The 93,339-nt window shown below is 68.7% G+C and carries 96 protein-coding genes; 36 read left to right on the top strand and 60 right to left on the bottom strand.

Going from position 1 to position 93,339, the window contains the following annotated elements:
* Positions 1–302: 302 nt before the first annotated feature.
* On the top strand, positions 303–983 hold the full coding sequence (locus ACZ6YV_RS27505; RefSeq protein ID WP_465512353.1) for a peptidylprolyl isomerase: 681 nt from the start codon (positions 303–305) through the stop codon (positions 981–983).
* Between the two features lie 12 nt (positions 984–995).
* Here the strand turns inward: ACZ6YV_RS27505 and ACZ6YV_RS27500 are convergent, their stop codons facing one another.
* Together ACZ6YV_RS27500 and ACZ6YV_RS27495 are read right to left on the bottom strand one after the other, a co-directional pair.
* Complete coding sequence (locus ACZ6YV_RS27500) at positions 996–1,280, bottom strand: hypothetical protein (RefSeq protein WP_465512352.1); 285 nt, start codon at positions 1,278–1,280, stop codon at positions 996–998.
* A complete protein-coding gene (locus tag ACZ6YV_RS27495; RefSeq protein ID WP_465512351.1) occupies positions 1,277–1,576 on the bottom strand; it encodes a hypothetical protein in 300 nt (99 codons plus the stop codon). Before ACZ6YV_RS27495 ends, ACZ6YV_RS27500 begins: the two co-directional genes overlap by 4 nt.
* A 560-nt stretch (positions 1,577–2,136) precedes the next feature.
* Here ACZ6YV_RS27495 and ACZ6YV_RS27490 point away from each other — a divergent pair.
* From ACZ6YV_RS27490 to pdxR, 3 genes are all read left to right on the top strand, one after another.
* On the top strand, positions 2,137–3,249 hold the full coding sequence (locus ACZ6YV_RS27490) for an acyltransferase family protein (RefSeq protein WP_465512350.1): 1,113 nt from the start codon (positions 2,137–2,139) through the stop codon (positions 3,247–3,249).
* 143 nt (positions 3,250–3,392) lie between these two features.
* Positions 3,393–7,001, top strand: a complete 3,609-nt coding sequence (metH, locus tag ACZ6YV_RS27485) for a methionine synthase (RefSeq protein WP_465512349.1) — start codon at positions 3,393–3,395, stop codon at positions 6,999–7,001.
* Positions 7,002–7,013: 12 nt separating this feature from the next.
* A complete protein-coding gene (gene pdxR / locus ACZ6YV_RS27480) occupies positions 7,014–8,450 on the top strand; it encodes a MocR-like pyridoxine biosynthesis transcription factor PdxR (RefSeq protein ID WP_465512348.1) in 1,437 nt (478 codons plus the stop codon).
* Here pdxR and ACZ6YV_RS27475 read toward each other — a convergent pair.
* Positions 8,447–9,175, bottom strand: coding sequence for an alpha/beta fold hydrolase (locus tag ACZ6YV_RS27475; protein WP_465512347.1), 729 nt, complete (start codon positions 9,173–9,175; stop codon positions 8,447–8,449). The two genes, pdxR and ACZ6YV_RS27475, sit on opposite strands and share 4 nt — an antisense overlap.
* Positions 9,176–9,224: 49 nt before the next feature.
* On the opposite strand from ACZ6YV_RS27475, the gene ACZ6YV_RS27470 reads away from it, so the two are divergent.
* Complete coding sequence (locus tag ACZ6YV_RS27470; RefSeq protein ID WP_465512346.1) at positions 9,225–10,475, top strand: cytochrome P450; 1,251 nt, start codon at positions 9,225–9,227, stop codon at positions 10,473–10,475.
* Positions 10,476–10,539: 64 nt separating this feature from the next.
* Here ACZ6YV_RS27470 and ACZ6YV_RS27465 read toward each other — a convergent pair whose 3' ends face one another.
* Positions 10,540–11,997, bottom strand: coding sequence for an MFS transporter (locus ACZ6YV_RS27465; protein WP_465512345.1), 1,458 nt, complete (start codon positions 11,995–11,997; stop codon positions 10,540–10,542).
* An 86-nt stretch (positions 11,998–12,083) separates the two neighbouring features.
* Between ACZ6YV_RS27465 and ACZ6YV_RS27460 the strand changes: the two genes are divergently transcribed.
* The gene (locus ACZ6YV_RS27460) at positions 12,084–12,467 is read left to right on the top strand and encodes a MarR family winged helix-turn-helix transcriptional regulator (RefSeq protein ID WP_465512344.1); all 384 of its coding nucleotides are present in this window, start codon (positions 12,084–12,086) and stop codon (positions 12,465–12,467) included.
* Between the two features lie 12 nt (positions 12,468–12,479).
* Here the strand turns inward: ACZ6YV_RS27460 and ACZ6YV_RS27455 are convergent, their stop codons facing one another.
* A complete protein-coding gene (locus ACZ6YV_RS27455; protein WP_465512343.1) occupies positions 12,480–12,875 on the bottom strand; it encodes a PASTA domain-containing protein in 396 nt (131 codons plus the stop codon).
* A gap of 142 nt (positions 12,876–13,017) precedes the next feature.
* On the opposite strand from ACZ6YV_RS27455, the gene ACZ6YV_RS27450 reads away from it, so the two are divergent.
* The 5 genes from ACZ6YV_RS27450 (at position 13,018) to ACZ6YV_RS27430 (ending at position 16,755) form a co-directional block, all read left to right on the top strand.
* On the top strand, positions 13,018–13,446 hold the full coding sequence (locus tag ACZ6YV_RS27450; RefSeq protein ID WP_465512342.1) for a hypothetical protein: 429 nt from the start codon (positions 13,018–13,020) through the stop codon (positions 13,444–13,446).
* Positions 13,440–13,673: a helix-turn-helix transcriptional regulator gene (locus ACZ6YV_RS27445; RefSeq protein WP_465512341.1), complete on the top strand. Its 234-nt coding sequence runs from the start codon at positions 13,440–13,442 to the stop codon at positions 13,671–13,673. The genes ACZ6YV_RS27450 and ACZ6YV_RS27445 overlap by 7 nt, the downstream gene beginning before the upstream one ends.
* Positions 13,670–14,632 (top strand): NAD(P)-dependent alcohol dehydrogenase, encoded by a 963-nt coding sequence (locus ACZ6YV_RS27440; RefSeq protein ID WP_465512340.1) that lies wholly within the window; start codon positions 13,670–13,672, stop codon positions 14,630–14,632. The genes ACZ6YV_RS27445 and ACZ6YV_RS27440 overlap by 4 nt, the downstream gene beginning before the upstream one ends.
* 81 nt (positions 14,633–14,713) lie before the next feature.
* The gene (locus tag ACZ6YV_RS27435; RefSeq protein ID WP_465512339.1) at positions 14,714–16,249 is read left to right on the top strand and encodes an alkaline phosphatase D family protein; all 1,536 of its coding nucleotides are present in this window, start codon (positions 14,714–14,716) and stop codon (positions 16,247–16,249) included.
* Positions 16,250–16,413: 164 nt separating this feature from the next.
* Positions 16,414–16,755 (top strand): hypothetical protein, encoded by a 342-nt coding sequence (locus tag ACZ6YV_RS27430; RefSeq protein WP_465512338.1) that lies wholly within the window; start codon positions 16,414–16,416, stop codon positions 16,753–16,755.
* Between the two features lie 38 nt (positions 16,756–16,793).
* On the opposite strand, the gene ACZ6YV_RS27425 is transcribed toward ACZ6YV_RS27430, so the two are convergent.
* The 3 genes from ACZ6YV_RS27425 to ACZ6YV_RS27415 form a co-directional block, all read right to left on the bottom strand.
* A complete protein-coding gene (locus ACZ6YV_RS27425; protein ID WP_465512337.1) occupies positions 16,794–17,657 on the bottom strand; it encodes an alpha/beta fold hydrolase in 864 nt (287 codons plus the stop codon).
* 28 nt (positions 17,658–17,685) lie between these two features.
* Entirely contained in the window at positions 17,686–18,510 is an 825-nt protein-coding gene (locus ACZ6YV_RS27420) for a GAF and ANTAR domain-containing protein (RefSeq protein WP_465512336.1), read from the bottom strand.
* Between the two features lie 503 nt (positions 18,511–19,013).
* Positions 19,014–19,235 (bottom strand): hypothetical protein, encoded by a 222-nt coding sequence (locus ACZ6YV_RS27415; protein ID WP_465512335.1) that lies wholly within the window; start codon positions 19,233–19,235, stop codon positions 19,014–19,016.
* A 156-nt stretch (positions 19,236–19,391) separates the two neighbouring features.
* On the opposite strand from ACZ6YV_RS27415, the gene ACZ6YV_RS27410 reads away from it, so the two are divergent.
* Positions 19,392–20,828 carry a PP2C family protein-serine/threonine phosphatase gene (locus tag ACZ6YV_RS27410; RefSeq protein ID WP_465512334.1) on the top strand — a complete coding sequence of 479 codons (1,437 nt, stop codon included), beginning with the start codon at positions 19,392–19,394 and terminating at the stop codon, positions 20,826–20,828.
* Positions 20,829–20,834: 6 nt separating this feature from the next.
* Here the strand turns inward: ACZ6YV_RS27410 and ACZ6YV_RS27405 are convergent, their stop codons facing one another.
* From ACZ6YV_RS27405 to ACZ6YV_RS27380, 6 genes are all read right to left on the bottom strand, one after another.
* Positions 20,835–21,389, bottom strand: coding sequence for a cysteine hydrolase family protein (locus ACZ6YV_RS27405; RefSeq protein WP_465512333.1), 555 nt, complete (start codon positions 21,387–21,389; stop codon positions 20,835–20,837).
* Between the two features lie 69 nt (positions 21,390–21,458).
* Positions 21,459–22,286 carry a poly(ethylene terephthalate) hydrolase family protein gene (locus tag ACZ6YV_RS27400; protein ID WP_465512473.1) on the bottom strand — a complete coding sequence of 276 codons (828 nt, stop codon included), beginning with the start codon at positions 22,284–22,286 and terminating at the stop codon, positions 21,459–21,461.
* 137 nt (positions 22,287–22,423) lie between these two features.
* Entirely contained in the window at positions 22,424–22,975 is a 552-nt protein-coding gene (locus ACZ6YV_RS27395; RefSeq protein WP_465512332.1) for a hypothetical protein, read from the bottom strand.
* 77 nt (positions 22,976–23,052) lie between these two features.
* On the bottom strand, positions 23,053–24,234 hold the full coding sequence (locus ACZ6YV_RS27390) for a cysteine desulfurase-like protein (protein ID WP_465512331.1): 1,182 nt from the start codon (positions 24,232–24,234) through the stop codon (positions 23,053–23,055).
* Between the two features lie 80 nt (positions 24,235–24,314).
* Positions 24,315–26,300 carry a WD40/YVTN/BNR-like repeat-containing protein gene (locus tag ACZ6YV_RS27385; protein ID WP_465512330.1) on the bottom strand — a complete coding sequence of 662 codons (1,986 nt, stop codon included), beginning with the start codon at positions 26,298–26,300 and terminating at the stop codon, positions 24,315–24,317.
* Positions 26,301–26,427: 127 nt separating this feature from the next.
* A complete protein-coding gene (locus tag ACZ6YV_RS27380; RefSeq protein ID WP_465512329.1) occupies positions 26,428–27,231 on the bottom strand; it encodes a sulfite exporter TauE/SafE family protein in 804 nt (267 codons plus the stop codon).
* A gap of 91 nt (positions 27,232–27,322) precedes the next feature.
* Here ACZ6YV_RS27380 and ACZ6YV_RS27375 point away from each other — a divergent pair, with 91 nt between their 5' ends.
* The 3 genes from ACZ6YV_RS27375 to ACZ6YV_RS27365 all read left to right on the top strand — a co-directional run bounded on the left by ACZ6YV_RS27375 (position 27,323) and on the right by ACZ6YV_RS27365 (position 28,820).
* Positions 27,323–28,096, top strand: a complete 774-nt coding sequence (locus tag ACZ6YV_RS27375) for an AraC family transcriptional regulator (protein ID WP_465512328.1) — start codon at positions 27,323–27,325, stop codon at positions 28,094–28,096.
* 225 nt (positions 28,097–28,321) lie between these two features.
* Complete coding sequence (locus ACZ6YV_RS27370) at positions 28,322–28,477, top strand: SDR family oxidoreductase (protein ID WP_465512327.1); 156 nt, start codon at positions 28,322–28,324, stop codon at positions 28,475–28,477.
* A gap of 19 nt (positions 28,478–28,496) precedes the next feature.
* Positions 28,497–28,820 carry a putative quinol monooxygenase gene (locus tag ACZ6YV_RS27365; RefSeq protein WP_465512326.1) on the top strand — a complete coding sequence of 108 codons (324 nt, stop codon included), beginning with the start codon at positions 28,497–28,499 and terminating at the stop codon, positions 28,818–28,820.
* A 44-nt stretch (positions 28,821–28,864) separates the two neighbouring features.
* Here ACZ6YV_RS27365 and ACZ6YV_RS27360 read toward each other — a convergent pair whose 3' ends face one another.
* Positions 28,865–29,680, bottom strand: coding sequence for a DUF1206 domain-containing protein (locus ACZ6YV_RS27360; RefSeq protein ID WP_465512325.1), 816 nt, complete (start codon positions 29,678–29,680; stop codon positions 28,865–28,867).
* Between the two features lie 465 nt (positions 29,681–30,145).
* Between ACZ6YV_RS27360 and ACZ6YV_RS27355 the strand changes: the two genes are divergently transcribed.
* Positions 30,146–30,730 (top strand): dihydrofolate reductase family protein, encoded by a 585-nt coding sequence (locus tag ACZ6YV_RS27355; RefSeq protein ID WP_465512324.1) that lies wholly within the window; start codon positions 30,146–30,148, stop codon positions 30,728–30,730.
* Here ACZ6YV_RS27355 and ACZ6YV_RS27350 read toward each other — a convergent pair.
* Positions 30,718–31,632, bottom strand: a complete 915-nt coding sequence (locus ACZ6YV_RS27350) for a LysR family transcriptional regulator (protein WP_465512323.1) — start codon at positions 31,630–31,632, stop codon at positions 30,718–30,720. The genes ACZ6YV_RS27355 and ACZ6YV_RS27350 overlap by 13 nt on opposite strands.
* Before the next feature lie 67 nt (positions 31,633–31,699).
* Here ACZ6YV_RS27350 and ACZ6YV_RS27345 point away from each other — a divergent pair, with 67 nt between their 5' ends.
* A complete protein-coding gene (locus tag ACZ6YV_RS27345; protein WP_465512322.1) occupies positions 31,700–32,797 on the top strand; it encodes an FAD-dependent monooxygenase in 1,098 nt (365 codons plus the stop codon).
* 1 nt (position 32,798) lies between these two features.
* Here ACZ6YV_RS27345 and ACZ6YV_RS27340 read toward each other — a convergent pair whose 3' ends face one another.
* Positions 32,799–33,071: a hypothetical protein gene (locus tag ACZ6YV_RS27340; RefSeq protein WP_378241178.1), complete on the bottom strand. Its 273-nt coding sequence runs from the start codon at positions 33,069–33,071 to the stop codon at positions 32,799–32,801.
* Between the two features lie 32 nt (positions 33,072–33,103).
* On the bottom strand, positions 33,104–34,210 hold the full coding sequence (gene rlmN / locus ACZ6YV_RS27335; protein ID WP_465512321.1) for a dual-specificity RNA methyltransferase RlmN: 1,107 nt from the start codon (positions 34,208–34,210) through the stop codon (positions 33,104–33,106).
* A 213-nt stretch (positions 34,211–34,423) separates the two neighbouring features.
* Between rlmN and ACZ6YV_RS27330 the strand changes: the two genes are divergently transcribed.
* Both ACZ6YV_RS27330 and ACZ6YV_RS27325 read left to right on the top strand, forming a co-directional pair.
* On the top strand, positions 34,424–36,127 hold the full coding sequence (locus ACZ6YV_RS27330; protein WP_465512320.1) for a YcaO-like family protein: 1,704 nt from the start codon (positions 34,424–34,426) through the stop codon (positions 36,125–36,127).
* 105 nt (positions 36,128–36,232) lie between these two features.
* The gene (locus ACZ6YV_RS27325; protein WP_465512319.1) at positions 36,233–36,847 is read left to right on the top strand and encodes a PadR family transcriptional regulator; all 615 of its coding nucleotides are present in this window, start codon (positions 36,233–36,235) and stop codon (positions 36,845–36,847) included.
* Here ACZ6YV_RS27325 and ACZ6YV_RS27320 read toward each other — a convergent pair.
* On the bottom strand, positions 36,781–37,629 hold the full coding sequence (locus ACZ6YV_RS27320; protein WP_465512318.1) for a class I SAM-dependent methyltransferase: 849 nt from the start codon (positions 37,627–37,629) through the stop codon (positions 36,781–36,783). The genes ACZ6YV_RS27325 and ACZ6YV_RS27320 overlap by 67 nt on opposite strands.
* A 116-nt stretch (positions 37,630–37,745) precedes the next feature.
* Here ACZ6YV_RS27320 and ACZ6YV_RS27315 point away from each other — a divergent pair, with 116 nt between their 5' ends.
* Positions 37,746–38,591, top strand: a complete 846-nt coding sequence (locus tag ACZ6YV_RS27315) for a VOC family protein (protein WP_465512317.1) — start codon at positions 37,746–37,748, stop codon at positions 38,589–38,591.
* A gap of 42 nt (positions 38,592–38,633) precedes the next feature.
* Here ACZ6YV_RS27315 and ACZ6YV_RS27310 read toward each other — a convergent pair whose 3' ends face one another.
* From ACZ6YV_RS27310 to rpsB, 6 genes are all read right to left on the bottom strand, one after another.
* Positions 38,634–40,130, bottom strand: coding sequence for a carboxylesterase/lipase family protein (locus tag ACZ6YV_RS27310; protein ID WP_465512316.1), 1,497 nt, complete (start codon positions 40,128–40,130; stop codon positions 38,634–38,636).
* Positions 40,131–40,228: 98 nt separating this feature from the next.
* Positions 40,229–41,143, bottom strand: coding sequence for a phosphatidate cytidylyltransferase (locus tag ACZ6YV_RS27305; protein WP_465512315.1), 915 nt, complete (start codon positions 41,141–41,143; stop codon positions 40,229–40,231).
* A complete protein-coding gene (frr, locus tag ACZ6YV_RS27300) occupies positions 41,143–41,700 on the bottom strand; it encodes a ribosome recycling factor (protein ID WP_101609641.1) in 558 nt (185 codons plus the stop codon). The genes ACZ6YV_RS27305 and frr overlap by 1 nt, the downstream gene beginning before the upstream one ends.
* Before the next feature lie 51 nt (positions 41,701–41,751).
* Positions 41,752–42,495: a UMP kinase gene (gene pyrH / locus ACZ6YV_RS27295; RefSeq protein WP_016336220.1), complete on the bottom strand. Its 744-nt coding sequence runs from the start codon at positions 42,493–42,495 to the stop codon at positions 41,752–41,754.
* 93 nt (positions 42,496–42,588) lie between these two features.
* The gene (tsf, locus tag ACZ6YV_RS27290) at positions 42,589–43,413 is read right to left on the bottom strand and encodes a translation elongation factor Ts (RefSeq protein ID WP_378241170.1); all 825 of its coding nucleotides are present in this window, start codon (positions 43,411–43,413) and stop codon (positions 42,589–42,591) included.
* 90 nt (positions 43,414–43,503) lie between these two features.
* Complete coding sequence (rpsB, locus tag ACZ6YV_RS27285) at positions 43,504–44,409, bottom strand: 30S ribosomal protein S2 (RefSeq protein WP_465512314.1); 906 nt, start codon at positions 44,407–44,409, stop codon at positions 43,504–43,506.
* 382 nt (positions 44,410–44,791) lie between these two features.
* Between rpsB and ACZ6YV_RS27280 the strand changes: the two genes are divergently transcribed.
* Positions 44,792–45,397 carry a murein hydrolase activator EnvC family protein gene (locus ACZ6YV_RS27280; RefSeq protein ID WP_465512313.1) on the top strand — a complete coding sequence of 202 codons (606 nt, stop codon included), beginning with the start codon at positions 44,792–44,794 and terminating at the stop codon, positions 45,395–45,397.
* A gap of 519 nt (positions 45,398–45,916) precedes the next feature.
* Here the strand turns inward: ACZ6YV_RS27280 and ACZ6YV_RS27275 are convergent.
* From ACZ6YV_RS27275 to ACZ6YV_RS27190, 18 genes are all read right to left on the bottom strand, one after another.
* Complete coding sequence (locus ACZ6YV_RS27275; RefSeq protein WP_465512312.1) at positions 45,917–46,852, bottom strand: FliA/WhiG family RNA polymerase sigma factor; 936 nt, start codon at positions 46,850–46,852, stop codon at positions 45,917–45,919.
* Between the two features lie 20 nt (positions 46,853–46,872).
* Entirely contained in the window at positions 46,873–47,868 is a 996-nt protein-coding gene (locus tag ACZ6YV_RS27270; protein WP_465512311.1) for a tyrosine recombinase XerC, read from the bottom strand.
* 104 nt (positions 47,869–47,972) lie between these two features.
* Positions 47,973–49,112 (bottom strand): DNA-processing protein DprA, encoded by a 1,140-nt coding sequence (gene dprA, locus ACZ6YV_RS27265; protein ID WP_465512310.1) that lies wholly within the window; start codon positions 49,110–49,112, stop codon positions 47,973–47,975.
* Positions 49,109–50,620, bottom strand: a complete 1,512-nt coding sequence (locus ACZ6YV_RS27260; RefSeq protein ID WP_465512309.1) for a YifB family Mg chelatase-like AAA ATPase — start codon at positions 50,618–50,620, stop codon at positions 49,109–49,111. Before ACZ6YV_RS27260 ends, dprA begins: the two co-directional genes overlap by 4 nt.
* Complete coding sequence (locus ACZ6YV_RS27255) at positions 50,621–51,007, bottom strand: YraN family protein (RefSeq protein WP_465512308.1); 387 nt, start codon at positions 51,005–51,007, stop codon at positions 50,621–50,623. It abuts the gene before it with no gap.
* Positions 51,008–51,238: 231 nt separating this feature from the next.
* Positions 51,239–51,562, bottom strand: a complete 324-nt coding sequence (locus ACZ6YV_RS27250; RefSeq protein WP_003096226.1) for a DUF2469 domain-containing protein — start codon at positions 51,560–51,562, stop codon at positions 51,239–51,241.
* A complete protein-coding gene (locus ACZ6YV_RS27245; RefSeq protein WP_465512472.1) occupies positions 51,559–52,338 on the bottom strand; it encodes a ribonuclease HII in 780 nt (259 codons plus the stop codon). Before ACZ6YV_RS27245 ends, ACZ6YV_RS27250 begins: the two co-directional genes overlap by 4 nt.
* Before the next feature lie 58 nt (positions 52,339–52,396).
* Complete coding sequence (gene lepB, locus ACZ6YV_RS27240; protein WP_465512307.1) at positions 52,397–53,329, bottom strand: signal peptidase I; 933 nt, start codon at positions 53,327–53,329, stop codon at positions 52,397–52,399.
* A gap of 31 nt (positions 53,330–53,360) precedes the next feature.
* On the bottom strand, positions 53,361–53,729 hold the full coding sequence (gene rplS, locus ACZ6YV_RS27235) for a 50S ribosomal protein L19 (RefSeq protein ID WP_465512306.1): 369 nt from the start codon (positions 53,727–53,729) through the stop codon (positions 53,361–53,363).
* A gap of 183 nt (positions 53,730–53,912) precedes the next feature.
* The gene (trmD, locus tag ACZ6YV_RS27230; protein WP_465512305.1) at positions 53,913–54,677 is read right to left on the bottom strand and encodes a tRNA (guanosine(37)-N1)-methyltransferase TrmD; all 765 of its coding nucleotides are present in this window, start codon (positions 54,675–54,677) and stop codon (positions 53,913–53,915) included.
* A complete protein-coding gene (rimM, locus tag ACZ6YV_RS27225) occupies positions 54,677–55,189 on the bottom strand; it encodes a ribosome maturation factor RimM (protein ID WP_364033747.1) in 513 nt (170 codons plus the stop codon). The genes trmD and rimM overlap by 1 nt, the downstream gene beginning before the upstream one ends.
* A gap of 15 nt (positions 55,190–55,204) precedes the next feature.
* Positions 55,205–55,444, bottom strand: a complete 240-nt coding sequence (locus ACZ6YV_RS27220) for an RNA-binding protein (protein WP_003103110.1) — start codon at positions 55,442–55,444, stop codon at positions 55,205–55,207.
* Entirely contained in the window at positions 55,441–55,887 is a 447-nt protein-coding gene (gene rpsP, locus ACZ6YV_RS27215; RefSeq protein WP_005154724.1) for a 30S ribosomal protein S16, read from the bottom strand. Before rpsP ends, ACZ6YV_RS27220 begins: the two co-directional genes overlap by 4 nt.
* A 173-nt stretch (positions 55,888–56,060) precedes the next feature.
* A complete protein-coding gene (locus ACZ6YV_RS27210; RefSeq protein WP_378241157.1) occupies positions 56,061–56,867 on the bottom strand; it encodes a CPBP family intramembrane glutamic endopeptidase in 807 nt (268 codons plus the stop codon).
* A gap of 57 nt (positions 56,868–56,924) precedes the next feature.
* Positions 56,925–57,674 carry a lysostaphin resistance A-like protein gene (locus ACZ6YV_RS27205; protein WP_465512471.1) on the bottom strand — a complete coding sequence of 250 codons (750 nt, stop codon included), beginning with the start codon at positions 57,672–57,674 and terminating at the stop codon, positions 56,925–56,927.
* A gap of 45 nt (positions 57,675–57,719) precedes the next feature.
* A complete protein-coding gene (locus ACZ6YV_RS27200) occupies positions 57,720–58,793 on the bottom strand; it encodes an amidohydrolase family protein (RefSeq protein ID WP_465512304.1) in 1,074 nt (357 codons plus the stop codon).
* 3 nt (positions 58,794–58,796) lie between these two features.
* Positions 58,797–60,344 (bottom strand): signal recognition particle protein, encoded by a 1,548-nt coding sequence (gene ffh / locus ACZ6YV_RS27195; protein ID WP_465512303.1) that lies wholly within the window; start codon positions 60,342–60,344, stop codon positions 58,797–58,799.
* Between the two features lie 106 nt (positions 60,345–60,450).
* A complete protein-coding gene (locus tag ACZ6YV_RS27190; RefSeq protein ID WP_378241154.1) occupies positions 60,451–60,942 on the bottom strand; it encodes a MarR family transcriptional regulator in 492 nt (163 codons plus the stop codon).
* Positions 60,943–61,012: 70 nt separating this feature from the next.
* Between ACZ6YV_RS27190 and ACZ6YV_RS27185 the strand changes: the two genes are divergently transcribed.
* On the top strand, positions 61,013–61,870 hold the full coding sequence (locus ACZ6YV_RS27185) for an NAD(P)H-binding protein (RefSeq protein WP_465512302.1): 858 nt from the start codon (positions 61,013–61,015) through the stop codon (positions 61,868–61,870).
* Positions 61,871–62,118: 248 nt separating this feature from the next.
* Here the strand turns inward: ACZ6YV_RS27185 and ku are convergent, their stop codons facing one another.
* From ku to ACZ6YV_RS27160, 5 genes are all read right to left on the bottom strand, one after another.
* Positions 62,119–62,979 carry a non-homologous end joining protein Ku gene (gene ku / locus ACZ6YV_RS27180; RefSeq protein WP_465512301.1) on the bottom strand — a complete coding sequence of 287 codons (861 nt, stop codon included), beginning with the start codon at positions 62,977–62,979 and terminating at the stop codon, positions 62,119–62,121.
* A gap of 50 nt (positions 62,980–63,029) precedes the next feature.
* Positions 63,030–63,422: a hypothetical protein gene (locus ACZ6YV_RS27175; protein ID WP_378241151.1), complete on the bottom strand. Its 393-nt coding sequence runs from the start codon at positions 63,420–63,422 to the stop codon at positions 63,030–63,032.
* Positions 63,423–63,546: 124 nt separating this feature from the next.
* The gene (locus ACZ6YV_RS27170; protein WP_465512300.1) at positions 63,547–65,862 is read right to left on the bottom strand and encodes a [protein-PII] uridylyltransferase; all 2,316 of its coding nucleotides are present in this window, start codon (positions 65,860–65,862) and stop codon (positions 63,547–63,549) included.
* A gap of 9 nt (positions 65,863–65,871) precedes the next feature.
* On the bottom strand, positions 65,872–66,210 hold the full coding sequence (locus ACZ6YV_RS27165) for a P-II family nitrogen regulator (protein WP_410605650.1): 339 nt from the start codon (positions 66,208–66,210) through the stop codon (positions 65,872–65,874).
* A complete protein-coding gene (locus ACZ6YV_RS27160; protein WP_465512299.1) occupies positions 66,207–67,601 on the bottom strand; it encodes an ammonium transporter in 1,395 nt (464 codons plus the stop codon). The genes ACZ6YV_RS27165 and ACZ6YV_RS27160 overlap by 4 nt, the downstream gene beginning before the upstream one ends.
* Positions 67,602–67,776: 175 nt before the next feature.
* Between ACZ6YV_RS27160 and ACZ6YV_RS27155 the strand changes: the two genes are divergently transcribed.
* A complete protein-coding gene (locus tag ACZ6YV_RS27155; protein WP_465512298.1) occupies positions 67,777–68,637 on the top strand; it encodes a putative RNA methyltransferase in 861 nt (286 codons plus the stop codon).
* Complete coding sequence (locus tag ACZ6YV_RS27150; protein ID WP_465512297.1) at positions 68,637–69,257, top strand: (2Fe-2S)-binding protein; 621 nt, start codon at positions 68,637–68,639, stop codon at positions 69,255–69,257. The genes ACZ6YV_RS27155 and ACZ6YV_RS27150 overlap by 1 nt, the downstream gene beginning before the upstream one ends.
* An 86-nt stretch (positions 69,258–69,343) precedes the next feature.
* Here the strand turns inward: ACZ6YV_RS27150 and ACZ6YV_RS27145 are convergent, their stop codons facing one another.
* Complete coding sequence (locus ACZ6YV_RS27145) at positions 69,344–71,452, bottom strand: DNRLRE domain-containing protein (RefSeq protein WP_465512296.1); 2,109 nt, start codon at positions 71,450–71,452, stop codon at positions 69,344–69,346.
* A gap of 108 nt (positions 71,453–71,560) precedes the next feature.
* On the opposite strand from ACZ6YV_RS27145, the gene ACZ6YV_RS27140 reads away from it, so the two are divergent.
* Positions 71,561–71,737 (top strand): hypothetical protein, encoded by a 177-nt coding sequence (locus ACZ6YV_RS27140; RefSeq protein ID WP_465512295.1) that lies wholly within the window; start codon positions 71,561–71,563, stop codon positions 71,735–71,737.
* Here the strand turns inward: ACZ6YV_RS27140 and alc are convergent.
* Both alc and allB read right to left on the bottom strand, forming a co-directional pair.
* Complete coding sequence (gene alc / locus ACZ6YV_RS27135) at positions 71,728–72,744, bottom strand: allantoicase (protein ID WP_465512294.1); 1,017 nt, start codon at positions 72,742–72,744, stop codon at positions 71,728–71,730. The genes ACZ6YV_RS27140 and alc overlap by 10 nt on opposite strands.
* Position 72,745: 1 nt before the next feature.
* Positions 72,746–74,074 carry an allantoinase AllB gene (gene allB, locus ACZ6YV_RS27130; protein WP_465512293.1) on the bottom strand — a complete coding sequence of 443 codons (1,329 nt, stop codon included), beginning with the start codon at positions 74,072–74,074 and terminating at the stop codon, positions 72,746–72,748.
* Positions 74,075–74,177: 103 nt separating this feature from the next.
* Between allB and ACZ6YV_RS27125 the strand changes: the two genes are divergently transcribed.
* The 4 genes from ACZ6YV_RS27125 to pucL are packed head-to-tail and all read left to right on the top strand — an operon-like array spanning position 74,178 to position 76,412.
* Positions 74,178–74,654 (top strand): helix-turn-helix domain-containing protein, encoded by a 477-nt coding sequence (locus ACZ6YV_RS27125; protein ID WP_465512292.1) that lies wholly within the window; start codon positions 74,178–74,180, stop codon positions 74,652–74,654.
* A gap of 58 nt (positions 74,655–74,712) precedes the next feature.
* Positions 74,713–75,204 (top strand): 2-oxo-4-hydroxy-4-carboxy-5-ureidoimidazoline decarboxylase, encoded by a 492-nt coding sequence (gene uraD / locus ACZ6YV_RS27120; RefSeq protein ID WP_465512291.1) that lies wholly within the window; start codon positions 74,713–74,715, stop codon positions 75,202–75,204.
* Positions 75,201–75,518 carry a hydroxyisourate hydrolase gene (uraH, locus tag ACZ6YV_RS27115; protein WP_465512290.1) on the top strand — a complete coding sequence of 106 codons (318 nt, stop codon included), beginning with the start codon at positions 75,201–75,203 and terminating at the stop codon, positions 75,516–75,518. Before uraD ends, uraH begins: the two co-directional genes overlap by 4 nt.
* A 6-nt stretch (positions 75,519–75,524) precedes the next feature.
* Entirely contained in the window at positions 75,525–76,412 is an 888-nt protein-coding gene (gene pucL / locus ACZ6YV_RS27110) for a factor-independent urate hydroxylase (protein WP_465512289.1), read from the top strand.
* Positions 76,413–76,543: 131 nt separating this feature from the next.
* Here pucL and ACZ6YV_RS27105 read toward each other — a convergent pair whose 3' ends face one another.
* Both ACZ6YV_RS27105 and ACZ6YV_RS27100 read right to left on the bottom strand, forming a co-directional pair.
* On the bottom strand, positions 76,544–78,064 hold the full coding sequence (locus ACZ6YV_RS27105; RefSeq protein ID WP_465512288.1) for an alpha/beta hydrolase: 1,521 nt from the start codon (positions 78,062–78,064) through the stop codon (positions 76,544–76,546).
* A gap of 114 nt (positions 78,065–78,178) precedes the next feature.
* Positions 78,179–79,177, bottom strand: coding sequence for an SGNH/GDSL hydrolase family protein (locus tag ACZ6YV_RS27100; protein ID WP_465512287.1), 999 nt, complete (start codon positions 79,175–79,177; stop codon positions 78,179–78,181).
* Positions 79,178–79,299: 122 nt separating this feature from the next.
* Here ACZ6YV_RS27100 and ACZ6YV_RS27095 point away from each other — a divergent pair, with 122 nt between their 5' ends.
* On the top strand, positions 79,300–79,875 hold the full coding sequence (locus tag ACZ6YV_RS27095) for a TetR/AcrR family transcriptional regulator (RefSeq protein WP_465512286.1): 576 nt from the start codon (positions 79,300–79,302) through the stop codon (positions 79,873–79,875).
* Positions 79,876–79,977: 102 nt separating this feature from the next.
* Entirely contained in the window at positions 79,978–80,667 is a 690-nt protein-coding gene (locus ACZ6YV_RS27090; RefSeq protein ID WP_465512285.1) for a hypothetical protein, read from the top strand.
* Between the two features lie 60 nt (positions 80,668–80,727).
* On the opposite strand, the gene ACZ6YV_RS27085 is transcribed toward ACZ6YV_RS27090, so the two are convergent.
* From ACZ6YV_RS27085 to ACZ6YV_RS27055, 7 genes are read right to left on the bottom strand one after another with little or no spacing between them, the layout of a single operon-like run.
* On the bottom strand, positions 80,728–81,099 hold the full coding sequence (locus tag ACZ6YV_RS27085; protein WP_465512284.1) for an allophanate hydrolase-related protein: 372 nt from the start codon (positions 81,097–81,099) through the stop codon (positions 80,728–80,730).
* Complete coding sequence (locus tag ACZ6YV_RS27080) at positions 81,090–82,532, bottom strand: NCS2 family permease (RefSeq protein WP_465512283.1); 1,443 nt, start codon at positions 82,530–82,532, stop codon at positions 81,090–81,092. Before ACZ6YV_RS27080 ends, ACZ6YV_RS27085 begins: the two co-directional genes overlap by 10 nt.
* Positions 82,533–82,568: 36 nt before the next feature.
* A complete protein-coding gene (locus ACZ6YV_RS27075; RefSeq protein ID WP_020630619.1) occupies positions 82,569–83,063 on the bottom strand; it encodes a nucleoside deaminase in 495 nt (164 codons plus the stop codon).
* Between the two features lie 32 nt (positions 83,064–83,095).
* Positions 83,096–85,378 carry a xanthine dehydrogenase subunit D gene (gene pucD, locus ACZ6YV_RS27070; RefSeq protein WP_465512282.1) on the bottom strand — a complete coding sequence of 761 codons (2,283 nt, stop codon included), beginning with the start codon at positions 85,376–85,378 and terminating at the stop codon, positions 83,096–83,098.
* A complete protein-coding gene (locus tag ACZ6YV_RS27065) occupies positions 85,375–86,724 on the bottom strand; it encodes an 8-oxoguanine deaminase (RefSeq protein WP_465512281.1) in 1,350 nt (449 codons plus the stop codon). Before ACZ6YV_RS27065 ends, pucD begins: the two co-directional genes overlap by 4 nt.
* A complete protein-coding gene (locus ACZ6YV_RS27060; RefSeq protein ID WP_093938252.1) occupies positions 86,721–87,191 on the bottom strand; it encodes a (2Fe-2S)-binding protein in 471 nt (156 codons plus the stop codon). Before ACZ6YV_RS27060 ends, ACZ6YV_RS27065 begins: the two co-directional genes overlap by 4 nt.
* The gene (locus tag ACZ6YV_RS27055) at positions 87,182–88,051 is read right to left on the bottom strand and encodes an FAD binding domain-containing protein (RefSeq protein WP_465512280.1); all 870 of its coding nucleotides are present in this window, start codon (positions 88,049–88,051) and stop codon (positions 87,182–87,184) included. The genes ACZ6YV_RS27060 and ACZ6YV_RS27055 overlap by 10 nt, the downstream gene beginning before the upstream one ends.
* A 136-nt stretch (positions 88,052–88,187) precedes the next feature.
* Between ACZ6YV_RS27055 and ACZ6YV_RS27050 the strand changes: the two genes are divergently transcribed.
* The 5 genes from ACZ6YV_RS27050 (at position 88,188) to ACZ6YV_RS27030 (ending at position 92,751) form a co-directional block, all read left to right on the top strand.
* Complete coding sequence (locus tag ACZ6YV_RS27050) at positions 88,188–89,609, top strand: PucR family transcriptional regulator (RefSeq protein WP_465512279.1); 1,422 nt, start codon at positions 88,188–88,190, stop codon at positions 89,607–89,609.
* 1 nt (position 89,610) lies between these two features.
* Positions 89,611–90,093: a MarR family winged helix-turn-helix transcriptional regulator gene (locus ACZ6YV_RS27045; protein ID WP_465512278.1), complete on the top strand. Its 483-nt coding sequence runs from the start codon at positions 89,611–89,613 to the stop codon at positions 90,091–90,093.
* Positions 90,094–90,129: 36 nt separating this feature from the next.
* Entirely contained in the window at positions 90,130–90,732 is a 603-nt protein-coding gene (locus tag ACZ6YV_RS27040) for a DsbA family protein (protein WP_465512277.1), read from the top strand.
* Between the two features lie 10 nt (positions 90,733–90,742).
* Positions 90,743–91,225 carry a GNAT family N-acetyltransferase gene (locus tag ACZ6YV_RS27035; RefSeq protein ID WP_465512276.1) on the top strand — a complete coding sequence of 161 codons (483 nt, stop codon included), beginning with the start codon at positions 90,743–90,745 and terminating at the stop codon, positions 91,223–91,225.
* A gap of 278 nt (positions 91,226–91,503) precedes the next feature.
* Entirely contained in the window at positions 91,504–92,751 is a 1,248-nt protein-coding gene (locus tag ACZ6YV_RS27030) for an HNH endonuclease signature motif containing protein (protein ID WP_465512275.1), read from the top strand.
* The last annotated feature ends 588 nt before the right edge of the window (positions 92,752–93,339 follow it).

Here is a 93,339-nt window from a genome sequence, read left to right as displayed (position 1 = left end):
TTGGTGGCGCTCTTCCGGGGGGTCTTGTGTGGGTGTTGTTGTGTTTTTTGATTCACCCCCCAACCCCCCCCCCCCCACCACCTGGACCGACGGCTCGCCGCCGCCGTCACCCGGCCGAAGTACATGAAGGGGGCCTTCACTGCGCTAGGCGCAAGGAAGGGGGCCTTCATGTACTTGCGAGGAGCGCCACCTCTACCTTCAGGGTAGGCAAGGAGGCCTTCACGGACCGAACCCGCGGCAAGTGCGGTGCGCACACGTGAAGCGCTACCCGGCGACCACCCTTTTGGGTTAGGTTCCCCCTCATGAAGCTGCGCTGGGGTGTAACCGCCGTCGTCTCCGCTCTCGCCGCCGTCCTGCTGCCCGGGGTGGCCACGGCCGCGCCCGCCGCCTCCGCGGGTTCGCTGCCGATCGTGCGCTGCGAGTTCACACCGACGCCCGAGAACCCCGCGGCCCGTCCGGTCTTCCGGCCGATTCCCTTCGCGCTGACCCGCGGCACCATCGACGTCACGTTCCGCTTCAACTACGGCCCCGTCACCGTGCGCCTGAACCGCGCGGGCGCCGCTCCGTGCGCCGCGCACAACCTGGCGAGCCTGGCCCTGCAGCGCTTCTACGACCACAGCCAGTGCTGGCGCCTGACGAACTCCGCACGCCTCGGCGTCCTTCAGTGCGGCGACATCTACGAAGCCGAGAAGGGCGGGCCGGGCTACAAGTTCCCGGACGAGGTCGATGGCACCGAGACCTACGAACGCGGCACCATCGCCATGGGCAACCAGGGTGCGGGGACCAACGGCAGCGAATTCTTCATCGTGCACTCGTTCGCGAACATCCCGAAGAACTACTCGGTGATGGGCAAGGTCGTGCGGGGCATGGACGTCCTGGACCGGATCGTGGCCGCCGGGATCATCCCGACGGACCCGAACGGCCCGCAGGACGGGCTGCCCGCGAAGCCGGTGAAGATCCAGAAGGCGACCGTCGGCTTCTGATCCCGTCGTGAATCACGGTTCACATCGGACGAAGTCAGGAACCTCTTCCGCATCCTGGAAGGAATGAATCGGCGCTCCTTCCGGGGCCCGCGTGCGCGATATCTGAAGGCCGTGCAGACACGCGTTGCACCACAGATAAATCGTCGCGAGGCGGGTCTCGGAAGAACCGATGTAGCGAATTTCCAGCCGTTGCTCGGCACAATGCGGGCACGAATGGTCGCCGATCCTGTCCAGCCCGTCGTCCATGATCGAAATCAGCGCCCGCATCCAGCTGTCCCACCGCGATTTCCTCTTCACGACGCGACTCCCCGTAGTTCCCGGACCCCGATGAGCCTGCCCGCGCCGGAACCCGCCAGTTCGAGCTTCGCGCTATGAGGAGAGTCCAGCAGGTCGACCGATCGTTCGTAGCGCCGGATCGTCACGAGTCTCAGTTCGACCGGCAGCCGCGAACCGTCTCCGAAAACCGCCGTGTCGAAGGCGTCGCCGACGGACACCGGATCGCCGAGACACCGGACGACGCAGATGGCCGTCTCCCCGGACACCTGCTCGACACTCTCGACACTCTCGACACCGACCCGGAGCATCGTCGTCACGACCCTTCTTCAACCTCAGGCCGAGCGCCGAAGTCCTCTCCCCCGGCGTAGTTCACCACGCCAGCGTTCGAACGCTTCAGCCCGATCAGCCGCTCGCTTGCTTCGACACTGTCCGCCGACCGTGCTCAAAGCGAACAACTAACCCCCTCTGTCCGATCCGAAAACAGTGCTCTTCCCCTCGGCTGCCCGGTCAGGCGGGTGGGCATGGCACCGAGCAGTCCGGTGATCACATGCCTCGCGGAATGCAGGAAAACGCCGTTGCCGATATCCGGCAACGACACCGAGGCTCGCGAGTTCTTCGAGAACATCCGCACCGTCACGATCGTCCACGAACACCCGGTTCTCACCGCACCGCGACCGTTCGCTCACAGCTTTCGACTCCGCATGAAATCTGCTCACCACGAATGACGATCGGCCGTTGACAAGTGACAGCACGCGTCGTAGCCATCGTTGCTACACACAGAAATCACACAGCCCCCTCACAGGAACCAGTCTTTCACCCTTTAGAGTGACGCATCCTCGTCGGTGTGACTCCGGGGGCGTTCCTGGGGGTTCAAAGCATGATGACGCACGAGCAGTACCTGTCCACGAAGAGATTCCCTGCCCTCGATGGGCTGCGCGCGATCGCCGCGCTCCTCGTGGTGGTGTTCCACTACGGAGGACCGTCGTGGACGATGGCCAACGGGTGGATCGGTGTTCATCTGTTCTTCGTCCTATCCGGTTTCCTGATCACCACGCTGGCACTGCGTGAAGAGGACCGAAACGGCAGGATCTCGCTCGCCGACTTCTACCTCCGTCGCGTGTTCCGCATTCTTCCAGTGTATTTCGCGGTTTTGGGCATCGTCGTGGCGTTCACATACCTGCGCGGCGAGCACACCTCCAGCGGACTCTCCGGGGCGATGCCGTACTTCCTGACCTTCACGAACGAGTTCGCCCCCACCGCTCCCTTCGGTCAGTCGTGGACGCTGGGTGTCGAGCAGAAGTTCTACCTCGTCTGGCCGTTCCTGGCCTTCGGTATCGCGGCGCTGAGTTTCCCGAAGCGGCTGGGCCTGGCGATCGGCCTGATCGCGCTCATGATCGCGCTGATCCCGGTGATGCCGTACGCCGGCGCTTACTCACCCATCATCATCGGTTGCGCGCTCGCCATCGGCCTCCACTACCGCAAGGGCTTCGCGTTCCTCCGGGTCTTCACTCACCCGCTGGCCAGCTTCGTCCTGCTCGCGGCTCTCGTGGTCCTTCAGATCCACATGGCCGACATCGAAGCCTTCTTCCAGGACGGCGGAACGGTCGGCGGCACCACGTACGCGGTGCTGGTCGCGCTGTTGATCACTTCGCTGATCCCACGTGGCCCGATCGCCTGGCTCTTCTCCACCCCGCCGATGCGGTTCATCGGCGAGCGGTCGTACTCGGTGTACCTCTTGCAAGGGGTGGCGGCGACGGTGGTCGCCTTGTCGATTCCCCAGCTGGGCGCGCACCGGACGCTGACCGCGATCGCCGTGACCGTCGTAGCCCTCGTCATTTCCGACGTCCTCTACCGCTGGGTCGAGATGCCGATGATCGACGTCGGCCGCAAGGTGGTCGCCTGGCGCGGGACACGATCCGACGCCCGGCGCAGGCCCTCGCCGCCGGATCCCACAGTGCGGGATGCCGAACCCGCCCTGGCCAGCGGCTGAGCAATTCAAGCGAAGCGCGCTTGAATTGATCCGGTACTCTGGTCGCCAAGGTCGAGAGGCGCTGCAACGGACCGCTGAGTCCGCCACGCTCGGCCCCGGACTTCATCGCAAGGGCGCCTCCCACGACATGGGAGGAGCGCTGGATGGAAACGACCGCCCTGAGAAAGCTGCTGAAAGAGCGCATCGTCGTGCTCGACGGCGCGTGGGGGTCGATGCTCCAGAACGCCGGCCTCAAGCCAGAGGACTACCGCACCGAGCGGTTCCAGGATCACCCTCGTGACATCACCGGCGACCCCGACCTGCTGAACATCACCAGGCCCGACGTCGTCCTCGACATCCACCGCCAGTATCTCGACGCCGGCGCGGACATCACGACGACGAACACGTTCACCGCCACCACCATCGGCCAGGCGGACTACGGACTCGAAAACCTCGCGTACGAGATGAACCTCCGCGGCGCCCAGATCGCGCGCGAGGCGGCGGACGCGGCCGGAGGGAAGTTCGTCGCCGGGTCGGTCGGGCCGCTGAACGTCACGTTGTCGCTGTCGCCCAAGGTCGAGGACCCGTCGTTCCGCGCGGTGACCTTCGACGAGGTGTACGCCTCTTACGCCGATCAGATCAAGGCACTCGCCGAGGGCGGCGTAGACCTGCTGCTCATCGAGACGATCTTCGACACCCTCAACTGCAAGGCCGCGATCTCCGCGGCCCGTGACGTCGCGCCGCATCTGCCGCTGTGGATCTCGGTGACGATCGTCGACCTGAGCGGCCGGACGCTGTCCGGGCAGACGGTCGAGGCGTTCTGGAGTTCCATCGAGCACGCGGACCCGCTGCTGGTCGGCGTCAACTGCTCGCTGGGCGCCGAGGAGATGCGCCCGCACATCGCCGAACTGTCCCACCTCGCGGGCACGTACACGGCCTGTCACCCCAACGCCGGCCTGCCGAACGCGTTCGGCGGGTACGACCAGACGCCCGACGAGACCGGCGCGCTGCTCGGCGACTTCGCCACGGCCGGGATGGTCAACGTCGTCGGCGGCTGTTGCGGCACGACCCCCGCGCACATCAAGGGTATCGCCGACGCCGTCCGCGGGATGGCGCCACGGCACGTCCCGGATCCGCAGCCGCACACCCGGTTCAGCGGGCTCGAGCCGTTCGAGATCGGCAAGGACACCGGGTTCGTCATGATCGGCGAGCGGACCAACGTCACCGGGTCCGCCAAGTTCCGCAAGCTGATCGAGGCCGACGACCACCAGGCCGCCGTCGACGTCGCACTGGAGCAGGTCCGCGGCGGGGCGAACCTGCTGGACGTCAACATGGACGCCGACCTGCTCGACAGCGAAAAAGCGATGACCACGTTCCTCAACCTCATCGCCACCGAACCCGAGGTCGCCCGGCTGCCGATCATGATCGACAGCTCACGCTGGACGGTCCTCGAAGCCGGGCTGAAGTGCGTGCAGGGCAAGGGTGTCGTCAACTCCATCAGCCTCAAGGAGGGCGAGGAGCAGTTCCTCCAGCAGGCCCGGCGCATCCGTGACTACGGCGCGGGCGTGGTCGTCATGGCCTTCGACGAGACGGGCCAGGCCGACACCGCCGACCGCAAGGTCTCGATCTGCGGCCGTGCCTACGATCTGCTGACGCAGAAGGCCGGTTTCGTCGCCGAGGACATCATCTTCGACCCGAACGTGCTCGCGGTCGCGACCGGTATCTCCGAGCACAACGGGTACGCCAAGGCGTTCATCGACGCGCTGCCGCGGATCAAGGAACGCTGTCCCGGCGTGCGGATCAGCGGCGGTATCTCGAACCTCTCGTTCTCCTTCCGCGGCAACAACGTGGTGCGCGAGGCGATGCACTCGGCCTTCCTGCTGTACGCGGTGCGCGCCGGGCTGGACATGGGCATCGTCAACGCCGGGCAGCTCGCGGTCTACGAGGACATCCCCAAGGATCTGCTGGAACTGGTCGAGGACGTGCTCTTCGACCGCCGCGAGGACGCCACCGACAGGCTGGTCACGTTCGCGGAAACGGTCAGTGGCAAGGGAACCCAGCGTGTCGTCGACCTCTCCTGGCGGGAGAACACGGTCGAGGCACGCCTGAGCCACGCGCTGGTGCACGGAATCGTCGACTACATCGAAGAGGACACCGAGGAAGCGCGCCAGAAGCTGCCGAGGCCGCTCGAGGTCATCGAGGGCCCGCTGATGGACGGCATGAAGATCGTCGGCGATCTGTTCGGGTCCGGCAAGATGTTCCTGCCGCAGGTGGTCAAGAGCGCGCGCGTGATGAAGCGGTCAGTGGCCTATCTCGAGCCGTACATGGAGGCCGAGAAGGAGAAGGCGCGCCTCGAAGGCCGGGTCGAAACCCGCCAGGGCAACGGAAAGGTCGTCCTGGCGACGGTCAAGGGCGACGTGCACGACATCGGCAAGAACATCGTCGGCGTCGTCCTCGGCTGCAACAACTACGAGGTGATCGACCTCGGCGTGATGGTCCAGGCCTCGGTCATCCTGGACACCGCCGTCTCCGAGGGCGCGGACGCCATCGGGCTTTCCGGCCTGATCACGCCGTCGCTGGACGAAATGGTCAACGTCGCCACCGAAATGGAGCGGCGCGGGCTGAAACTCCCGCTGCTGATCGGCGGCGCGACCACGTCACGCCAGCACACCGCGGTCCGTATCGCGCCGGCGTACGAGAACACGACCGTGCACGTCCTCGACGCCTCCCGTGTCGTCGGCGTCGTCGGTGACCTGCTCGACGCGGACCGCGCCGAAATCCTCGACAAGAAGAACCGCGAGGATCAGGAACAGCTGCGTATCCAGCACGCGAACAAGCAGCGGACCCCGTTGCTGACGGTCGAGCAGGCCAGGGCCAACCCCGAGAAGGTCTCCTTCGACGAGGTCCCGACGCCCGCGTTCACCGGCGTCCGGTACGTCTCGCCGTCGCTCACCGAACTGCGCGAGATGATCGACTGGACCTTCCTGTTCCTGGCCTGGGAACTGAAGGGCAAGTACCCGGCGATCCTGAACAACCCGGTGGCACAGGAGCTGTTCGACGACGCGAACACCCTGATGGACCAGATCATCGCCGAGGAGCGGTTCCAGGCCAAGGGCGCGTACGCGTTCTGGCCGGCGCATTCCGAGGGTGACGACATCATCCTGGAGTCGGGGATCAAGTTCCCGATGCTGCGCCAGCAGACCAAGAAGCCGCTGGAGCGGCCGAACCGCTGCCTGTCCGACTACATCGCGCCCGCGGGCGCGGGCGACCACCTCGGCGGGTTCGCGGTCACCATCCTCGGTGCCGAGGACTTCGCCGCCGAGTTCGAGGCGCAGCAGGACGACTACCGCGCCATCATGGTCAAGGCGCTCGCGGACCGGCTCGCCGAGGCGTTCGCGGAGTACATCCACCTCAAGGCGCGGCGGGAGTGGTTCGAACCGGACGCCGAGCCGAAGCTGGAGGACCTGCACGCCGAGCGGTTCCGCGGCATCCGCCCCGCGCTCGGGTACCCGGCGAGCCCGGACCACAGCGAGAAGCAGGAGCTGTTCGACCTGCTCGACTCCGACAAGCTCGGGATGGCGCTGACGGAGTCCTTCGCGATGACGCCGGCGGCGAGCGTCAGCGGGCTGATCTTCGCCCACCCCGATTCGCGGTACTTCACCGTCGGACGGCTGGGCAAGGACCAGGTCGAGGACTACGCCGCCCGTCGCGGCCTCGAACTGTCCACTATGGAGCAGTGGCTGCGGCCGAACCTCGCCTACGAACCCGAATGACACAATGATCGGGTGACTGCCGAGGGCTCGGACTTCCTGCAGCTGGACATCGGGGACGCACCACCGGGGCGCCGGTCGGACTGGCTGGCGTCGCGGTTGCGGCACGCCATCTCCGACGGGCGCCTGCCGGTCGGCAGCAGGCTGCCCGCGACCAGGGCGCTGGCCGCGGACCTGCGGGTTTCCCGCGGTGTGGTCACCGAGGCCTACCAGCGGCTGGTCGAGGACGGCCACGTCGCCGGACGCGGCCGCGCGGGCACGGTGGTCGTCGCGGCGCCCGCGAGGACGAAGGAACAGACGGCGTCCGGTCCCCCGGCGGCGGGCACGATCTTCCGGCCCGCCCCGGGGATCGGCGTCTTCGACTCACTGCGGTCGACACCGGCGAGGATCGACCTGTCCCCCGGCGTGCCGGATCTGACGGCCTTCCCCAGGACGGCCTGGCTCCGCGCCGAACGCACCGTGCTCAACGACCTCTCGGCGGCGGCCTTCGGCTACGGCGATCCACGGGGCGCGCCCGCGTTGCGGCTGGCCATCGCGCACTGGATCGCCCGCACCCGCGGCATCACCGCCGACGCCGACGACGTCCTGATCGTCGCCGGGGTCGCGCAGGGCCTCGGGTTGCTGGCCCAGGTGCTGTGCGACAACGGGATCTCCGAGATCGCCGTCGAGGACCCCAGTTCGCTCGGCGCTCGGCAGCATCTGCACGACCGACGGCTGGCGACTCCGCCGATCCGGGTCGACGAAGACGGGATCGACGTCGGCGAGCTCGTCCGCAGCGGCGCGCCCGCCGTGCTGCTCACGCCCGCGCACCAGTTCCCGACGGGTGTCGTGCTCGGCGGGGAACGCCGTCGCGAGCTCATGCGCTGGGCCGCGGACGGCGGGCTGATCATCGAGGACGACTACGACGCCGAGCACCGTTACGACCGTCCTCCGGTCCCCGCGCTGCGCTCGATGCTCGCCGAGCAGGTCTGTTACGCGGGCAGTGTGTCGAAGTGGCTCGCACCCGCGCTCCGGGTGGGCTGGATGCTGGTGCCGCCGCGATACCGGGACGAGGTGGTCGCGGCCAAACGGTTCGCCGACCTGGGCAACGCCGTCCTCCCTCAGCTGGTGCTCGCGCATCTCATGGAATCCGGCGAGATGGAGCAGCAGCTGCGGTTCGTGCGCAAACGGCATCGCCGTCGGCGAGACGCGATGATCGACGCGCTCCGGGCGCATCTCCCGGACGCCGTGGTGCACGGCGCGGCCGCCGGGCTGCATCTGACGATCACCTTCGACGCCGAGTTCTCCGATCTCGACTTCGCCGCCGCCGCGCTCGAACAGGGTGTGAAGGTGCAGCCGCTGTCGTGGCACTGTCAGCGGCCGATGAATCCGGGACTCGTCCTCGGTTACGGCGCCAGCCCGGCTTCGGACATCACCGAAGGCATCGCCGTCCTCGGCAAGATCAGGCGCTAGCCATCGAACTGAGCGAGGAAAGCCAGCAGCACGGCCGGGTCTTCGACGTGGGCGTTGTGGCCCAGTCCGGGGAGTCCGGCGGACGCCGGGCTGAGTGCGCGAAGCTGGTCGAGACGGCTCATCGGATCGTGTTCCCCGGCGGCGAGGGCGACCGGGCAGCCCGCCGCGCCGAGCAGGCCGGGCATGTCGGGCGCGCCGACGGCGAACGCGTGGGGGTCCAAGGCCAGGCGCCAGCCGCCTTCGGTTTCGACGACGCCGTCGGGGTCCGCTTCGGCCAGCCCGGTGAGACCGGCGATCTTGAGGAACGCTCGTTCGGCGTCCTCACGCTCCAGGAACACCCTGGGCGGTTTCGCCGCCATGTCCGCGGCCTTGGCCAGCTCGGTCTCGCTCCATTCGACCTTGACGCCGACCGCGAGCAGCCCGTCGATCCGGAGCCCGAACCATCCGCTGGCCAGGGCGAGCCCGACCACTCCGCCCAGCGAATGGCCGATCACCAGCAGCGGGCCGCGTTCCGGGAGCGCGTCGGCGACCGCCCCGGCGAGGCTGCCGAAGGAGTAATGCGCCAAGCGTGGTGACGCCCCGTGCCCTGGCAGGTCGGGTGCCAGCCAGCGGTAGCCGGGCTGCAACATCAGGCCGTCCCACACCGCGCCCGTCGCGCCGAGGCCGTGCAGCAGGAGCACGGCAGGGCCGTCGGTTCCGGCGGTGCGCATCTTCAGCGTTTCCACCGGACGGATCTTTCCGCAGTCACCGGTCCGCGGGCTAGTGTGCGAAGTCGTGATCACCGATCCGGATACCTACACCCGGGGCGTGCCGTACGGGCATCTCGCGGCGCTGCGCCGGGACTCGCCGGTCGTGCGGGTGGACGATTTCTGGGCCGTGCTGCGGCATTCGGACGTCAAGCACGTGCTGAAGAACCCGAAGCTGTTCTCGTCGCGCCTCGGCGGGACGCAGATCCGGGACCCGGCGACGGAGCAAGATCTCGGCTACGTCCGGCGGATGATGCTGAACATGGATCCGCCCGAGCACGCCCGGCTGCGGGGCCTGCTCACCAAGGCGTTCACGCCGCGCGCGGTCGGCAGGCTGACCGAGCGGATCCATGGCTGGGCCAGGTCGTTGATCGCCGGCGTCCAGGCGGACGGCCGATGCGACTTCGCGGCCGTCGCCGCCGATCTCCCGCTGCTGACGCTGGCCGAGGTCTTCGGGATCCCCGAACAGGACCGGCGGCTGATGTACGACTGGAGCAATCGCGTGATCGGCTACCAGGACGCCGACTACGCGGTGAGCGCGACAGTCGAGGCAGGCGAGGTCACCGATCTCGCGCGGGCGGCGCTGGCCGTGCGGCCGGTCCCGGGGCCGGACGGCGCGATGCCCGATCCGCGCACCCGCGCCGGGATGCCGGATCTCTACGCGTACGCCACCGCGCTCGGCGAGTACAAACGCCGGAGCCCCGGCGACGACGTGATGAGCAACCTGATGGGGCACGTGGAAGACGGCGGACGGGTTTCGATCGCGGAGTTCGAGAACCTGTTCTGGCTGTTTTCCGTGGCGGGCAACGAAACGCTGCGCAACGGCATCCCCGGCGGGATGCTGGCGCTGCTGTCGCATCCGGATCAGTACCGGCGGCTGCTGGCCGACCGTTCGCTGCTTCCCGGCGCGGTGGAAGAGATGCTGCGCTGGTGGTGCCCGGTCATGCACTTCCGCCGCACCGCGACCGAAGACGTCGTCCTGTCCGATGTGGACATCCGGGCGGGCGACAAGGTCGTCGTCTGGTTCTCCGCCGCGAATCGCGACGAGTCCGTTTTCGAGGACCCGGACCGCTTCGACATCGGCCGTACGCCCAACGATCACCTGACCTTCGGGCACGGCCCGCATTTCTGCCTCGGCGCCCAGCTGGCGAGGATGCAGCTGCGCGCGATGTTCGAAGCTGTCCTGGACCTGCTCGGCGAGGTCGAACTCGCCGGTGAGCCGGTGCGGCTGCGGTCGAACTTCCAGAACGGGCTGAAGTCCCTGCCGATCCGCTGGTGACCGAAAGGCCCCTTCCCGCCCCCCGAGCGCGGGAAGGGGCCTTTCACCCCCTGTTCGGTCGCCGTTATTCAGCCGCGGCGAACTCCCGTTCGGCGACGGCGGTGCGGGCTTCGGCCTTGCGCAGGCCGACGACTCCGGACAGCGCCACCAGGACACTGATCACGGCGATGCCGGTGACGACGGTCAGCGCGGGCGTCAGTCCGTTCAGCAGCGCGGCCGGACCGGTGGCACCACCCGCGTTGCCGGTCAGGACCGCGGTCACCACGGCGAGGCCGATCGCGCCGCCGACCTGGATCGACGTGTTCAGCAGACCGCCGGCGAGACCCTGCTCGTCGTCGGAGATCCCGTTGGTCGCCTGGATGTTCAACGAAGAGAACGCCAGCATGAAGCCGATGCCCAGCAGGATCATGCTCGGCAGCACCGAACCGGCGTAGCTGGAACTTTCGTCGATCCGCAGGAACAGCGCGTACCCGATGACGTGGGCGACGACACCGGCGAGGATCGTGCGCGGGGTGCCGAGCCGGTCGATCAGCGGCTCGATCCTGGGCGAACCGAAGGCCACGATCAGCGCGGCGGGCAGGAACCCGAGCGCGGTCTGCAGTGCGGACCAGCCCAGCACGTTCTGCAGGTACAGCATCACGACGAACTGGAAACCGATGTAGGCGCCGAAGAACGTCGCGCCACCGAGGTTGGCACGGGCCAGCGGACCGGAACGCAGGATGCCGAGGCGGAGCAGCGGGTGCTTGCTGCGCTTCTCGATGAACACGAAGGTGACGAGCAGCGCGAGCGCGAGGACGAACGTGATCAGTGTCCGCGGGGCGGCCCAGCCGATCTCCGGTGCTTCGACCACGCCGAAGACCAGCAGGAGCGAACCGGCGGCACCGGTGATGGCGCCCGGGAAGTCATAGCCGCCACCCGCCTGCGGCAGGTAGGACGGGATCAGCTTGACAGCGGCGACCAGCGCGGCGAGCGCGATCGGCACCGGCAGCAGGAACGTCCAGCGCCAGCCCACCTCGGTGAGCAGGCCGGAGAAGACGAGGCCCGCGGAGTAGCCGCTGGCGCCGAAGACGGCGAAGATGCTGATCGCCCGGTTGCGGGCGGGGCCTTCGTGGAAGGTCGTGGTGATGATGGACAGGGCGGCGGGTGCGGTGAACGCGGCCGCGAGCCCCTTGATGAAGCGGGTGGCGATCAGCAGCGCGCCGTCGTCGACGAGGCCGCCGAGCAGCGAAGCGAGCGCGAAGACCGCGACGGCGACGAGGAAGACCCGGCGCCTGCCGAGCAGGTCGGCGGTGCGCCCGCCGAGGAGCAACAGGCCACCGTAGCCGAGCACATAGGCGCTGATGATCCATTGCAGGGCGCCGGTGGAGAGGCCGAGTTCGGCCTGGATGGACGGGAGGGCGACGGCGACCATCGACACGTCGAGCGCGTCGAGGCCCACGACGACGGACACAGTGAGCAGGACACCCCAGAGGCGCGCGTCCCACCTTGTCGAGCTGGTGGACAGCTGCACGGAAGAACTCATGATCGGTACATTACATGCATGTGCATCTAATGCAAGTGCATTAGATGTCTTTGCATAAAATTCACGTGCATGCTATCTTGGGCCGCGTGAGCGATGTCGCCGAACAAGACCTGCTGCAGGAGTGGCGTGCCCTGTCCGCCCGGCACGCGGCGGTCTTCGGCCGACTCGAGTGCCGCCTTCAGGAGCGCCACGGGCTCGGTGTCACCGAGTTCGAAGCCCTCGAAAGACTGGTCAACTGCGTCGTCGGCAAGTGCCGCGCGGCCGACCTGACCGACGTCGTCCACCTCAGCCAGAGTGCCACCTCACGGCTGGTAGCCCGCCTCGAGCGCGAGGGGCTCGTCCAGCGTGCGCTCTGCGAGTCGGATCGGCGCGGGATCTTCGTCGTCGTGACCGACGAGGGTCGCCGTCGCTACGAAGAGGCGAAGCCGACGCACCGGTCGACCCTCGAAGAAACCCTCACCGAGGCCTGACCAGGGCCGTCGTCACTTCTCGCCGATCTTCACGGCGGTCAGAGTGATCACCGCGTCCGCGGCCACCCGCGTGCCCGGCGCCGGATCCTGCTTGGTCTGGACCCAGTTCCGGTCCATCACGAGCATCCGCCCCTTACCGGTCCCGTCGACCTCGCGCAGGTTGTACAGACCCGCCGCCTGCATCGCGTCCTGCGCGTCCTGATGGTTCATCCCGGAGACATCCGGGACGGTGACGAGCCGGGCGGCCGCCGACGTGGGAGCGCTCGCCTTGGCGGAGGGCTGCGCGCTCGCGGCCGTCTCCGTGACGGTCGTCGGCGCCCCCGGACGCGTGTTCGGAGCACCGCACCCGGCGAGACCGAGGGCGCCGACGGCGAGAAGCAGGACGATCCGGCCGGCGGTCTTCGTCATCTCGGAACTCCAGTCTGTGGCGGTGAGACCGAGGAGAGTCGCGCCAGGACCACTGATCGTTAACACCCGACCGGGCGGAACCCGTTGCGGATCAAGTAAAGAATCTTTGACATCGTGTCCGGAATTCTTTACCTTGGACGTCGTGGCACTGGAAGAGAAACGCGCGTGGATCATGGTCGTGGTCACGCTCTGCGCCTACGCGGCGTACCTGATCGCCGTCCTCGGCCGGGCAGGTTCCGGCCCGCTCGCCGACGTCCCGTACGTGGCGACATTGCTATGGACGGTCGGCGCGGCCATCGTGGCCTCGATCGTGCTGCACATCGCCGCGTCGATCGCTTCACCGCGCGACGCGGGCCGGAAAGACCAGCGAGACCGCGAGATCGGCCGGTTCGGCGAGCACATCGGACAGTCGTTCGTCGTGCTCGGCGGCGTCGCGGCGCTCGGCATGGCGATGGCGGAGCTGGACCATTTCTGGATCGCCAACACCGTGTACCTCGCCTTCGTCCTGTCCTCCCTGCTCGGCTCGATCGCGAAGATCGCCGCGTACCGCGGGGGATTCCAGACATGGTGAAACCGACCAAGGTCACGAACTCCATCCGCACCCTTCGGTTCGCCAAGGGCGAGATGACCCAGGCGGAACTCGCGGACCGGGTCGGCGTCACGCGCCAGACGGTCATCGCGATCGAGCAGGGCCGCTACTCACCGTCCCTGGAGATGGCCTTTCAGATCGCCAGGGTGTTCGGCGTCGGGCTCGACGACGTCTTCCAGTATCCCGGCCAGGAAACGAGGCCGCCGTGAAGGCGATCGTCCAGAACGAGTACGGCACCACCGACGTCCTGAAGCTGACCGATCTGCCCGAACCCGAAGCGGGATCGGTCGCCGTGGTGGTGCGGATCCGGGCGGCGGCCGTCGACCCCGGCGTGTGGCACCTCATGGAGGGCACGCCGTACCTGGTGCGCCTGATGGGCTTCGGCGTCCGGAGACCGAAGGCCCGCGTCCGCGGCCTGGACTTCGCCGGTGTCGTACACACGGTCGGCGACGACGTCACCCGGTTCCAGCCGGGCGACGAGGTTTTCGGTACCTGTCAAGGTTCCTTCGCCGAGTACGCGCTGACCACAGTGGACAAAATCGCGAGGAAACCCGAAACGCTCGGCTTCGAAGAAGCGGCGGCGGTCCCGATCTCCGCGTTCACCGCACTCCAGGCGCTTCGGGACCGGGGACGGGTCGCGCCCCGGCAAAAGGTCCTGATCATCGGCGCGGGCGGTGGCGTCGGCACGTTCGCCGTGCAGATCGCCAAGGCGTTCGGCGCAAACGTCGACGGCGTCTGCGGGCCGGGCAAGGTGGACCTCGTCCGGTCGCTCGGCGCGGACACGGTGTTCGACTACACGCGCGAAGAGTTCGGCGGCGGGTACGACCTCATCCTCGACACCGCGGGCAACCGGTCGCTGACGTCACTGCGGAAATCCCTTGCCCCGCAAGGCACTCTCGTGATCGTCGGCGGCGAAGGCACGGGGAAGTGGATCGGCCCGGTCGCCCGCAACCTGCGGGCACTGCTCCTCGGGCCGTTCGTGAAGCAGAAGCTCCGCGGCCTGTTCTCCACGGAGAACCACGACGATCTCCAGACGCTGCGCGCGCTCATCGAGGCAGGAAAACTGACGCCGGTCATCGACCGCGCGTACCCGCTGGCCGAGGTTCCCGAAGCCATCCGATACGCGAGCGAGGGGCACGCGCGCGGCAAGGTCGTCATCACCGTCTGATGTTCGTCCTCGCGTTCACCTCCGGCCATCTCGGCGGTGTTCGGTGTCGGAGAGCGATCCGCCGAGCCGAGGAGACCACCGATGTCCGTCAACCGCCGGGACCTGTTGCGAGGCGCCGCCACGGCCGGTGCGCTGGGGCTGGCGTGGCCGTTGAGCTCGCGGATGACGGTCGCGCAGGCGGAGGAGGCCGCGGCGGCGCTGGGCGCGACCTGGGACGAGGCGCCGTTCACGCTCGGCGTCGCGTCCGGCGATCCGGTCCCGTACGGCGTCGCGCTCTGGACCAGGCTCGCGCCGAAGCCGATGGAGTTCGAGCAGCCGCTGGACGACACCGTCGAGGTCGGCTGGGAGGTCGCCACCGACCGCGGGTTCCGCCGCCGCGTGGCCCGCGGGACCGCGGCGGCCACCGCCGGGGGCGGGCACAGCGTGCACGTCCCGGTGTCCGGGCTGGAGCCGGGCTCGCAGTACTACTACCGCTTCCACGCGCTCGGCAAGGTCAGCCGGGTCGGCCGCACCCGCACCGCGCCCGTGGGGCCGGTCCGGCGGGTGCGGTTCGCCTCGGCGAACTGCCAGGCGTTCCACGACGGGTTCTACGCCGCCCACGCCGGGATCGCCCGGGAAGATCTCGATTTCGTCGTCCACCTCGGTGACTACGTCTACGAGCACGGTCAGGTCGGCGGGAACCCGCTGCGCGACCACGAGGGCCCCGAGGTCCTGACGCTGCCGGCGTACCGGCGGCGGCACGCGCTCTACAAGTCCGACCCCTCGCTGCGGGACGCCCACGCGGCCCACCCCTGGTTCATCACCTGGGATGACCACGAGGTCGTCAACGACTACAGCGGGACCACTCCTTCGCTGCAGGCTCGGCGGTCGGCGGCGTATCAGGCCTGGTACGAGCACATGCCGGTCCGACCCGACCACCCCTCGACGCCGAGGATCCACCGGCAGCGCCGGTGGGGCGACCTGCTCGATCTGTCCATTTTGGACCTCAGGCAGTACCGCTCCGCGCAGAACCTGCCCGACGGCACGATCCTCGGCGCGGATCAGAAGGGCTGGCTCAAGGATCAGGTGACCGGCGCGGGCGAGGCGTGGCACTGCTGGGTGAACTCGATCATGCTGAGCCAGCTGACGAAGCCGGGCGGCGGCTACATGTTCACGGACCAGTGGGACGGCTTCATCGCCGAACGCGAGGAGGTGCTGACCCACGTGGCCCAGAGCGGGCTCGAAGACCTCGTGGTGATCACCGGCGACTGGCATTCCGCGTTCGTCGACGACATCCGCCCGGACTTCGCGGATCCGTCCTCCCCGGTGATCGGCACGGAGTTCACCGCCCATTCGGTCACCTCGGGGGCCTACTCACCCGAATGGAACGCCACGAACGGACCGAAGATGGGCGCGGCGAACCCACACCTCAAGTACTTCGAAGGCGACAGGTACGGCTACGACGTCTACGAAGTCACTCCGCGCCGCTGGAGCACGCACATGCGGGTGGTCGGCGACCGGCGCGACCCGCGTTCGCCGGTGAGCACCCTGACGACGTTCCACGTCGACCGCGGCAGGCCGGGATCCTATGAGGACCGGGCCACGATCTCGTCTCCGGCGCAGTACCGACGACGCTAGGCCAAAAGGGGAGCCGGGGACTCAGAAGAGGGGCGGGGGACGCTCTTTCGGAGCAGCGCGGTTCACCGCACGCGTTCTCGTTTCACCTGCCCGATGAATTCACGACAATTCTTCCGTGCGGCTAATCTGAGCTTTCCACTGGGAACGATCCGCGGGAGAAAGCAATGAAGAAGAAAATCGCCGCTTTAGTCATGGCCGCCTTTTCGGCGGCCGGATTCCTGGCCGCGTCACCGGCCTCCGCGGCGACCGAAAGCCCGTTCCCACCCTATGGTTGCGACAGCAACCGCTACGGAGTCCTCTTCGGCGAGGCGATTTCCATGACCTGCTTCTCCCTGCCGAGACACTCGGAAACCTATCGGGTGGTCGCCCACTGCGCGTCGGGATCGGCCCTTTGGTTCACCGTCGGGCATTGGGTTCCGATCGGCTTCGGACCGTCGACCGCGGAATGCCGCGGCGGGCTGCTCGCGAACGCCTACGTCGCCGGATATCACGTAGACGATTTCTAATATTTCGATGAAACGATGTTGATCTCTGCCTGGGCGTTTCAGCGTCCGCTCCCGGCGGGTCCCCACCGGTCCACTTCCGCGGTGAGCCAGCGATGCAGGGAAAAGGCCAGTTCGACCGGCGCGTCGTACTGGATCAGATGCCCGGCGTCCGGAATGACGTCGAGGAGGGCGCCGGGAATCGCGTTCGCGAGCTGTTCCGCCCTGTCCACCGGGATCCACGTGTCGTCCGCGCCCCAGATCACCTTCACCGGCAGGGCGAGTTCCGGATAGCGGTCCTGGATCTCGTCGGTGTAGCGGACATCCGCCTCGGCGATCTGCCGGTAGAAGGCGCGTTGTCCCTCCGCGTCCAGCCAGGGCCCGGTCAGCGTGGCCAGTTGCGCGCCGGTGAGACCACGATGGGAGGCCGTCCCGATGTAGGACTCCAGTGCGCCCCGGTGCACCGTCGGGGGCTGGGCTTGGAAGACCTCGGCGTTCTCCGCGACGAGCCGGAAGAATTCCGAGCCCCACGGCCGCAGCGCGACGACGTCCACCAGGGCGAGCGAGGCGTATTCGGCGCCGTGCAGCAGCTTCGCGCGCAGCGAAACGGCACCGCCGTAGTCGTGGGCGATCACGTGCGGGGCCGTCAGCCCCCAGTGCCCGAGCAGGTCGGCGAAGAGTTCGCCCTGCGTCCCGAGATCGACGGCGTGCCCCGGTTCCTTCGACGAACGGCCGTAGCCCGGCATGTCCCAGACGTGGACGGCGAACTCCTCGCTGAGCGCTCGCGCGAAAGGCGCCCACAGCTGCGCCGACCACGGTGTCCCGTGGCACAGCACCACCGGGGCGCCTTCACCGAGGCGTTCCCACGCCACCGAACGACCACGCCACTCGTACGTCCGCGACAACTCCAGCCCACCGAAACCCATGATCGCGATCGTAGCGGCGCCCGTCCGCTCAGTCGGGCAACTCCAGTTCCGTATGCCGTTTGGACAGCATCTCCGCCAGTTCCCGGAGTTTGATGTTCATGTTCTGCGACGTGTCCCGCAGAACCTCGAACGCCTCCGCCGCGTCGATCCCGCGCCGTGCCATCAGGATGCCCTTGGCCTGCCCGATCGCGTCCCGGCTGTCCAGCGCCTGCTGGAGCTGCTCCTCCTGGAGCTGACCGCGCGTGACAGCGTGCGTGGTCGCCAACGCCAGCGAAGCGTGCGTCGCCAGCAGTAGCAGCACGTCGCGGTCGGCCCTGGCGATGCCGTGCGGACGTCGCGAATAGACGTTCAGCGCACCGGAAGGCTGCGAGGTCGACACTTCCGGCAGCAGGGCCGTCGAGATCAGCGAGTGGAATCCGAGCGCCGCGGCGGCCGGGCCGAAGCGCGGCCAACGAGGGTCTTCGGCGAGGTTGTCACTGAAGGCCGCCGCCGGTCCCGAGGCCCGCGCGGCTTCGACGCAGGCGCCCTCGCCGTACTGGTACTGCAACTGGTCCAGGTCACCGGCGATCTCGTCGGTCCGCACCGGCGTGTGGAACCCGCCGTCGGGATCGAGGAGGGTGACGCTCACCAGATCCGCGCCCGGAACCAGGTCCCGCGTCGCGAAGACCACCCGTTCGAGAACCGCCGCGACCGAGCCGGAATCCAGCAACGCCCTGGTGAGGGAGACGAACTGAGTGACCAGTGGCCCGGCGATGAGCCGGGCGCCGTTCTCGGAGATCACCGGCAGGTCGCCGTCGCCGGCATCCTCGACGAATCGGTTCTTGTCCTGCTGCCAGTCGACTTCATCGGCCAAAGCCCGCCTCTCCCACTTCTGTACATCGGCGTGATGCACCACGGGAGTCACCGGCGGGGAACCGGCGCCGAGCGCGCACCATCAACCGCCGCAACCAACCCGGTTACCGGCGGATCGGCGCTAACTTCTCAACGCTCAGAACCGCTTTCGAGAGGCGACTTTAGCCGAATGCGATCACCCCGCCTACCGCGACCCACGTTCGGCCCGTCCCGCACCGTCCCTGCCGGTCACGCCGTCGATGAACCGCTCGGCCACCTGGCGTAATTTGACGTTCTCCCGCTGGGACTGGACCACCAGCGACGAGAACGCCTCGTCCTCGTCGGCACGGGAGGTCAGCGTGTTCGCAGTTGCCCGATCGTCGTCCTGGGGTCGAGGTAGCGCGCGTAGATCCGCAGGACCGCCTCGACAGCGGTCGTGTAGAGCTCCAGCAACCGCGCGTCGAGTTCGGCGTGGCCGTCGTCCTGGGGTCCCGTAGCAGTTCACCGCGCCCGCCAGGTGCTCACTCACCGAAAGCGGCGCGGCCGGGAAGCTGGCGAAACCGGGCCGTCTGGCGCCGAGAGCGAACTCCGGCCGGCGTTCGGGTGGCCGTCGCGAAGCAGGGTGATGGACACCTCGTCGACGTCAGGAACCGTACTGGCCACCTGATGACAGATCTGCCGCAGCAGCGGCTCGAGGTCTTCCTCGCCCTCGAAGATGTCCCTCAGCGCGTGGAGGGCGCTGGTCACCTCCGTCCAGTGGCAGTGCCGTGCCCACCGGCTCTTGTCGGTTCATGGCGCGTCTCCTGTCCTCATTCTGGACGAGGTACCCGTTCGAGTGCCGCCTCGATGTTTCGTTCCGGGTCCCGGTTGGTACCCGAATTCCATGACGCCGAGAACCCGGGAGTGATCACCTTGTCCTCGCTCCAGGCGGAGCAGCAACGACGGATCGTCGCGGCGTGCTTCGCCAGAACCGGACTCACCCTGGAACAGCTGTGGCTCAGGTATTTCGCGCTGGGCGGTGACGTCAGCGAACTCGAGCTGGAGGCGTTCATGCAGGGGCTTATCCCCCTGCCCAGGATCCAGCGGGACATGGTGGCGCACGCGATCAACGAGCGCCTCGAAGAGTTCTCCGGGGCACGCCGGGCGCCGTACAGCCTCGAAACGGCCGAGAACACCCGCCCTCGCGGCCCCTTGGCCGCGCTGGTGGGACTCCTCGCCGGCGCCCACCGGGCCACCCCGGAGCGGCTGCCCGAGGTCATCGCCGCGGCGGGCCGCGCGCTGGACCTGGAGGTCATCGTCTACCTCGCCGACCACGACCAGCGCAGGCTCCTCCCGGTCCCCGGCGGGGCGGCCCGCGACCGGGTACCGCTGCCCATCGAAGCCAGTACCGCCGGCCGGGTGTACCGGCAGGCCGGCACCATTCTGGCCGAGGGGCCGGGAATCCCGCGGTTGTGGACCGTGCTGCTGGACGGTGACGAGCGCATGGGCGTGCTCGAGGTCGAAGCCGGCCCGGACGCCGATCTCCACGATCCCGCCCTGCGCACCCAGTGCCAATGGCTCGCGTCGCTGTCCGGCCACCTCATCGCCGCCGCGATGCGGTACGGGGACGGTCTCGACAAGACACGGCGCCAACCACGGCGCGGCCCCATCGCGGAGCTGGTCTCGCAGAGCCTGCCTCCCTTGACCGCGGCGACGCGCGACATCGAGGTGGCGGGCGGCATCGAGCCCGCCCACGACGTCCGCGGGGCCACCTTCGACTACGCGCTATCCGAAACGACAGCCTGGCTGGCGGTCTTCGACGCCGACCGGGACGTCACCTCCGCGGGCCTGGCTGTCTCGACGGCGCTAGCGGCCTACCGCTCCGCCCGCCGCGAGGGCCACGGTCTGCGTGAGCAGGAGACCGCTGTCGACAAAGCGCTGGCGACACAGTTCGGCAACGGCACCAAGGTCCGCGGCACGCTGGCCGAAGTGAACCTGGCCGACGGCGGTCTGCGCTATCTCGAAGCGGGCGGGAAGCCGCCGCTCCTACTCGGCTCCGAGCACGGACAGTCCACCTTGGATGGCGCGGGGCGCCCGTCGTTCGGCGGCGGACCGCCCGGCCGGATAGCCACCACCGGGCTGCGCCCCGGAGATCTCCTGGTCCTGCACACCGAAGGCCTCTCGAACGCACGCGTCGCCGACGGCGACCGGTTCGCGTTCGCCGGATGCCTCGACGCCAACATCGGGCACATCCCGTCCGAAACCGTCCGGCAGGTGCTTCAGGCGGCGAAATCCCACTGTCGCAACACTTTCACCGGCGACGCCTGCCTACTGATCGCTCGCTGGCAGGGCAAGCACTGAGGCGGTTCAGGCGCTGAACTCGACGTCCTCGGTCTTGACCGTCCCTCCCTTCCGGCCCGGCGCGGCCTGATACCGCCAGTACATGTTCGTATGCGCGATGACCTGCTCCGGCGTCGGAGCTCCCCGTTCCGTCTTGTCCACCGTCGTATGCGCGTCGCCGACCAACGTCGCGTCATACCCGCGGACCAGGGCGCCGTGCAGTGTCGAGCGGATGCAGGCGTCGGTCTCCGCCCCGACGACCACGAGCCGCCCGACGCCGCGTCCGGCCAGCACCTTCTCCAGATCGGTATCCTCGAAGGAGTCCCCATAGGACTTGTCGACGCGTGGCTCGGCGTCCTCGGGAGTCAGCTCGCCGACGATGCGCCATTCCTCGCTCCCGCGCACGAGCTCCTCATCGAAATGCTGAACCCAGACGACCGGGACGTCTTCCTTCCTCGCCTTGCCGACGAGAGCGCCGATGTTCGCGACCACGGAGTCGCGCTCGTGGCCCTCGTCGACGACACCGTTCTGGACGTCGACGACCAGGAGCGCGGTATTCGGCCGGTTGTCGAGAGTGGTCATGACAGGTTGTCCCTCCAGTTCAGGCTGCTGTGGCAAACCCTAACCCGGAGCACCGACAAGAACCGGCGATCAAGCCCCTGGAACCGCCAGAGCCTTCGCGTTGCGCTGGACGCCGGACCACGCCCCGTCACCGCACAACCCGCAGGAAGGACCGAAGAACTCCGCGCGGGCCCGCTCGTCGCCGGAAAGCCAGAACCGGAACCACGCCGTGATCGCGCCGCGGAATCCGCCACCGTCGCCGACCGGCGTGAAGTGGGTCGCCTTGCCGAGTTCGCCGTAGATCGCGGGCACCTGGTTCGCGAGCCGGAACCGCGGGATGACCAGCAGCCCGGGAACGACGATGACGTCGAACTGGCCACCGAGGAAGAACGAAGGTCCTTTCAGGGCGGTGGCGGAGCCCTGTGGCCCCGGCTCGATCGGGATCGTGGCGGTGACGCGGGGATCCGCGCCGGCGGCGATCGCCCCGCCGCCACCCTGGGAGTGGCCGGTGGCGCCGATGTGCGCGGTGTCGATCTTTCCCTGGTAGACGCTGCCCGGACGGGAGTTTTCGGCGATCAAGGTGGTGGCTCCGGCCAGCATCTCCGCACCGGAGCCCGCGTTCGGGGTGTCGGCCGCCGCGACCACGAAACCGTGGGAGGCCAGATGGCGCAGCAGGCCGTCGTAGATCTTCGGGTTCGCGCCGGTTCCGTTGCCCCACAGGATCACCGGGTGTTTCTCCAGCCGCGAGGGCCGGTACACGGTGTGCGTGCTGTCGAGGGCTTCGACTGTCACCGCGAAGGGACCGGGTGCGCTCCACCGGTCCGTGATCCCGGTCGTGGCCGTCGCGGTGGGCGTGATGCCCACGGTCGCGAGCGCGACCATCCCGGCGATCAGTGTCCGTGAGCGAAGTCCCACCATGGTGGTCACCGTCCCGTTCCGTCCGGGCCCCGTTGCCCGCGACGTTCCCTTCCCAGGGTGTCGGTCCGGTCACCGCGGGTCCATGGGACCGATCACAAGATCCGGCGGAGGAGTCTTGTCACCGGTCCCAAACCGGGTCAGCTGACGAGCTGCCACAGGTAGCTCGGGCTCTTCACCGGCGCGACGGCCTTCTTCTTCCAGAGGTACTTCACCTTGCAGGGCGGGACGATCCGGTACTTCTGCACGGTGAACGAGCGGCCTTCCTTGTACTGCTGCAGCCGCAGGGTCTTCCCTGCGGGCACTGTCGCGGCGTAGGACCAGGAATCCGACTTCGAATAGCTCGCGCCGACGGTCACCGCCAGCGAGACACTGGCCTTGGCGAAGATGACGCCCGCCTCGGCGCTGGTCGTACCGGTGATGGAGGCGTTGACCGAGGAGGTCGTGGTCTTGTTGTAGGTGATCGTGCCCGGCCCGCGCAGGTAGTCGCTGCGCAGGTTCGTCTTCATCCAGGCCTTGGCGCCATTGGAGATCGTGTAGTTCGGCGGATCGTTGACCTCGGGGCAGGGCTGGATCGCGAGCGACTGGGCGCCGGCGCCGAGTGCCGCCGGCGCCACGCACAGCGCGCAGCCGAGAAGGGCAGAAGCCGCCATCGACCGGAAACGCATCCCGAACCTCCCGTTGTCGATCATGAACGCACGGTAGTACGGCCCTCGTCGACGACGCGGAAATCCAACCTGTTCGAGTTACGCCCGACTGTCCACTGTGGTCACCCGAACGTCGACAACCCGTCCAGCAACCTGTCGACGTCCTCCGCGCTGGTGTACGGTGCGAGCCCGACCCGGAGCGCCGGGTCCTCCAGTTTCAGGGCCGCGAAGACTTCGTAGGCGTAGAAAGACCCGGCGGGCGCGACGATATTCCGTTCGGCGAGATGCCGTTGCGCCTCCCGCTCACGACCGCCGAGGCTCATCAGGAGGGTCGGCGTCCGTTCGGCCGCCTTGCAGTGGACGGTGACAGCGTCTCCCAGACCCTTTTCCAGCCGGGCGCGCAGCGCGATTTCGTGTTCGTGCAAGGATTCCAGCGAATTCGTCAGCCGCTCCCGCCGTGCACCGCCCGATCCGGGGTCGATGGCGGCGAGGAAGTCCACCGCCGCCGCCGCGCCCGCGAGGATTTCGTACGGCAGGGTACCGAATTCGAAGCGTTCGGGCACGGTGTCCGGCGACGGCATGAGTTTGTCCGGCTCGACGGTTTCGAGCAGGGCGGGCGACGCGCCGAGCACCCCGCAGTGCGGGCCGAGGAACTTGTACGGCGAGCAGACGAAGAAGTCCGCCCCCAGCGCGGGAACGTCCACCGGATCGTGGGCGGCGTAGTGCACTCCGTCCACGAACACCAGCGCTCCGGCGTCGTGGGCGAGCTCGGCGATCCGGCGGATCGGCGGCTTGGTGCCGAGGACGTTCGAAGCCGCCGTGACCGCGACCAGCTTCGTCCTCTCGGTGAGGACAAGGGATTCGAGGCCGAGTTCGGTGGTTTCGGGGTCGATGTCGAGCCAGCGGACGGTCATCCCCGCCCGCTCCGCGGCCTGGACCCAGGGCCGGACGTTGGCGTCGTGGTCGAGGCGGCTGACGACGATCTCGTCGCCCTCACGCCAGTTTTTGGCCAGGTGCCGCGAAAAGTCGTACGTCAGCTGAGTGGCGCTGCGGCCGTGGACGACGCCTTCGGCAGGCACGTTGAGGAAGTCGGCGTACGCGGCACGGAAAGCCGAGACGGTGTTCTCGGCGTTGAGTTCGGACGGGCTGACCTTGCCCCGGTTCGACAGTGGAGCGGTCAGCGTCCCGGCGATGGCTTCGGCGACGGGCCGGGGTGTCTGGGTACCCGCGGGTCCGTCGAAGAAGGCGGTTCCGTCGGCGAGGGAAGGGAAGTGGAGCCGGAGGGCGGCGACGTCGATGGCCATGACCTTGACTCTGACATCCGGCAAGGGACCGAGTAAACGCTTCGTGGCCGGAACTTTCTCCGGCCACGAAGCGCTCCGACTCAGTACAGCGTCAGCCGGTACGCCCCGGACTGCGCGGTACCCGCGAGCAGGTACCGGCCGTCGGCGCTGATCGCCATCGAGAGCACCCTGGCGTCAGGGAGCGCTCCGGGCACCGGCGACCAGGTGCGGCCGAAGTCCTTGCTGCGCAGCACGCCTCCCCCTGTCGAACTGCTCGCGAACCACACCCTGAAGTCGAACGGATGCGGCAGGATCCGGCTGATCTCACGGGAGTCCCCGCCGTCGAGGACCCGCCGGAACGTCCGGCCGTTGTCCTCGCTGAGCAGGATGCCCGCGCCACCGGCGAGGACGCGCCCGCCACCCCATCGGCTGACCGAGATCGAACTGACCGGTTCGCCGGAGACGTGGGTCCAGGTCTTGCCGCCGTCGTCCGACCGGGAAAGGCCGCCGGAGTCCCCGCCCCAGACCCGGTTCGCGTTCCACGGGTCGCCGGCGAACGCGATGAACCCGATGTCGGTGGTGAGCTTTTCCCAGGTCTTGCCCGCGTTGTCACTGCGGTAGAGCACATAGCCGCTGGGCGCGAACGCTGAAACGAGCAGCCTGTCCGGGTCGGCCGGATGCGCGAAGATCGCCCTGGGGAGACCTTCCTTCGCCTTCGCCGCGAACTGCCAGGTGCGGCCGCCGTCACCGCTGCGGAGCACGTCGAGCGCGAACCCGTTCCGGGTGACCTGCCAGACGACGTCCGGGCGGCTCGGCGAGACGGACAGGCGCGCGTCCTCGTGCAGCCTGTCGGTGGGGTGCGACTGCCAGGCCCGGTCCGTCGCGGAGACCTTGCCGCGCGGGAGCGGGGTGTTGTAGATCTCCTGCACACCGGCCGCGACCACGTTCTCCCGCAGCAGGTTCCCGCTGGTCACGAGGTCGCGAATGGATTCGCCGGGTACGCCGACCTGCTGGTAGCCGCTCTTGCCGCCGTCCGCGTACACCCCTCGGTACAGCGCGGAGATCAGCGTGGTGGCGGGTTTGCCCGCGGCGGCGGGGAGCTCGATCATGTCGCTGACGCCTTCACCCGCGGCGGGCACCGGTTTGCGGGTCCAGGTACGGCCGAAATCCGCGCTGACGTCTATGTCGTTATACGTCGAAACGTACAGACGGCCGCCGACGAAGCGCGGCTCGCGCAGGGGTTGCCCGCCCGGTTCGCGTCGCAGCACCGTCCAGGTCTTGCCGCCGTCGGTGGAACCGTGCAGTTCGGAGCCGACCGTGACCACGAACCGCTTGCCGTCCGAAGCGACCTGGTTGACCTCGCCGTTGGTGCGGTAGACGAGTTCGGCCCGCGGCTCCTTGGTGCTGACCCCGCGGACCACCCACAGCGAGTACTCCGGGTAGACGGTCGTGAAGTAGGCGTCGTCGCCGACCATGGTGAGCTTGAGCGCGCCGACCGGCGCGGCGATCCCCTCACGCGGCCAGGTCCTCGGCACGTCGTTCCAGTTCTCGCCGCCGTCGGTGCTGACACTCAGCGTGTCGAGGTTCTGCACCACGACGACCCGGCCGGTCGGGTCCGTGGCCATGCCGAACGCGCCGTCGGGGTACCACTCGCGCAGGGTCTCCCAGGTCTGGCCGCGGTCGGTGGTGCGCAGCAGCATCCCGTGCCACTCGCCGACCTGGTTCCCTGGCTTGTTGCCCACCGCGAGCATGCGGTCCGGGTTCACCTGATCGGCGAAGAATCCCTGGATGGAGGTGTCCGCCGGCAGACCCCGGCGCGCACTCCAGGAGGCGCCGCGATCGCTGGAGAGCCACAACGCGGGCGGGCCGGGCTGCATCATCACGAGTCCGGCGGGCGACACGGCCAGCAACCCGCCGACGCTGTTCGGGCCGATCGGTTCCCAGCCGCCGCGCGGCAGCCCGGTCGCGTTGACGTCCGAGGGCGCGGGCAAGGGGTCGGCGCCGGCCACTGACGTCGCCCCGGTGGTCCCGAGAACCGTCAGCAGCCCGAGAACGAACATGCGTTTGGTGATCGATCTCAGTTTCATGCGGAAGATCTTGGCGCAAGATCCGACAAAGGTATAGAGGATTCGTCGGATCTTTAATGGACAACTTGCCTTGTCATCCCGCTCGCTCGCTTGTCAAGACTTGACTTCGGTCGAACTCATCCGATCACTAGCGCACGACGATCGCGATCAGCGCGGCGGCGAGCAGGGCGAGATACGCGATCGCGTGGGCACGGTCCGGGATCCGGCCGACCATCCGGCGGGTCAGGGCGATGGTCGGCAGCGACCCGCACAGCAGCGCACCCGCGGCCACCAGATCGATGTAACCGAGATGAGCGCCGCCCGAAGACCTTCCCGTCGCCGCGAAGGCGTAGACGGCGGTGCCGATCACCGCCACCGGCAGGCTCAAGGGGTTCGCCAGCGCGGTCGCGTCGGCCATCGGCAGCCCCTTGCGCCGCATGAGAGGGACGGTGAGCACACTGCCCCCGACACCGAGGAAGCTCGCCACGGCACCGATCCCGGTCCCGCCCGCGATGGTGGTGATCCCGCCGAGCGGGCGGGGCCGGGTGTCCTCGCGCCTGCTCACGAACCCCTTCCGGACCACGCTGTCCGCGATCGTCAGCGCGAGATAGGCGACGAAGAGCCAGCGCAGCACGCTTTCGTCGGCCACGGTGGCGGCGAAAGAGCCGAGCACGGCGCCCAGGCCGATGAAAGCGATGAGCGGCCACAGGTAGTCGCGGCGAAGCCGTCCGGTCCGCAGCTGGGCGAGGGTCGCGCTCCCGGCGTTGACCACCATCACCGCGGTCGAGGTGGCCACCGCCACGTGCATCGCGCCCAAGGCGTGGTCCGGCCCGGCGAGCGCGAAGGCGTAGACGACGGGCACGGTGATGAAGCCACCGCCGAATCCGAAAAGGACGGTGGTGACACCGCACAGACAGCCGAACCCGAGGAGCACCGCGATCTCGATCAACACTCCTCCGACGGTAGGTGCTCCCGGCGCGGCGGGCATTCGAAAGGGCGACACTTTCTTTCGCGTATCGGACAGGCGGAGTAGCGTGCGTGAGGTGCGTGACATCCCCATCGACGAGGTCGACCACCTCGACCGCGCGGTGGTGGCGATCCGCACCGATTACCCCCCAGGGCACCGGATTCCCCTGCACAGGCACCGGCGGGCACAGTTCCTCTACAGCGCCACGGGATCGATGCGGGTCGAAACGGCCGACGGTACGTGGACCATCCCGGCCCGGCGCGCGGTGCTCGTCCCGCCGGAGACCGGCCATCAGGTCTTCACGACGACCGTGAGCACCAGGAGCCTGTACATCGAGCCGAAAGCGGTGCCGTGGTTCCCTCGGCGCTGCCAGGTCGTCGAGGTCTCAGCCCTGCTCCGGGAGCTGCTGAACGAAGCCGTCGGCGTGCCGGCGCTGTACTCCCCGCGCGGGCGGGACGCCTCGGTCATCGGCCTGATCCTGCACGAGATCCGCCGATCCGCCCCGGTCCGGCTCGATCTCCCGCTGCCGAAGCACGAACGGCTGCGCGCGCTGTGCGAGTCCTTTTTGGACGATCCGGACATCCATGATCCGCTGGACGCCTGGGCATCCCGGCTGCACGTGAGCGAGCGGACCCTGAACCGGATATTCACCGCCGAAACCGGGATGGGTTTCGCCCGCTGGCGGCAACGGGCCTGTGTCCTGCATTCCCTTTCCCTGCTTTCGGACGGCAGGCCCATCGCCGGGATCGCCGCCTCGCTCGGCTACGCGAGCCCAGCCGCGTTCTCCACCATGTTCACCCGGCTTCTCGGCACTTCGCCGAAGGACTATCGCGCGGCGTCCGCGCTCTGAGCGCCGCGGTCAACGACATCGCCGCGGCCAAGCTGATGATCGGACAGGGGAACGGCGGGAAGGTCATCGGTGCGGCGTCGATCGTCGCCCGTCGCCCGTTCGCGCCGCCGCGATGGAATGGGCCCAGCACGGCATCACCGTGAACGCGTACTGCCCGGGTATCGTCGGGACCGCCATGTGGGACCTCATCGACGAAAGCCGGCGGAATCGGAAAGGATCCGGAAGGTGCAGGCGATCGAGAAGTATGCGAACCTGATCCATCTCGGCCGGGTCTCCGTTCCCGAGGACGTGGCGTCGTACGTTTCGTACCTCGCTTCCCCGGATTCCGATTACCTGACCTGCCAGTCGGTGATGATCGACGGAGGAATCCCGTTCTCTTGAGCACGAAAGCAGGACGATCATGATCTTCATCACGGCGAAGTTCCGGGTCCGTCCCGAACACGCGGACCGGTGGCCGGAAATCGCGCGCGACTTCACCGAAGCGACCCGCGCCGAGCCCGGTTGCCTTTGGTACGACTGGTCCCGCAGCCTGGACGACCCGAACGAATACGTTCTCGTCGAGGCGTTCCGGGACGACGACGCGGGCGCGGCCCACGTCGGTTCGGAGCATTTCCGCGCGGCTCAGCGCGATCTGCCGCCGTACCTGGCCGAGACGCCGCGGATCATCAACGCGAAGGTCGACCAGGACGGCTGGTCGGAACTGGGCGAACTCGCCGTCGAGTAGGTTCCGACTCCCGCCTCGGTTCGCCGCCGGACCGGGGCGGGAATTCAGCCACGCTGGGCGCGTGCCGCCCCGACGCAATACGCGCCGAAAGCGGCGACTCCGACGGCCACGACGATGAGCAGCACCGTGCCGAAGGGCTGGGCGGCCAGAGTGCGCAGAGCGGCGTCGAGCCCGCCGGAGCGGGACGGGTCGTGCTTCAGCGCCGCGAAGCCGAGAAGCACCGCGACCACGCCGAACACGACACCCCTTGCCGCGTAACCGATCCTGCCGAGCCGCTCGACCCATCGCCGCGTCCCCGAAGGCAACTTCGAGAGGTCGAGATCCCGCACGAAGTTACGGCGCACACCGTTGACCACCGAAGCGACGGCGACACCGAACACGACGACGGCCGCCGCGATCACCAGGAACGGACCGGCGGGCAACCCGAGCAGCATCGCGGTGTACTCCTGCTGCTTCTGGTCGGCACTGCCCTGCTCCCCCGCGCCCGCGGCGAGCCGGGCCGCGTAGACGCCCAGCGAGATCCCCACCAGGCAGCGCACGCCGGACGTCACCCGCTTGACGGCGCGCTGCCTCTCCTTGTCGATCCAGGTGTACCCGACAGCGGCGAGCAGCGCCTGCCACAGGCCGTACGCCACCAGCCCCGCCGCCAACACCCACAGCAGGACACCGCCCACCGGGGTCGAGCCGACCTCGGCGACCGCGCCACGCCCGTCGGCCTCCTGGCCTCCACCGCCGATGGCGATCCGTACCGCCAGGTACCCGATGAGCAGGTACACCAGCCCGTAGCAGCCCATCCCGATCCGTCCGAGCACCTGGACGGCCTTGTTGTGGCGCACCTGTCTGGCCTTGGTCTCGGGCATCCGGTTCACCCTCCTGTTCGAGTCTTTCCCCGAGTTTCGCGGGCGGCGCCCATGACCGCCGCGCGACTGGTCCATCCGGCCGAACGACGTGATCGACAAGGCGACAGTGTGACGGGGGAAGCGGTCGGGGTGGTCGTGAGTGGCGTTTCGGGTTCTATTGAGGGGTAAGGCAAAGGTGTCGGGTCGACGAGGGCGCGTGTTGTTACTCAGGGTGAGGAGTGTGTGGATTTCTGGTCATCCAACGCACCAAAATCCACACAGTCGACGCCAACGACCCGGTGTCGCGCAGAGTCACCGACACCGTCCAACAAACACGCCAGGTTTGCCTTACCCCTCAATAAGACACCCTTGGCCCTAACTCGAGTCGCCACCGACAGACCGCGCATCTTTTTCCCCAGCGATGTCGGATGGCTCCGACCCCGTTCGTAGAGGAGGTGAAGGCAAGCCCGAACAGAAGGAGACATCATGACCGCGACCTACACCTTCGACATCTTCTCCAGCCTCGACGGCTACGGCTCCCACACCGGCGACTGGGGCGGCTACTGGGGCAAGCAGGGCCCCGAGTTCCTGGAGCGCCGGGTCGCCTTGTACGGCGAGAAGCAGCGGATGGTCTTCGGCGCCACCACGTTTCGGGAGAACGTCGCGATGCTGTCCTCGGGCGCCGTGGAGATCGAGGCGCTGGACCCGTGGGTCGGCCTGCTGAAGAACCTGCCCGCGACGGTCGTGTCGACGACGCTGCGGGAATCGCTCGCTTGGCCGGACGCGACGATCGTGAGCGGCGACGCCATCGACGTCGTCGCCAAGCTCAAGGAGGAGTCCGACGTGCCGTTGCGTTCGCACGGCAGCCTGGCGATGAACCGGGCGCTGATGGCCGCCGGTCTGGTCGACCGGGTCCAGGTGACGATCTTCCCGGTGCTCACCGGCGAGACCGGGGCGGCACGGATCTTCGAGGGCGCGGCGGACTTCGACCTCGAACTGATCGAGAGCCGGACGCTCGACGGGCACACTCAGGAGCTCGTCTACCGGCCCACTCGGCATCACTCGCGCTGATCGTCCGCAAAGGCTGCTTCAGTGATCTTGCCGAGCGCGTCGACGATCAGGGTGCGCAGCCAGCGATGCGCGGCGTCCCGGTCGTGGCGGGCGTGCCAGGCGAGGACAGCGGGGATCGGCGGTGTGGCCCCGGGCATGGGATACGCGCGCAGCGAGGGCGGGAGCGCGTGCCTGGTAAGCAGCCGGGGAGCGACAGTCACCAGGTTGTGCGTGTCCACGATCCGGAGGGCCAGCGCCAGTGTCGGCACGGTGAAGGCGACTTTCCTGCGGAGTCCGCGAGCCTTCAGCAGATCGTCCACGCGGTTGTGACGTCCGCCTTGCCGGGAGATGACCACGTGCCGGAGCGCGGCGAGCGCGTCCCACGTCGACGGCGGCCGCGGCAGGTCACGGCGGCCGATCACGGCCAGTTCGTCGGTGAGCACCGTGATCGAACGGGCCTCGGTGTGCGTCGGAACCTGATTGGTGATCTGGAGATCGGCGCGACCCCGCCGCAAGTCGTCGTCGGCGGCGGGGTCGCCGAGGACACGCAGGCAGACCCCGGGCGCCATCCGGGTGAGGTCGGCGGCAAGGTGCGCGACGAGCGCGTCGATGACGACGTCGTTGCACTGCACCGTGAAGGTGCGTTCCAAGGTCTCCGGGTCCACGTCCGCCGCCGGAGTCAGCACAGCCTGAGCGCGGGTGACCAGCTGGTGCACCTCGTCGCGGATCTGCTCGGCGTAGGGCGTGGGCAGCATGGTGCGGCCGGACCGGACGAGGATCTGGTCGCCGGTGGCCTGCCGGATCCGGGCGAGGGCCCGGCTCATGGCCGGCTGCGTGAGGTACAGCCGATCGGCCGCGCCGGTGACGCTGCACTCGTCGAGCAGCGCGTCCAGGGTGACCAGCAGGTTCAAATCCAGATGCACGAGGGTAATGGTAGGCATACTCATCTATGCATTTGAAGTCATCCACGTTCCCTTGTTGGCTGGTCGTATGCGCACTGTGATCGTGGGAGCGGGACTGGTCGGACTCACCACGGCGGCGTCGTTGCGCCTGATCGGACACGACGTCACCGTGCTGGAACACGCCCCTCAGGTGCGGGCCGTGGGTGCCGGGATCGGCCTGTGGCCCAACGCGTTGCGGGAGTTCGACAAGCTCGGCATCGGCGACGACGTCCGGCGCATGGGGGACATCGTCGACGCCTGGTTCTTCGACGCCGCCGGGAACCCGGAACGCGCGGACGGCTACGACCCGTCCCGCTACCGGTTCCTGATGGTGCCGCGGCCGAGCCTGAACACCCTGCTGGCCGAGACCGCCGGCCTGGATCGGATCCGGCTGAACGTCCATGTCACCGGCTTCACCGAGCAGGACACGGACGTGGCGGTGCACCTGGCCGACGGCTCGTCCCTGCGCGCGGATCTCCTGATCGGCGCGGACGGGGTGTATTCCGACGTCCGCGCCGCTCTGGTACCGGGCAGTTCGGCCGTCGAGCACGAAGGCAATCGTGTCTGGCGGGCGATGGTGCCTTCCGGTGACGAGCGTCCGGAAGGCACGGCGCTGACCATCGGCTCGAACCGGACCCGGGGCGGGTACACCCGGGTCACGGCGAGCCAGACCATGTGGTGGGTCAACCAGTTCGACGCCGGGGAATCGGTCGGCGGCAAGAGGGAGCAAGCGCTGCGAGGAGCCGGCTACCTGGCGAAGGACGGCTGGAACGACGAGCTGCTGGCGATGATCGCCGCGACGCCGGAGGAGTCCATTCTGGAGAACCAGATCATGCTCGTCCCGAGGCTGCCGTACTGGACCACCGCCAGGGTCGCGCTGATCGGGGACGCCGCGCACGGCCTGTCCCCGCACCTCGCGGTGGGCGGCACCCTGGGCATCGAAGACGCCGGGGTCCTGCGCGCCGAATTGGCGGGCGAAGCAGACCCGGCCGAGGCCCTCGTCCGCTACGAGAGCGCCCGTCGTGCTCGTTTGGAGAAGGTGCGCGAACACTCCGACGCGATCGAGTACGCCGATGGAGCCGTCGAGAGCGCCGAGCGCTTCGCCACCTTCAGCGACTGGATGCTCAGCACCGCACCCGCGACCTGAATCAACGGGTGAGCCAGGGCGCAAGCAGCGCTTCGAGGTCGGCGTCCGACAACGCGTACGGCCCGCCGTGGAACTCGTGCCACCGCGAAGCGTCCCGCGCCGCCGTGTACTCCACCTCGAACGCCCGCATCAGGACGTACATGAAGGTCACCGAGCTGAACCGCTCACCCAGCAGCGTCCGGGCCTCGCGCGCGACCCCTGTCGCGCCATGGCCGATCACGTCCGTGAGCTTCAGCTCGTCCGCAGCCGGGTCCAACAGGCTGGGGGCATACATCACGACAAAATCTCCATCACTGAAAGGGAAAATCAGTTCTCGGCCGCGAGCTGACCGCAGGCCGCCGCGATCTCCTGACCGCGCGTGTCACGCACCGTGCACGCTACTCCGCCCGCGTTCACCAGCCGGACGAACTCCCGCTCCACGGGCTTCGGCGACGCGTCCCACTTGCTGCCCGGAGTCGGGTTCAGCGGGATCACGTTCACGTGCACCAGCTGGCCCAGGTGCTGGCGAAGACGCTTCGCCAGCAGCTCGGCCCGCCAAGGCTGGTCGTTGATGTCCCGGATCAACGCGTATTCGATCGACACCCGGCGACCGGACGTGTCCGCGTAGTACCGGGCCGCGGACAGGACCTCGTCCACCGACCAGCGCTCGTTCACCGGCACCAGCGTGTCGCGCAACTCGTCATCCGGCGTGTGCAGCGAAACCGCGAGCCGCACCTGCATCTTCTCGTCCGCCAGCTTGCGGATCGCCGGCGCCAGGCCGACGGTCGACACCGTCACCGAACGCTGGCCGATCCCCAGGCCGTCGGGCGACGGGTCGGTGATCCGCCGGACGGCCGCCACCACCCGCTTGTAGTTCGCCAGCGGCTCGCCCATGCCCATGAAAACGATGTTCGACAGACGGCCGGGGCCGCCCGCCATCCCGCCGTCACGCATCACAGCGGCGGCCGAACGGACCTGGTCGACGATCTCCGCCGTCGAAAGGTTCCTGTCGAGGCCGCCCTGTCCGGTCGCGCAGAACGGGCACGCCATGCCGCAGCCCGCCTGGCTCGAGATGCACAGGGTCGCGCGGTCCGGGTAGCGCATGAGCACGCTCTCCAGCAGCGTCCCGTCGTGCGCGCGCCACAGGGTCTTGCGGGTGGAGCCGTCGTCGCAGGCGAGCGCCTTGATCTCGGTGAGCAGCGTCGGCATCAGATCGCCGACGAGCTTCTCCCGCGACGCCGCCGGGATGTCGGTCATCTCCTCCGGGTCCACCGTGAGCCGCGAGAAGTAGTGGTTCGACAGCTGCTTCGCGCGGAACGGCTTCTCACCCAGCTCGGCGACGGCCTCGGCCCGCTCGGCGGCGGTGAGGTCGGCGAGGTGGCGCGGCGGGAGGCCGCGCTTGGGCGCGTCGAAGACGAGAGGGAGGGCAGTCATAGCCCAGTCAGTCTCCCATGTCCACCTCCGACGCGCCCGGGCCGCCCCGGAGCACTGTTCCCCAGGTCACGTGACCGATGCCCGGACCCGCCGTGCGGATCGCATACGAGGAGACGCGCGTGCGTCATGTGCCGTCCGAGACTCGGTCGGCGGAGGTGGTGCAAAATCATTCCCGAAACCACGGTTCTCCTCACCGGATCCCGGGCACTCACCGTGCCGCTCGCGGAACTGCTCGCCGCGAGCAGGTACGCAAGGGTGGGAGCCCTGCGAGATCTGTCCGAAGTGGACGCTGAGAACACCGTCGTGGTCGCGGCCTTCGATCACCCCGCCCACGCCGAACTGACCGCGTTGGACGCCTTGTGCGCCGAGAGCGGCGTGCGATGGCTGCCGCTGCGCCGTGAACGAGGCCGGGTGATCGCCGGGCCCGCGATCACACCCGGCGGGATCGACTTCGCCGACGTCGTCGCCCGCCGTCGCGCGGCCGCGCCGGAAACCCACGCGCTCGACGTGGTCCTGCCCGCGCTTGATCCGGGAGACGCCCGCTGGGTGCTGGCGAATCTCGCCGCCCACCTCGAACGCTGGCTCGCCCGGGGACAGACCGCGGTCACCACCGGCGAGATCGACCTGAACCCGGCGGATCTGACCGAAGTCCGCCATCCGGTCCTCCCCGTCCCGGATCGCACTCGGCCGGTCTCCGCACCGGCGTCGCTGATCGACGACCGGACCGGGATCGTGACCGGGATCCGCGAGATCCCGACGTCGCCGGGGATGCCGGCCAGGCTGCACGTGTGCGCTGTCGACGTCGCGGACATGCGCCGCGTCACGAACTGGCCCAACGACCGCCAAGCCGTCGGCGCGGCGTGGCACGACTTCGACCTCGCCCGGCAAGCAGCCGTCGGCGAAGCGGTGAAGCGCTACTGCGGCAGCTGGCTCGCGCCAGACCGTGAAGTGCGCTTCGCCAGCTACGAGCGACTCGCCCGCTACGGCGTTCCGGCGCTCGACCCTCGCCGTCTGAACCTCTACTCGGCCGAGCAGTACCGATCCCCTGACTTCCCCTTCACGCCGCTGACGCCGGACGCGGACTGCTCGTGGGTGGAGGGCTTTTCCCACAGCACCGGGGAATCCCTCTGGGTACCGGCGTTCCTGGTTTCCCGAGAACGGCAAGCGGGAGAAGCGCGCTTCGCCGACCCCCTGCCGTCGGGCCTCGCCAGCGGGATCTCCGGAGAGAACGCCGTCACGTCCGGCCTCGAAGAGGTCCTCGAAGGCGACACCACGATGCTCCGGTTGGCGAACACGCGCCGCCTCGCGCGGCTGCCGATCCCGGACGGGCTCCGGTCGCTCATCGCCGACACCGTGGACGGCCACGAGGTCACGCTCATCCCCCTCGACAACGGATTCGACGTCCCGGTGGTCGCCGCCGCGGTGTTCGACCGCGTGACGCGCCGGCTGTCCCTCGGTTTCGCCGCCAGGCCGGACGCGCTCGAAGCCGCCAAGCAGGCACTCGCCGAGGGTTTCGCGCTGCACCACACCTATCGGACCCTCGACGACGAAAGCGGACTGGCCGCCCTGCGGCGGGAGCACGGCGATCTCAAGCCGTACCGGGCGGACAGGCGCTACCTCGACTCCTATCGCGACGACTTCGCCGACGTCACCGATCCCCTTTGCCGGCACCAGATCCACCTCGACCCGCGGGCAGGCAGCCGGGTCGCGCCGCGGCTGCGCAACCTGCCGGACCGGTCTTGGGACGATCTGCCCGCGCTCGGCGAACGGCGGCTCAAGGCGTATCAGGACCGCGTCGAAGCCCGTGACCTCGAGGTGATCAGCGTCGACCTCACGACCTGTGACGTCGCGGCGGCCGGATTCCGGGTCACGCACACCCTGGTGCCGGGCCTCGTGTCGCCGCTCCCCCGCGCCTGACGAGCACAAGCCAACGAGACCCACCTCACCCGAAGAAGGTTGCCATGCGACTGTTTCCGATATATCGTGAACGTGTCGAAACATTACGTAGAGAGGATTCACATCATGCGACGACGACCTTTCCCTTCAGAACACGGCCGACCCGCCTTCGGGCCCTGGGCTCGCGGCGGCTTCGGCGACTTCCCCCCGGGTCCGGGCGGGCCGGGCCACCGGCATCGGCACGGCCGCCCCGGCGGACGGCGCGGCAAACGCGGTGACGTCCGCGCCGCGATCCTCGCGCTGCTGTCCGAGCAGCCGAGGCACGGTTACGAGATCATCCGCGAGATCGGCGAGCGCAGCGGCGGCTTCTGGAAGCCGAGCCCCGGCTCGGTCTACCCGACCCTGCAGATGCTGGCCGACGAAGGCCTGGTGATCAGCAAGGACGAGAGCGGCAAGAAGCTGTTCGAACTCACCGAATCCGGCCGCGCCGCGGCCGAGCAGCAGGACGCCGTCCCGCCGTGGGAGCAGATCGCCCACGACGTCGACCCGGTCGAGGTGAACCTGCGCAAGGCGGGGGCGACCCTGGCCGCGGCCGTCGCGCAGGTCATGCACGCCGGCAGCGAAGCCCAGCAGGCCCGCACCGTCGACGTCCTCAACGAGGCACGCCGGACGATCTACGGCATCCTCGGCGAGGCCGACGACACCACTCCGGGCACGGCATCCGCCGAGGACGCGGAGTGACCTGGGACGACGAGGCCGGTGGGCTTGGTCCGCGCATGGACGCGATAGCCCACCGGCACCGTCACCTGCTCCGCACCGACGCCTGACGAAACCTCGCTCAGGCGCCGGACCTCCGCGATCGCCTTCGCCGCGACCGGAGCGCTGAACTCGATCTTCAGCACCGCTTCCATCGCGGCGGCGTCCTCGAACAGCCACCGCGTCATCACCTTGCGGCAGTCGAATCCCTGGCGGGTGAAGAACTTCTCGACTCCCGGCGGGTCGTAGTGCGGCAGATCCAGTCGCATCCAGCGTCCGTAGGGCTCACTCGCCACATCGAGATCCACGATCAGCAGCGTCCCACCGGGCCGCAGCACCCGCTCCGCTTCACGAAGGCCGGGCTCACAACCAGGGCCGAAGAAGTAGGCGGTCCGGGCGTGAACGACGTCGAAAGCCTCGTCCGGCACCGGAAGCCGCTGCGCACGGCCTTGCCGCACTTCGACGTTCGGCAGGTCCTCGACGCGGTGCCGCGCGTCACGGGCGAGCGGCTCGTGGGGTTCGATCCCGAGCACCGACCGCGCGGTCGCGGCGAACCGGGGCAGGTGGAACCCGTCACCACAGCCGATGTCGAGCACGTCCGCCCCGGCCCAGTCGCGGTACCCGGCGAGCACCCGCCAGATCTCGTCCCCGACGTCCTGCGCACGGTTCTCGACCTCGTAAGCCTTTTGGTAGTACCAGATATTCGGGCTCGGCAGCACTTCCTCGCCGCGGCGGAAGGCGGAGACAGCTCGGGGAAACCAGCGCACGGAAGCTCCAACGATGGGACACCGGGCCGGGTTCCGGGCCATCCAGGTTCGAAATCTTTCACGGAAACAATGCGGATAGCGACTAGACTTTACTCCCACCGCTAAGGGAGAACCGCATGTCGCTTGGTTCGGCCGCCCACACTTCCGTCATCCCTTCAGGAATCCCGTGCTGGATCGAACTCGCATGCAGAGACGAAGCGGCCGTACAAGCCTTCTACAGCGGACTATTCGACTGGGAATTCGCCGTTCAGCGTGATCCGGCGACGCCGACCGGCCGATACTCGATCGCGACGCTGAACGGCGTCCCGACCGGCGGTCTGTACCGCGCGGGCGCGGAGGGACCGTACGGCTGGAGCATTCACATCTCGGTGCCGCAGGCGGCCGCGGCCGCGGAGTGGGTGGACAGTCTCGGTGGCCGGGTCACGCTCGGTCCGATGGCGATTCCCCACCGCGGCAACATCATCCACGCCATCGACGCGTGCGGCGCGCACGTCGTCTTCTGGGAACCGCCCGCCACCTGGGAGTTCGCGACGGGCGTGCCCAACACCTTCAGCGGCGCCGACCTCAACACCCACGACGGCGCGGCGGCGGATCACTTCTACTGCCGCCTCTTCGACTACACCAGCCACCAGATCGGCGACGGCACGTCGCTCGACTACGCCGAATGGCTCATCGAGCACGAACCGGTGCTGTACCGGTACGTGATGGGCTCGGAATACCGGCCGGACACTCCTCCGCACTGGATGGTCTACCTCGAACTCGACCCGGCCCGGGGCGCGGACGCCACGGCGGGACAGGCCTTGATGCTCGGCGGCGCCGTCGTGGTCCAGCCCTACGACACCCCGTACGGCCGGATGGCGATCCTCGCCGACCCGGACGGTTCGGTGTTCGCCGTGATCGACCACTCCCGGGCGGTCGAGGGCTGGGGCAGCGCCGAAGTCGACGATCCTTACGACGACTGAACGAAGAGCCGGGGTGACCACGTGGTCACCCCGGCTCTTTCGTCAGAGACCCGCCCAGAACCCGCAGTTGTGCACGGACGTCAGGTCGACCGGGCCGATCTCGCCCGGCGCCAGCGACTGCGTCCGCGGCGTGGGGCGCCACTTCGGCAGGTCTTCACCGTTCGGATTCCCGGTCCGGGCGAACCCGGTCCAGTACTGAATCATTTGCCCCGCGAGCTTCTGTTGCGCGGGCGTCAATTTCCCCGGGGACGGGGTCATATCAGACAAATAAGCCAATTCGGATCCATGGGAAGCGCCGGGAACCATTCCCGGAGGAGCCGGAAGAAGCGGCGGAGCGTCCTGATCGGCGAACTCGTAGCCGAAGGTCCGGGTGCGCTCGCGCAGCAACCGCTCGTTCCCCGCCTGAGGACACCCCCAGCTCCGGTCGGTCATGGCGTCCGCGAACGCCATCGCCGGGCCGCCGTGCTTCGCCGAGGGGTACTCGGCGGCGACCAGCGGCGCCTTGTCCTTGAACGCGGTGCGCAACAGCTCTTGGTAGTGCTCTTCAGTGAACGGATGTCCGGGGAACAGCGCGACGAGCAGCCTCGACTCGTTCCTCGTGATCCCGGTCAGCACCGGCACACGGGCGAAGTGGCCTTCGCGGAGGGCGGCCGCAGGATGCTCCGGCAGCAGATCGGTGCCGTACGTGGGCGCCCCGGCCGGCTGACTCAGCAGATCCTTGGCCGGGATGCGGCGAAGACAGTCGACGTCGGCACAGCCCAGCTTCTTCGCGACGTCGGTACCCGACGCCTCGGCTTCGGCGCGGGGAAGGTACGGCGACCCCGCGGGCGCACCCGGGAAGAATCCGCCGTCGGGCCAGGTCAGCGTGCACGGACCGCTCTGGATGATCGCGCGGTGGAACAGACCCGCGGCCGACGGGGAGGTCAGCTGGGCGCACGTGCTCATCCCGCCGGCGGACTCACCGAACAGCGTGACGTTCCGGGGATCTCCCCCGAAAGCACGGGCGTTGCGCTGCACCCAGCGAAGAGCGGCCTGCTGGTCCTGGAGGCCGAAGACGCCGGAGTCGCGTCCGAGCTCCGGGTGGCCGAAGAAGCCGAACACGCCCAGCCGGTAGTTCACGGTCACCACGACGACGTCCCCGCCGAGGGCCATGCGCTTGAAGTCGTAGTCGCTGCCGGCGCCGGAGGTGAAGCCACCACCGTGCACCCAGACCATCACCGGACGCGGCTTGTGCGTCGGCTTGGCCGGGCTGGTCACGTTGAGGTACAGGCAATCCTCGGTGTCGCTCGGGTCCGAACCGATCCCCGCGCCCTGCGCGCACCGAGGCCCGGGCTTGCTCGCGTCCCGCACGGCCGTCCACGAAGCGGGTCTTTGCGGCGGCGCCCAACGCAGGCCGCCGACCGGCGGCGCGGCGAACGGAATGCCTTGGAAACTCCGGTATTCGCTGGTACTCACGCCGCGAACAGGACCGGAATCCGTGCGGACGACCGGGCTTTCGCCCGCTTCCGCCACGGCTGTAGTCAGGGCCCCGAACGTCATCAAGCTCAGGGCCAGGGCCGAAATTCGCTTACCCATCCGTCGAGTTCGCATACTTCGACCTTGGCCCAGCCGCCCTGACTTGTCACATGAGGTCGCGGCTAAACCGGGACGAAGGCCGAGAGCAGCAACCAGGAGACGACGGCCGACGGGAGCAACGAGTCGAGCCGGTCCATCAGCCCGCCGTGCCCCGGCAGCATGTTCCCCATGTCCTTGACCCCGAGGTCGCGTTTGATCAGCGACTCGACGAGATCGCCCAGCGTCGCGGTGCAGACGATCGCCGCACCGAACAGCACGCCCTGCCAGGCGTGGCCGTCGAGCAGCAGACTCAGCGTCAGCGCACCGGCGACCACACCGGCCACGAGCGACCCGGCGAAGCCTTCCCAGGTCTTCTTCGGGCTGATGCTGGGGGCCATCGGATGCTTGCCGCCCAGCACGCCGGCGATGTAGCCGCCGGTGTCCGAGGCGACGACACCGATCATGAACGCCAGAACCCGGCCGACACCGTCCTCGGGCGGGACGAGCATGGCGGCGAAGGCACCGAAAAGCGGGATGTACGCGGCGGCGAAGACCGACGCGCTGATGTCGCGCAGATAGCCGTCCGCGCCGCCGGGCAACCGCCACAGCAGGCAGACGAGCACCGTCAGCACGAACGCCGTCAACGCGCCTTCGCGGCCGTACGGCCAAGCCAGCCAGATCATCGCCTGGCCGCCGACGAGCACCGGGACCAGTGCGATCCGGATGCCCGCCGCGCGCTTCAGTGCCCCGGCCAGCTCGATCGTGCCGACCGCGATCGCGATCGCGATGATGCCGATGAACAGATAGCGCACGGTGAGCAGGGACGTCACGATCGCCGCCCCCAGCACCAGCCCGACCCCGATCGCGGCGGGCAGGTTACGGCCGGCGCGGGAAACCTTCTGCGCCGGTTCCGGCACGGTTTCTGAATCCGGCACCGTGGCCGGAACCGGTTCCGGGGCGTCCACCCGGTCCTCGCGTTCCTCGCTCACCTGGCTCATCAGACCTCGAGTAGCTCGGCTTCCTTGTGTTTCACGAGCTCGTCGACCTTGTGCGTGTACGAGTCGGTGAGGTTCTGCAGTTCCTTCTCGGCGTGGACGACCTCGTCCTCGCCTGCCTCGCCGTCCTTCTTGATCCGGTCCAGCTCTTCCTTGGCCTTGCGGCGGACGCTGCGGATCGAGACGCGGGCGTCCTCACCCTTGGCCTTGGCGACCTTCACCATCTCCTTGCGGCGCTCTTCGGTGAGCTGCGGGATGACGATGCGGATCACGTTGCCGTCGTTGCTCGGGTTGACGCCGAGGTCCGACTCGCGGATCGCCTTCTCGATGGCGTTGAGCGAGGTCTGGTCGTAAGGCTTGATCAACGCCATCCGGGCTTCGGGGATGTTGACTCCCGCCAGCTGGTTCAGCGGGGTCGGCGCGCCGTAGTAGTCGACGACAACGCGCGAGAACATCCCAGGGTGGGCCCGGCCGGTGCGTACCGACGACAGGTCCTCCTTGGCGACGGACACCGCTTTTTCCATCTTCTCCTCGGCGTCGAGGAGGGTCTCGTCGATCACGGCAACTCCCGTTGTTGTGTATGCGTACCGATTGCGAAGATCAGAGCAGGACTACGCGGACACCCCGTCGGCGGGGGTGTCGACCAGGGTGCCGATCCTCTCACCGCTGACCGCGCGGGCGATGTTCCCCTCGGTGAGCAGATTGAACACGATGATCGGCATGTTGTTGTCCATGCACAGGCTGAACGCGGTGGCGTCGGCGACCTTGAGGTCCCGTTCCAGCACCTCGCGGTGACTGATCTCGTGGAACATCTCGGCGGTCGGATCGCTCTTCGGGTCCGCGGTGTAGACGCCGTCGACGGCCTTCGCCATCAAGACGGCTTCGCAGCCGAGTTCGAGCGCGCGCTGCGCGGCAGCGGTGTCGGTCGAGAAGTACGGCATGCCGACCCCGGCGCCGAAGATGACGACGCGGCCCTTTTCCAGGTGACGCTCGGCGCGGCGCGGGATGTACGGCTCGGCGACCTGCCCCATGGTGATGGCGGTCTGCACGCGGGTGGGCAGGCCCTCCTTCTCCAGGAAGTCCTGCAGCGCCAAGCAGTTCATGACGGTGCCGAGCATCGCCATGTAGTCGGCGCGGTCACGGTCCATGCCGCGCTGCGACAGCTCCGCGCCGCGGAAGTAGTTGCCGCCGCCGATCACGACGGCGATCTGCACGCCCGTGCGGGCGACGTCGGCGATCTGCTGAGCGACCGAGTGCACCACATCCGGATCAACCCCGATGGAACCGCCGCCGAACATCTCGCCGCCCAGTTTCAGCAGCACCCGCCGGTATCCGCCTTCGACCCGGACACCCATGTCGCCCTCCCTCATGCTCTGAAACCCGACTGTGCCCCGTCCCCGATGGACGGAGACGGGGCACAGTGGTGGTTCTTGTGTTCCGCGCCTGGATCAGGCCTGGCCGACCTCGAACCGGGCGAACCGGCTCACGGTCACGCCGGCCTCGTCGAGCAGGGCCTTGACGGTCTTCTTGTTGTCCTTGACCGACGGCTGCTCGAGCAGGACGTTGTCCTTGTAGTAGGCGTTGACCTTGCCCTCGATGATCTTGGGCATGGCCTGCTCCGGCTTGCCCTCTTCGCGGGCGGTCGCCTCGGCGACGCGGCGCTCGTTGTCGACGATCTCGGCCGGGACCTCGTCACGGGTGAGGTACTTGGCCTTCAGCGCGGCGACCTGCATGGCGGCACCGCGAGCGGCCTCGGCGGCGGCTTCGCCTTCACCGGTGTACTCGATGAGCACGCCGACGGCGGGCGGGAGGTCCGCACCGCGACGGTGCAGGTACGTGGTGGTGGTGCCTTCGTAGGCGGCGACACGGCGCAGCTCGAGCTTCTCGCCGATACGGGCGGCCATCGCCTGGACCTGCTCGTCGACGGTCTTGCCGTCGAGCGAGGCGGCCTTCAGCTTCTCGACGTCGCTGGTCTTCTCGGCCTTCGCGACCTCGACGATCTTCGCGGCGAGGGCCTGGAAGTCCTCGTTCTTCGCGACGAAGTCGGTCTCGGAGTCGAGCTCGATCAGCACGCCGCCGTCGCCGGCGACGAGGCCTTCGGCGGTGGCGCGCTCGGCGCGCTTGCCGACGTCCTTGGCGCCCTTGATGCGCAGGAACTCGACGGCCTTGTCGAAGTCGCCGTCGTTCTCCTCCAGCGCCTTCTTACAGTTCATCATGCCGGAGCCGGTCAGCTCGCGGAGACGCTTCACGTCTGCGGCGGTGTAGTTCGCCATCGTGGGTGTATCCGTCCTTTTCAGGTACGAGAAAGTCTTTTGGGGAGGTACTTGTGGGGCCGCCCGGAGGCGGCCCCACAAGCGGGTGGATCAGGAGGAGGCGGTGGCCTGCTCGGCCGGGACCTCTGCCGGAGCCTCAGCCGGGGCCTCGGTGGCCTCGGTGGCCGCGCCGGTCGCGGCGGCGGCTTCCTTGGCGTCCGCGGCGGCGGTCTCGGAGCCGGCGAGCAGCTCCTTCTCCCACTCGGCCAGCGGCTCGCCCGTGGCGACGCCTGCCTCGGGCTTGGTGTCGGCGGAAGAACCGTTGCGGCTGGAGCGGGCCATCAGACCGGCGGCGGCGGCCTCGGCCACGACCTTGGTCAGCAGCGCGGCCGAACGGATCGCGTCGTCGTTACCCGGAATCGGGTAGTCGACCTCGTCGGGGTCGCAGTTGGTGTCCAGGATCGCGACGACCGGGATGTTCAGCTTGCGAGCCTCGCCGACGGCGATGTGCTCCTTCTTCGTGTCGACGATCCACACGATGCTGGGCACCTTGGCCATGTCGCGGATACCGCCGAGGGTCTTCTCGAGCTTGTCCTTCTCACGGGTGAGCGTGAGGATCTCTCGCTTGGTCAGGCCGGCGAAGCCGCCGGTCTGCTCCTGCGACTCGAGCTCCTTCAGGCGGAGAAGACGCTTGTGCACCGTCTGGAAGTTGGTCAGCATGCCGCCGAGCCAGCGCTGGTTCACGTAGGGCATGCCCACGCGCGCGGCCTCGGAAGCGATGGCTTCCTGAGCCTGCTTCTTCGTGCCGACGAACATGATGGTGCCGCCGTGCGCGACGGTTTCCTTGATGAACTCGAACGCACGGTCGATGTACGTCAGCGTCTGCTGCAAGTCGATGATGTAGATGCCATTGCGCTCGGTGAAGATGTAGCGCTTCATCTTCGGGTTCCACCGACGGGTCTGGTGCCCGAAGTGGACGCCGCTGTCGAGCAGCTGCTTCATGGTGACGACGGCCATTGCCGGAATCAACCTCTTCTGTGTCGTGCGCGCCCGGCTCCGCCGGAACGCGCTTGCTCGGTTCGTCGCTCTCGGCCGGGTGGCCGATCGCCCTGGTACAGATGCTCGGGTCCGGACCCGGGAGTGAAGTGACCCCGAGGACCGCCGGACCGTGTGCCCCCGCTTGTCCTGACCCTCCGTGAGGAGATCGGCCATCGGGAGCGCGCACGTGCACGCGAAGTCAGTCCGCTGCCGCGGACCGCGCAAAAGAGTCTACTCCCTGTCGCCACCGGGCACCGCACCGGCAGCCCCTGATGAGAGGGGTTGTCCACAACCGCCTCGGTTATCCACAGATTCCACCGGCGCGCCCCGCACGCCACGCCGTGCCCGCAAGCTGGAACACATGACACCGACGACCTGTTCCCGCCCTGTCACCAGGCATTCTTTCGCGATCGACCGCACCGGTGGCAGGCACCGCCGCCCGGGACGCCCGCGAGGCCTTCCCCGCCTCGCGATCCTCGCGACCGTGCTCGCGCTCTTGGCCGCTTCGGCGACGCCGGGAACGGCCAGAGGCGCGCCTTCGCCGCAAGGGCGCCTCTCCTGGCCGCTTTCTCCGGCACCGAGCGTCACCAGGTACTTCGAGCCGCCGTCGACGCCGTACGGCCCCGGCCACCGGGGTGTCGACCTCGCCGCCGCGCCGGGCACGAACGTGCTCGCGGCCGCCGAGGGAGTGGTGATGTTCGCCGGGCAAGTGGCGGGCCGCGGGGTGGTTTCGATCGATCACGACGGCGGCCTGCGCACCACCTACGAACCGCTCGCCCCGACGGTCACCGCGGGTGATCAGGTCTACCGGGGCCAGGTGCTCGGAACGCTCGTCGCGGGCCACCCGGGCTGCCCGGAACCGGCGTGCCTGCATTTCGGCGTCCGGCGGGGCGAGGAGTACGTCGACCCACTCGCGTTGATCGGTGAACCGTCCGAGATCCGCCTCAAACCGTGGGAAGGAGACTGAGCCCCGTCCCGTGCGCCCTCGACTCACGCAAGTCCCGCCCCTGATCACGCAAGTCCCGCGTCTAATCACGCGAGTCCCGTGTCTGGTCACGCGAGACCCGCGTCCGGTCACGCGAGTCCCGCGTCTAATCACGCGTGTCGTCCGCCCCTGGCCACGCGAGTTCCGCCCCTGATCACGCAAGTCCCGCCCCCAGTCACGCGAGACCCGCCCCCAGTCACGCAAGTCCCGCGTCCGGTCACGCGAGTCCCGCGTCTAATCACGCGTGTCGTCCGCCCCTGATCACGCGAGTTCCGCCTCCAGCCACGCGAGTTTTGCCTCCAGTCACGCGAGACCCGCCCCCAGTCACGCGAGACCCGTGTCTGGTCACGGCTGTGGGCGCGTCTGGCCGAATGGCGTCGAGGAGGTGCTCCGTGGTCGCGTCGCTGCGGCGGTCTCTACAGGAGGTCACGCGTGATCAGATGGACGACAAGCGTGTGCGGACGGACGACACCCCGTCCGGCGGGATGGTTCCCGTGGCCGTCAGGCCTGCTCGACCAGCTTCGCGCGCAGCCGCATGACGGCGCGGGTGTGCAGCTGGCTGACCCGCGACTCGGTGACGCCGAGGACCTTGCCGATCTCGGCGAGGGTCAGGCTCTCGAAGTAGTAGAGGCCGACCACGATCCGGTCGCGTTCGGTGAGCTGGGCGATGGCCTGCGCCAGCTGGCGGCGGTTGTCCTGGTCGACCAGGACGGCCACCGGGTCGACGGCGCCGTCGTCGGGCAGGGTGTCGACCAGCGAGCCGCTGTCCTTGCCCGCGGCGACCAGGTCTTCCAGTGCGATGACGCTGGTCAGCTGCATCTGGCCGTAGAACTCGCGCAGGTCGTCGACGCTGATTTCGAGCTCGGCCGCCAGCTCGGCGTCGGTCGGCGTGCGGTTCAGGCGGGCACCGAGGCGTTCCAGCGCGCGCTCGGCTTCGCGGGCCTTGCTGCGCACCGCCCTGGGGACCCAGTCCTGGGACCGGAGATCGTCGAGGATCGCGCCCCGGATGCGCTGCATGGCGTAGGTCTCGAACCGCAGGCCCCTGGCGGGTTCGAACTTCTCGATCGCGTCGACCAGGCCGAAGATCCCGGACTGGATCAGGTCGCCGACGTCGACGTGGGTCGGCAGGCCGGTGCCGACCCGGCCCGCGACGTACTTGACGAGCGGGGCGTAGTGCAGCACGAGCCTGTCGCGCACGATCTGGTCCGGCGACTCGGTGAACTCCCGCCACAACGCCTGGATCCCGGCGTCCACCTCGTAGCTCGTCCGTGTTCCGGGCGCGACGGCAGGACCGTTCCCGCCGGGACGGTGTTTCCCGGCGGCTTCGGTGACATGTGGGTCGGCGGTCATCGGACCGCCGTTCTCAGCATGCGACTCAGCGTGATCTCCGTGCTCGTGCGGATGCGCGTGCGCCGCCGGTTCGGGCCGCCGGGTCACCTGCCGAGTCCTCCCCGGCATCATCGGGCCCGGGGGTGCGCGCGGTCGTGGATCGCCTTCAGCCGATCGACGGTCACATGAGTGTAGAGCTGCGTTGTGGCCAGCGTAGCGTGACCAAGCAGTTCCTGAACGCTCCGAAGATCGGCACCGCCTTCGAGCAGATGAGTGGCCGCCGAATGCCTCAGGCCGTGCGGCCCCATGTCGCTCGTGCCCGGAACCGAGCCGACGGCGTCGTGGACGACCCGGCGGGCCGCCCGCGGATCGAGCCTGCCTCCCCGCGCTCCCAGGAAGAGCGCGGCTTCTGCCTGGCCCTTCGCTTCGACGGCGAGCTTTCCCCTGCCCTCGTCCAGCCACACCCGCAAAGCCGCCTCGGCGGGGACACCGAACGGCACGACGCGTTCCTTGCCGCCCTTGCCCAGCACGAGCACGACGCGCCGGGAGAAGTCGACGTCGCCCGTATCCAGCCCGCACAGTTCGGAGACCCGCACACCGGTCGCGTAGAGCAGTTCCACGATGGCACTGTCCCTCAAAGCCACCGGGTCGCGCTGTTCGGCACCGGCGGCTGAGGAGCGCATGACCTCGCTCGCCTGCTCCGCGCGGAGGACCCCGGGAAGCTTGCGGTGCGCGCGCGGCGCCACCAGCCGCCCTCCCGGGTCGGACGCGAGCGCCCCGCCTCGGTGAGCCCACGCGGTGAAGGTGCGGGCCGCCGCCGCTCGCCTGGCCAGCGTCGTCCGGCCGGCCCCGTCCTCGCGTTGCCGGGCCAGCCAGCCGCGCAGCGTCCCGATGTCGAGATCCTCGAACCGGCCGCCGTTCCCGTCCACGAAGCCCAGCAGCGACACCACATCGCCGAGGTAGGCACGCACGGTATGCACGGAGAGCCCGCGTTCCAGGGAAAGGTGCCGCTCGTAGTCGTCGATCAGCTTCCGGACAGGCTCCGGCAGCGCCGCACGGGCGGCGCGCAGATCGGGTCTGCGGGCGCGTTTTCCCGTGCCGTGGGAACCTTCGGTCGACGGCATGCCGATCACGCTGCGCGATGTACGGCGGATGGTCAAGTATCGCCGCACCTTGTGCGGTGTCCGTGGTCGGATCGTGCCGGGATGGCGTCTCAGGTGTAGGCCAGTCAGGTCTTGGTGGCCCGTCTTCGCCACCCTGCGTCACCTCTTTCCGCGAACCCGTCGAGTTCCAGTTCGGGCAGGAGCGAGCGGACGCGCTCGACGGGCACGCCGGACTCGGCGGCGATCCGTTCTTCGGGTCTCGCTGACCGTTCGGACAGCGCGTCGTGCACTCGCAGTGCCTCCGGGCCGAGCCGATCGGTGCGGCGGCGCGGTTTCGACGGATCCGCGCCGTGCTCCCCCAGCCGTCCGGCGGTCTCGAGGATCTCGTCGACCGAGGTCACCAGCGTGGCCTCGCCTTCGCGGATCAGCGTGTGGCAGCCGGCGGACATCCCCGACGACACCGGTCCCGGCATGGCCATCACGACCTTGCCCAACGCCCCGGCCGTGCCAGCGGTGTTCCGTGCGCCGCTGCGCCTGCCCGCCTCGACCACGACGGTCCCTTCCGTGAGGGCCGCGATGAGCCTGTTCCTGACGAGGAACCGATGCCTCGCGGGCGAAGTACCCGGCGGGTACTCGCTGACCACCGCGCCGGTCTTCCCGATGGTGCGCAACAGGGCCGTGTGCTGGGCCGGATATCCGGCGTCGATCCCGCAGCCGAGCAGGGCGACCGTCGTGCCGTCCGCGCTCAGCGCGCCCCGGTGGGCCGCGCCGTCGATGCCGTACGCCGCCCCCGAGAACACCGGGATCCCCCGGCTCGCCAGGTGATACCCCAGCTCGGCCGCGTTGTGCTCGCCGTACTCGGTCGCCGCACGGGCGCCGACGATCGCGATCGCCTGGTCCACCGCCTCGTCGAGCCTGGCCGGGCCACGTACCCACAGCGCCAGCGGAGGCGCCATGCCGGAGACACCCCTGCCCTGGGCGACGGCCAGCGAAAGCAACGGCCAAGCCGGCCACTCGCCGTCTTCCGGGATGACGAGCCGGGTCTCGTCTGCGGCCGCGCGCTCCAGATCCCGCTCGGCGTAGTCGTGCGCACGCCGCGCGGCCGTCTCGTCGCGCACCTTCGGCGGGCAATCGGCACGCCGCACTCGTTCCGCGGCGACGACCGGGCCGTGTTCGCCGACGAAGCCCACCAAGGCGGGTGCCGGAGGCTCGGCCACGCGCAAGAGATACGACCGCGCGACGCGTTCGGCTTCGAGTTCACTCATCCGGATGACCTTTCTCGGAAGTTCAGGGCCGCCGCGACCTCGTCCGCCTCCGGCTTGGCGGCACCCTTCAGATCGGTGAGTGTCCAAGCGATGCGAAGGCATCGGTCCGCGCCGCGCGCGGTGATCGCACCCCTTTCGAGCGCGCGGTCCAGCAAGGCCGTGACCTGCGACGGCAGGGCGAATTCGCGGCGCAGTGCCGGGCCGGGCACCTCCGCGTTCGTCGGCCAGCCGTGCTCGGCCCAGCGTTTCCCAGCGCGCTCGCGCGCCTCCAGAACCCGCTCCCGGACAGCCGCCGAAGCCTCGGGCGGCTCGCTCAGGTGCGCGCTGAGCACGGAAAGCGGGCGCAACCGAACCCGCAGATCCACCCGATCGAGTAAGGGTCCGGAGAGCCGGCCCAAATACCGCCTTCGCGCGGCCGCCGAGCAGGTGCAGTCGGCGTCTTTCGTCGGGGCACAGGGGCAGGGGTTGGTCGCCAGCACCAGTTGGAAGCGTGCCGGGTACCGCACGGCGCCCTTGACCCTCGCGATCCGCACCTCGCCCTCTTCGAGGACCGTGCGCAGCGACTCCAGCCGTTCCGGGCCGAACTCGCAGACCTCGTCGAGGAACAGGATGCCCCGGTGCGCCCGGCTGATGGCACCGGGAACGGCCAGGCCGCTGCCGCCGCCGATCAGCGCGGGCACGCTGATCGAATGATGCGGCGCGACGAACGGCGGCACGGTGACCAGCGGTTCGGTCGGGGAGAGCGAACCGTCGATCGAATGAACCGCGGTGACCTGCAACGACTCTTCGGAGCTCAGTCGTGGGAGGAGGCCGGGGAGGCGTTTCGCGAGCATCGTCTTGCCCACCCCGGGAGGACCGGTCATGAGCAGGTGATGCCCGCCCGCAGCGGCCACCTCCAGCGCCCAGCGCGCTTCCGGCTGTCCCACGACGTCGGCGAGGTCGGGTACTCGCGGCGGCTCCTGGACAGCGAACGGCTCGGGCCGGATTAGTTCGCCTTCGTCCTTGAGCCAGTCCACGAAATCGCTCAGCCGGGCTACCCCGCCGATCTCCAGCCCGTCCACGAGGGCGGCTTCGAACAGCGACTCGGCGGGCACGACAGCGCGCCGGTATCCGGCGTTGCGTGCCGCCAGCAGCCCCGGCAGGACCCCGCGGACGGCACGCACCCTGCCGTCGAGGGCGAGTTCGCCGAGCAGCACGGTGTTCAGCAGTTTCGTGGCCGGAACCGACCCCGTCGCGGCCAGGACCGCGGCCGCGATGCCCAGGTCGTAGCCGGACCCCACCTTCGGCAGGTTCGCCGGAGACAGGCCGAGGATCACTCTTTCGTCCGGCCACGTCTGCCCCGAATTACGGACGGCTGAGCGGACCCTGTCCTTGGCCTCCCGCAGCCCTGGGTCGGGCAGCCCGACCATCGTCACCTTCGGCGAGCCACCGCCGATGTCGGCCTCGATCTCGATCATCCTGCCGTCGACGCCGATGAGCGCGACGGACCAGGCCTTCGCCAGCGCCATTCAGAACGCCGCCTTGATGTGCCGCACCTTCGGCCGGGCATCGGGCCTGGCGACGATCGCGATGATGTCGTAGCGGACCGGGCACCAGCGGATCATGAACCTGAGCTGCCACTGGTGCGCGAGGCGGCGGATGCGGTCCGCCTTGGCCGGGGTCACCGCTTCGGCCGGAGTGCCGAAGCCCACCCCCGTCCTCGTCTTCACCTCGCAGAAGATGAGGCGTTTTCGGTCTGTCGCGACAAGATCCAGTTCACCGTCCCGGCAGCGCCAGTTGCGGTACAGGACGACATACCCGGTCTTCTCCAGATGCCGGACGGCGAGTTCTTCGCCCCATCGGCCCAGCTCGATGTGCGGTGCCCCGGCGGGTGGCTGTTCGGCCGTGCTCGTCATCTCGATCCCCCTCGGCGATCATCACGGTGCGTGTGTGATCAACGCTGCCAGGGTGACCGGCCGTCGAACAGACTCGATTCGCCTGCCTGTGGACAACCGGGGTGTTGTGGATAACTCGGACGTCGCGGAGGGGTGCGAGCCGGAAATCGTCGGTGATCGTGCTAGGGAAACGGGAAGGCCCCCTTCAGGGCGTCTAGCGCTCTGAAGGGGGCCTTCCCGTACTTCCGAAGATCAGCCGGAGAACGGACCGTCCTCAGGCAGGCGAAGATCCGGTTTGTCGAGTTCCTCGACGTTGACGTCCTTGAACGTGATGACCCGGACGTGCTTGACGAACCTCGCGGGCCGGTACATGTCCCAGACCCACGCGTCGGACATGCGGACCTCGAAGTACACCTCACCGCCACCGTCGCGCACCTGCACGTCGACGGCGTTGGCCAGATAGAATCGCCGCTCGGTCTCCACCACGTACGAGAACTGGCCGACTATGTCGCGATACTCGCGGTAAAGCGAGAGCTCCATCTCGGTCTCGTACTTCTCGAGATCCTCTGCGCTCATGAAATCCGCGCCCCTCCTCGCGATTCTGCTGACACTCCAGCGGCGGAGCGTTCATTGTTACCCACGTAGGGGCCGAGGGCACGTATCGGCACGCTCGGGTTTTCCAGTGCCGCGACGGTCAGCACGACCGGGTGAGGCGGCCGCGCCCGATGCGCGGCGGCCACGGTGGCCACATTGGCGTACGACCAGCGATGGACCGGACTCGGACCGTGCGTGTTCAGCGCCGCGCTGTGCTCGGCCGTGCTGTATCCCTTGTGCACGTCGAAACCGTAGTGCGGGTGGACGTCGTGCAGGTCGCCCATGATCCTGTCCCGCGTGACCTTGGCCAGCACGGACGCCGCCGCCACGCAGGCGACGGCCTTGTCCCCCTTGATCACCGGGACGCTCGGGGCGGGCAGCCCCGACACGCGGAACCCGTCGGTCAAGACGTAGCCGGGGGTGTTCCGCAGCGCCGAAACGGCACGTCGCATGCCTTCGAGGTTCATGACGTGGATGCCGAACAAGTCGACCTCGGCCGCCGGGACGACGATGACCGCATAGTCGACGGCACGCTGCACGACCCGGTCGTAGACCCTGTCGCGGGCCTTGGCCGTGAGGACCTTCGAGTCGGTGAGTTCGGGCAGCCGGGCGGCGTCGCCGGGACGCAGGACACAGGCGGCCACGACGAGCGGGCCGGCGCAAGCACCGCGCCCTGCCTCGTCGACACCGGCCACGGGGCCGAGACCCCGCCGGTCCAGCGCGCCCTGCAACCCCCAGAAGAGGTCGCCACGCACCACTGCCCGCGGCGGCCGAAGCGGCTCGGCCGGTATGAGCGGTACAGGAACTCTCAAGGCCTTACCGCCTCCGGTCGTCGACCGCCTTGCGCACTCCGGCCGACATCCGCCTGCCGAAGAAGACCACGGGCCACGCCGCGGCGATGCCGACGCCCAGGGGAAGCCCCTGCTGCCAGGCCGGCGCACCGAGTGCCAGCGGCTGCGCGTTCGCCTGCGGGTTGTGGTCCGAAACGCCACCCCAGCGGCCGGGCGGGAGCACGATGACGCGCGCCTTGCCGATGATGTTGTCCACCGGGACGGCGCCGTTCACCCCGCCGTTGCCCTGGAACCGGGAGTCGCTCGAGTTGTTGCGGTTGTCGCCCATCATCCAGACGTATCCGGCGGGCACCTTGACCGGCTCGAACGTCTTCTCGGTGGGCGGCATGCCCTCTTCCCAGTGGACGTACGGCTCGTCGAGCGCCTTGCCGTCCACGACCACCCGGTTGTTGTCGCAGCACTGCACCGTCTGGCCGCCGACCGCGATGATCCGCTTGACGAAGTCGCGCTCGTCCGGCGGCGCGAACCCGATCAGCGATCCGAGGGCGCGGAAGCCGGTGACGAAGATGTTGCCGGACTCCGGCGTCTCGATCTCGCCGACCCAGGCGGGCGGTCCCTTGAAGACCACCACGTCACCCGGGCCGGGATCGGTGAAGTCGTACGTGATCCGGTCGACCAGGATCCGGTCGCCCGTGCACCCCGAGCAGCCGTGCAGGGTGGTCTCCATCGATCCCGAGGGGATCATGTAGACCTTGGCGAGGAACTGCTGGATCAAGATCGTCAGCACGAGTGCGACGACGATCAGGATCGGCAGTTCCTTCCAGAACGACCGCTTCTTGTTGACCTTGCCGAATTTCTTGGAGCCGGACCGGCCCCGTCGGGAGGCCCTAGTGGGGCGCTCCTCGTCGGGGCGATCGGGCTCGTCTTCGGAGGTGTTCTGGGACACGGGTTCGACCACGACGCCAGGTTACCTGTAACCGTGCGGCTACCTACTTGGCGGAGGTCTTCTCGCGGTTTTCGCGGCGTTCCTTGATCTTGGCGGCCTTGCCGCGAAGCTCACGGAGGTAGTACAGCTTCGCCCGGCGGACGTCGCCGCGCTTGTAGACCTCGACCTCGGCGATGTTCGGCGAGTGCACCGGGAAGGTGCGCTCCACGCCGATGCCGAACGACACCTTGCGGACCGTGAAGGTCTCGCGGATGCCGCCGCCCTGGCGACGCAGCACGACGCCCTGGAAGATCTGGTTACGCTCGCGGTTGCCCTCGATGACGCGGACGTGAACCTTGAGCGTGTCGCCCGGTCGGAAGTCCGGGATGTCGGAACGCAGTGACTGCGCGTCCAGCGCGTCCAGGGTGTTCATCGGTGGTCCGTCCTCGTCTTCGTATGGCTTACGTGCAGCTTGGGCGCGCAGTGTCGGGCACTGCGACCTACCCGGGGGCTGATGGCGTTCCGGCGAACCTCGCGGCCTTGATTCGTGCTTGCAGCACCAATCAAGTTTCGCGCGTCCACTCACGCCAACCTGTCAAGTATTGCAGACCGGGACTCAGGTGCTCGACCCGGCCTCGCCGGTGCCCTCGTCCAACCGCTCGAGGACCCGGAGATCGTGCTTGTCGAGACTACCCTCCGGCAGCCGGCCGATCAGTTCTGGCCTGCGCCGTATCGTGCGTTCCAGTGCCTGGTCGCGGCGCCAGCGGTCGATCAGCGCGTGGTTGCCCGACCGCAGGACGTCCGGCACGGCCAGCTCTCGCCAGACCTCCGGCCGCGTGTAGCTGGGGCCTTCGAGGAGGCCGTCGGAGAACGAGTCCTCCTCGGCGGAACGGGCGTTGCCGAGCACGCCGGGCAGCAGCCGGACGACGGCCTCGACCATCACCAGTACCGCGGCCTCGCCGCCGACAAGCACGTAGTCGCCGATCGAGACCTCGTCGACGGGCATCCGTTTCGCGGCGTCGTCGATGACCCGCTGGTCGATGCCCTCGTAGCGGCCGCAGGCGAACACCAGGTGCTCCTCGGCGGCGTACTGGTGGGCCATGGCCTGGGTGAACGGCCGTCCGGCGGGGGTGGGGACCACGAGGCGGGTGTTCTCGCCGCAGACTTCGTCCAGGGCGGGGCCCCAGATCTGCGGTTTCATCACCATGCCGGGCCCGCCGCCGTACGGGGCGTCGTCGACCGCGCGGTGGACGTCGTGCGTCCAGTTCCGCAGGTCGTGCACACCGACCTCGATGAGGCCGCGGTCGATCGCGCGGCCGAGCAGCGCGGCGCGGAGCGGGTCGAGGTATTCGGGGAAGATCGTGACGACGTCGAGGCGCATCAGGCGTCCAGCAGGCCTTCCGGCGGGTCGAGGACCACGCGGCCGCCCGCGACGTCGACCGCCGGGACGATCGCCTTCACGAACGGGACCAGGACCTCACGTCCGTCGTGCTCGATCGACAGGAGTTCCCCCGCCGCCGAATGCACGATTTCGAGCACCTTGCCGACGAGCGTGCCGTCGGCGAGTTCGGCCCGCAGGCCTTCGAGTTCGTGATCGTAGAACTCGTCGGGGTCTTCGGTCGGCGGCAGCGTGGAGGTGTCGGCGATCAGCAGCGCGCCGCGGAGGGTCTCCGCGACGTCCCTGGTCAGCACCTCTTCGAAACGCACCAGCAGCCGCCCGCTGTGTTCGCGGGCGGCTGCGATGGTGAGGTTTCTGCTACTGCCGTCACGCAGCTTCGTCATGACGGCCGAACCGACCGCGAACCGCTGTTCCGGCGAGTCCGTGCGCACGTCCACCGCGAGTTCCCCGCGGATTCCGTGCGCCTTGGCGATCCGGCCGACTACGACGTCCATCCCGTTGGTCCTTGGTCAGCGATCGGTGTCGACGACGTCCACACGGACGCCGCGGCCACCGATGCCGCCCATGACGGTGCGCAGGGCTGTCGCGGTACGACCGCCCCGGCCGATCACCTTGCCGAGATCGTCGGGGTGCACGTGCACCTCGAGCGTGCGGCCACGACGTGTGGTCAGCAGCTCGACCCGGACCTCGTCCGGGTTGTCGACGATCCCGCGCACCAGGTGCTCGAGGGAGTCAGCGAGGAAGCTCACGCCTCGGCCTTGTCACCCTCGGCGGCTTCGGCCTTGTCGGCTTCCGCCTTCTTCGGGGCGGACTTCTTCTTCGGCGTGGTGGCCTCGGCCGACGCCGAGTCACCGGCGGCGGCGAGCGCGGCGTTGAACAGGTCCTGCTTCGACGGCTTCGGCTCGGCGACCTTCAGGGTGCCCTCGGCGCCCGGCAGGCCCTTGAACTTCTGCCAGTCACCGGTGATCTCGAGGATGCGCTGGACCGGCTCGGTCGGCTGGGCACCGACGGACAGCCAGTGCTGGGCCCGCTCGGTGTCGACCTCGATGAAGCTCGGCTCTTCCTTCGGGTGGTACTTGCCGATCGTCTCGATGGCCTTGCCATCACGGCGGGTGCGCGCGTCGGCGACGATGATGCGGTAGTACGGCGCACGGATCTTGCCGAGACGCTGAAGCTTGATCTTGACGGCCACGGGTGTGGGTACTCCTCAGTTCTCTCTGATGCATGTGGAAGGCGCACGCCAGCCGAGTGGGGAACGGCTACGCACACCCGAAGGTCCGGAGCTCGGGCGCGGTGAGAGGGTCCGGCCAAAGCAGGCAAGCGAACATTCTGCCAGAAGGCCGATGCGCGTCGGCAAATGGGCCGTCAGAACGCGGCTATCCCGAGCGAGGCGAGCAGGATCGTCACGGCCGGGAGGAAGTTGTTCACCTGGTGGGCGACCACGCTGCCGAGCAGCCGTCCGGTGAACACCCTGGCCAGCCCGATCGGGATCGCGATCACCAGCAGCAACGTGGTGCGCAGCGGTTCGAGGTGGCTCGCCGCGAAAACGGCCGTGGAGACCAGGAACGCCACGATCCTCCCCCAGCGTTCGGTGCGCCATTGCAGCCGCTCGACAGCGCCCCACAGGAGGCCGCGGTAGATGATCTCCTCGCAGATCGGCCCGACCAGCCACAGGTAGATGAACATCACGACGGCCGCCGAAACCGACATCCGCCGGTCTTCCACGAGCGCGCTGATCGCCGAGGTCGCGTTCTCGTTGCCCACCAGCTGTGTCCAGGCCCACGCGGCGAGCGAGGTGAACCCGAGCCCGAGCACTCCGAGTTTGAGCCCGACCTTGACGTCGGCCCAGCTCCAGCCGATCCGCAGGTCGATGACCGGGCCGTTGCCGCGCAGCCGGGTGATCAGCAGCGCGACCCCGGCGGCGATCATCGTCGGCACCATCGTGCCCAGCAGCACCATGCGCATCGGCAGGGGCTGGCCGGGCTGGACGTCGCCGAGCAGGACGCTGATGAACGCCGCCGACGCCAGCAGGACAGCCTCCACCAGCAGGAAGGCCCCGAATCCCCAGCGATGCGACGGTGGCGTGGCGGGCTCGGCCACCTCACCTCCGGCGATGAGTTCGTCCGGCGGCGCGGCCTCGGGGATCGGCTCCCTGGGCTGAGATACGGTCACGCCGATCCTCCGGTGATCGTTCGGTTACTCACAGACTCTAACCGCCTCGAGCGGCGATCACCTCGCCGCGAAGAGCAATACAGCCGGTGGGAGGTTGTTGGCCGCGTGCGCGATGACGGCCGCGCTCACCCGGCCGGAAAGATAGCGCGCGAGGCCGATGGCGATGCCCTGGCCGAACAGCGCGATCGTGCGCGCGGCCTCCCCGTGCAGCTGGGCGAACATCAGCGCGGTGACCAGCAGGATCACCCACGAGGGCAGCCTGTGGAAGCCCATCGCGTTCCAGAGCGTGCCGCGGAAGAGCAGTTCTTCGGTGACCGGGGCGGCGAGGACGACGATGACGGCGGCCAGCACGAGCCAGACGGTGTCGCCTTCGGCGGTGCCGGAAAGTTCGGTGATCGGGCTGGGCGAGACGTCGGAGAAGGTCCTGTCGTCGCCGTCGGTCCCGTACACGGCGAGCAGGAGCAGGTTGAGGAGATAGCCGGCGGCGAGCGCGGCCGCTCCGCAGGCGAGCCCGATCCGGACGTCGCGCCAGGTGGGCTTGAGCCCGAAGTCCGTGCGGAGTCCCTGCCCCCAAACGCGGGAGCCGACCGCGGGGCCGAGGCCGAGTACGAGGGTCGGCAGGAACGCGAGGATCAGCAGCGGGCCGACGTCACGGAGTTCGAGCGGGTCGTAGGCGCCGAAGCGGCCTGACATCACGAAGCTCATGACGAGCGTGACGAGGTGGTACCCGGCGATGCCCGCGAAGAACGCTACGAATCCCCAGTGCGCTCCGAGCACCAAACGCTCGCGAGCCTGCCCGTCGTCCACCACGCCTCCACGCTAAGTGCCGCTCCGGTCACGGGTGGAGTCGGGTCAGGCGTAGATCTTGCCACGCAGGACGACGTGACTCGGATGCCGCAGCACGGCGAGGTCCTCACGCGGATCCTCGGGGTAGACAAGGAGATCCGCCGCAGCGCCGTCGACGATCCCTGGCACGCCGAGCCACTCGCGAGCCGCCCACGAAGCCGACGCCAGCGCCTGTTCGGCGGACATGCCCGCCTTGTGCAGCGCCTCGATCTCGTCGACGAGCCTGCCGTGCTCGACCATGCCGCCCGCGTCGCTCCCGGCGTACACCTGGACACCGGCCTCGATCGCCGTCGAGACCATGTCGCCGACGCCGGCGTGCAGCGCGCGCATGTGATCGGCGTACACCGGGTACTTGCCGGCCTTGTCGGCGATCCCGGGGAAGTTCTCGATGTTGATCAGGGTCGGCACGAGGGCGATCCCGCGGTCGGCGAGGACGCCCAGCTGATCCGAGGAGAGTTCCGTGCCGTGTTCGAGGCAGTCGATGCCCGCGTCGATCAAGCCCGGCAACGCGGCCTGGCCGAACACGTGCGCCGTCACCTTGGCGCCCTCGGCGTGCGCGACCGCGATGGCCTCGGCGAGGACGTCGTCGGGCCACAGGGGCGCGAGATCGCCGACGCCGCGGTCGATCCAGTCGCCGACGAGTTTGACCCAGCCGTCGCCGTCACGGGCCTGTTCGGCGACCGCCTTCGGCAGCTCGGAAGGGTCTTCGAGTTCGATGCCGAGGCCGGGGATGTAGCGCTTGCGCAGGGCGAGGTGCCGTCCGGCGCGGATGATCCGCGGCAGGTCGGCGCGCGCCTGCAACGGCCGGACGTCGATCGGCAGCCCGCAGTCGCGGATCAGGAGCGTCCCGGCGTCGCGATCGGTGATCGCCTGTTCGGCGGCCTCTTCGAGGGTCGTCGCGCCGCCGACCCCGATCCCGGGATGGCAATGCGCGTCGACCAGTCCGGGCACGAGAAAGCCTTCCCGGACAACGGTTTCCGCTCCGGCGACCGGTTCGCTGGTGATCCGGCCGCCGGTGACCCACAGCTCGCGGTGCTCGCCGTCCGGCAGGACGACCCCCGCCAGGTGCAGTGCCTCCACGGGCTACTTGTCCTTCGGCAGCTTGAACTTCTTCGGGTCGAACCCGGGTACGTCGTTCATGCCGCCGAGCTGGGAGAGGTCGGGCATGCCAGGTCCCCCCTGACCGCCGGGCATCCCGCCCGGGGGCAGCATCGGCATGCCGCCGGGGAAGCCGCCGCGGACCTTGGGCTGCGTCGGGCCGCGCCCCTTGCCCTTCTTCCCCTTCTTGCCCTTGCGGGTCTTGCTGCCGCCGCCCCCGCCGCCGAAGCCGAAGCGACCCGCCATCTGCGCCATCATCTTGCGCGCCTCGAAGAAGCGGTTGACCAGGTCGTTGACGTCGCGGACGGCGACACCGGACCCCTTCGAGATCCGCACGCGGCGCGAGGCGTTGATGATCTTCGGGTCCGCGCGCTCGGCGGGGGTCATGCCGCGGATGATCGCCTGCAGCTTGTCGAGCTGCTTGTCGTCGACCTGCGCGAGCTGGTCCTTCATCTGGCCGGCGCCGGGCAGCATGCCGAGCAGGTTGCCGATCGGGCCCATCTTGCGGACCGCGAGCATCTGCTCGAGGAAGTCTTCGAGGGTGAGCTGGCCGCTGCCGAGCTTGGCCGCCGTCTGCTCGGCCTTCTCCTGGTCGAAGTGCTGTTCGGCCTGCTCGATGAGGCTGAGCACGTCACCCATGCCGAGGATCCGGCTGGCCATCCGGTCCGGGTGGAAGAGGTCGAAGTCTTCGAGCTTCTCGCCGTTCGACGCGAACAGGATCGGCTGGCCGGTGACCTGGCGGACCGACAGCGCGGCACCACCGCGGGCGTCACCGTCGAGCTTGGTGAGCACGACGCCGGTGAAGCCGACGCCGTCGCGGAACGCCTCGGCCGTGGTGACCGCGTCCTGACCGATCATCGCGTCGACGACGAACAGCGTCTCGTCCGGGGAAACGGCGTCGCGGATGTCCGCGGCCTGCTTCATCAGCTCTTCGTCGACACCGAGACGGCCGGCGGTGTCGACGAGGACGATGTCGTGCTGGGCACGCTTGGCCTCGTCGATGGCGCGGCGGGCGACGTCGACCGGGTCGCCGACGCCGTTACCGGGCTCGGGCGCGAACGTGGCGACCCCGGCCCGCTCGCCGACGACCTGCAGCTGCGTGACCGCGTTGGGGCGCTGGAGGTCGCAGGCGACCAGCAGTGGCGCGTGGCCCTGCTTCTTCAGCCACATCGCGAGCTTTCCGGCGAGCGTCGTCTTACCGGCACCCTGGAGACCCGCGAGCATGATGACCGTCGGCGGGTTCTTCGCGAACGTGAGCCGCCTGGTCTCGCCGCCGAGGATGGTGACGAGTTCCTCGTTGACGATCTTGATGACCTGCTGCGCCGGGTTCAGCGCGCCGTGCACCTCGGCGCCCTTGGCGCGTTCCTTGATCCGGGCGATGAAGTCCTTGACCACCGACAGCGCGACATCCGCCTCGAGCAGCGCGATACGGATCTCGCGCGCGGTGGCGTCGATGTCGGCGTCGGAGAGCCTGCCCTTGCGAGACAGGGTCTGCAGGGCGGACGTGAGCCGATCGGAGAGGGTGTCGAACACGGGTGTGCACGCTCCAGCTGGGTCGTTGTGGCTTGCCGGTACGGACCGACGGCTTCCCAGGGTAGTCGGTGTCCGGGGCCGGGGGTTGACGCGGTGACGACCTCGCCTATTCGCTTTCCCCCGCCAGGTCCCCGGTCGCGTCTTTCCCGGCCGCGGTGGTGCGCCCCAGGAAATCGGCGATCAGGTCCAGTTCGGCGTCGGTGTAGCCGTCGCAGAGGTCGTCCATCTTCGCGTTCATCCCGGCCAGGTGCCGGTACATCTCGCGGTCACGATCGCCGGTCACCGAGACGACGACCGCGCGGCGGTCGACCGCGTCCGGCGGGCGGTCACGGGTGACCCAGCCCGCGCGTTGCAGCCGGTCCAGCACGCCGGTCATGGTGGCCGGGTGCAGGCCCGCCTGTTTCGCGAGCGCGCTCGGGCTCAGCGGACCGTGCAGGTTGAGCAGTTCGAGACAGTCGAAATCCACCGGCTTGAGCGCGACCTTGGCGCTGAGCTGGTGGTTGAAGAGCGCGAACTGGTTGTTCAGCTCGCGCAGCGCCCCTTTGATCCCCGTGACCTTCCGTCGCCGAGGCCGGCCATCGGGTGTTACGAAAGTCATATGATCTCGTTCCCATGCTCACAAGTGATACGGTTTTCATATTGTATGACACTCGATAAGGAGATGGGTCATGTACCTGATCACTGGGGCCAGTGGCTTGGTCGGGCGGCCGCTGATCGCCAAGCTCGTCGAGGCTGGAGCGCCCGTACGAGCCGTAACCCGCGACGCCAAAGCCACGTCCGGATGGCCTTCCGGCGTCGAAGTCGTCGAAGGGGATCCGTCGGTTCCCGACAGCATCGCCCCCTTCCTGGCGGGCGTCACCGGGATCTTCCTGCACTCCCGGGCGGCGGCCGCCGCACCCTCGGACGTGCTCGCGCTGGCGAAGCGACACGGCGTGCGCCGAGTGGTCGCGTTGTCGGCCACCAACGTCGACGAACCGGCGGAGCACCAGCCGTCGCGGTTCCAGGGCGACCGGAACAAGGAGGCCGAACAAGCTTCCGTCGCCAGCGGGCTGGACTGGGTGAGCGTGCGGGCGTCCTTCTTCGCGGCCAACACCCGGCTGACCTGGGCGGGCCAGATCAGCGCCGGCGACGTCGTCTACGGCCCGTTCGCGAACTTCGCCGAAGCACCGCTGCACGAACGAGATCTGGCCGACGTGCTGGCCCGCGCCCTGCTGACCGACGAGTTCACCGGCCGGAAACTCGAGCTGACCGGCCCGCGATCGCTCACCCACGAGGAAATGGTCGAGGTGATCGGCACGGTGCTCGGCAGGACCTTGCAGTACCGGGAAGTTCCGGCGGACGCGGCGGCGAAGACCATGATCACGCGCGGCTTTCCCGAAGCCTTCGTCGAGGCGTTGATGAACAGGTACCGGCGGCTCGCCGGGCAGCCCGGCCTCATCACCGACGGCGTGGCCGAAGCGCTCGGACGCCCGCCGCGGAGCTACGCGGACTGGGTCACGGACAACGCTTCGGCGTTCCAGGCTTGACGCGAAACAGGGCTCCGGGACCGGTCGCCCCTCGCAGACCGGTACCGGAGCCCCTACGGAAGGCTCGCCTCCCCGCGAGCCGACCGTAAGCACACTTGGCGAGCTTCGCGGGATTCGGTCTCGCCGGACCCCCAGTACCAGGCGACTTCCGCTTCCCGCGCGCTCTCCGCGCGATGGGCATAACAATGCCCGGTCACCACGGGGTCACGGGAGCGTGAAGACCCTCAACTGTCCCTGGGTAGAACTACTCAACTGGTTTTGGCGGACGACGAAGCTCGCTTCGCCCGCGTCCGCGCCTGGCGTGCCTTCTCCGCGGCGTCCTTGGCCTTCTCGACCGGGGCACGGTCGGCCTCGACGGAGCTCTGCTGCAGGGCCGCCAGCAGGCGCGTCACGCCTTCCGCCTGTTCGGCGGCGGTCGGCTGGAGGACGTCGTCCCCGTCGAGTTTGGCCTGGATGAGCGCTTCGAGCGCTTCACGGTAGCGATCGGTGTACCGGCCGGGGTCGAAGTCCTGTGTGAGGTCTTCGATCAGCGAAACCGCGTTCCGCAGTTCCCCGCGCCGCAGGTCGACGTCCTCGTGCAGGAACGGGAAGTCGGGCCGCCTGATCTCGTCGGGCCACAGCATCGTCTCGAGCACTATCACCTGGTCACGTACGCGCAGCGCGCCCAGCGTCTCGCGCTGCCGCAGCGTCACCTTCACGATCGCGATCCGCCCGGACTGCTGCAGCGCCTCACTCAGCAGCACGTACGGCTTGGTACCCGACGGCTCCGGTTCCAGGTAGTAGCTGCGCGCGAAGTACATCGAGTCGACCTGCTCGGCGGGGGTGAAGCCGATGACGTCCATCGACTGGATGGTCGGCGCGAGCAGCGAAGCGAAGTCCCGGCCGGTGAGCAGGACGACGTCACCGTTGGGAACGGGGTGCCCCTTGGCGATCTCGGCCGCGGGCACCTCGGCACCGTCGACCTCGCAGACCCACTTCACCCGCACCCTGCCGCCGTCCGGCTCGTGCACCTGGTGGAGGGGGAGGTTGTGCTCTTCGGTCGCGCTGTACGCCTTCACCGGAACGGCGTAGGTCCCGAATCCGATCGTGCCTTTCCACACCGCTCGCATGGCCCACCTCCGCCTGGTCAGCGTATCCACGCGCCGAAGCGGCAGGACAGCTACAAACGGGTGTCAGGGGCGACTGATTCGCTCACACATTCGAATGACGGCCGTGATTCGGCGAGCGCTTCGGCCGAACAGTCGACAGCGGTGGCGGCCGCTCGGAGTACTTCCGCGACGACCTCGACGTCGACCATCGGGGCGGTGGCCAGCGCGCCTTCGCCGCCCACCTCGACCCGGCCCGCCATGCCTTCGAGCGCGATGGCCAGCGCCTGCTGGCCCGCGACGAGATGCCGGATCACCTTGAGCAGTTCGGGCACGGTCGCGGCGGTGCCGGACGCGTTCAGGGAGACGGCGAGGTCGTCCGCGCACGCCCGGAAGTGCGAGGCGACGACTGTCGGCGGCAGCGTGATCCGCTGTGGTCCTGGCGAGTTCTGCTCGTGACCCAGCACGCGATCACCGCCCTCCGGAGCCTTCGGGTTACGACCGCGCACATCCTGCCACCGTCACCCTCCGCACTTCGCGCGACACCCCGGGGCGGGGAGCAAGGGACCTTTGCTCCCGCCCCGGGTGCCGTCAAGAAGCGGCCGCCAGCAGCGCGGCTTCGATCTTCGAGCGCCACGCCTGATCGACCTTGCCCGCCCGCGGCGCGACGGCGAACGAGTCGACGACAGCGCCGCCGAGCGTGGCCACCTTCGCCCAGCGCACCTCGGCCTCGCACCGGCGCAGCGCGCCCGCGACCCGGTACAGCAGGCCGATCCGGTTCGCGGCCCGTAGTTCCACCACGACCGTGTCCTGCCCGCTGGTCTCGTCGTCGAACCAGATCACCTTCGCTCCGGCCGAAGGCGTCTCGCCTCCTCCGTAATCCCGTTCCTTCGCCGCGAGCCGCTGGGTGAGCGGCAGCGTCCCGGCCACCGCCCGCGCGAACTGTTCCCGCAGCAACGTCACGTCGGGCAGCGAGCCGAACTTCGGTGACGCCGTGAACACGCCAGCCCGTCCCCCGTCGTGCCCGCGCAGCACCGCCGCGTGGACCTCCAGGGAGTTCAGCGCGAGCACTCCGGCGGCGGGCGCCAGCAGTTCGGCGCGGGCCGGGACCGCGAGCACCACGGTCACGACCTTGCCCGCGGCGGTGATCCGCACTTCCCCGCGGCCGGACGCGACGGCTTCGGCGACGAGCTCCCGCTGCTCGGCGCCCATCGGCTCCGGCGGCAAGAAACCTTTGCCGTGCAAGGCTTCCTCACAGCCGGACACGAGTTCGGCGAGCAGGCGGGCCTTCCAGTCGGTCCACACGCCCGGCCCGGTGGCCAGCGAATCGGCCGTCGTCAGCGCGTGCAGCAGTTCCAGCAGGACGAGGTTGTCGTCGAGCGTCTTGGTCACGCGCTGGATCGTGGCCGGATCGCTGATGTCCCGCCGCGTCGCGGTGTGCGGCAGCAGCAGGTGATGCCGGACCATCGCCGCCACCAGCGCCGAATCGGTCTCCGACAGCCCGAGCCGGGCCGCCACCTGGGCACTGATCTTCGCGCCGAGTTCGGAATGGTCCGCCTCGCGCCCCTTGCCGATGTCGTGCAGCAGCGCGCCGATCAGCAACAGGTCCGGCCGCGAAACAGTGGTCGTCAGCTTCGACGCCTCGACGGCTGCGCGGACGAGATGCCTGTCGACGGTCCACGAATGCACCGGCGACCTCGGTGGGAGATCCCGCACCGCCCCCCATTCGGGGAACAGCCGCGCCCACAGGCCGGTGCGGTCGAGCGCCTCGACGGCGTCGATCAGCCCCTCGCCCGCGCCGAGCAGTTCCACCAGCGCCTTGAGGGCGTCTGCGGGCCACGGCGCGCGCAGTTCCGGCGCGGTCTCGGCGAGTGCCCGCAGGGTCCCGTGCGAAATGGGCCGCCGGATCCGGGCCGACGCCGCGGCGACCCGCAGCAGCAGCGCCGGATCCTTGGCGGGCACCGCGTCCCGCGCCAGCGCGACCTCGTTCCCGTGCAGGACGACACCTTCGTCGAGCGGCGTCCGCGCCGGCCGCCGCCCGAACCGCGCCTTGGGCGGTTCCACAGTGGACCGGAGCGCGACGTCGACCGCGTACGCGATGGTCCGCCCGACACCGGAAAGCTTGCGCGCCAAGGTGAACCTGTCGCCGAACCCGAGTTCGCCCGCGACCGTCTCGGCCTCCGGCGCGCTGAGGACGTCCCGCTCCCGGCGCAGTTCCTTGCGCAACTCCGTCCGGACGTCGAGCAGCAGGCTCTTGGCCGCCAAGAGTTCCTCGCCGGGCCTGGCTGTCAGCTGTGCCGCCGCCAGCGCCTCCAAGACGGCGAAGTCGCGAAGCCCGCCTCGGCCGTGCTTGAGATCCGGCTCGGCGGACTGCGCGATCTCGCCGCTGCGGGCCCAGCGCTGGTGCACCGCGTCCGACAGTTCGCCCACCCGTTTCCGGGTGGTCCGCCGCCACTGGTCCCGGGCCGCGGCCGCCAGCCTGGCGGTGATCTCGGCGTCCCCGGCGATGTGGCGGATGTCGAGCAGCCCCATCGCGGTCCGCAGGTCCTCGGACGCGACCTTCAGCGCCTCACCCGGGGTGCGGACCGAGTGATCGAGGCCGATCTTGGCGTCCCACAACGGGTACCAGATCGCGTCGGCGATCTCGCCGACGCGGGAGTTGCCGTTGTGCAGCAACAACAGGTCGAGGTCGGAGAAGGGCACCAGCTCGCGGCGACCGAGGCCGCCGACGGCGGCCAGCGCGACACCGGGTTCGGCGGTGTCGACGCCGGCCGCCGTGGCGCCCTTGCCCAACCAGAATTCGTAGAGGTCGACCAGGGCCGCCCGCAAAGCGGCCGCTCCCAGTCTCCCGTGCCTGCCCTCGAGCAATCGCTCGGTGGCCTTGACCAGCTCACCCCCGTCGGCCATCCCTGACGCCTATAGAGCGTCCGAGCCGCGCTCGCCGGTGCGTACCCGGATGACCGTCTCCACCGGCGTCACCCAGATCTTGCCGTCACCGATCTTGCCGGTGTGGGCGGCCGTGGTGATCGCGTCGAGGACCTTCTCGACGCCTGCATCGTCGGTGACGACCTCGACCCTCAGCTTCGCCACGAAGTCGACGGAGTACTCCGCGCCCCGGTAGACCTCGGTGTGGCCCTTCTGCCTGCCGTAGCCCTGCACCTCGCTGACCGTCATGCCGAGCACGCCCAGCTGTTCCAGCGCGGAACGGACGTCGTCGAGCGTGAACGGCTTGACGATCGCGGTGATCAGCTTCATGCCTTGCTCTCCTCGAGTTTCGTGGCCGCGTGTCCGGTGGGCGCCTTGACCGGGATGCCGGTCGGCTGGCCGAGGCCGCCGCCCGAACCGGTGAAGTCGTACGCGCTCTCCGCGTGCTGGGCCTCATCGATACCACTGACCTCGTCCTCCGCGCTGACGCGGAACCCGCCGAGCTTCTTGATCACCCAGCCGATGACGAAGGTGAGCACGAACGAGTAGCCGAGGACCACGGCGGCCGCGAGGGCCTGCTTGCCGAGCTGGCCGAGGCCGCCGCCGTAGAACAGGCCGTCGACGCCGAGCGAGTTGACGCTGGTGGTGCCGAAGAAGCCGATGAGCAGCGTACCGACGAGGCCACCCACGAGGTGGACACCGACGACGTCGAGGGAGTCGTCGAAACCGAAGCGGAACTTGAGGCTGATCGCCAAGGCGCACAGGGCACCGGCGATGAGGCCGATGGCGATGGCACCCAGCGGGCTGACGAACCCGGCCGCCGGGGTGATCGCGACGAGACCCGCGACGGCACCGGAAGCGGCGCCGAGGGTGGTCGGCTTGCCGACCTTGATCTGCTCGATGATCAGCCAGCCGAGGATCGCGGCCGCGGTCGCCACGGTGGTGTTGGTGAACGCGACGGCGGCGAGGTCGTTGGCGGCCAGCGACGAACCGGCGTTGAAGCCGTACCAGCCGAACCACAGCAACGCGGCGCCCAGCAGCACGAACGGCACGTTGTGCGGACGTCCGGTGCCCTTGGGCCAGCCCTTGCGCTTGCCGAGCACGATCGCGAGCGCCAGCCCGGCCGCACCGGCGTTGATGTGGACCGCGGTACCGCCCGCGAAGTCGAGCGCCTTGAGCTGGTTGGCGATCCAGCCGCCGACCGAATCGGCGCCGATGAAACCGTTGAACGAGAACACCCAGTGCGCCACCGGGAAGTACACGATGGTCACCCAGACCGCGACGAACAGCGTCCAGCCCCAGAACTTGGCGCGGTCGGCGATGGCACCGGAGATCAGCGCGGGCGTGATGATCGCGAACATCAGCTGGAACATCACGAAGGCGAACAACGGCAGCCCGTCCGCGCCGGGCCAGGCGACCGCGGGCGCGGTGTCGGTCGCGGCGGTCGCGAACCCGGCGAGTTTGCCGGAAATGTTCGAGAGACCGGCGAAATCGAAGTTACCGAGCAGCCCACCGCCCAGATCGTTACCGAACGCCATCGTGAAGCCGTACAGCGTCCAGAGGACACCGACGACGGCCAACGCGATGAAGTTCATCATCAGCATGTTCAAGACGCTCTTCGCGCGGACCATGCCGCCGTAGAAGAACGCCAATCCCGGTGTCATGAGCATGACCAGCGCGGCGCTGATCAGTACCCATGCCGTGTCTCCTGCGTTCAGCACAATCTTCCTCCCGTGCCTGGGGTGTACTGCGCAGGAATCTTTGGGCCGGGGTGTTTCCTCGGGCCGCGATTCAGGTTTCACCCGCGTGAACTGTCGGTGCGGCGTTGTTACGTGCAGGTTTCCGGAGAGCCGGTGCGTTCTGTCCGGTTGCGAAACCTCGTGGTCGAATATGCCCATGAACGCGCATGAGCACGGCAATGACCCACTGCCACCGGAGATCGTCCGGTCGCTGCTGTGCTCGGTCTGCGATGACCCGGTCGGGGCAAGCGATCGCACGGTGCGTTGCGGACGGGGCCACTCGTTCGACGTAGCGAAGCAGGGTTACGTCAATCTTCTGCACGCGCGCATCCCGGCCGGTACGGCGGACACGGCGCCGATGGTCGCGGCGCGCGTCGACCTCCTCTCGTCGGGTGCCTATCTCCCTCTCGCCGACGCCCTCGCGAAGGTGGCTTCGGAGCATGTCGAGAGCGGGCTGATCATCGACGCCGGCGCGGGCACGGGGTACTACCTCGCGCACGTGCTCGACGCCGTCCCCGACGCGTACGGACTGGCGCTCGACGTCTCGGCCGTCGCCCTGCGCCGGGCCGCCCGCGCACACGCGCGCGCGGGCGCGGCAGTGTGGAATCTGTGGGAACCCTGGCCAGTGGCGGACTCGAGCGCTTCGCTGATCCTCAACGTCTTCGCACCCCGCAACGCCCCTCAGTTCCACCGCGTCCTGACCGCGGACGGGCTGCTGGTCGTCGCGACGCCGAACCCAGGGCACCTCCGGGAGCTGGGCGACCTGGTGATCTCCGTCGACGGCGGCAAAGACGCGCGGCTGGCCGAAACCCTCGGCGAGCGTTTCAACAGAGCGGATCGGCACGATGTCACCCAGCAAGTGACGCTGTCGCCCGCCCAGATCCGCCAGGTCGTCGAAATGGGCCCGAGCGCACACCACCTCCACCGCGACGGACGCCGCGAACGCCTCGACGCGATCACCGACCCGGTCGAGGTCACCACCTCGTTCAGCGTCACGCTGTACCGGCCGGTGCCCTGATGGAGGCGCCCGCGACCCTGCTCGCCGACGCCGCCTGGGTCAGCGCCCGCATCGGTGGCGCCGCGAAACTCTACGGTTGCTCACGGCCTGAAGTCCTCGGCACGATCTGGTGGTACTCGCTGTCCTCGGTCCTCGTCGCCCCCTCGGTGGAATCCCTCGTGCGCGACGACTCCCCTCTGGACCCGTCGCTCGACGCCGTCACGATCGACCTCGTCCCCGACGGCCGCTTCACCGGAGCCCGATCGTCACGGGTCCTCACCGGCGGCCTGACCGAACTCGGCGAAGCGTTCGCCGCGACGCTGGGCACGGCGATCGGCACGATCTCGGACGTCACCGGGGCGAATCCGCGCGCGCTGGGCGCCATCGCGACGGATTCGATCGGCAACCGCCTCCTGTGGACCGGCGACACCGAACGGGCGACCACGCTGGCGGCGCCGCTCGTGGCCGCGATCGGACTCGGGATGCCGGAGCCGCGGTTCTCCCGGATCGGGCGGAACATCGTGGTGCGCCGCGCTTCCTGCTGTCTGATCTACGAAGCGGGCAATCCCAAATGCGCCAGTTGTCCTCGGCAGACACCGGAAGAACGGGACCGGCGGCTTCGTTCCGCCCTTGGTCAGTGACCGCGTCCTTAGTGCTTTGCAGTACATGAAGGCCCCCTTCCTCGCGCTGGACGCGGTGAAGGGGGCCTTCATGCGGCGCCTGACCCCTATTTCGCCGAAGTGCTCACCGTGAACGGCAGCCACTGGACGGTGACGCCGTTCGCCGGGGACACCGGCATCCGCCAGTTCTGGCAGCCGCGTCCGGGGATCCGGTCCCAGATGAACAGCGGCGCTCCCTGGGCGGCGGTGCAGCCCTGGTCCAGCAGTTTGCCCGCGTTCTGGACGGCGTACCGATAGACCCCCGTGCCGACGGTCTGCGGTTCGATCGTCCACTTCTGGCACGCGCCCGCGACCCGGTCGTAGGTGGTCACCGGGTTCCCGCTGGCCGTACCGCAGCCGGTGTTGTCCAGCACCTGTCCGGAATGCTTGGCGCGGAACTGGTAGTAGCCGTCACCGGTGCCCCACGGGAAGAACTTCTGGCAGTCCGCGCCGTTCGACGGCCACTGCTGCACCTTGGTCCCGTTGTTCCAGCCGCACGCGGCGACGTCGGCGTAGAGCCCGCTCGAAACCGCTTGGAGCGAGACCCAAGAGTCGTCCGCGAACTCCCCACCCGGGTCGAACGTGGTGGCCCGGAACCGGTAGCTGTGGTTGTCCTGCAGCAATCCCGGCGGCACCGTCCACGTCGCCGTGCTGCCGGACGGGACGTCCCACTGCCAGTAGTCCCCGATCATCGTTTCGCCCTCGTAGACGTAGAAGACCGCGGTGACGTTGCCGCCGTCGGGGTCCGTCGGCGTGAAGCGCAGCGTCGGAGTGAGTGACTTCGTGTGGGTGACACCGCCGATGTCGACGCGATCGGAGATGTCGTGCCCGGCGGCGGGATTCGGCCGCTGGTTCCGGTATGTCACCTCGAGGTACGGCGACTTTCCGCCTTCGCTGGACGAGAACTTCTTCCAGCCGAACGAATCCGCCTCGTTCTCCGCTTTAAGCACCATCGAACCGGTCGTGACCCCCGCGCCGGCCCAGGCGCCGACCAGGTTCGCGATCGGGGTCCGGACCCAGTCCGCCGCGCAGGTCGCGCTGTAGCCGCGGGTCGCGTTCGTCGTCGCCCAGCGGGCATAGGGCTGCGGCTGGTTCGCCCAGCGGGTTCCGGTGCTCACCGGCGCGGTGTCCCAGATCTCCCAGTTTCGGGGCGAGCACGAGTAGGAATGGTTGGCCCACAACGACAACGTGGCCGACTCGATCTCCGCGCCACGGAATCGCGACACGTCGAAGTGAAGATACGACCGGGCTTTCGTGGCTCCGCCGTCATAGGTGCCGATGCGGAGTTCGGTGGCGCCGGACTGGTCGGTGTCCGCGATGTTCGACTGCGTGAAGGTGTCGAAGTTCGTCCACAGCGAGACACCGGGATCGACGATGACCGGATACGCCCGCGCCGGATCGGCGAAGTACCCCGCGTCCGGCGTCACGTCCAGGCCGAGGGTGCCCCGTTCCTTGGCGGACACCACCTTCCCGACCTTCACCTTCGCGGCCGGATCGCCGCTGCGCTGGTCGACCCGCGAGTCCCACATCTCGGCGGCGGGCACGCTGCCCACCACCGCGCCGGAGGCGGTGACGAGTTGCGTGTTCCCGGCCGCGTCGGTGCGCGTGGTGAGCCCGGCGGCCCGCAGCGGAAGGGCGAAGGTCAACGGGCGATCAGGACGGCGCTTGACGACGAAGAACTGCTCGAACCCGGTCCGCGTGGCCTTGACCTGGAGGTCGACACCAGGCTGGACCTCCGGATAGGTGGCGACCTCACCGGTCAGCACCGGTTCGGGCAGCTTGCCCGGGTACTGCAGGGTGACCTTCCCGTCCCTGCTTTGCACCGTGGCGAGATCCCCGCTCGCGCCTCCCAGCACGAGGTCTCGTGGATGCGCCTTTGGCCGGATGAGACCGTCCGCGCCCTTGACCAGGGTCAGGTCGACCGGGACCCAGTCGCCGCCGCGGCGGACGTGGACCGGGCCACCGTGCACCTGGGTGGTGCGGGAGCCGTCGGGATTGGCGAAAGTGGCCGAGTTCTCCGTACGCTCGGAGAGGATTTCGACCGGTTTGTTCTGCGCACGCGCCACGGTTTCGGGCGTCGTCGCTTGCGCGGGAGCGGTGAACAAGGCGCTCCCGGCCAGGCACGCGGCAACGAGCGCGAGGCCCCGCCGCGGGATTCTTCGGGTTTCGGCTGACACTTCGATCTCCCCAGTCGTGGGTGACAAGTTGACACATCGCTTACGCATGTCACACCCACGGGGTTGCCCGCCGCTTCGAAAAATCCGGACGCGTGAGAAGGTGGCGGTATGGCCAAACCGACGCCGCTGCAGCTCAGGAACATCGTCATGGCAGTGCTCATGGCTGGCGCCCTGGTGTGGAACCTGTCCATCAGCGGCGCTTGGTGGCTCACCGCGATCTTCTCGATCGGTATCGTCCTGTCGCTGTTCTCCGCGTACCTGAACCGGCCCGGCGCTCAGCCCTGAGCGCCCTCGAAGCGCGCGGCGACATCGGCACGGCCTCGCTCGGAAAGCGCTCCGAAGAGGCGTAGGCGCGCCATCCCGCCATCGGGGTAGATGTCGAGACGGACTTCGGTCACTTCAGGTCCCGAAGCCAGCACGAACCGGTGCCGCGTGTCCGGCTGCAGACGTGTCTTCGGCAGCAGCTCGACCCACTCGCCGTCGCCGTCCCGGCCGCTCAGCGCCGCCCAGCCGGGCGCGTTGCCCTTGAGGTTGCTGTTGTCGAACTCGGCGAACCGGACGACGCCCGCCCCGGCCAGCCGCACGGTGACCCAGTCGTTCCCGTCGGTCCGGCGCCGGGCCGTCTCCCAGCCCTCGGCCTGATGCGCGGCGAGCCCTGGCGAGAACAGGTTGTTGGGCGAGGAATAGAACATATTGCTGCACCCGGTGACGATCGCGCCGTTCTCCAGCGCGGCGAGGTCGAGCGCGCCGAGGTCGAGCAGACGCGGATCCGGGATCGGCGTGCCGTGCACCCGCAGCCGGGCCACTCCGCCGTCCGGATGCATGGTCAGCCGGACGTGCGTATAGCGCTTGCTCCCGCCGATCTCGAAGAAGTTCTCCGTGTGCCCCGCGGCCGCGCCGCGTTTCACCAGCACGTCCCAGTCCGTTGTGGACAGTTCGGCCGCGCTGGGATAGCCCTCGACGGCGCACGCCTCGACCGAGACGAACGGCGGGTAGTTCCCCTTGAAGAACGCGGTGTCGACGACGACGCCGGTGATCGCGCCCGCCAGGCCTAGCCGGACGACGGCCTGGTCGTCGCCGGGCTCACGACGTCGCCGGGTCTCCCAGCCGTCGTAGACCTGCCCCTTGGGCCCGAAGGTCTCCGTCCGGTGCGCCGGCACCCACGGATTGACCAGGTTCTCCTTCTCGGCGAACAACTCGTCCGTCGCCCACATCACGGTCCCGCCGAATTTCCGCGAGGCCAGGTCGGGCAGGGCTGTCCACTCAGGACGGTCGTTCACGGTCTCCTCCATCTCAGCAGTCACCCCGGGTCAGCAGAACGCCTGCCGGGTCGTCACCGGTGATCTCTTGCCCCCGCAACCACGTGCTCCGGACGACGCCCGCGAGCGGACGTCCGTGGTAGGCGCTGACCGGGTTGCGGTGCTTCAATTTCGCGACGTCGACGACGAAAGCCTCGTCGGGCGCGAACACGCTGAAGTCGGCGTCGTAGCCCGGCGCGAGGTGTCCCTTGCGCCGCATCCCCGCCTGTGCGGCCGGGTGCCCGGCCATCCAGCGGACGACGTCGGTGAGGGCGAACCCGCGCTGCCGCGCCTGGGTCCAGACCGCGGGCAGGCCGAGCTGTAGTCCGGCGATCCCGCCCCACGCGAGCCCGAAGTCGCCACTGTCGAAGCGTTTCAGCTCCGGCGTGCACGGCGAATGGTCGGTCACCACGCAGTCGATGACACCGTCCGCGAGCCCCTGCCACAGCAGTTCGCGGTTCCCGGCCTCGCGGATCGGCGGGCAGCACTTGAACTGCGTCGCGCCGTCGCCGATCTCTTCCGCGGTGAAACTCAGGTAGTGCGGGCAGGTCTCGGCGGTCAGCCGGACACCGTCGCGCCGCGCGCTCTCGACCATCGGCAGCGCGTCCGAGGACGACAGATGCAGGATGTGCGCGCGGACGCCGGTCTTCCTGGCGAGTTCGATGACCTGCGCGATCGCCACGTTCTCCGCACCTCGCGGGCGCGAGTGCAGGAAGTCCTCGTATTTCTCGCCGTGCGGATCCGGGGCGTGATCGATCGCGTCGGAGTCCTCCGCGTGCACGATGATCATGCCGTCGAAGGTCCGCAGTTCGGTCATCGCCTCTTCGAGCCCGCGCGCGTCCAGCGGCGGGAACTCGTCGACGCCGGAATGCAGCAGGAACGACTTGAAGCCGAACACCCCGGCCTCGTGCAGGCCACGAAGATCCGCGAGATTGCCGGGAATCGCGCCGCCCCAGAACCCCACATCGACGTGCACGCGGCCCTCGGCGGTCTTGCGCTTCACCTCCAGCGACGCGACGTCGACCGTCGGCGGCAGGCTGTTCAGCGGCATGTCCACGATCGTGGTGACCCCGCCCGCGGCGGCCGCGCGGGTCGCCGAAGCGAAACCCTCCCATTCGGTGCGGCCCGGGTCGTTGACGTGCACATGGGTGTCCACGAGACCCGGCAGCAGGACGACGTCCTCGCCGAGTTCGAGCACCCGATCGCCGTCCAGCGCGGCTCCGGCGGGTTCGACGGCGACGATGCGGCCCTCGTCGACACCGATGGTCGCGGGTACCTCTCCGGCGGCCGTCACAGCTCGCGCGGCCTTGATCACCAGATCCATAGATACTCCCAATTTCCACTCAGTGGAATCGAGGTTTCGCACTCCGACATTAACTCCGGCCACCCTGCTCGTCAACGAGCCGGGGCGGCGCTACCTTCGCTTGGTGCAGTTAGAAGCCGAGTTCACCAGCGAACCGTTCCACGGCGAGGGTCCGCCACCCGAGCACGCCGTCAAAGCCCGTGACACGGCGGAGAGCGTGGGCCTCTCCGCCGACTTCGGCCCGCTCGGCACCCTCGTCCGCGGTGACGCCGACACCCTGCTCGACGCGCTCCCCGCCATCGCCAGGGCGGCGCTGAACGGCGGCGCGACCCGCGTGACCCTCCAGCTCCGGCAGGTCGGCGACGACACGAACGAGTCCCCCGTCGAGCTGCACAGCGCGCTGGCCCGGCTCATCGGCGACGTCGAACGCGAGCTCGGCGGCAAGCTCGACACTCTCGACCGCGCCGCCAAGCAGCGCGCGGTGCGCCTGCTCAAGGAACGCGGCGCGTTCGGCCTCCGCAAGTCGGTGTCGACCGTCGCCGAGGCGTTGGGGGTCACGAGGTTCACGGTCTACAACTACCTCAATCGAGACCAGGACTGAAGGCCTCTTTCAACAAAATGTTGACGACGGCGGAATAGTCGCCGTACCGTCAGTTCCCGTGCCGCTCACCATTCGAGAGTTCGACCAGGCTCCCGCTCAGGACGTCCGGCCGGCGCTGACAGCCTGCCTCGACGTCCCGCGCTGGGTGGAATCCCTGCTGGCCAGGCGCCCGTACGCCGACGTCGCCGCCCTGCTCGCCGCGTCCGAGGCGCTCACCCCGTTGCGCCCCGAAGAAGTCCGGCGCGCCATGGCCGCCCATCCCCGGATCGGGGAGAAAGCGGGTGGCAAGAGCACCGAAGCGGGCTGGTCGCGCTCGGAACAGTCCGGTGTGGACGGTGACGCGGCGCGCGAGTTCGCCGCGGCCAACGCCGAGTACGAAGCGACGTTCGGACATGTCTTCCTGGTGTGCGCGAGCGGCCGGAGCGGTGCTGAACTGCTGGAGAACCTGCGTTCGAGGCTCTCGAACGATCCGGAGAAGGAACTCGAAGTGGCCGGCCAAGAGCTGGCCAAGATCGCCGCGCTGCGGCTGGAGAAGGCGGTGACGGCATGAGCCTCGTGACCACGCACATCCTCGACACAGCCGAGGGAAGGCCGGCGGCGGGCGTCGGGGTCCGGCTCGAAACCGGCGCGGGCGAACCCGTCGCCGACGGGCGGACCGACGCCGACGGCCGGATCCGCGACCTCGGCCCGGACACCCTGGAACCCGGGGTCTACCGGCTGGTCTTCGACACCGGCGCCCACCTGGGCCCGGACTCCTTCTTCCCCGAAGTCATCTTGACCTTCCGCGTCGCCGACGGGACCGAGCACCACCACGTGCCGTTGCTGCTGAGCCCGTTCGCCTATTCCACCTATCGAGGGAGCTGATCGCCCGTGGCCATCACCCTGGGCCCCAACCAGTACGGCAAGGCCGAAGTCCGGCTCGTCACCGTGCGGCGCGAGGGCAGCGTGCACCACCTCAAGGACCTCACCGTTTCGACGTCGCTGCGCGGCGACCTCGCGGCCACGCACCTCACCGGCGACAACGCCGACGTCGTCGCGACGGACACCCAGAAGAACACCGTCTACGCCTTCGCCAAGGAATCCCCGGTCGGCGAGATCGAGGACTTCGCGCTGCGCCTCGGGCGGCATTTCGTCGACTCGTTCGAGCATATCTCCGGCGCCCGGATCCTGATCGGCGAACACGGCTGGAACCGCATCTCCGGCCACGACCACGCGTTCTCCCAAGCGGGCAGCGAACAGCGGACGACGGCGGTGACCATTCAGGACGGTCAAGCCTGGGTGGTGTCCGGTTTGGACGATCTCGTCGTGCTCAAGTCGACCGGCTCGGAGTTCCACGGCTTCCCACGCGACGAGTACACGACGCTGGCCGAGACGAACGACCGGATCCTAGCGACCGCCGTGACCGCGCGCTGGCGCTATCAGGGCGACGGGATCGACTGGGCGACGAGCCACGCGGAGGTCCGGCGGATCCTGCTGGAGACCTTCGCGGACAAGCACAGCCTCTCCCTGCAGCAGACGCTGTACGCGATGGGAGAGGCTGTGCTCAAGGAGCGCGGCGAAGTCGCCGAAATCCGGCTTTCGCTGCCGAACAAGCACCACTTCCTGGTGGATCTGTCGCCGTTCGGGCTGAAGAACGACAACGAGGTCTTCTACGCCGCCGATCGTCCGTATGGCCTGATCGAGGGTGTAGTCCTCCGGGACGACGCGGAAAGCACAGAGGACGCCGGTCTGGCCTGGCACACCCTCGCCGCTTTCTAGGGCATCGGTCCAGGTGGTCGTGAGTGGTAAGTGTCGTTCTAACGACACTTACCACTCACGACCCACGCGACCGACGCCCCGCCGGCGCCGAACGTCGGGGCCCCGCTGACCGCGCAGGACCCCGCCGCTTTCTAAGGAGTGGGCAGCGGCATCCCGGTGACGCTCTGGTCGGCGGGGACGACCCCGTCGACCAGGTAGGCGTCCACGACCTGGTCCACGGCCGGGTTGCCGCCCGCGTAGAGCCCGTGGTCACCCTCACCGGTCACCGTCAGCATCCGCGAGTTCGCGAAGCCCGCGTGTGCCCGCCTGGCGCCCTCGATCGCGGTGGCCGGGTCGTGCTCGGATTGGACGATCAGCACCGGCGGCACCCCCTTGCCGTCCAGCTTCGGCAGCGGACGCGGCTGCTTGTTCCAGAACAGGCAGACCGAGGCGTTCAGCTTGCCGCCACCCGCCAGGAGCAGCCCTCGGTCGAGGTTCCGCTGCGAGTCGCGGATCAGCGACTCGCGGGTGCCGACGAACCGCCCTTCGCCACAGACGGTGTTCCAAAACGTCCCGTCCTGCGCGTCGGGGAAGTCGCTCGCGGCGTCGAGAGCGGCCTTGGCCTGCGGGGCCGCGCCCTTCTCCATCGCGTCCCGGACCTTGACCATCAGGTCGGCCAGCGCCGGAAAGCTCGTCTTCTTGTACAGCAGGTAGACCATGACGGACTCGAGCTGCATCGGCCCCTTCCCGTCCATCGGGTTGCGGGACAAGGCGTAGCGGACCCGCTCGTACGTTTGGCGGACCTGTTCGCCGCTGGTGCCGAAGTGGTATTTGGCGTCATAGCGCGCCATCCACGGCAGGAAGTCCTGCCGCCAGCGCCGTTCGAAGCCGACCGCCTGCCGGTCGAAGGTCTTCTGCCAGTCGGTGGTGAAGTCTGTCGACGAGTCCAGCACGAACCGTCCGGTCCGCTGGGGGAACTGCTGCGCGTAGTGCGCGCCCAGCCAGGTGCCGCCGGAGTAACCGATCCAGTTGATCTTGTCCCGACCGAGCAGGACCCGGAGCAGGTCGTAGTCCTTGATTGTCTGATAGGTAGTGATCAGCGGCCCGAGGTCACCGTTGGCGTTCTGACAGGATCGGGCCACGTGCTCCGCGTTCGCCAGGATCTGGTCCAGGTTGCGCGGATCGCGATCACGCGGATCCAGCTGCTGGATGAGCCCGGCGGTGTCCCGGCAGGTGACGTTGGTGCTCTTGCCGGTCCCACGGACGTCGATGCCGATGACGTCCTGGTGTTCGCGCAGCTTCTCCTGCCCTCGGAAGGTCACCGGGAACCAGCGTCCGGGACCGCCGGGGCCACCAGGGTTGGTCAGCACCGAGGCCGTCGTCGGCCCGGTCGACTTCAGCCTGCTGACCGCGATGGTCAAGTCCTGCCGCTCGTTCGCACGGTCCCAGTCGCGCGGTGTGCGGTAGCTCGCGCATTCGAGGCCGCCGATGTCGGTGCCCGGCGGCAACGTGACCAGTTCGTCCGCCGCGCAGGGATGCCAATCCAGTGTCTGACCGGTGTAGTACCCGGGGATGCCCGTCGTGTTCAGCGTGCTCGCCGAAGCCGGCACGGCTCCGGCGAGCAGCCCGCCCACGACCACCGGGATCACCCCGGCGGTCAGTAGCCGCTTCATCTGCTGCCCCCTTCTTCCCTTGATTCCCAACGGCTCCCGACGCTAGGGCCGGGCACACCCGGCGAACATCGACCGCAGGTAGCGCCGGAGGGTGGACCAAGGGTTGAGGGACGACTAGGACCGCGGCACAAGTCCGGCCGCGACGGCCTTGCGCTGGAGTTCGCCCGGAGTGCTCGCGTTCCGCGCGTCCGGTGCCTTCTCAGACGCCGCTGCGGTGCCGCCCAGCGCCTTGAAGATCAGGTCGGCTTCGGCCTTCATCCCGGCGGCGTACGGGTGGTAGGCCACCGCGCGGAAGAGGTTCGTGTCCTTGCCGCTCACCCAGGCCGCGTCGCCGGAGCAGGCGTCGTGACCGCTGCTCGGCCCATACGTGTCGACGTAGCGGGCACCTTGCTTCCGAGCGGCGGTGGAAACGGCCTTGTTGAGGGCGCGCTCGACCTCGTCGGCCCAGGCGTAGTCGCCGTCGGCGAACGGGAGGACGCTGGGGCAATAGCCCTTCGACGGCACGATGCGCGGGTAGCCGACCAGCACGATCGTGGCGGCGGGCGAACGCTCCCGGACACCCTTGACCACGCGTTCGAGGTTCCGCTGGGTGTTCTTGAGCGCGGCGAGCAGGGTGTCGGTCCCGTTGATCGTGAAGTGGTCCTTGCAGGGCGAACCGGTCGGGTCTTCGCCGCGCAGCTCGGGGCAGGTACCGATCAGGCTGCCGAAGACGCCGTAGTCGTTGCCGCCGATGCCGATGGTCACCAGGTCGGTGTCCAGGGTCAGCGCGTCGAACTGCGCCGGGACCGACCCGAGGGCGAGGCTCGGCGACGGCACGGTCTGGGAGCCGGTCATGTTCGTGGTGTCCGCCGACGAACAGCTGACGTCGGTGAAGGCACCGGACTTGTAGTAGAGCCCGAGCTTGGTGGCGAGCCAGGCCGGATAGTTGTTGTTCGACCGGAAGCACCAGCTCGCCTGCTGCCACGGGATCAGCGGACCCGCGGTGTAGGAGTCGCCGAGGGCGACGTACTTGCGGAAGGACGGGGTCTCGGCGGCGCTCGCCGGTGTCCCCAAACTCGCTAGAGAGACGACTGCCACCAGCGTGGCGAGGACAAGTCGGGCGGTACGGCGCATGGCGACCTCGTGATCCGTCGTTGGACTACCCGCCGATCCTGACAAGTTCCCACCTCCATCCACAATAGAAGTGAGCATCTTTCACGTTTCAGGGGTTAGATAGAACGCTCTATCATGGAGCCGTGACAGGAACGCGGGAACGCATCGTGAACGCCGGCGCCGAACTGCTCCGGCGGAACGGGTACACCGGCACCGGAGTGAAGCAGATCGTCGAGGCCGCGAAAGCGCCCTTCGGCTCGCTGTACCACTTCTTCCCCGGCGGCAAGGAACAGCTCGGCGAGGAGGTCATCCGCACCTCCGGGATGATGTACCTCGCGCTGTTCGAGATCTTCTTCGCCGACGAGCCGGACCTGATCCACGGGATCGAGGCGTGTTTCGCAGGCGCCGCCGAGACGCTCAAGGAGACCGACTACGCCGACGCGTGCCCCATCGCGACTGTCGCGCTGGAGGTCGCCAGCACCAACGAGAAGCTGCGGATCGCGACGGCAGACGTGTTCACGGCGTGGATCGAGACCGGTACCGCGAAGCTGGGCAAGTACGGCCTCGAACCCGCGGCCGCCCGGCAGCTCACGATCGCCCTGGTGAACAGCCTCGAAGGGGCGTTCGTCCTGAGCCGATCACTTCGCGACACCGAAGCGCTCGAGGTCGCGGGAGCGTCGACAGTGGCCTTGGCGCGCACGCTGCTCCCCGATGCGTGAAGCACCGACGGCCGGTTGCTGAACACCGGGGATTTCCCGCAACGCGCAACGGCTTCCGGCCGACCTAGCGGTCGCCAACACCGGAATCCGTTTGGGGAGCACATGATCATCAGGAAGCTCGTGATCGGCACCATCGCGGCCGCCGCCCTGCTGACCGCGGGCGCGGTGCCCGCGACCGCCGCCGAGGTCCAGCCGTCCACCCTCACCACGACCACCAGCAGCACCAAGATCGACGCCGGGAAGCCCGTCACGGTCTCCGGGAAGCTCACCAAGGCCGACGCCACCCCGATCGCGGGGGCCGAGGTGGGCATCTCGTTCTGCTTCAACGGCTTCTGCGGCGAGGCCCAGGCCAGGCCGGTCACCGACGCCACCGGCGTCTACACCGCGACGCTGACCCCGATCCGCACCGGCAACTACCACGCCGACTTCTTCTCCACCGACCCGGCGATCGCGAATTCGCGCGCCGACACCCCGAAGATCGTCGTGCTCCACCCGGCGAAGATCACGTCGTTCGCGGCGGGCCGGGGCACGGGCAAGGCCGTGACCGGCTCCGGCACGATCGACTTCCCCGGTCAGTACACCGCGAACCCGATCCCGGTCGAACTCCAGTACTTCTCGTTCGGCACCTACCGCTGGACCACGGCGGCGACGGTCGACGCCACCTGGAACGGCACCACCTGGGCCTTCGCGGCCTCGGCCGAGCACCGCAAGCCCGGCGTCTGGCGAGCCTTCTACGCGGGCACGCCCGAAATGTTCCACGCGGCGGCGAGCGACCTCGTCTTCGTTCTCTGACGGTTCCGTGAAGGCCTCCTTCCCTACCCTGAAAGTAGGGAAGGAGGCCTTCACGGACAGCTAGCGGGACGCGAGGTACGCCCGCCAGTCGCCGACCGAGGTGATGTCCGTCAAGGTCGGCGAGTCCACAAAGGATGAACGCAGGACGGTGGCGAGGCAGGCCGCGCCGTCCTCCAGTTCGATGACGCCCAGCTCCAGTTCCGGTGGTTCCGCGGGGACGAGGTGGTCCCGCAGCACCGCCAGCGGCAGGTCGTAGACCTCGCCGACGACGGAGCCGGAACCGCCTTCGTGCATCGCCGGAAACCGGTCACCCACGGAGAAGTAGTGGTACTTCGGCGCGGAACGGGCTACGCAGCACAGCGGCGCGCCCTGCAACTGTTCGTGGAGCGGCCCGCCACGCATCCCGCCGCCGTTGAGGAACATCAGAACCACGACATGATCCCTTCGATCCCGAAGTACACCCCGAACACCACGGCCAGGATCCCGAGGATCCAGCCGATCTCGCGGATCTTGCCCTTGCAGATCTTGATCAGCACGTAGGCGACCAGCCCGGCACCGATCCCGTTCGTGATCGAGTAGGTGAACGGGATCAGCGCGATGGTCAGGAACACCGGGATCGCGAAGTCCAGGTCACGCCAGGGAATCCGCGCGCACTGGGCCATCATCATCCCGCCGATGACCACCAGTGCGGGCGCCGCGGCTTGTGCCGGGACGACCGCCGCGAGCGGGGTCAGGAACAGTGTCGCGGTGAACAACCCGCCGGTGACGATGCTCGCCAGCCCGGTCCGCGCGCCTTCGCCGACGCCGGCGGCCGATTCGAGGAACACGGTGTTCGGAGCCGAACCGGTCACGCCGCCTGCGAGCGCGCCGGCGCCGTCGACCAGCAGGATGCGGCCCATCCCCTCGACCTTGCCGTCCTTGGTCAGCCCCGCCTCCTCGGAGACGCTGGTGATCGTGCCCATCGCGTCGAAGAATCCGGAAAGCACCAGTGTGAACAGGAAGACCGCCGCGGTCACAGCGCCCGCTGACGCGAAGCCGCCGAAGAGGTCGATGTCCCCCAGCAGGCTGAAGTCGGGATGCGCGACGACCTGGTCGGGCACCTTGGGCTCGACCAGTCCCCAGCCCTTGACGTGGAACACGCTGTTGACCAGCACCGCGAGCCCGGTCGCGACGGCGATGCTGATCAGCACCGCGCCCGGCACGCCGCGGCTCACGAGCACGATCATCAGCAGCAGCCCGAGACAGAAGATCGCGATCGGCCAGCCTTCGAGATGACCGCCGATCCCCATCCGCACCGGCACCGTCGACTGCGCGGAGTCCGGTGTCCGGGTCACGAATCCGGCGCTGACCAGGCCGACCAGCGCGATGTAGAGCCCGATGCCGACGGTGATCGCGACCTTGAGCGGCATCGGGATCGCGTTGATGATCCGTTCCCGGATCCCGGAAACGGCCATGAACACGATGCAGACGCCTTCGAGGACGACGAGCCCGAAGGCCTGCGCCCACGTCATGGTCGGCGCCATCTGGAACGCGACGACGCCGTTGACGCCCAGACCGGCTGCGAGCGCCAGCGGCGCGTTCCCCACGAGTCCCATCAGGATCGTGGTGACGCCCGCCGCCAGCGCGGTCGCGGTCGTGATCGCCTCGGTGCTCAGCCGGGCGCCGGTGATATCGGCCGACGCGCCGAGGATGAGCGGGTTGAGCAACACGATGTAACACATCGCGACGAAGGTGGTGATCCCGCCGCGCACCTCGCGGCCGATCGTGCTGCCGCGGTGGGAGATCTTGAACCAGCGGTCGAGCCCGGACAGCCGCCCCGGCTCGGACGAGGGCAGGTGGGGACGCTCTGTACCTAATTGGGTCATGCCTACTCCACAACGTTGTGGGGCGGGAAGAGACTTCTAGTAAGCCTTCTTGTCGGGTTTCGACAGCCAGGCTTGGAAAGGCGCGAAAGAGTCCGGAAGGGACAGTTGGCCGACGGGTAGTGACCAGGTCTCGCGCGGGCGGGAAAAGAGGTCGTAGAACTCGCGGTCGTCGAAGCCCGCCTCGGCCGCGTCGTGGCGGTCCGCGGCGTAGACGACCTTGCCGACACGCGCCCAGAGCGCGGCGGAAAGGCAGAGCGGGCAGGGTTCGCAGGAGGTCACGAGGACGCAGCCGTCGAGTTTGTAGTCGCCGATCGCCTGGCAGGCCGCGCGGATCGCGACCACCTCGGCGTGCGCCGTCGGGTCCAGCGTCGGCGTCACCTGGTTGGTCCCGGTGGCCAGCACCGAACCGTCACGGACGATCATCGCGCCGAACGGGCCACCGCCGCGTTCGACGTTCGTGGTGGCCAGCTGGACGGCTTCGGCAAGCCATTTCTGCTCGTCGGACTCCGAAATGGACAGACGGGTACCCACGGATGTGCTCCTAGCTCGAAAAAAGGCGGATATCAGGTGCCGGTGAGGTGTTCGGGACGCACCGGGACACGGGGCAGCGCGAGCCCGGTGGCCGCGCGGATGGCCGCGACGATCGCCGGGGTGGACGAAATCGTCGGCGGTTCGCCGACCCCGCGCAGACCATACGGCGCGTTGGGGTCGGGCCGTTCCAGGACGTCGATGTCCATCGGCGGCATGTCCAGCACGGTCGGGATCAGGTAGTCGGTGAACGACGGGTTGCGGATCTTCCCGTCCACGGTCTGGATCTCCTCCATCACCGCGAGCCCGAGGCCCTGCGCGGAGCCGCCCTGGATCTGGCCGAGCACCGCCTGCGGGTTGAGCGCCTTGCCGACGTCCTGCGCGCAGTCGAGTGCGACGACCTTGATCAGCCCCAGTTCGGTGTCGACGTCCACGACGGCGCGGTGTGCCGCGAAGCCGTACTGGACGTGCGCGTTCCCTTGCCCTGTCTCGGGATCGATGGGTGTCGTCGGACGGTGACGCCATTCCACGGTCTCGTCGAAGACCTCGTCGCCGAGGACGTCGGCGAGGTCCGCCAGCACGCTGCCGTCGACGGAGACGACCTTGTTCGCGACGACCTTCAGCTTCCCGTCGGCGGCGAGTCTGCCCGCCAAGTGCTTGTGCAGCCCGGATCGCACCGCGACGCACGCGGCCTGGACCGCGCCGCCGGTGACGTAACTCTGCCGCGACGCCGACGTCGAACCGCCGTTGCCGATGGTGGTGTCCATCGGCAGGATCGTCACCTGCTCGATGCCGAGTTCGGTCCGCACGATCTGCTGCATGATCGTGACCAGCCCCTGGCCGACCTCGCAGGCGGCGGTGTGCACGGTCGCCGCGGGTTCGCCGCCGACGAGTTGCAGCCGCACGCGGGCCGTCGAGTAGTCGTCGAAACCCTCGGAGAAGCAGATGTTCTTGATGCCGACCGCGTAGCCGACACCCCGGACGACGCCCTCGCCGTGCGTGGTGTTGGAGACGCCGCCGGGCATCCGGCGCAGGTCGAGCTCCTCGTGCGTGACCGGCAACGGCTTGGCGCGCAGGCGTTCCAGCAGTTCCGCGACCGGCGCGGCGGAGTCGACCACCTGACCGGTCGGCATGAGACTGCCTTCCTCCATGGCGTTCAGGATCCGGATGTCGACAGGGTCGATGCCGCACGCTTCGGCGAGCTTGTCCATTTGGGACTCGTAGGCGAAGCCCGCCTGCACCGCACCGAAGCCGCGCATCGCGCCACAGGGCGGGTTGTTGGTGTACACGCCCCAGCAGTCGACCGAAGCACTGTCCACATTGTACGGACCGACGCCGAGCGTGGCCGCGTTCGCCACCACAGCTCCGGTGGACGAGGCGTACGCGCCGCCGTCCAGGTACAGCTTCGCCTTCACATAAACGAGCCGGCCGTCCTTGTCCGCGCCGTGCTCGTAGTACATCTTCGCCGGGTGGCGATGCACGTGACCGTAGAAGGATTCCTCACGGTTGTAGACCATCTTGACCGGCTTGCCGGTGTGCAGCGCCAGCAGGCACGCGTGGACCTGGATCGAGAGATCCTCGCGGCCGCCGAACGCGCCGCCGACCCCGCCGAGCGTCAGCCGCACCTTGTCCTTGGGCAGGCCCAGCGCGGCGACGATCTGCTGCTGGTCGACGTGAAGCCATTGCGTGGCCACATAAAGGTCGACACCGCCTTCGGTGTCCGGGATCGCCATGCCGGACTCGGGCCCGAGGAAGGCCTGGTCCTGCATGCCGACCTCGTAGACGCCCGACACCACGACGTCGGCCTTCACCGACTGGTCGCCATGGCGGATCTTGACGTGCCGCACGACGTTCCCGCCGGGGTGCAGTTCGGCGCCCTCACCGGCGGCGGCCTTCTCGGAGTCCGTCACCGGTTCGAGGACCTCGTAGGAGACCTTGATCCGCTTCATCGCGCGGCGCGCGGTCTCGGGGTGGTCCGCGGCGACGAGCGCGACGGGCTCGCCCTGGTAGCGCACGACGTCGACGGCGAGCACCGGCTGGTCGGTGTGCTCCAGGCCGTACTTGTTCACGCCGGGCACGTCTTCGTGGGTCAGCGCCGCGTAGACCCCTTGCACGGCAAGGGCGTCGGTGATGTCGATGCCGGTGATCCGCGCGTACGGATGCGGGCTGCGCAGCGTCGCGCCCCACAGCATGTCCTCGTGCCACAGGTCCGAGGAGTACGCGAACTCCCCGCGCACCTTGACCGTGCCGTCCGGACGCAGCGGGCTCGCGCCCACGCCATTTTCGGTGGTCTGCTTGGAGACTTCAGTGGTGGTCATACCGTCTCCCTCAGCCGGGCACTGGCCACGGCCAGCTCACGGGCGATCTCGTCTTCGGATTCCTCGCGCAGGGTCCCGCCGGTCACCACGGTCGCGCCGCCGACGAACAGCCGCGCGATCGGCGGGGTCGCGCCGAGCACCAGGGCGGCGACCGGGTCGGTGATCCCGGCGTAGTTCAGGCCGTTCAGGTCCCAGACGGCGAGGTCGGCGAGCTTGCCCGCCTCGACCGAGCCCAGGTCCTTCTGGCGGCCCAGGCAGCGCGCGCCGCCCATCGTGCCCATCCACAGCGCCTCGCGGGTGGTCAGCGCACGCGGCCCGCCACGCTGACGCGCCTGCAGCAGCGACTGGTGCAGTTCCTCGCCGAGGCCACCGGATTCGTTGGACGCGGCGCCGTCGACGCCGAGCCCGACAGCGACCCCGGCGTCGAGCAGCTGCCGGACCGGGGCGATCCCGGCACCGATCCGCCCGTTGGACGTCGGGCAGTGCGCCGCTCCCGTACCCGTGGCGCCCAGGCGCCGGATCGCTTCCGGGGCGAGGTGGATCGAGTGCGCGAGCCAGACGTCTTCGGCGAGCCAGCCGAGTTTGTCGGCGTACTCGGCCGGGGTGCAGCCGACTTCGGCGAGGCACTGCTTCTCCTCGTCGATCGTCTCGGCGAGATGCGTGTGCAGCCGGATTCCCTTGCGGCGAGCCAACTCCGCCGCGCCGGTCATCAGCCGCTCGCTCACCGAGAACGGCGAGCACGGACCGGCCGCGATCTGCAGATGGGCGCCGGCGGAGGCGTCGTGGAACCGGTCGATCGCGGCCTCGGTGCCGAGCAGCGCGGCCTCGGTCTCCTCGACGAGGTTGTCCGGCGGCAGCCCGCCGTGGGACTCGCCGCGGTCCATCGAGCCGCGCACGACGTGCAGCCGCACGCCGACGCGGATCCGGGCGGCGGCGAGCGCTTCGACCTGGTCTCCGCCGTCGCGCGGGAAGACGTAGTGGTGGTCGGCGACTGTCGTGCATCCGGTGGTCGCGAGCCGCGCGAGCCCGGCGGTGGCGGCCGCGTGCGTGATCTCGGCGTCGAGCCTGCCCCAGATCGGGTACAGCGCGACGAGCCATTCGAACAGCGTGTGGTCGGCGGCGAGGCCGCGCGTGGCCCACTGGTAGAGGTGGTGGTGAGTGTTGATCAGCCCGGGCGTGACCAGGTAGCCGGAACCGTCGATGCGCTCGTCGTACTCACCGTCGGGAGCCTTCCCGGCGCCGACCGCGGCGATGCGGTCGTTCTCGATGACGACGTGACCCGAGGCGTGCTCGGTGCCCGCACCGTCGACGGTGGCGATCGCGGCGTTCTCGATGACGGTCTTCACGCGGTCTCTCCCCTGGTCGCGGCGAGCCGGACGGCGTCGAGGATCTTCTCGTACCCGGTGCACCGGCACAGGTTCCCCGCCAGTGCCTCGCGAATCTCCTCGTCGGCGGGGTTCTCGACCCGGTTGAGCAGGTCGTGCGCGGCCACCACGAGGCCCGGGGTGCAGAAGCCACATTGGACGGCGCCCGCGTCTACAAAGGACTGCTGGACACGGTCGAGCTTGTCGCCCTCGGCGAGCCCTTCGACAGTGCGGACCTCGCGGCCCTCGACCTGACCGGCCGCGACCAGGCACGAACACACCGGGACCTCGTCGAGGTACACCGTGCAGGATCCGCATTCGCCCTGTTCACAGGCGTTCTTGGAGCCGGGGAGACCGAGCCGTTCGCGGAGCACGTAGAGCAGGCTCTCGCCCTCCCAGACGTCGTCGGCCTGGCGGGACTCGCCGTTGATCGTCACGTTCACGCGCACTCGCGTTCACCCTTCTGGAAGTCGTTCCACGCCCAGGTCAGCGTCCGCCGCGCCAGGACGGACAGCGCGTGCTTGCGGTAGTCGGCACTGCCGCGGACGTCGTCGATCGGCGACGCCGCCTCGGACACCAGCTCGCCGAACCGGCGTTTGACCGAATCCGCGATCGCCGCTTTGGTGGACCAGGGAAGTTCGGCGGAAAGGAATTCTTCGGCAGCGGTCGCCCGGCGCGGGGTCGGGGCCGCGGAGCCGACGGCCGCGCGGATCTCGCGGCTGTCCAGATGCAGGGCCAGCGCGAACGAGCAGACCGCGATGACCATCGCGTTGCGCGTCCCGACCTTGGCGAACTGCTGCGGGCCGACGGCGGCGGGCAGATGCACCGCGGTGATCAGCTCGTCGGGTTCGAGGGCGTTGCGTTTGACGCCGAGGTAGAACTCCTCGGCCGGGATCCTCCGCGTCCCGCGCACCGACGCGGCCTCGACCTCGGCGCCGAGCACGAGCAGCACGGGATGCGTGTCACCGGCGGGCGAGGCGGCACCCAGGTTCCCTCCGACGGTGCCCCGGTTGCGGATCTGCGGCGAGCCGACGGTGCGGGAAGCCATCGCCAGGGCGGGCAGAACTTCACCCAGCTCAGCGATCACCCGAACGTAGGGCACGGACGCGCCGAGCCGGATCCCGCCGTCGGCCTCGGTCCACTCGGCGAGTTCCGTGACGCGGTTCAGATCGAGCAGCGCGCCGGGACGACGGTGGTCGAAATTGAGCTCCACCATGACGTCCGTACCGCCCGCGATCGGCACCGCGTCGGGGCGCTCGGCCTTGACGGCGAGCGCCTCGGTCAGCGAGCTGGGGCGCAGGAAATCCACTCTCGGGCTCCTCGGTTCGGTGGAGTGCTGTGACGGCTGACTCAGTAGACGCCCTGCGCCCGTATGGCGGCAACGGTGCCGAAGCATGAAATCTCCCCTGCCCGGCCGGGCTGTTTTGTGCTTTCCTACAAACCTGATGACGACCGTGAAAACTCTGCTCGCGCTTCCCGGGTTGCGCTTGCGTGCGCGCGCCGGGGCGGCACTGCTCGACCGTCCGGTGTCCCGGATCTACGTCACCGAACTGCCCGATCCCGGGCGGTACGTGTCGGCGGGCGAACTCGTCCTGAGCGGGTTGCTGTGGTGGCGCGGGCCGGGTGATTCCGAGGCTTTCGTCGCCGCGCTGGCGAAGGCCGGGGCCGCGGCGCTGGCGGCATCCGGAGCGGATTCCGACGGGATCCCCGAAGACCTCGTCGAAGCCTGCACGCGACACGGGATTCCGTTGCTGGAGGTGCCGACGGATCTGTCGTTCTCGGTCGTCACCGAACGCGTCGTGCTGGCGTTGGCAGCGGCCGCGGAAGGTGCTCGCAAGCGTTTGCTTTCAGCGGCGACGGAAGACGCGTCGCTGGAAACCCTGCTGGAACGAGCGCGCGCGGAGATCGGCCTCCCCTGCTGGGTGGAGCCCACGGGCGCGGCCACGGAGCTGGTGCGGCGGTTCGTCGCCGCGGGCGGACGTTCGCTGGAGGCCGACGACGTCTCCGTCCGGCCGGTCGGCGGCAGGCACGCGCTGCCGTGGCTGCTCGCGATCGGCGGCGCGCTGACCGCCGCCCAGGCGGAGATCGCCGAAGAACTCGCCGGGCTGATCGGGCTCGCGCGCACACGGGCGGACGAGGTCCGCGCTGTCACCGACAGGGTGCTCGAACCGTTGCTCGCCGCGCTCGACGAGGGAAGCGATCCGCACGCGGCGCTGACCGCGACAGGGCTGCGCGGCGATCTGCGTGTCGTCGTCGCCCGCACCGAAGGATCCGAAGCCGCACGCGGGATCCTGACCGAGCTGCTGCCGCCCGGCGCCCTCGTCGGGCCCGCCGGGGAGACGACCTGGGCGCTGGCCGAGGACGACGGCGAATGGCCGGACGACTGGCCCGCCGCGGTCGCCGCCGCATTGTCCACAGTGGAGTCGCTGCTGCCCTGCCGCCGGGTGCTGATCGGGATCAGCGACCGCTCCCCGGTTTCCGTCCTGCGGGGCGCGAAAGAGGTCGCGCGCTACGCGCTGGCCGTGGCGGGGATGCGGCCGGGCACGATCGAGGTCGTCCCCGGTGGCGAGATCGGCATGCACCGGCTGCTGCTGGCCGGCGCCCCCGACGACCTCCGGGCGGCGTTGCGGCGGCGGGTGCTGGGCCCGCTGCTGACCTACGACGCCGAACAGGGCACCGATCTGGTGCACACCCTGCGCGTCTTCCTCGAATGTTCCGGCTCGCCGACGCGGGCCGCGCGAGCACTGCACGTCCACGTCAACACGTTGCGGTACCGGATCGGCCGGGCGAGCGAACTGCTCGGCACCGATCTGACCGAGTTCACCGAACAGCTCGACGTCTATTTGGCCTTGTCGGCAGGGAGCTGAAATGGGCATCACCACGGCAAAAGAAGCCGCCTACGACCCGCGCGTGATCGCTTTCGGGCGGATGATGGGCGCGGCGAACCGGCTCGAATACCTCCTCGGCCGCGCACTGGAGGCCGAATGCGGGATCTCGCACCTGATGTTCGAGGTCCTGCTGATCGTCGGGAGGTCGGGCGAAGCCGGGATGAGCATGCGCGCGATCGCGCAGGAACAGGTGCTGACCACCGGCGGCGCGACCCGGCTGGTCGACCGGATGACCACGCTCGGCCTGGTACTCCGGGGCGCCGATCCCGAAGACCGCCGCGTACAACTCGTCCGGCTGACGGCGAAGGGCGAGGAGACGACCGTGCGGGCAGCGCGGGTGCACGTCGAGAACATCCAGCGGCTCTTCCTCGACCCGCTGCCCGCGGACCATCGCGAACGGTTCGCGCTGGACCTGCGGACGCTGAGCCATTCCGCCCGTGACGCACTCCCCCGACTCCAGTAGGAATATCTGACTGATCAGACATTGTTGAGTCTCGTCATGAAGCTCATCTATGTCTTCGACGCGTACTGCGGCTGGTCGTACGGGTTCGCCCGCACGATGGCCGACGTCGCGCACCGGCATCCCGACCTGCCGGTCGAAGTGGTGTCCGGCGGCCTGTTCATCGGCGGGCGCCGCGTGCCGATCCGGCAGTTCGGCTACGTCCAGGGAGCCAACGCCGAGATCACCCGCCGGACCGGCGCTCCGTTCGGCGAGAGCTACGAACGACTCATCGCGGATGGCGAGTTCGTCATGGACTCCGAGGCCGCCGCCTGCGGGATGGCGGCGTTGCGTGAAGTCGCGCCGGACCGCGCGGTGCGGCTCGCAGCCTTGCTACAGGAGGCTTTCTATCTCGACGGGCTGAGCCTGTCCGAGGTCTCGACGTACCGCGTGGTCGCGCAGCGGGCGGGTTTGGACGGGGACGCCGTCGAGACCGCCCTGGACCGGGTTTCCGCGGCGGCCGACTTCCGGCGGGCGCGGGACCTGGGAGTCACGGGATACCCGACCCTGCTGGCGGACGACGGCGAGCAGGTGGTGACACTCGTCGCCGGGAACGCGAGCGCGGACGAGGTGGAGCGGCGGATCGGCGCGCTGGTTTCCTAGACTCCGGGTCATGTCTTTGACACTTCGACGGGCGACCCCCGCGGACGCCGACGCCGTCGCGAACATCTGGTACCACGGCTGGCAGGACGGCCATCTCGGCCACGTTCCCGACGAACTCGTGCGGGCCCGCACTCGCGAGTCGTTCTGGACACGGGCCGAACAGAGCATCGCCGACACCGCTGTCGCCGTGGTGGACGGCGAGGTGGCTGGATTCGTGATGGTCATCGGCGATGAGGTCGAACAGGTCTTCGTCTCGTCGGATCATCGCGGGAGCGGGGTGGCCGGAGCGCTGCTCGCGGAAGCCGAACGCCGGGTGGGTGACAGCGGGCATTCCCACGCTTGGCTCGCCGTGGCACCGGGGAACGCGCGGGCGCGGCGGTTTTACGAGCGGAGCGGGTGGGTCGACGAGGGTTTGTTCGACAACCTGGCCTTTGGTTTCGATGGGCCGATTTCGGTGCCCTGTCACCGTTATACGAAAACGCTCACCTCTTGAGTTCTGTCTACTTCTGGCAATGCGGCAGTAGCGGGCTGGTTCGGCAGTACTTCCCGCACTCTTTGTCACTCACGAGGCGAAGTCGTCCTTCATGTCGGCGCTGTCCCGCTTGAGTGCGCGCCTGACTTTCCTTGAGTTTCGGTGATCTTGGCGGCTTGGTGTCGCGCCGGGTAATGGCTTCGTTCTGGCGAAATCACTCTTCAGGTGTCGATGCTCCCGGTTTATTGTCACTTAAAATTACGAACACATGTTCGACTGATGTGGCGTATTATGGAGGTGTGTCCGAGACCTTCGTTCCCGAGTTGCCGCAAGAGTTGTGGCGCGCTGGCAAGCTGGAGCTTGCCCATGGCGTGCAACAGTTCCTGCAGGTGATGCGGGTCGCGTCCGCCGGACTGGGGCAGCACTTGGCGGAGGTCGAGTCTCGGGGCGTCAAAGACTTGTTCGGCTATGGGTCCACTGTGTCCTGGTTTGCTGATGTGGCGGGGTTGTCGTGGAGTGAGGCTCGACCAGTGGTGAATCAGGCGATCGCGATGAACCCGACCCGTGCTTTGGACGGCACGGAGATCCCGGCATTGGCGCCCGCCACTGGCGCTCTCGCCGCGGAAGGGATGATCGGGGCTGAGCGCATCGCCCAGATCCTGGAGATCCTGGGACGGATCCCGCCCGACACCTCCGTGGAGGATCGGGAGAGTGCGGAGAAGATCCTGGCCGATCTGGCCCGGGGTGCGGGGCCGCGGCAGGTGGCGGATGCCGAGCAGCAGATCATGGGCTGGCTCGACCCGGACGGGAACGAACCGAAAGAGCCCGAGCCGAAGCAGCCACGCCGCGAAGTCACCCTGGAACGCCGCAAAGACGGCTTCTGGAAGCTGAACGGCCTCCTCGATGATGAGACGGGTGCCCGGACGGCCGCCGCGCTGGAGGCGTATGCGAAGCCTCGTCCGGTGGATGAGTTCGGGCAGGCGGATCCACGGTCCAAAGACGAACGCCAAGGCGATGCCTGGGCCGAACTCCTCGACCTCGCGATCGCGTGCCCGGACCAGCCCGGGACCAACGGCTACCGAACCCTCCTACACGTCACCATCGGCCTGGAGGAGCTCAAGTCCGGGATCGGGAAGGCCTGCCTCGACTTCGCCGGCACCATGACCGCCCGCGAAGCCCGCATGGCCGCCTGCGACTGCCTCATGCTCCCCATCGTGCTCAACGCGGCCGGAGAACCCCTGGATGTGGGGAGGCTGAGGCGGTTTGTCACCCCAGGTCAGCGCCGGGCGTTGAACATTCGTGATCGGGGTTGCGCGTTCCCTGGGTGTCATCGACGACCCAAGAACTGTCACGCCCACCATATTCATCACTGGGCAGACGGCGGACCCACAGATCTTCGCAACTTGGTGCTGGTGTGCGGTTTTCATCATCGGCTGATCCATCACGGTGACTGGGAAGTCCGGATGGCGGCCGATGGGTTACCGGAGTTCATTCCGCCGCAGTATCTGGATCCGTTACGAAGATCCCGGCGCAACACCCGCGTCTGAACCCCCGCATGACCCGAGGAGCCCGCCAGCCAACACGGCGACGGGCCCCTCGGCATGCCCACAGCCACCACGCCACCGAACCGGAACCCAGCAGATAGCACCAGGCCGAGTGGACCTTCACGGACCCCGGCGAGCAAGAGTGCCGGAAAGCGGCCGGAAGGGTTGGTCGTGAGCGGCAATGAGGGTTCTAACGGATTCGTAGTTGCCTACCCCCTGGGATCCGATGTCTTTGTGCTGGACGGAAGGTGTGACGATGTAAGAATCTGGACACTGAACGTCCCGATTCCTACATCGTCGATGGACATCCGCTGGGATCGGCCAGGTCAGCGGTAGGCAGGCAAAGACCGGTCCGCTCTAACGCCACTTACCACTCACGACCACCCGCCCATGGCCTGCTCGCTGTACACGAAGGTCCCCTGCCTAACGTCCCGCGCGAGGAAGGGGACCAGCGGCACTGAGCCAGCAGTGGCGATACCGGACGCCGTGAAGGCCCCTTGGGTTCACGGGGTCGTTGCAACACCGATTGTGTTCGGAGGTTGTGATGGCTGGTCGTGTGTCGTTGGGGCGGGCTGTGCGGGTGCGGTTCTG

The sequence above is a fragment of the Amycolatopsis sp. NPDC102522 genome, assembly GCF_055584485.1.
Note: the sequence above shows the minus strand (reverse complement) of the source record. Positions and strands in the feature narration are given on the sequence as shown.

Coding starts and splice junctions, on each gene's coding strand:
- pucD (WP_465512282.1), bottom strand. CDS start 85,378: ATGACCACCACTGAAGTCTCCAAGCAGACCACCGAAAATGGCGTGGGC.
- ACZ6YV_RS27395 (WP_465512332.1), bottom strand. CDS start 22,975: ATGATCGACAACGGGAGGTTCGGGATGCGTTTCCGGTCGATGGCGGCT.
- ACZ6YV_RS27280 (WP_465512313.1), top strand. CDS start 44,792: ATGACACCGACGACCTGTTCCCGCCCTGTCACCAGGCATTCTTTCGCG.
- ACZ6YV_RS27270 (WP_465512311.1), bottom strand. CDS start 47,868: ATGCCGTCGACCGAAGGTTCCCACGGCACGGGAAAACGCGCCCGCAGA.
- ACZ6YV_RS27050 (WP_465512279.1), top strand. CDS start 88,188: ATGACGACCGTGAAAACTCTGCTCGCGCTTCCCGGGTTGCGCTTGCGT.
- ACZ6YV_RS27445 (WP_465512341.1), top strand. CDS start 13,440: ATGGTGAAACCGACCAAGGTCACGAACTCCATCCGCACCCTTCGGTTC.
- rpsB (WP_465512314.1), bottom strand. CDS start 44,409: ATGGCCGTCGTCACCATGAAGCAGCTGCTCGACAGCGGCGTCCACTTC.
- ACZ6YV_RS27105 (WP_465512288.1), bottom strand. CDS start 78,064: ATGAAGCGGCTACTGACCGCCGGGGTGATCCCGGTGGTCGTGGGCGGG.
- tsf (WP_378241170.1), bottom strand. CDS start 43,413: ATGGCGAACTACACCGCCGCAGACGTGAAGCGTCTCCGCGAGCTGACC.
- ACZ6YV_RS27305 (WP_465512315.1), bottom strand. CDS start 41,143: ATGAGCCAGGTGAGCGAGGAACGCGAGGACCGGGTGGACGCCCCGGAA.
- ACZ6YV_RS27390 (WP_465512331.1), bottom strand. CDS start 24,234: ATGGCCATCGACGTCGCCGCCCTCCGGCTCCACTTCCCTTCCCTCGCC.
- allB (WP_465512293.1), bottom strand. CDS start 74,074: ATGGATCTGGTGATCAAGGCCGCGCGAGCTGTGACGGCCGCCGGAGAG.
- ACZ6YV_RS27140 (WP_465512295.1), top strand. CDS start 71,561: ATGGCCAAACCGACGCCGCTGCAGCTCAGGAACATCGTCATGGCAGTG.
- ACZ6YV_RS27340 (WP_378241178.1), bottom strand. CDS start 33,071: ATGTATGCCCCCAGCCTGTTGGACCCGGCTGCGGACGAGCTGAAGCTC.
- ACZ6YV_RS27400 (WP_465512473.1), bottom strand. CDS start 22,286: ATGGTGGGACTTCGCTCACGGACACTGATCGCCGGGATGGTCGCGCTC.
- ACZ6YV_RS27250 (WP_003096226.1), bottom strand. CDS start 51,562: ATGAGCGCAGAGGATCTCGAGAAGTACGAGACCGAGATGGAGCTCTCG.
- ACZ6YV_RS27315 (WP_465512317.1), top strand. CDS start 37,746: ATGTCGCTTGGTTCGGCCGCCCACACTTCCGTCATCCCTTCAGGAATC.
- ACZ6YV_RS27405 (WP_465512333.1), bottom strand. CDS start 21,389: ATGACCACTCTCGACAACCGGCCGAATACCGCGCTCCTGGTCGTCGAC.
- ACZ6YV_RS27355 (WP_465512324.1), top strand. CDS start 30,146: ATGACCGCGACCTACACCTTCGACATCTTCTCCAGCCTCGACGGCTAC.
- ACZ6YV_RS27490 (WP_465512350.1), top strand. CDS start 2,137: ATGATGACGCACGAGCAGTACCTGTCCACGAAGAGATTCCCTGCCCTC.
- ACZ6YV_RS27365 (WP_465512326.1), top strand. CDS start 28,497: ATGATCTTCATCACGGCGAAGTTCCGGGTCCGTCCCGAACACGCGGAC.
- uraH (WP_465512290.1), top strand. CDS start 75,201: ATGAGCCTCGTGACCACGCACATCCTCGACACAGCCGAGGGAAGGCCG.
- ACZ6YV_RS27080 (WP_465512283.1), bottom strand. CDS start 82,532: ATGACCCAATTAGGTACAGAGCGTCCCCACCTGCCCTCGTCCGAGCCG.
- ACZ6YV_RS27040 (WP_465512277.1), top strand. CDS start 90,130: ATGAAGCTCATCTATGTCTTCGACGCGTACTGCGGCTGGTCGTACGGG.
- pyrH (WP_016336220.1), bottom strand. CDS start 42,495: ATGGGTGTCCGGGTCGAAGGCGGATACCGGCGGGTGCTGCTGAAACTG.
- ACZ6YV_RS27090 (WP_465512285.1), top strand. CDS start 79,978: ATGATCATCAGGAAGCTCGTGATCGGCACCATCGCGGCCGCCGCCCTG.
- ACZ6YV_RS27045 (WP_465512278.1), top strand. CDS start 89,611: ATGGGCATCACCACGGCAAAAGAAGCCGCCTACGACCCGCGCGTGATC.
- ACZ6YV_RS27155 (WP_465512298.1), top strand. CDS start 67,777: ATGAACGCGCATGAGCACGGCAATGACCCACTGCCACCGGAGATCGTC.
- ACZ6YV_RS27455 (WP_465512343.1), bottom strand. CDS start 12,875: ATGACGAAGACCGCCGGCCGGATCGTCCTGCTTCTCGCCGTCGGCGCC.
- rlmN (WP_465512321.1), bottom strand. CDS start 34,210: ATGACTGCCCTCCCTCTCGTCTTCGACGCGCCCAAGCGCGGCCTCCCG.
- ACZ6YV_RS27505 (WP_465512353.1), top strand. CDS start 303: ATGAAGCTGCGCTGGGGTGTAACCGCCGTCGTCTCCGCTCTCGCCGCC.
- ACZ6YV_RS27325 (WP_465512319.1), top strand. CDS start 36,233: ATGCGACGACGACCTTTCCCTTCAGAACACGGCCGACCCGCCTTCGGG.
- trmD (WP_465512305.1), bottom strand. CDS start 54,677: ATGCGCCTCGACGTCGTCACGATCTTCCCCGAATACCTCGACCCGCTC.
- ACZ6YV_RS27190 (WP_378241154.1), bottom strand. CDS start 60,942: ATGACTTTCGTAACACCCGATGGCCGGCCTCGGCGACGGAAGGTCACG.
- ACZ6YV_RS27100 (WP_465512287.1), bottom strand. CDS start 79,177: ATGCGCCGTACCGCCCGACTTGTCCTCGCCACGCTGGTGGCAGTCGTC.
- ACZ6YV_RS27425 (WP_465512337.1), bottom strand. CDS start 17,657: ATGGGTTTCGGTGGGCTGGAGTTGTCGCGGACGTACGAGTGGCGTGGT.
- ACZ6YV_RS27035 (WP_465512276.1), top strand. CDS start 90,743: ATGTCTTTGACACTTCGACGGGCGACCCCCGCGGACGCCGACGCCGTC.
- ACZ6YV_RS27170 (WP_465512300.1), bottom strand. CDS start 65,862: ATGGCCGACGGGGGTGAGCTGGTCAAGGCCACCGAGCGATTGCTCGAG.
- ACZ6YV_RS27165 (WP_410605650.1), bottom strand. CDS start 66,210: ATGAAGCTGATCACCGCGATCGTCAAGCCGTTCACGCTCGACGACGTC.
- ACZ6YV_RS27185 (WP_465512302.1), top strand. CDS start 61,013: ATGTACCTGATCACTGGGGCCAGTGGCTTGGTCGGGCGGCCGCTGATC.
- ACZ6YV_RS27385 (WP_465512330.1), bottom strand. CDS start 26,300: ATGAAACTGAGATCGATCACCAAACGCATGTTCGTTCTCGGGCTGCTG.
- ACZ6YV_RS27310 (WP_465512316.1), bottom strand. CDS start 40,130: ATGACGTTCGGGGCCCTGACTACAGCCGTGGCGGAAGCGGGCGAAAGC.
- ACZ6YV_RS27255 (WP_465512308.1), bottom strand. CDS start 51,007: ATGACGAGCACGGCCGAACAGCCACCCGCCGGGGCACCGCACATCGAG.
- ACZ6YV_RS27360 (WP_465512325.1), bottom strand. CDS start 29,680: ATGCCCGAGACCAAGGCCAGACAGGTGCGCCACAACAAGGCCGTCCAG.
- rimM (WP_364033747.1), bottom strand. CDS start 55,189: ATGGACGTCGTAGTCGGCCGGATCGCCAAGGCGCACGGAATCCGCGGG.
- ku (WP_465512301.1), bottom strand. CDS start 62,979: ATGCGAGCGGTGTGGAAAGGCACGATCGGATTCGGGACCTACGCCGTT.
- alc (WP_465512294.1), bottom strand. CDS start 72,744: ATGGAGGAGACCGTGAACGACCGTCCTGAGTGGACAGCCCTGCCCGAC.
- ACZ6YV_RS27465 (WP_465512345.1), bottom strand. CDS start 11,997: ATGAGTTCTTCCGTGCAGCTGTCCACCAGCTCGACAAGGTGGGACGCG.
- ACZ6YV_RS27345 (WP_465512322.1), top strand. CDS start 31,700: ATGCGCACTGTGATCGTGGGAGCGGGACTGGTCGGACTCACCACGGCG.
- ACZ6YV_RS27430 (WP_465512338.1), top strand. CDS start 16,414: ATGAAGAAGAAAATCGCCGCTTTAGTCATGGCCGCCTTTTCGGCGGCC.
- ACZ6YV_RS27435 (WP_465512339.1), top strand. CDS start 14,714: ATGTCCGTCAACCGCCGGGACCTGTTGCGAGGCGCCGCCACGGCCGGT.
- rplS (WP_465512306.1), bottom strand. CDS start 53,729: ATGAACACCCTGGACGCGCTGGACGCGCAGTCACTGCGTTCCGACATC.
- metH (WP_465512349.1), top strand. CDS start 3,393: ATGGAAACGACCGCCCTGAGAAAGCTGCTGAAAGAGCGCATCGTCGTG.
- ACZ6YV_RS27260 (WP_465512309.1), bottom strand. CDS start 50,620: ATGGCGCTGGCGAAGGCCTGGTCCGTCGCGCTCATCGGCGTCGACGGC.
- dprA (WP_465512310.1), bottom strand. CDS start 49,112: ATGAGTGAACTCGAAGCCGAACGCGTCGCGCGGTCGTATCTCTTGCGC.
- ACZ6YV_RS27150 (WP_465512297.1), top strand. CDS start 68,637: ATGGAGGCGCCCGCGACCCTGCTCGCCGACGCCGCCTGGGTCAGCGCC.